The following is a 110,798-nucleotide window of genomic DNA, read 5'->3' as shown; positions in this document are numbered from 1 at the left end:
CATCGTGCTCGAATCTCGGTCTGGTTGGCGCGGTACAGGCAGGCCTATACCGCGCCGCGCAGTCCGGTGCTCCGCTCGATCGCGGGTTTGAACAGGCTTGCTTCCGATTCCCAGTCCATCCGCACGCGACGGTGCGCGATCAGCCAGTGGCCGTTCACGCGGCGCAACTCGTCCAGATAATAGCCGGCGTGGTCGGGGCCGATGCGGGTCCAGGCCTGCCAGTAGGTGCGGGCGGTGGCGTCGTCGCGCGTTACCAGATCGATCTGCTGGGTGGTGAGGTGGTGGCGGACGAAGTCGGCTTCGTGGACCGGCGTGCCGGACGCGGCGCGGTCCAGCCATTGGGTCTGCCATTCGCGGATCGCTTCCCGGCCGACGAAGCGGAAGGCCCGATTGGCGGGAACGCGGTCGCTTTCCAATATGGCGTCATGGGTGAAACAGGCCGTGAAATCGTCGATCCGCAGCCGGTCTCCGGCGATGTTATAGCGGGCGATCACATCGCGAATCCCTTCGCGCGCCAGCACGTCTTCGTGGGTCATTCCCGGCCTCTCCCGCCGATTGTCGTTAGGTTGAAAGTTCCTCGGCGGAAGGGGCGCGTCAAGCGATTTTACCAATCGAACCAACGGCGCCGACGGGTTACCGGGATGGCGCCGCGATCGTAGTCCGAAAGCGCGGCGGCGGGGACCGGGTCGGTGGTCACATGGCCTTCGGCCAGCACGTCGGCGCGGGCCTCGGCGCGGGCCGCGCGCAGTTCGGCGTCGCGCACGCGGGCATCGGCGTCGCGCGCGGCCAGTTCGCCGCGCCGCTCGCGCGCGATGGCGTAGTAGTGGCTCCACATCTGGCTATGCGCGAAGGCCAGGCAGAGCCCGCCGATGATGGCGATGTTCTTCAGCGCCATGATCTGTTGCAGCGGATCGGTGAACTGGTGGTGGAAGAACAGGATCGTCAGGGCCACGAACCCGATCAGCAGCACCGAGACCAGCCGCACCATGAAGCCCGCCGCAAGGCAGAGCCCGGTGATCAGCTCGAACAGTCCGGTGGGAATGGCCAGCCCGCCGGGCAGGCCGACCGCGACGATCGCGGTCTCGGTGGCGGAAACGTCCATCAGCTTGGACGCGCCGGACACGATGAAGATGAGGGCGATCAGGAAGCGCCCGATGATGGCGGCGATCTTGGACATGTCTGCTCTCCCGACAGGTCTCTATACCTGCCGGGAGTAGCGGGCGGGAACGCGGTTTGTTCCCGCCCTGAGATTTGTGCGCTTAGTCTTCGAACTGGACGCCCTCGAGCTTCTCGCTCTTGCGCCAGTCGCCCAGCATATCGCGGAAGGCGTCCCAGCCGGGCAGATAGCCGCGGAACAGGGCCCACTTCAGCTCCTTGTCGCCCTCGTTGTTGAAGTAGCTGGGCGTGCAATCGTTCTGGAAGCCGGACATATCGACTTCGTTTTCCTTGCAGTGCGCGCAGTAGCCTTCGACGCCTTCCTTCGTGGCGGCGACGGTGCCGGCGCCCCGGCGCTTGGTCTCACCGATCATGAAGGCGATGTGCTCCGCCTGGCGCCCGAACTGCTCGGTGGTGGAGGAGTTCGTCGCGCCCTGGATGTAGCCCATGTAGAACATCGCCGGGAACTCGTCGGTGATGACGCCGTGGAACGTGCTCGCGCCGTTGGTCCAGTGGTCGTAGATCGACTTGCCGCCGCGTCCTTCCACCGTGTCGATGCCCCAGCGGCGCTTCAGGTCGCTGGTCACTTCGAAGCCGGAGGCGAAGATCATCAGGTCAACCTCGTGCTCCACGCCATCGGCGATGAAGCCCTTCTCGGTCATCCGCTCCACGCCCTGCGTGCCGGACACGTCGATCAGGGTGACGTTGGGCTGGTTGAACGCGGGGTAGTAGTCGTTGTTGGACAGCGGCCGCTTGCACATGAAGCGGAAGTAGGGCTTCAGCTTCTCCGCCGTGTCCTTGTCCTCGACGATCGAGTCCACGCGGCGGCGCAGGCGTTCCATCACCTGGAAGTCCACCACTTCGCGGCGGTCCATGAATTCCAGCGGATCGAGCGCGGGCCAGCCTTCCTCGCCCAGTTCGATGGCCAGGTTGCGGCTGATCTCAGTCCAGATGTCGCAGATCAGGTCGGGCTCGCCGGGGATGAAGAACTGCTGCGCGGCGCGGTGGAAGTTCGCCATGCGCTCCTGCTGCCAGCCAGGCTGGAGCGAGGCCGCCCACTCGGGATTCGTCGGCGGATTGGGCCGCTCGTCGATGTTCGAAGGCGTGCGCTGCAGCACGTAGAGGTGCTTCGCATACTTGGCGAGATGAGGCACCGCCTGCACCGAGGTCGCCCCGGTGCCGACGATGGCCACGCGCTTGTCGCGCAGCTTTTCCAGCTCCGGCGCGGTCCACGAACCGCCGGTATAGTCATGCTCCCACCGGCTGGTGTGGAACATCTTGCCCTTGAAGTCGTGAATGCCGGGGATGCCGGGCAGCTTGGGCATGTTCATCACGCCGCCCGCCATCACCACGAAGCGCGCGCGGATGTCGTCGCCGCGATTGGTGGTTACATGCCAACGCTTGATGCTTTCGTCCCAGCGAATGCCGGTGACCAGCGTGTGGAACAGCGCCTTGTCGGCAAGGTCGAAGCGCTCGGCCATGTCCTGGCAGTACTGCTGGATTTCCCAGCCGTCCGAGAACTTCTTGCTGGGCATGAAGCCCGTTTCTTCCAGCAGCGGCAGATAGCAGTAGGCATCGTTGTCGCACTGCACGCCCGGATAGCGGTTCCAGTACCACACGCCGCCGAAGCCGCCGGCATGATCGATGTTGCGCACATTGGAAACGCCCTGCTTGTGCAGGTGATAGCCGGCCAGAATTCCCGAGAACCCGGCGCCGAGAATGGCGACGTCGATATCCTCAACCAGCGGCTCGCGCTCGGCCACCGGGGTGAACGGATCGTGGGCGTAGTTGTCGGAAAAGTCGTCGGTCGGCCGCACGTACTGCTCGCCGCCCTCGCGCCGCATGCGCTTGTCACGTTCCTGACGATACTTGGCCTTCAGCGCCGGGATATCGAGTTCCTCAGGGCTTGGCACGTCTGACTTGAGGCAGGTCATTTCCATCGAATGGGCATCCTCTTGGCGGCGACTCTGCTCCGGTCGCCCGTTACCGCTGAATCTGACGCAGCAGGCAGTTAGTTGTCAACAGTGTTGTTCATTAAGCGACGATCAAGCATCGGCTCCGGCAGTCGCCATCTTGAAGCTGTAACCGATATGATCGACGTGGCCGTGCAACCCGAAATCGAGCACATCGGTCTTGTCGCGGAACGCGTCGGAAGCGGCAGCCACGTCCTCGATGCTCCACTCCGGTCGGTAGACGCCCTGCGTTTCCGCAACGAACATGCGCGCCACGCGGCCCGCCATGGAGGCAAACATCTCGCCGGTCACCGGGCATTGCTCGTGCGAGAGCCAGCCGACCACCGGGGCCACCAGTTCGGGGTCCATCGGCGGGTACTGCGAAATGTCGAGCCCTTCGGCCATGCGCGTCACCGCGCCGGGCACGATCACGTTGCACTTCACGTTGTGCGCCTCGCCCTCGAGCGCGGTGATGTTGTTGAGGCCGAGCATGGCCGACTTCGACATGCCGTAATTCACGCAGTTGAGATTGCCGTAGAGCCCGCCCACCGAACTGGTCAGCACGATGCGCCCGTATCCGGCATCGCACATCGGCCCGAAAGCGGCCTGCACCACGTGGAATGCGCCGAGCAGGTGCACGTCGAGCACGGCGTGCAGGTCGCCGGCCGAAAGCTCGCGGATCGATCCGTAGCGCACGTTCCCGGCATTATGGACCAGCACGTCGATCCGGCCCCAGGTGTCGAGCGCGGCCTGCACGATGGCCTTGCCGCCTTCGGGGGTGCCGACGGAATCGGTGTTGGCGATGGCCTCTCCGCCCGCCGCCACGATCTCGTCCACCACGCTCTGCGCCACGCTCACGTCGGCGCCCGGAGCGTCGAGATCACCCCGGATCGCGCCGCCGAGGTCGTTGACCACCACTTTCGCCCCGCGCGCGGCCAGCAGCAGCGCATAGGCCCGGCCAAGCCCGCGTCCGGCTCCGGTGATTACGGCAACTCGGCCGTCAAAGCGCATCTCTTCCATGAAATCTCTCCGGTTGCCCGCGCTCGGTCGAGCAGTCTCTTTTCGGTCTGACGATCGAATATGCGCACGAGGGGAGGCGGGGCAATCGAACAAAGCCGCCGCAACGTCGCCGTGGCGATAGTGCGCCCGTGCAAACGCTGCGTGCCGGTCATCGCGTTGCCTGCATCGGATGCGCTGGATAGGCTCGAAGGGAAAAGAGCGGCGCCAAACGTGCCGGACGAGAGGATATTTCCACGATGCTCGAACCCGCAGGACGCAACCACGGCGTCGTCTCCGCCCGCCCCGCCGAAGGCTGGATGCTCCACCGCATGACGCCGCCGACGCGCCTCTACAGCGCCAATGGCCTGCGCACCGGGGCGGACGGCCGCATCTACGTGGCCCAAGTGGGCGGCAGCCAGATCAGCGCGGTCGATCCCGACAGCGGCGCGGTGGAAGTGATCAGCCCGATGGGCGGCGGCATCACCGCGCCTGACGATCTTGCCTTCGACGAAGAGGGCAACCTCTACGCCACCGAAATCACCGAAGGCCGCGTTTCGGTGCTGCGCCCGAACGGCACCAGTGCGGTCGTCTACGGCGATCTGCCGGTCGCCAACCCGATCACTTATTCGCAGGGCCGCCTGATCGCGGGGGGCTGCGAAATGGGCGCCCGCGTGCTCGAACTCGATCGCAACGGCGGCGCGCCGCGCGTGATCGCGGACAATGTGCCGATGCCCAACGCCTTCGAAGTGGGCCCGGACGGCAAGCTCTACATGCCGGTCATGGGCGCCAACGCGATCTGGCGCGTGAATCTCGACGGCAGCGGCGAGCCCGAAGTGGTCTGCGGCGATCTCGGCGTGCCCGATTCGGTGAAGTTCGATGCCGAGGGCATGATCGTTTCCACGCAGGTCGCCAGCGGACAAGTGCTGCGTATCGATCCGCGCACGGGCGCCAAGACGGTGCTGGCCGATATCGGCGCGGGTCTGGACAACTGCACTTTCGTCGGCGACCGGCTGTTCATCTCGCACATTCTCGGCTCGATCCATGAGATCACCACGCCCAAGGCGGCGGGCGGGCTGGTGAAGCCGCTGATCGAGAAAGGCCTGCAATGGCCGCTCGACGTGTCGATGGGCCCGGACGGCGTACTCTGGATCGCCGACGGCGGCTTCGTCTTCTCGCTGCGCGCCGGGGAGGCGGTGAAGCTGGAAGGCATGCTGTTCAGCCCGAACTTCCCCGGATATTCGCGCGGTGTTGCCGCAGCGGGCGCGGGCGAGATGATCGTGACCACCGCCAACGGCGAAGTCGCGAAGTTCCACCCCGCCGGCCCCTCGATGGAACTGCTCGCCAGCGGGTTTGACCAGTTGATGGGCGTGGCGATTGCCCCATCGGGTGCGGTGGTCTTCGCCGAATATGGCACCGGCAAGGTCCATTCGGTCCAAGGCGGCAAAGTGGAGGAACTGGCTTCCGGGCTCGACCGTCCCAAGGGCGTCGCAGTGGCCGGGGACGGCACGGTCTACATTGCGGAAAGCGGTGCGGGCCGGGTGGTCAAGCTGGTCGGCGGACGCGCGGAAGCGGTGATCGAGGATCTCGTCCGGCCCGAGGGTCTGGCGATCCGCGAGGGCCGGATCACCGTGCTCGACGTGAAGCGCCGCGAAGTCGTGCAGTCGGACCTGTCCGGCGGCGCGCGCGAAGTGATCGCGCAGGGCCTGCCGGTCGGCGCGCCCGAGGGCACCGATCCCAAGCCGCTGGGCGGCGTGGGCCATATGTGCGGGCCGATGGGCAACATGACCGGGCTCGACGTCGGGCCGGACGGCACCGTGTGGATCTGCGGCGATCTCGAAGGCACCGTGCTGGCGCTCAGGAGGGCGTAATCATGCTCAAGCAGCTCTGCTTTTTCCGCAAGCGGCCGGACATGACCATGGACGCGTTCATGGACTACTACGAGAACCAGCACTCGCAGCTTTCGAAGAAGATGGGCGCGCAGCCGGCCATTCCCGGCGCGGTGCGCTACGTGCGGCGCTATCTGGTGCCGGAAAAGAACCCGATCACCGGCCAGATCCACGATCCCGGCTTCGACTGCGTGATGGAAATCTGGTGGAACAGTCGCGAGGATTTCGAACGCTCGCAGGCGATCATCAGCGATCCCGCGCGCCAGCCGATGATCAAGGCGGACGAGGAGAAGCTCTTCGCCAGCCACGCCAACCCGGTCTGCACCTGCATCGAATACGATTCGCCGATGGGGCCCAACGGCGAGGCGACCTCTGTCGAATTGCGCTACGGTGACTGAGGCCCTCTCTTCGCGGCAGGAATGGTTGCGCTACGGCCTCGTGCCGGTGGCGGCTGGGCTCGGCTATGCGACCAGCGTGATCCACATCTACGGCATCGGGCCCTATATCGGCCCGGTGGCCGAAGCGATGGGCTGGAGCCGTACGGAAGTGACCTTCGGGCTCACCATCGCGACTCTGGTGCAGGCGGTGGGCGGCATTTTCGTCGGCCTTGCGGTAGACCGCTTCGGCCCGCGCCGCTTCGGTGTGATCGGCCTCGTGCTGCTGACGGCGGCCTTTGCGCTGCTCGGGACCACGGGGGCGAGCATCGGGCACTGGTATGCGCTCTGGGGTCTGATCGCGATGGTCTCGCTGCCGGTGCAGGCCTCGGTCTGGACCAGCGCGGTCGCCTCGCGATTCGAGATGTCGCGCGGGCTGGCGCTGGCGGTGACGCTCTGCGGCGCATCCATTGCGGCGGGGCTGTTCCCGCTGCTGGGCACGTGGGCGATCAAGACCTTCGGCTGGCGCATGGCCTTCGCGGTGCACGGCGGGCTGTGGTTCCTGCTGGCCTTCCCGATGATCTTCCTGTTCTTCCGCGGCGCGCACGACCGCGGGCGCCGCAACGAACCGGCGCCTGCCAAGCGCGACTTGCCCGGTGTCTCGCTGGGTGAGGGGCTGCGCTCCAGCGTCTATCACCGCCTGTTCGCGGCCAGCCTGCTGTTCACCTTCACGATCATCGCCATCGTCGTGCACTTCGTGTCGATTCTCGGAGACCGGGGCGCGGACCCGATGACGGCGGCGGCCATCGCCTCGTTCGTCGGCTGGTTCTCGCTGGCGGGACGGCTGGGCACGGGCGTCATGCTCGATCGCTACCCGGCCTCGCTGGTGGGCGCGGCGGTGTTCCTGCTGCCGGTGGCGGGGTGCCTGCTGCTGCTCGGTTCGGGGACGTCGCTGCTGGCGCTGGCGCTTGCCTCGGGGCTGATCGGGTTGACCTTGGGGGCGGAGATCGACGTGGTGGTCTATCTGATCACCCGGCACTTCGGGCTCAGGAACTTCGGCGGGCTCTACGGCGGCGTGCTGGCGGCGCTCTCCATCGGCACGGCGATCGGCCCGCTGGTGGCGGCGCTGATTCACGACCGGACGGGCAGCTACGAGAGCTTCCTCTGGCTGGCCATCGGCATGATGGCCGCCAGCAGCCTTGCCATCGGCAGCCTGCCGCGCCGCACCCTCGTTTTCGCGCCTGCCTGACGGCGGTAGCGCCATGGCGATTGGCCTGGCGTGCGAATAATGGGATAATGAACGCCAATACGAATGATGAAGATGGGAAGAGAACGGCATGGGTGAAATTGGCAGGATCGTGCAGGCTCCCGAGGACCTGACCGTCCCCGTTCGCGTTCCGGCCGAGGCCTATATCTCGCCGGAATACGCCAAGGCAGAGCGCGACAAGCTGTGGCGCAAGGTCTGGCTTCAGGCCGGGCGCCTGGAAGACATCCCCGAAGTGGGCGATTTCATCACCTTCGACATCCTCGACGATTCGGTGATCGTGGTCCGCGCTTCCGAAACCGAGATTCGCGCTTTCCACAACGTCTGCCCGCATCGCGGCCGCAAGCTGGTGGATACTCCGGCCGGCATGCGCAACGCGCGCGGCACCCGTCGCAACTTCATCTGCGGCTATCACGGCTGGACCTTCGGGCTCGACGGCGCGAACACCTATATGGAGCATCAGGAAGACTGGCAGGGCCACCTCTGTGGCGGCCAGGCCGACTTAGGTGTCGTTAAGGTCGATACTTGGGGCGGCTGGGTCTGGATCAATCTCGACCCCGAATCCATGTCGCTGGCCGAGTATCTGCACCCGGCGGCGGGCATGCTCGATCCCTACGGCCTCCAGAACATGCGCCCGCGCTGGCGCAAGTGGGTGGTGTTCGAATGCAACTGGAAGGTCGCGATGGAGGCCTTCTGCGAGACCTACCACGTCTCCACCACGCACCCGGAATTCATGGAATTCGGCCAGTTCCGGGGCTGGGCGCGCAATCAGGGCCTGCACTCCAACATCGGCTACGATGCGCCCAAGGGGCAGGAGGAAGACTCCGGCAAGCTGCGCCTCGGCGCCGGTGAGGATCCGCGCCTGACCACGGCGGAAATGCAGAACTTCACTTGGGCCAATGCCAATACCAACACGACGATGACGCTGGTCGGCGTGGCCAATCGCCTGAAGGACGAACTGCCCGAGGGTACCCCGGCCGCCGAAGTTTCGGCCTACTGGATCGGCACCGCCCGCAAGGAAGATGCGGAGCGCGGCGTGGTCTGGGCGCAAGTCGATCCGCAGCACACCGCGCAGGCGGGCACGGCCTGGCAGATCTTCCCGAACTTCCAGATCGGCCACGCGGTCAACAACATGCTCTGCTACCAGGCGCGGCCCTATGGCACCGACCCGGACAAGTGCATCTTCGAGGCCGCCGTCTACGAACTCTGGCCCGAGGGTCAGGCGCCTGAAACCGAATGGGAATATACCCAGCCGAACGACTGGCCGCCGGTGCTCCAGCAGGACTTCGCCAACATGGCGGCGGTCCAGCAGGGCATGAAGAACGTCGGTTTCCGGGGCGCACAGCCCAATCCCTACATGGAGCGGTCGGTCGCTTCGCTGCACATGAACCTCGCCCGGTTCATGGGCACCGGCTCTCCCGAAACCTACTGAGCGGTTTCCGCGCGGTGGAGGGAATGCCGCTCGTCCACGTAAGCTGGGCGCTGGCCGACAATGGCCTGCGCCCGGCCTGCGACGCCTTCTTCCGCGAGGTGTTCGGCGCCGAAACCGCGCACGAAATCCTGATTACGCCTGAAACCGAGAAGATGGGTCTCGACCGGGAGGAGAGTCTCCTCATGATCGGCGATACCATGCTGATCCCCATCGCCCCGGCCGGTCGCGGCGCGCAGGATGGCCATCCGCTGGGTGACATGTTGCGCCGCTCGGCCGCGGCCAATCGCTGGATCGGCGTGGCGCTCAAGGTGACGGACCTTGCGCAGGCGGACGCATGGTTCGCGGAGCGCGGGTTCAAGCGGCACTACGATCCGGGGATGGAGGCTTACTACTTCCTCGTCCCGCGCGGGCAGGCGCTGGGCATGCGGCTGGAGATCGTGACGCAGGATATGCCCGGCGATCCCCGCCGCGATCCGGCGTGGCGCCCTGCGACCGATCATCCGCTCGGGATCGAGGGCTTGCAGGCCATCGGCCTTTCGGCGCCCTCGCTGGCCGAGGCACGCGCGGTCTTCGCTGAAAAGCTTCGCTGGCCGGAACTCGGCACGCGCGACTTGCCTGATGCGCGCTGCGCGGCTTTCGCCATGGGCGACACCGTGCTGGAGGCGCTCGAAGGGCCGGAAGGTTCGGCCATCGCCGATCATGCGCGGGACGTGAAGGGCATCTGCCATCTCGTCTTCAAGGTCCGCGATGCGGCCGCCACGGCGCAGTATCTGGAAGGTAAAGGCCTGCCGCTGATCGGTGATCGGGCAGACCGCTTCGCCATCGCGCCCGAGGCCGCGCATGGACGGACGATCTGGTTTACCGAAGTGACGCCTCCGAATTACCCGAAAGCCGGGTCCCGGCTCGGCGCCTTGATCGCGGCGGCCTGATCCGGCGGCTTACCGCTGCCTGGAACTTGCGTGAGTACGACGCAGACCGCGCGCCAAACCGAATCCGGCACCAACGATGGCGAGGGCGCCGGTCAACATCATGGCGGCCTCGACAAACCAGAGGGCCGCCATTCCGTGAGTCGCGAAGAGGACGGCCGCCGCTCCGTTGAGGAGTACAAGGAACAGGGCGATGCCGACGAGAACCGCAGCGATCGGATCGCGATTGATCTTGTTCATGACATGACTCCTGCGCCGCGGCGCCATCGTCTCACGTGGGTTGATGGGCGGCAAGGGGGACGTGATCGCGCGGTCTAAAGCCGATCCAACCCTCTCGCGATTCCGGAGCGCCACTGCGGCCAAACGTCAACGTATCAACCGCAACCGCACCAAAACCACCGTCGCCCCCGCGAAGGCGGGGGCCCCGCTTCTTCTCCGCGTTCCAACCCGCGCCGAGGTCTCAGCCCTCATCCTCGTCCGAAGCGATCCATTCCGACAGGTCCGGAGATTGCCCGATCAGGGCGAGGCCGTGGGCGATCGAGGTCAGTTCGTTGCCGCTGGCGATCCGGCTGTCGCCGAAACGCTCTTCGAACAGGCGGCGGACGGCCGGGATCAGCGAGGAGCCGCCGGTCAGGAACACGTGGTCGATCTGCCGAGCCTCCAGCCCCGACTTGGCGAGCGCGCTGTCCACGGTTTCGCCGATGCGCTGGAGATCGGGGGCGATCCAGCTTTCGAAATCGGCGCGGCTGACTTCGGATTCGATATTGACGTTGTCGCTATGAAAGCGCAGCGCGCCGTGTTCGTCGCTGGAAAGCGCGCGCTTGAGCTGGCCAACCGCCTCGTAGAGGCCGAAGCCCAGTTCGTGTTCCACCACTGCGATCATGCGGGCAATGGCGGCGGGATCGGTGGCACCGTGCTTCAGCTTTGCCAGTTGCTCCAGTGTGCGGCGATTGCGCATCAGCGCCAGCCGCGACCAGTCTCCGAAGTCGGCGAAATGACCCGGCGGGATCTCCAGCACCTTGTCGAACGAGCGATAGGTGCCGCCCTTGCCCAGCAGCGGCAGGACGAGGTGGTCCATGATGCGATAGTCGAACCGGTCGCCGGCGATGCCGATACCGGCCGAGCCCAGCGGCACGCAGCGCTTCGCGGCGCCGGGCGCCTCGACGCGGACGATGGAAAAGTCGCTGGTGCCGCCGCCGAAGTCCGCCACCAGCAGAGTCGCCGGTTCGGTCAGCCGCGAGGCGAAGCTGAATGCCGCGCCGATCGGCTCGTAAACGTAGTGGACCTGCCGCCCCAGCATGGCGAACATCGCATCGTAGCGGGTGCGCGCCAGTGCGGCATCGGGCCGCGCGCCGACGTAGCGGACCGGACGTCCGATCACCACGCTGTCGGGCAGATCGCGCAGGGCATTGCCAGCATGGTCGCGCAAGTGGGTCAGGAAGACTTGCCCCAGTTCCTCGAAGCGCAGCCGCTTCTCGAACAGGCTGGCATGCTCGAAGGCGGGATTGGCGGCGACCGACTTGAAGGACTGGAGGAAGCGCGAGCCTTGCGGGAATTCCAGGAATTCGGAAATGGCCCATGGCCCCGCCTCGTGCGCCAGCCCGCCGCGCACGCCTTCTTCCTGCCAGAAGCACAGCGCCGAGCGGAACACCGAGCTGGCGCCACCGGGCGCGGCGAATTCGATGAGATCGGCCTCTCCATCGCGGTCCGACAGTGCGATGACCGAATTGGTGGTGCCGAAGTCGATGCCGACAGAGCGGGCGGCGGCCGTGCCGGTCGACATAGGGGAATCCTCGATGTTCAAGCTGAAGGGGCCGGGGCCTATCGCAGGGCCTGCGCGTTCCTGCAACGGATATGCTGCAATGCCGCGAACGGAAGGCATTTTTTGCGGCGCCTGCGAAGAAGGCGCACGGATTTTCCGGCTGTGCCGACGGCAATCATGCCGTGAAAGACGCTGCCGGTGCACACGGCGACAGGGCTTTCACACCCCGTTCCGTGCACCCCGCGCAGCGCCTTCTCGGCGTCGGCGGCGCCTTACTTCGCTTCGGCGAGCAGCTTCTGCGCTTCGGGGCTGGTCCAGTCGTTGCCGCCCGTAAAGCGCCAGACTTCCTTGCCCTGGCTGTCGAACAGGATCGAGACGGGCAGGTTGCCGCCATACTGGAAGCCGAGATCGCCGTGCTCGTCATGCCAGGGCTCGATGTGGTCGAGCTTGCGGCGATGCAGGATCTCCACGACTTTGCCGATATCCGCCGTGTCCTCGGAGATCGGCAGGATCTGCAAGGGCGAATCGGACTTGCCGGCGAGTTCGTTGAGCGTCGGCATCTCGGCGATGCACGGCGCGCACCAGGTTGCCCAAAGGTTGATGAGTACGGGCTTGCCCTTGAGCGAGGTCAGATCCAGACTCTCGCCGGTATTGTCGACCGCGGTCACGGCCGGAATCGGCGTGCCCTTGTGCGAACGGTCGAGCTTGTCGGCGGACTTGTCGGGGGAGGCGGGCGCTTGGGCGGCGGTTTCGCTAGCCTGCGGTTGCGCCTCCTTCCCGCTTTGCCTATCGCAGCCCGCGGCGAGGAGCGCGCCGGCCCCCGCGATCGAATACAGGACAAGCGACTTGAGCGATTTGGAAGACAGCAAGGCAGGGAGCTCCAACCAGATGTGGGGCGGACGGTTCGCGGAAGGACCGTCGGCAATCATGCGCGAGATAAATGCCTCGATCCCCTTCGACAAGGCGCTGTGGCGGCAGGACATCGCGGCCAGCAAGGCACACGTCGCGATGCTGGCGGCCTGCGGCGTGGTGACCGACGCGGATGCACTGGCGATCCGCGACGGACTGGATGCGGTTGCGGCCGAGTACGAAGTCTCGGGAGTCCCGGAAAACTGGGACCTTGAGGACATTCACATGACCACCGAGGGCCGCCTTGCCGAACTGATCGGTCCGGTCGCCGGCCGCCTGCACACGGCCCGTTCGCGCAACGATCAGGTGGCCACCGATTTTCGCCTCTGGGTGCGCGATGCGATGGATCAGGCCGATGCCGGGCTGGAAGCGCTGCAAAAGGCGCTCGTCACCCGCGCCGGTGAGCATGCCGATTCGATCATGCCGGGCTTCACCCATCTTCAGACCGCGCAGCCGGTGACGCTGGGCCATCACCTGATGGCCTATTACGAGATGATCGGCCGCGACCGTTCGCGCTTTGCCGACGCTCGCAAGCGCATGAACCGCAGCCCGCTGGGCGCGGCGGCGCTGGCCGGTACCGGCTTCCCGATCGACCGTTTCATGACCGCGCAGGCGCTCGGCTTCGACGCGCCGACCGACAACAGCCTCGATTCGGTGTCGGACCGCGATTTCGCGCTCGATTACCTGATGGCGGCCAGCCAGTGCTCGCTGCACCTCTCGCGCCTGGCCGAAGAGTTCATCATCTGGGCCAGCCAGCCCTTCGGCTTCGTGGCGCTGCCCGATTCGCTGTCCACCGGCAGCTCTATCATGCCGCAGAAGAAGAACCCGGACGCGGCGGAACTGGTGCGTGGCCATTCGGGCCGGATCGTCGGCTGCCTGACCAGCCTGATGATTACGATGAAGGGCCTGCCGCTGGCCTATTCGAAGGACATGCAGGACGACAAGCCGCCGGTGTTCGAGGCTGCCAGCCTGCTGGCGCTCTCCATCGCGGCGATGACCGGCATGGTCGCCGAAACCCGCTTCCGCACCGATCGCATGCGCGGCGCGGCCGAACTGGGCTTCGCCACCGCCACTGATCTCGCCGACTGGCTGGTGCGTGAAGGCAATATTCCGTTCCGCGAGGCGCACCACATCACCGGTTCGGCCGTGAAGCTGGCCGAGCAGCGCGGCGTCGCGCTCGATCAATTGCCTCTGGAGGACCTCAAGGCCATCGACAGCCGCATCGACGAGCGCGTATTCAAGGCGCTCTCGGTCGAGGCTTCGGTCGCTGCGCGCAAGTCGCATGGCGGCACCGCGCCCGATCAGGTACGTCTGCGTGTGGCCGAAGCCCGGTCGGCGCTCGGTCTGGAGTGAACGTGATGCGCAAGACTGCCGCCCTCATCCTGCTTCTCGCGCCGCTTGCCGCCCTTGCGGGCTGCGGGCAGCGCGCGGCGCTGGCGGTGAAACAGGGCGAGCAGTTGCCGCCCGCGCCGTTCGGCCGCGCGGTCCAGCCCAAACCGGCGGAACTACTGACCCCGCCCACGCTCGCCATTCCCGAACGCAGCGTCGAGCTGCGCACACGCTCCGAAACGCGCGGCGACGATCCTTACGATCTTCCTCCGCCCGAATGAGCCACTGACACCGAGATCCCATGGACCATTTTGCTCTGAACGCCGGCGAACTCTTCGCCGAAAACGTGCCGCTGGCCGCTATCGCCCGCGAAGTCGGCACGCCTGTCTACGTCTATTCGCGCGCGACGCTCAGCCGGCACGCCCGCGTGTTCCGCGAGGCGCTTTCGGCGCTGCCGAGCGTGCACATCGCTTTCGCGGTCAAGTCCAACCCCAACCTTGCGGTGCTGCGCCTGTTGGCGAACGAGGGCTACGGCGCCGATGTCGTCTCCGAAGGCGAGATGAACCGCGCGCTGGCCGCCGGTATTCCGGCCGCTGACGTGGTGTTCTCGGGCGTCGGCAAGACGCGGCGCGAACTGATCGCCGCAGTCAAGGCGGGCATCGGCCAGTTCAACCTTGAAAGCGAGGAAGAGGGCGTCGAGCTTGCCGCCGTCGCCGCCGAACTGGGCCTTACCGCCGCCTGCGCGCTCCGCGTGAACCCGGATGTCGACGCGCGTACCCACGCCAAGATCTCGACCGGCAAGGCCGAGAACAAGTTCGGCGTTTCCTATGACAGCGCGGCGGGCATTTATGCCCGGCTCGCAGTGCTGCCGGGCCTCGATATGCGCGGCCTTGCAGTGCACATCGGCAGCCAGATCTCCGACCTCGAACCGTCGCGGCAGGCCTTCATCAAGATGGGCGCGCTGATGGAAGAGATCCGCGCTTCGGGCCATGCGGTTACGCACATGGATCTCGGCGGCGGGCTGGGCGTGCCCTACAAGGCGAGCGATGTGCTCCCCACGCCCGAGGACTACGGCGCGATGGTGGCGTCGGTCGCGAAGGACTGGGGCGTCACCCTGATGTTCGAGCCGGGCCGCGTGATTACCGGCAATTCCGGCGTGCTCGTGACCGAAGTGGTGCGCGTCAAGCAGGGCACCGTGAACCCGTTCGTGGTGGTTGATGCGGCGATGAACGACCTTGCCCGTCCCGCCATGTACGATGCCTGGCATGACTTTGCGGCGGTGAAGCCCAGCGGCAAGACGGTGACCGCCAATATCGTCGGCCCCATCTGCGAGAGTTCGGACACGTTCGCGATGGGCCGCGAGATCGACGAAGTGGTCGCCGGTGATCTGGCGATATTCCGTACTGCCGGTGCCTATGGCGCGACGATGGCGAACACCTACAACAGCCGCGCGCTGGTGCCCGAGGTCATGGTCGACGGCGACAAGTGGGCCGTGGTGGCCAGCCGCATCGAGCCTGCCACGATCCTGGCGGCCGAAACCGTGCCGGAGTGGCTCAAGTAAGCGCGCATTTCGACAAACCGGCCGCCGGGCGGTAGGATCACGGGCATGATCGCGAGCCTGCCCCTGTTTCACCGCGTTGGCGGCCGCCCGGTCGTCGTGCTCGGCGTGGGCGAGGCGGCCGAGGCCAAGCGGCGGCTGGTCGAGCGCGCGGGCGGCGTGGTTTTCGACGACCTCGCCCATGGCCGTGACGCGGGCGCCCGGCTCGCTTTCATAGCCCATGAGGACGACGCCGCGGCCGAGGCGGATGCGCTGCGGGCGCGGCAGGCGGGGATGCTCGTCAATGTCGTCGACCGACCTGCGCTTTGCGACTTCACGGCGCCTGCGGTGCTCGATCGTTCGCCCGTGCTGGTGGCGATCGGCACCGGCGGTGCTTCGGCCGGCCTTGCCAAGCAGCTCCGGCTGCGGTTCGAGGCACTGCTGCCCGGTTCGCTGGGCCAGCTTGCCGACGCTCTGCATGCTGCGCGCGGCACTTTACGCTCCCGTTTTCCCGATGCCGGTGACCGCCGCCGCGCGCTCGATGCCGCGCTTGGGCAGGGCGGTGCGCTCGATCCGCTGGCGGACGGCGCCGCCGCTCGCGTGGAAGGATGGCTGGCGAGCGCGGCGGCCGGCGCGGGCGGCCGGGTGGAAGTGCGCTTGCGCAGCCACGATCCTGAAGACCTGACGCTGCGCGAGGCGCGGTTGCTGGGCTCGGCCGATCTCCTGCTTTACGAAGAGGGCGTCGGCGATGCCGTCCTCGCCCGCGCCCGTGCCGACGCGGCACGCCGCCCGCTCGAATCGGGTGAGGAAGGCGGCGATCACGCGGGCCTTGTCGTCATCTTGCGGGCCCCGCACTGATACATATTCAGCCTTAACCATGCTTCGCGCGGATTTGCGCCGATCAGCGGTTACGCGGCGGCGCTTTGGCAATTATCCTTTTACAATTGCAGGGAATTAATTCACGTTGCGCGTCTGAGTGCGGCACCTTTGTCCAGTTAATGCCCAAGCCATCACGCCAAGGGGGACAACTTGCAGCAGACCACATCACGGGGCATCACGACGGCGGGAACGACCTTGCCGCACATCGACATTTCCCGGATTCCCGAGCTTGATCGATTGACGGGCCTGTTCGGCTCGCTCGCCGATGCGTCGCGGCTGCATTCGCTGGACGACAATCAGGCGGAACTGCTGGCCTGCCTCTACGAGTTCCACCCCGGCGCCTGAGCGCGACGACGCGGGGCGATTCTGTACGGTCATGTCAGGTTTCACAACGGAAGATACGGACTGGGAAAGCGGTCAGCGACAGCTGTCGGCTGTGCTGGTGCAATGGCGATCGAGCGAGGCGGCAGCGCCGGTGCTCGCCGCGCTGGGCGAATTTGCGCGGGGCGCGGCAATGGGCGACTGCCGGCCGCTGGCCGGATTGTTCGGCGGTGACGCGGCGATTGCCGGCGATGTGATCGGCGGGCTGGTGGACGGCATGGTGGACGGGCTTGCCCGGAGCCCGCTGGGGCAGCTTCCCCTTCGCCACGCGCGCCGGAAAACATCGCATACGCTGTTGCTGGCTCGGGATGGCGCCGCAAGTCTCGCGATCACGGTCTATGACGGCGCTGCGCTGGCCGCGCAGCCCACCCCGCACAGCGCCGAATTTGCGCCCATCGAGACTTGGGTGCGGGTTCTTGCCGGCACGGGCACGGCAGAGCGCGTGACGCGGGACACCGAATATCTCGCTCCCCTGCAACGCGCCGAAGTCGATCTGCGCCCGGGCGTGATGCTCAAGCGAGACGGCTGGTGTGAGGGTTTGCAGATGCGGGCGGCGGATGGCGCGCTGGTAGTCCTGCGCCTCCAGCGGCAGCTTCGCGTGCCCGATACGGTGCACGAATTCCGGCTCGAAGATGGTGCCCTGCTTCACCGGGCGGCGGCGCGGGCAGAGGACAGCCGGCTGGAGCTGGCGATTGCCGTGCTGGTGGCGCAGGGGCGGCGCGATGCGGTGCCGGCGCTGGCGCGGATCGTTATCGGTTCGGCGCCTGTATCCTTGCGCTGGTCGGCGCTGCGTGCGGTGCTGGGGCTCGATACCCGCGCCGGACTGGTGCTGCTGGGCGAGCTTGCCGGCGGCGAGGACGAGGTGCTGGGCGCGGCTGCCCGGGGGCTTCAGCGCGATCTGATCGACGAATGGCCGGAACTGGAGAAGGTGGCGCAATGGCGCGGGTAATGACGCGGCGGGACCCGACGGCGGCCTCGCTTGCGGAATGCGCGGAAGCGCTGGCGGTCTGGGGCTTCGATCCGGAAGACGACATCAACCTCTCGCATGCCGCGAACTGGTTGCAGCGGCTCGGCAACGACCGGCAATTTCTGGGCGATGTGCTGGTGGACCTGCTCGCGGGGCTGGCGCCGGTTCCCGCCGATGCCGAAGGGCTCGTCGGCACCGGGCCGCAGGCGGTGATGCTGGTGCCGCCGGGCCGGGGCGATTTCTCGATCCGGGCGCGCATCTGGCCGTCTCCGCGCGAGGCTGCGTATCGCGCCAGCGGGCCTGCCGCCTGCGGATATGGCGAAGCGCAGGATTTTGCGAGCGACGTGCTGTCGCTCGGCTATTTCGGGCCGGGTTACCTTGGCGAGGATTACGAATACGATCCCGAGGCGGTGATCGGCCATGTCGGCGAGCAGGTCGCGCTGAGGCTGGTGGGGCGGGGCCCGCTCGATGAAGGGCGCCTGATCCATTACCGTGCGCGCCGCGACGTTCTTCTGCGCGATGCGCCCGAGACGCTGTCGGTCTCCATCGATCTCGTCCACACCGATCCCGCGCAAGGCTGGGGCAGCCATCACACATTCGACGTGGCGCGCGGCGAGATTACCGATCTGCTTGGCTACGGTCCCTCGGAGAGCTTCCTGCGAATTGCCGTCGCGCTGGGCAGCGAGGCGGCAAGCGATCTGGCCACGCGCTTCGGCACCAGCCATCCGAGCGATCGCATGCGGCTTGTCGCGTGGCAGGCATTGGCCGCGCAGGAACGCGACCCCACCGCGCGGGACAGGGTGTGGCAGGCGGCGGAGCGTTCGGGCAGCCGTCTGGTGGCGGAAGTCGCCAGCAGGCAGCGTCAACAGGACGAGTGAGGGATGGGGGCGTGAAGGCTGGCTGGCAGGAGCGGGCGAAATGCGCTGCCCGCAAGATGGGGGCGGTTGCCCTGCGGATGGGAATGGGAGCCTGGTTCGTGCTCCGCTTCATCGGCTGGCTTAAGCCTGACCTTCGTTCGACCCTGAATCCCTATAACGATGGCGCGTCGTTGCTCGTATTCATCGGAGCGATCGCCAGCTACGGGGGGAGGGATCACAAGCCCTCGACCCCGACGGAATCCACCGACTGGAGCGGTGCGCTCACGATACTGCTGTGCGGAACAGCATCCACGTTGGCGGTATGGCAGAGCGGCTGGCCCGAACGGGCCCTCGCAGCGTTGGGCACGGGCGTGGCGACTCTGCTGCTGAGCGGGTGGGCCGGATGGTTCGCCTGTCGCAACAAGGGCCGGATCGGCGAAGTGCGCTTCGATACGGCGTCGAAGCGTCCCTGAGACTTCAGAACATCCCGCCCGAAAGCGCGTCGATCGCGCCTTGCAGGATCACGGCGGCGGCTGCCGAATCGATGCGCGTGGCGCGCTTGGCGCGGCTCATGTCCTGATCGATCAGCCCGCGTTCGGCGCTGGTGGTCGACCAGCGCTCGTCCCACAGCAGGATCGGCAGGCCGAGCACGGCAAGGTTACGGGCATAAGCGCGGCTGGACTGGGCGCGGGGCCCTTCCGATCCGTCCATGTTGAGCGGCAGGCCGATGACGATACCCTTGATCGAGCGCTCGACGATGAGCGCTTCCATCAGGGCCTTGTCGGCGCCGAACTTGCCGCGCTTCAGCGTCTTTCCCGGCGAGGCGATGCGCCATCCGGCGTCGCAGAAGGCGGTGCCGATGGTCTGGGTGCCAAGGTCGAGCCCGAGCAGCCCGCCGCCCGTCGCCGGCAGCGCGTCCCGGAATTCGAGCGCGCCGGTGGTGATGACTGTCCCTATTGCCATTATGGCCGTCCCTTTCGCGAAATCGGCCCCCTCATAGTGAGGGCGGCTGTTCCGGGGAAGCGGGGGTAAGGTCGTCGTTGCGGGCGGCCTGTCTTTCGAGCCAGATCTTGATCATCGCCACCAGCGGGTCGGCCAGCACAAGGCCCAGCAGGCCGAACAGCACGCCCATGATGAGCTGCGCCGCCAGGACCAGCGCGGGCGGCAGGTCCACGGTCTTGCGCGCGATCAGCGGCACGATCAGGTAGCCGTCGATCAGGTGGATCATCAGGTACACGAAGATCGTGTAGAGCCCCATCTCGTAGCTGCCCGAGAAGCCCACCAGGATCATCAGCAGGCCCGAGATCAGCGCACCGATGTTGGGCATGAAGGCCAGCAGGCCAGTGATGAGGCCGAGCAGTGTGGCCATCGGCACGCCGTAGATTTCCAGCATGCAAAAGGTGAACAGCCCCTCGACGGTCATACCGATCATGCGGCCGAACAGCAGGCGGCGCAGGGCCTGACCCATGACTTCGGCGGTCGCCTCGAAATGGCCGCGCCGCTCCTGCGGGAGCATCCAGCCCACCCCGCGGCGGTAGAGCCGGGGCTCCAGCGCGAAGTAGATGCCGAGCACGAGGATCAGGAACAGCGTGGTCAACCCGCCGATGAGGCCGCCAACCATGCGGGTAACCTGTCCGATGCCGCCGCCGACGCCGCTGATCGCTTCCTGCGCGATCGAGCGCACGTCGGTCACGCGCAGCATCAGGCCATGCCGTTGCAGCCAGAGCAGGCCGCGATGGAACTGGCTCTCGATCGTGGCAGGCAGTTCGGCGGCCTGCGCGGCGATCTGGCTGCCTGCAAAATGGACCATCCAGATCGCGAACGCCAGTGTCAGCACCAGGACCAGGCCCACCCGCCATCCGCGCGGGATCTTGAGCACTTTGCCGATGAGCCGCGCGCCGCCATCGATCAGGGCCGCGACGACAACGCCGCCGAAGATCACCAGCAGCGATTGCGAGAGGAACACGACCAGCGCGAACAGCGCGGTCATCCCGATCCAGACGAAGGCCTTGCGGGCTTCGGTGCGGATCAGGGGGTCGGCGATATCAGTGGGGCCGGCACGATTCTCGTGCCCTGTCGGATCGTCGCTGCCCCCGGAACCGCTCATTTCCAGGCCTTGCTTGGGTCGATCGGCGGACGCAGGCTGGAGAAGTTGCGGCCCTCGCGCAGGGCCTTCCACCAGGTCAGCGGGTTCCAGGTCTGCGTGCCATCGAGCGAGAAGGTGATGAATTCGGCGCGGCCGCCGATGTCGGTCAGCGGAACGGGCCCGCCCAGGCCGCCGCCGGGCTGGCCGAAGATATCGGTTTCGAACGGCGCGCGGCTGTCCGCCGAGCGGTCGCGGTCGTCACCCATGAGGAAGACATGGCCTGCGGGCACCTTGATCTCCGGATAGTTGTCCAGTTCCTGATCGATATAATCGATTACATCGTAACGGGCACCGTTCGGCAAGGTTTCACGGTAGGTTGGCATTTCGTAAACTTCCTTGCCGCTGGGCAGGCGGGTGCGGAAGTGCTCGAAGCCGTCGTAGCAGTGGCCGGGCTCGGCATCGCCTTCGCAGCGCAGCGCATCGTCGGCGGGAATGCGCACCGGCGGTTCCACTTCGCGCGGCACGAACTTGCCGTTGATGCGAATGCGCCCGTCGATCACCGCGATCCGGTCTCCCGGCAGGGCGACCACACGCTTGATGAGGTCGGCCTTGCGGTTGCCGGGCACGACGATGACGATGTCCCCATATTCGGGTGTGCGCTCGAACAAGTGCCAGGTGCCGCGCGGCAGCAGGTGGAAGCTGATCGAGGACCAGTTCCACCCATAGGGATACTTGGACACGACCAGCCGGTCACCCACCAGCAGGTTGGGCATCATCGAGATCGAGGGGATGTAGAACGGCTTGGCGATCAGCGAATGGAACGCCAGCACACCCAGCAGCATGAGCGCGAGCCCGCGCAGCTCGTGCAGCCAGTTCACCCTCTCCCTATCGGCCGGTCTCTGTGGAGCGGGTGCGTGTTCGGGTGCGGAAGTTTCGGGAAAGTCTTCGGCCATGTCCAGGGCGCAGAACTCGAATCAGGATTGGGGGAGGGGGCGGGCTTCGATGATGACGAAGGCCTGGGCCCATGGGTGGTCATCGGTGAGTGTGAGGTGAATGACGGCCTCGTAGCCTGCCGGCACCATCCCGTCGAGCCGCGCTTTCGCACCGCCCGTCAAGGCCAGCGTGGGCGCGCCCGAGGGGGCGTTGACGACGCCGATATCCTTCATGAAGACCCCGGCCTTGAACCCGGTGCCGACCGCCTTGGAAAACGCTTCCTTGGCCGCGAAGCGCTTGGCCAGCGTGCCCGCCACGGTGTGCGGCCGGCGGGCTGCTTTGGCGCGCTCGACATCGGTGAAGACACGATTCAGGAAGCGCTCGCCGTAGCGGTCGAGCGAATTCTGGATCCGCTCGATATTGCAGAGGTCGGAGCCGAGGCCGACGATCACCGCACTTCGTCCATCAGGGCGCGCATCTTCTTCACACTCGCCTCCAGCCCGCAGAAAATGGCTTCACCGATCAGATAGTGACCGATGTTGAGTTCTGCGAGTTGCGGAATCGCGGCGATGGGCTGGACGTTGTCGTAAGTGAGGCCGTGCCCAGCGTGTGGCTCGATGCCGTTCTTGGCGGCCAGCGCCGCCATGTCGACGATGCGGCGCAGTTCGACCGCGACTTGCTCGCCCTCGGCATGGGCATATTCGCCGGTGTGGAACTCCACCACCGGGGCGCCGAGCTTCATGGCGGCCTCGATCTGGCGGGGCTCGGGCGCGATGAACAGGCTCACGCGCACGCCCGCGTCGGCAAGGCGCGCAACGATCGGGGCGAGGCGGTTGTGCTGCCCGGCCGCATCCAGTCCGCCCTCGGTCGTGCGCTCCTCGCGCCGTTCGGGAACGATGCAGGCGGCATGCGGGCGGTGGCGCAGCGCGATTTCCAGCATCTCGTCGGTCGCGGCCATTTCGAGGTTGATCGGCAGCCCGGTGGCGGCGGCGACGCGGACAAGGTCCTCGTCACGGATGTGGCGACGATCCTCGCGCAAGTGGACGGTGATGCCGTCGCCGCCGGCCGCTGCGACGATCTCGGCCGCGCGGGCGGGATCGGGGTGGAAGCCGCCGCGTGCGTTACGGATGGTGGCCACATGGTCGATGTTGACGCCGAGACGCAGGCGGGAGGGATTGAGCACGGAAGTCATCGGCAGTTCACCATGGAAAACACGTCAATCGGCAAGCCCCGGGATATCCGGGATCGCGATATTTGCGGGACGGTGGCGCGAGAGCAGGATTGCCGCGCGCGGTGCATGGCAGCAGATAATTGGGATGGCCGGTGCGGGCAACACATCCTTGCGTTTCGCTGCGTCGATTCCGGTTCCGTGGCCTGTCGGACCGAAATCGCAGGGGCGATGACGGTCCGACAGGCAGCATGTCCGATGCCGAAAAATGCGCCGGGACGGTCCTTCGTCCGGGCGACGGAACAGACGGTCAGGGCTGGGCGCGGCTGCCGGGCTTGACGGCCTGCGTGGCGGCCAGTTCGGGCGGCAGTTCATCGGGCGCGTACGTCGGGAAATTGAGCGCGACGAGCGGGAAGTAAGGCACGCCCAGGTCCACCGAGCCGCCCGAACGGTCGACCAAGGACACTGCCGCGAGCACTTCGCCGCCGGCTTCCTCGATTGCCTTGATCGCTTCGCGGCTGGAAAGGCCGGTGGTCACCACGTCCTCGACCATCAGCACCTTGTCGCCCGATTCGAGCGAAAAGCCGCGGCGAAGCTCGAAAGTGCCGGTCGGGCGCTCGACGAACATCGCATCGACCTGAAGCGCGCGGCCCATCTCCTGGCCGATGATGACGCCGCCCATGGCCGGCGAAACCACTTTGTTGATCGCCCTGCGAATATCGTGGGGGAGTTTTGCGGCAAGGGCGACGGCGAGTCGCGCCGCCCGGTCCGGGTTCATCAGAACACGCGCGCACTGGAGGTAATGCGCACTGTGACGGCCCGAGGAAAGCAGGAAATGCCCCTCAAGCAAGGCCTTGCTGGCGCGGAACTCGGCGAGGACTTCTTCTTCCTGCATCGGGGCGTAATCCTTTGGTGCAATTTGCAATGTTCATGCGCGATATCGCGCCATACGGGAGCGAAAATCCCCTAGAGGCGCTTGAGACACGCGGCAAGCGCGCGTATAGCCCCCGCAGAAGGGGGGCAAAAAGCCTCCGCAACAGGGGTGCGCGCTTGGGAGGCGACTCACTGAGACGAGTCTCTGGCGCGAATAAGAAACGGGAAAGCGCTGAATCCATGACATTGGGCAAGACCGTTCGTAATTGGGGCACCGTTCGTAATCGGGGAGAGGCTGCAAAGGCACTGAAACTGGCATTTTCGGCATCTGCCGCGGTATTTTGTGTGGCAGCCAGCATTCCCGCGCTTGCGGCGGAAGCTGCGGCCCCCGCCGCGGGTTACACGCCGATGAAGCCGACTCCGGGTATCGGCATGCCGGTTCCCGGCGCCATCGGGCTTCAGCCGCAGTTCTCGAAGCTTGGCGAATATGGCGCGTGGATGCACGACATCGTGTTGATGCCGATCATCACCGTGATCACCATTTTCGTGCTGCTTCTGCTGCTGATCATCGCGGTGCGCTTCAACCGCCGCGCCAATCCCGTGCCTTCGAAAACCAGCCACAACACCATTCTCGAAGTGGTGTGGACGCTGTTCCCGGTGCTGATCCTGATCGGCATCGCGGTCCCCTCGATCGATCTCATCGCCAAGCAGTACAAGCCGGCCCCCAAGGGGGCGCTGACTGTGAAGATCACCGGCAACCAGTGGTTCTGGACTTACGGCTATCCCGATAACGGCGATTTCGAAGTCGTTTCGGACATGCTCAACATCCCCGGCCAGCCGACCATCAACAACGGCGTGCGCGAAGTCGGTTCCAAGCCTTGGGACGGTCCCTCGCACCTTGAGGTCGACAATCGTATGGTGGTGCCGGTGGGCGAACCGATTCGCCTCCAGATCACGGCGGCCGACGTCATCCACTCGTTCGCGGTTCCCTCGCTCTGGTTCAAGCTTGACGCCGTTCCGGGCCGCATCAACGAGAAGGTTCTCTTCGTCGAGAAGCCGGGCGTCTACTACGGCCAGTGCTCTGAACTGTGCGGTGCCAAGCACGGCTACATGCCGATCGCGGTAGAGGCGCTGCCCCGCCCGCAATACGATGCCTGGGTCCTCACGCACGCCGGCGGCGTGATCGATGGCCAGGCGAAGCCGGCCGCCGCACCTGCTGCCGCGGCCGCCGCAACGCCTGCTCCTGCCGCCACGGCAGAGGCCTCGGAGGCGCCTGCCGCCGCCGAAACCGCCACCGCAGCTGCCGAATAAGAGCGAATTGAAGGACAGGGTCCCGAACATGGCAACCACCGCAGAACATTTCCAGGCCCACGGCGACGAGCACGGCCACGCGGATCACGATCACAAACCGGCGTTCTTCGCGCGCTGGTTCATGTCCACCAACCACAAGGACATCGGCACGATGTACCTGATCTTCGCGATCTTCGCGGGGGTCATCGGTGGTGCCGTCTCGGGCATCATGCGTGCTGAGCTGGCCCAGCCGGGCATCCAGTACCTGGGCTTCTTCGCCAAGCTGGTGGGTGACAATCCTTCGGACTTCAACGCCACGCTGCACATGTGGAACGTGCTGATCACCGCGCACGGCCTGATCATGGTGTTCTTCATGGTCATGCCGGCGATGATCGGCGGATTCGGCAACTGGTTCGTGCCGCTGATGATCGGCGCGCCGGACATGGCGTTCCCGCGCATGAACAACATCTCGTTCTGGCTGACCGTGGCGGGCTTCTGCTCGCTGATGTTCTCGGCCTTCGTGCCGGGCGGCACGGGAATGGGCGCGGGCACTGGCTGGACGGTCTACGCGCCGCTCTCCACGTCCGGTTCCGTCGGGCCCGCCGTCGACTTCGGCATTTTCGCGCTGCACCTTGCCGGTGCCGGCTCGATCATGGGCGCGATCAACTTCATCACCACCATCTTCAACATGCGTGCCCCCGGCATGACCATGCACAAGATGCCGCTGTTCGTGTGGTCGGTGCTGGTCACCGCGTTCCTGCTGCTGCTGGCGCTGCCGGTGCTCGCCGCCGCCATCACCATGCTCCTGACCGACCGCAACTTCGGCACCACCTTCTTCGATCCGGCCGGTGGCGGTGATCCGGTGCTCTATCAGCACCTGTTCTGGTTCTTCGGTCACCCCGAAGTCTACATCATGATCCTGCCGGGCTTCGGCATCATCTCGCAGATCGTCTCGACCTTCTCGAAGAAGCCGGTGTTCGGCTACCTCGGCATGGCCTACGCCATGGTCGCGATCGGCGTGGTCGGCTTCATCGTCTGGGCCCACCACATGTACGCCACCGGCATGTCGGTGAACACGAAGATGTACTTCACGGCGGCGACCATGGTCATCGCGGTGCCCACCGGCATCAAGATCTTCTCGTGGATCGCGACGATGTGGGGCGGTTCGGTCGAGTTCAAGAGCCCGATGGTCTGGGCGATCGGCTTCATCTTCCTCTTCACCGTCGGCGGCGTGACCGGCGTGGTCCTGGCGAACGGCGGCGTCGATGACGTGCTGCATGACACGTACTACGTGGTCGCCCACTTCCACTACGTGCTGTCGCTGGGTGCCGTCACCGCGCTCTTCGCCGGGTTCTATTACTGGTTCCCGAAGATGAGCGGGCGGATGCATTCCGAGTTCCTCGCCCACGTCCATTTCTGGATCTTCTTCGTCGGCGTGAACATGATCTTCTTCCCGATGCACTTCCTGGGTCTCCAGGGCATGCCGCGCCGTTATCCTGACTATGCAGAGGCTTATGCGCACTGGAACCACGTCGCCACGATCGGCTACATGGTGATGGCGGTCAGCATCGGCGTCTGGTTCGTGAACATTATCTATGCCTTCGTCGCCGGCAAGAAGGCCGAAGACAATTACTGGGGCGAAGGTGCGACCACGCTTGAGTGGACGCTCACCAGCCCGCCGCCGTACCACCAGTTCGAGACGCTTCCCGTCATCGGCGATACGGTGCACCACTGATCTGATCCCTGTCGTCCCGGACCCGGTCCGGGACGACGCCTGCGGGCGGCGGCTTTTGCAGGGCCTCGCTTTTGCGGCGCTTGCGGGTGTATGGGCCAGAAATCATGACTACCACGAGTCCCAATTCGACCATCGAAAAGCCGCTCCCCGCCGATTGGCGCGATCTTATCGCGCTGACCAAGCCGCGGGTCATGAGCCTTGTGATCTTCACCGGCCTCTGCGGGCTGCTTGCCGCGCCTGAGCGCATTCACCCCGTCATCGCCTTCACCGCGATCCTCTGCATCGCCATGGGCGCCGGCGGTGCCGCCGCGCTCAACCAGTGGTGGGAAGCCGACCTTGACGCCGGGATGAAGCGCACCGCCAAGCGCCCGCTGCCGCAAGGCCGGCTCGACCGCACCACGGCGCGCGATTTCGCGGGCGTGCTTTGCGCCGCGTCCGTGTTCCTGATGGGCTTTGCGGTCGGCTGGCTGCCCGCCGCGATCCTGGCCATCTCGATTTTCTACTATGCCGTCGTCTACACGATCTGGCTGAAGCCGCGCACGCCGCAGAACATCGTCATCGGCGGCGGCGCCGGCGCCTTCCCGCCGCTGATCGGCTGGGTGGCGGTGACCGGCCACGTCACGCTGATGCCGGTGCTGCTGTTCGCCATCATCTTCTTCTGGACCCCGCCGCACTTCTGGGCGCTCGCGCTCTTCGTGAAGAGCGACTACGCCAAAGTCGGCATCCCGATGATGCCGGTGGTCGCCGGCGAGAAGGCCACGCGCCGCCAGATCCTGCTTTATGCAGCCCTGCTGCTGCCGCTTTCCGTGCTGCCCTGGTGGATCGGCGGCACGCACGCGATCTACGGCATCTCGGCCCTTGTGCTGTCCAGCCTGTTCCTTGCGCTCTCGATCCGGGTCGGCCTGCGCGAACGCAGCGGCGCCGAGGATACGATGAAGCCTGAGAAGCAGCTTTTCGCCTATTCGGTGCTCTACCTCTTCGCGCTCTTCGCGGCGCTGGTGGTCGATCGCTTCATCGCCCTGTGAAAGATCCCGCATGACAGAATCGACCCAGCCGGACTCGAAAACCAGCCTTTCCGATACCAAGGAGGCTGAAGCGCGCACGCCGGAGCAAATCCGCAAGAGCCGCAACCGGGTGCTGGGTCTCGGTCTTGCGGCCTTCGTGGTACTGGTGTTCTTCATTTCCATCGCGAAGATGGGCTGATGGGCACCGACACGGCATCCGGTCAGGCGGCCACCGCGACGCGCAGCAACCGTCGCATCGCGTTTATCGCCCTGTCGATGGCTGTGGGGATGCTGGGGCTGGGGTTCGCCTCGGTGCCGCTCTACCGGATCTTCTGTCAGGTGACCGGGTATGACGGCACCACCCGCCGCGTGGACGAGGCGCAGGCGGCGATGGTCCAGGTGACCGACAAGACCATGTCGATCCGCTTCGACGCCAATGTCGAGCGGGGCATGCCCTGGGATTTCAGGCCGCTCCAGCGCACCGACACGGTGACCATCGGAGAGCGCGATATGGCGCTTTTCTGGGCCAAAAACAATTCCAACAAGGTCATAACCGGCACTGCCAGCTTCAATGTGGAGCCCGAGCAGGCGGCGCGGTACTTCAACAAGATTCAGTGCTTCTGCTTCACCGAACAGACGCTCCAGCCCGGTGAGGGCGTGAAGATGCCGGTGATCTACTACGTTGATCCGGGAATCCTGAAAGACCCCGACAACAAGGACGTGCAGCAGATCACGCTCAGTTACACCTTCCACGTGACCGGCGTTGCCGACGCGGGGAGCGATGCAAAGGCACTGGACCGCAAGCAGACGGGCGGTTAAGGCCTTCAACGAACAATAAATGACGGGGACGACACAAGTCCCCGGACAGATTCGAACAGGCAGATTCGAGCAACGGGGACGAAGGCGCCATGGCCGGTACCAAGAACCACGATTACCACATTCTTCCGCCGGACATCGCGCCGCTGGCTACCACGATCGGTGCACTCACCTTCACTTCGGGCATGGTGCTGTTCATGCACAAGATGCCCGGCGGCGCTTTCGTGCCGTGGCTGGGTCTTGCGATCCTGCTGGCCTCGATGTTCTCGTGGTTCTCCAAGATCGTCAACGAAGCCCACGCCGGCGATCACACGCCGGTCGTGCAGCTTCACCAGCGCTACGGCATGATCCTGTTCATCGCTTCGGAAGTGATGTTCTTCGTCGGCTGGTTCTGGGCCTTCTTCAACTTCTCGCTGTTCCCCTCGACTATTGCCGAGGTGGTCGGTGGCCAGTGGCCGCCAAAGGCGATCGAAGCGGTGATGGATCCGTTCGACCTGCCGCTGCTCAATACGTTGATCCTGCTCTGCTCGGGCACCACGGTCACCTGGGCGCATCACGCGCTGATCCATGGCGATCGCGACGGACTCAAGAAGGGCCTCTGGGCCACCGTGCTGCTGGGCCTGCTGTTCACCTCGATCCAGGCTTACGAATATATCCACGCGCCGTTCGCCTTCGGTCAGAACACCTATGGCTCGGTGTTCTACATGGCGACCGGGTTCCACGGCTTCCACGTCATCGTCGGCACCATCATGCTGATCGTGTGCCTCGTGCGTTCGTACAAGGGTGACTTCACCCCGCGTCAGCACTTCGGCTTCGAGGCGGCCGCCTGGTACTGGCACTTCGTCGACGTCGTGTGGCTGTTCCTCTTCGTGGCGATCTACGTCTGGGGCAATTGGGGCCACCCGACGCACTGATGGCCGCAGGCGATCATTCGATTTCGCACGGGGTCGCGGCCCCGTGACCGAATCCTCAAGGGCAGCCGGACACCGCTTCGGCTGCCCTTTTCGGTCTCTGCTCCCCATGCGGGACGGAGACAGGGGTGGGCGATGCTCGTAATCGCCGGTTTGTGCATTGCCATAGCCGGACTGTCCGGCGCCGGATTCCGCTGCCGGGCCGGCGAGGGTCGCATCAAGGAAGACTGACTTGCCTCGCATTCCGATCCTGCCGACGCTGGTCGTCGCCGCTGCCGTCGCGCTGATGATCTGGCTTGGGTTCTGGCAGCTCCGCCGTCTCGACGAGAAGGAATCGCTGCTCGCGCACTATGCCGCGGCGCAGACGATGACTGCCGAAGTGTCGTGGCCGCGCGATGCGGCAGGTCAGAAAGACCTGCTCTACCGCCGCGCCCGCATAGACTGCGTGAGCGCCGGCAATCGCTCCAGCATGGCCGGTCGCAATGCCAAGGGCGAATCGGGCATGGCGCAGACCGCCGAATGCACGCTGGCCGATGGTTCGAAGGCGCTTGTCGTGCTGGGCTGGTCGCGCCTGCCGATGGCCGGGGGGGACTGGTCGGGCGGCACTCTCCACGGCGTGATCGCCCCGGGCCCGCGTCTGGTGGCCGCGCCGCCGGTTGCGGGGCTGGAGGCCAATGCCATTCCGGACCCTTCCGAAATTCCCAACAACCACTTCGCCTATGCCGTGCAGTGGTTCTTCTTCGCGGCGACGGCGCTGGTGATCTACGCGCTGGCCTTGGTGAATCGGGGGCGGAAGTAAGCGCGTCAAAGTTCGCGGCCTCTAACGTCTCTCTTCGTCATCCCCGCGAAGGCGGGGATCCCGCTTTTCTTTGCTGGCGTTGCGAGAAGGAAGCGGGGCCCCCGCCTTCGCGGTAGCGACGAAGTGCTTGAGGCACAGTTCCGCGCGTCCCGTTGAGTCTTTGCTCCATTCAACTAACCGCCGAACTACGCCCCCCTTTAGGAATTGTTCGCGCGTCAGCCCAACGACAGGCTTTTCATTTCGCCCCCCTCCGGCTAACCGCGCCCCATGGATTATATCAGCACCCGCGGCAGCGCACCGGCGCTCGACTTCGAAGGCGCCACGCTCGCCGGTCTCGCTTCGGACGGCGGCCTCTACGTGCCGCGCGAGTGGCCGCGCTTTTCGGAAGGCGAGATCGCCGCGATGGCGGGGCTGCCCTATGCCGAGCTGGCCGCGAAGATCATGTTCCCCTTCGTCGAGGGCAGCCTGACCTATGACCGCCTGCTGGAACTGACTCGCCAAGCCTACGGCCGCTTCGCGCACAAGGCGGTGGCGCCGCTTAAGCAGCTGGACGAGCAGCAGTGGGTGCTGGAACTGTTCCATGGCCCGACGCTGGCGTTCAAGGACGTGGCGCTGCAATTGCTGGGTCTGCTGTTCGAGGAATTCCTCGGCCGTTCGGAGCGCAACCTGACCATCGTCGGCGCGACGTCGGGCGACACCGGCTCGGCCGCGATCGATGCGGTGGCCGGCCGCGCCAAAGTCGATATCTTCATGCTGCACCCCAAGGGCCGCGTGTCCGACGTGCAGCGCCGCCAGATGACGACGGTGCTGGCGCCCAACGTCCACAACATCGCCATCGAAGGCTCGTTCGACGACGCGCAGGCCACCGTGAAGCGCATGTTCAACGACAAGGCGATGACCGACCGCTTCGCCATCGGCGCGGTGAACTCGATAAACTGGGCGCGCCTGATGGCGCAGGTGGTCTACTACTTCGCCGCCGGGCTCCAGCTGGGCGCGCCGCATCGCAAGGTCGCCTTCTCGGTGCCGACCGGCAACTTCGGCGATGTCTTCGCCGGCTATGTCGCCGCGCAGATGGGGCTTCCGATCGAGAAGCTGATCGTCGCCACCAACGTCAACGACATCCTCCACCGCGCATTGGCCGAGGGCGACTACTCGCAGGGCACCGTCACGCCGACCGCGGCCCCTTCGATGGACATTCAGGTCTCGTCGAACTTCGAACGCCTGCTGTTCGACCTTAATGGCCGCGACGGCAAGGCGCTGGCCGAGCAGATGGCCGGGTTCGAAGCGACCAAGGCCATGCAACTGACCAATGCGCAGCGTGAAGGCGCTGCCGCGCTGTTCTCCTCCGCCCGCACCGATGCCGACGAAATGGCATCGACCATCCGCTGGGCCTGGGAGAACTGCGGCGAGCTGATCGATCCGCACACCGCCTGCGGCCTTTTTGCCGCCCGCACTGCGGGTATCGACGCCAGCATCCCGGTCGTCACGCTGGCAACCGCGCATCCGGCCAAGTTCCCCGACGCCGTCGAACGCGCCACCGGCCAGCGCTCGGGCCTGCCCGCGCGCGTCGGCGACCTGTTCGAGCGTGAAGAGAAGTGCGTCGACCTGACCGGTGATTACGAATCGATCGCCGATTTCGTGGCCCAGCACGCGAGCCCGAAGATCTGATGGCACGCCTGGAAACCCAACCCGTCATCCTCGCCGGAGAGGGCTGGGACGATTACGGCCTTGTCGATTCGGGCCACGGCCGCAAGCTGGAACGCTATGGCGACTACCGCTTCGTGCGGCCCGAACCGCAGGCGATGTGGACGCCGCGCCTTGAAAACTGGGACGCGCACGGGGAATTCGTGCCCGGCTCGGACGAAGACGGCGGTGGCCGCTGGCAGTTCGACAAGCCGGTGCCGCGCGATGGCTGGCCGCTGGCGTGGAACGAAGTCCGCTTCACTGCGCAGTGCACGCCGTTCCGCCATCTCGGCTTCTTCCCGGACATGGCGCCGGTGTGGGACTGGATGCGCGAGATGCTCGCCGGTCGCGACGATGCCAATACGCTGAACCTGTTCGGCTATACCGGCGTCGGCACGCTGGCGCTTTCGGGGCATGGCCCGGTGACGCATGTCGATGCCTCGAAGAAGTCGGTCGGTCAGGCGCGCGAGAACGCGGCGCTGGCCGGGCTGGAGGATCGCCCGGTTCGCTGGCTGATCGACGATGCCGCCAAGTTCACCGCGCGCGAAGTGCGCCGGGGCAAGCGGTATGACGGCATCATCCTCGATCCGCCGAAGTTCGGTCGCGGGCCGACTGGCGAAACGTGGCGTCTGGAAGAGAACCTGCCCGGCCTGCTCGCCGATTGCCGCCAGCTTCTGGACGGCGACAGCAAGTTCCTGTTCCTCACCGTCTATGCCGTGCGCATGTCCTCGCTCGCGCTGGCCGGGCTGATGGAAGAACTGTTCCGCGATCTGCCCGGCACCATCGAACATGGCGACCTTTCGGTCCGCGAGGACGCCCTTCGACAGGCTCAGGATGAACGGGAAGGTCGCCTGCTGCCAACGGCAATCTTCGCACGTTGGCGGAATAACGGCTAAAGCCCGCCGCCATGACCCCCATCACCGATTCGCTCATCCTCGAAGTCGCCGATTTCGAACACGACGTTCTTACCGGGATCTACTCGGAAGAGACCGGGAAGCCGCAGCCGCTGCGCTTCACCATCCAGGTCTCGATGAAGCCGATCGACCGCTACACGCCCGATACACCGCTCACCGAGAGCAAGAACTACATGGACCTCAAGTTCGCGGCCAGCGATGCGCTGCCGCAGGGCGTCCATTTCAAGCTGATCGAGGCCGTGGCCGATCACGTCTGCGAGACGCTGTTCCTGCAGGACGCGCGGATCGAGGCGGTGACGGTGAAGATCGTCAAACTTGCCATCGCCGAAGCGGGCGAGAAGATCGGTATCACGCTCACCCGGCAGCGCCGCTGAGCCATGATCCTGCGCGTTGCTCCACTGGCGGAAAACCCGCTCGATGCCGCCGCGCAGTTCCATGCCGATGCTCTGCCCCGCGCGCGCGCCGTGCTTGCGGCGGGCTCGGCACTCACTCTGGTCTTCGCACCTGCCGATCACACCCATCGCGGTTGGCGGCTGGCGGCGGTGCAGGGACTGGCCCGCGATCATGCGCCGCTGCGGGTCAATGCACTGGAAAGCGACGAGGACGCGGCAATTGCCGCCGCTGCGGCCTATTTGTCTGCGGCGGAAGGCATAACCGGCCAATTGTTGCAGCTGGATGGAACCGGCGCCGGGGCAATGCTATAGCAAGGGCATGAGCGCGCGAACGCCCCTAGTCGATCAGTTCCGCCGCCGCATTACCTACGTGCGGCTTTCGGTGACCGACAGGTGCGACCTCCGTTGTGCCTACTGCATGCCGGAGCGCATGACCTTCCTGCCCCGGAAGGATGTGCTGACGCTCGACGAGCTTCACAAATTGGCGCTCGGCTTCATTGCCCGGGGCGTGACCAAGCTGCGCCTGACCGGCGGCGAACCGCTGGTTCGGCGCGATATGATCGAACTGGTCCGCGCTGTCGGTCGCAAGCTCGGGGATGGGCTGGAGGAACTGACGCTCACCACCAACGGCACGCACCTCGCGCGGTTTGCGGACGATCTCGCCGATGCCGGGGTGCGCCGGATCAACGTCTCGCTCGATACCCTCGACCGCGCGACTTTCACGCGTATCACCCACCGCGATTCGCTGCCCGATGTGCTGGAAGGGCTGGCGGCGGCGAAAGCGGCCGGGCTGGCGGTCAAGCTCAACACCGTCGCCCTGCGGGGGGTGAATGAGCATGAGATTCCCGAAATCGTGGCTTGGGCCCACGCGCAAGGCTTCGATTCCACGCTGATCGAGGTCATGCCGCTCGGCGAGGTGGAGGAAGACCGCTTCGACCACTACCTGCCGCTCCCCCAAGTGCGTGCGGATCTGGAACGGCGCTGGACGCTGACGCCCAGCGCGCACCGCACTGGCGGCCCGGCCCGCTATTTCGATGTGGCGGAGACGGGCGGACGGCTGGGGCTGATAACCCCGCTTACCGAGAATTTCTGCGAAGACTGCAACCGCATCCGCGTGACCGCCACAGGCCAGCTCTACGCCTGCCTCGGCGGCAACGAGCGCGTCGATCTGCGCGCGGCGCTGCGGGGTGAGAACCCGGAAGCCGCGCTCGACGCCGGGCTCGACATGGCGATGCGCATCAAGCCCGAGCGGCACCATTTCGCTATCGAGGGGCATGGCGCCGCGCCCGCCCTGACACGCCACATGTCGATGACCGGGGGCTGAGGATGCGGGCCAAGCTGGTGTTTCTTGGCCGTCTGGAGGACGTGGCGGGGTGCGCGGGTGAGGATATCGCCGCCAGTGCGCCGCTCGACTGGTACGATGTGATCGGCTGGCTGGGCGGGCATTTTCCGCCCGAACTGGCCGACGCGGTCGTCAGCGAAAAGGTGAGGGTGGCGATCAACGGCGCGCTTGTGGCGGACAAGTACGAACTTGTTCTGGCCGATGGCGATGAACTCGCATTTCTGCCTCCCGTTTCCGGAGGCTGAGGTGGGCAACGACGTTCGCCTGCTCGCCGCCGCTTTCGATCCCGCAGCCCTGCTGGGCGCCTTCACAGCGGAGCTGCCGCACGCCGGCGGGGTGGTCAGCTTCCTGGGGCAAGTGCGCGCCGGCGAAGGGGTGGAGGCGCTGGAACTGCGGCACTACGAACCGCTGACGCTGCCGGCGATGTGCGATCTTGCCAAACGCGTACGCGGGCGCTGGGATCTCGACGGGCTGCTGATCGTCCACCGCAGCGGCACGATGCTGCCGGGCGAGCCGATCGTGCTGGTCGCCGCCGCAGCGCGCCACCGCCGCGACGCTTTCGCCGCGGCGGATTATGCGATGGACCACCTCAAGAGCGAATCGTGGTTCTGGAAGCGCGAGCGGCGCGACGGCCAATGGCACTGGATCGAGCCGCGCGAGCAGGATTTCGAGGATATTGCCCGCTGGGGGTGACCGGCGGACAAGAGCTTGATCTCAGGTGCCAAGTCGCGCGTTGAGCCGCGAGACCACTTCGTCCTGTGCGGTTACCGACGCCTGCACTTCGTCGCGGGCCGCGGCGATGCTCTTGGTGGTGGGCGATTCTTCGTTGGGCGAGGCGTCGCGGGCGGTTGCGAACATCGTGTCGAGTTCGGCCAGTGCCGCGATTGAGGGATCGCGGCTTGCCTGCAAGGCGGAGACCGCGACTTGCGCGGAAAGCCAGGAATCGCTGCCTGTCGAAGACCCGGCGGCAGAGACCGCGCGTTCGGCGGCGGTGCGCCGCGCGGCAAACTGGCTGTCCGCCTCACGGGCGGAGGCGAGGAGGCCGTTGATTCGCGTCACGGTATCCGCACTGGGCGGCGGCAGGGGGACGGGCGTGGCCGACGGATTCTGCACGACAGGCGTCGCGCGCTCCACCGGACGGATGGCAAGCGAGGGATAAGTGCCGGCGGACGAGCAGGCGGCGAGACCTGTAGCGAGGAAAAGCGGCAGCAGGCGGGCTTTTGCGCGGATCATGAATGTGCCATAGCACGCGCGACGGCAATCGCGAGCGGCAAACGAGTCGCTATGCGCGTTGTCGACATGTGGGAGTCGCATTTCAGCGGCCCGCGTCAAGGTTTCGGCCAAAGTCTGCCAAGTCATTGGTTGACACGAATCGGGCGTTGCACTAACGGCACCCACTCTTTCCGGTACCTCGTCCGTAGGCGGGGTAACGGCGCGTCGCCCGCAAGGCTCCAAGGTTCTTCATTGGACCCGAGCGGCCGGGGCAGGTTTGTTTCGGCTCGTTACGGGCACACATTAGAGATTAGGTAAGGGCACCATGTTCGCAGTTGTGCGCACGGGCGGCAAGCAGTACCGGGTTGCCGCCGGAGACAAGATCGCGGTTGAAAAGCTGGCTGGTGAAGCCGGTGAGACCATCACTCTCGGCGACATCCTGCTCGCCGGCAAGGACGGCGAAGTCCTCGACGCCTCGAAGGTTTCGGTTTCGGCCGAAATCATCGCTCAGGCCAAGAGCGAAAAGGTCGTGGTGTTCAAGAAGCGCCGCCGCCACAACTATCGTCGTAAGAACGGCCACCGCCAGCAGATGACCCTGCTGCGCATCGTGTCGGTCGCCTGAGCCAAACGCGGAAGGAACTGAGCAATGGCACATAAGAAAGCAGGCGGTTCGTCGCGCAACGGTCGCGACTCTGCGGGCCGCCGTCTTGGCGTTAAGAAGTTCGGCGGTCAGGAAGTGATCGGCGGCAACATCATCATCCGTCAGCGCGGCACCCGCGTGTACCCCGGCGTGAACGTTGGCATGGGCAAGGATCACACCCTGTTCGCCACCGCCGAAGGTCGCGTGCGTTTCCACGATGGCAAGCAGGGCCGTAAATACGTCTCCGTAGACGTAATGGCGCAAGCCGCCGAATAATTCGGATGGTCGATAAAAGGGCCATCCTGACGGGATGGCCCTGCCGATCTTCGTGATCGGCTGAACGAGGGAGAGGGGCCAGCCCGTCTCCCTCTTTTCGTGTCTCCCTCACTCGTCGCCCGCGTTTCGAGCTGGCCCGAATCTCGCGCATTTTTCCGTAAAATGTGCCTGATTTCCGCCAATTGGCCGCGCGCGTAATCGCAATGTCACGACTCCTTCTTATGAAGGAAGCGGGGCTGAAGAGTGGAGACATAGTATGTTCATTCGCAGCGAACGCCTGTTCCTGCGGCCCGGCTGGCCTGAGGACAGGGAAGAGTTTCTGGCCCTGATCGCCGACGAGTCCGTCGTGCGCAATCTCTCCCGGGCGGCCTGGCCCTATACTGCCGACGATGCCCGGCGCTTTCTGGATCTGCCGCAGGACCTGCTGCTGCCGCGTCTGCTGGTCACCCAGCCCGGCGCCGCCGGCGCGCGCCTGCTCGGCTGCATCGGTCTTTCCGAAATGCACGGCGAAGTGAACCTTGGCTACTGGATCGCCCGCGACCACTGGGGGCAGGGCTTTGCCAGCGAGGCTGCTCGGGCCATGCTGTCGATGGCGCGCGCGATTGGCCACCGGCGGATCGTCGCCAACCACTTCATCGACAATCCGGCTTCGGGCCGCGTGCTCGAAAAGGCGGGATTTGCCCGCACCGGCCGCATTGTCGAGCGCTTCAGCACCGGCCGCGAGATGACCTATCCGGCGCGCGAATATGCGCTGGAATTCGATGCGCCGAGCGATTGCGACAGCGATTCGGACAATCGCGGCGTATCGCCCGCCCGAATGTCCCCGGCGCGCCAGGCCCCGCGTCGCCGCGCGGCCTGAGGGCCGCGCTTCCCGCTGATTCGGTGCGACATTGCGCCGGGGCGGTTCTCCACCGAGACCGCCCCGCAGCCCGGCCCGGAGCAGGGATCGATCCGCATCGGGTGCGAATTTGGCAGCGCCGGAGCGACGGCGCGCCGCAAAATCCGTGCATCGGCAACGCGCATCGTGCATGATGCGGATGCGGGACAAAACAACGGAGAGCCGTGACATGTTCGTCCGCACGGAGAGGTTGTTCCTCAGGCCCGGTTGGCCCGAGGATGTCGACGAACTGGTTGATGCCATTTCGGACGAGGCCATTCAGCGCAATGTCGGCGTGAGCGCCTTGCCGCGCACGGCGCAGGCGATGCACGATTATCTGTCGCTGGACCGCGATCCGCGCCTGCCGCATTTCTTCATGTACTTGCGTTCACCCGGTGGTCCCCGGTTGGTCGGCGGCATCGGGCTTGGCCGGTTCGAGGACGACGTGGAGATGGGCTATTGGATCGCGCCCGGATATCGCGGCATGGGCTATGCGCGTGAGGCGGTTCGCGCGCTGCTCGATCAGGCGCGGGCACTGGGGCACCGCCGGGTGGTCGCCAGCTATTTCGAGAATAGCGTGGCCATGCGCCGCGTGCTCGATGCCACCGGCTTCACCGACAGCGGCGAATATCGCGAACGCTTCAGTCATGCGCGCGGTGCGCCGCTCAGGGCCCGGATCTTCGCGGTCGAACTCGACCGGTGCGATGCCGGGCATCCGATCCAGGAGGCGACGGGAGCGGCCTGCCCGGGCTGATCGCTGTCAGGCTTCTTCCTCGGGCGGCAGCCATGCGGGGCGGACTGCCGGATCGATGGCCTCTACCCGCAGGTGGTCTACGGCAAAGCCAAGGTCTTCATAGGCGGCGCGGCGGCGTTTCTCGTCCGAACGGGCAAACGGCACCACGATCAGGCGGCGGTTGACCTTCTGCCGCCAGTTCATCCGCGCCGTGTTCTCCTGCCCGACGTAGCAGCCCTTGGTGAAGCTGACGCCGTTCAGTTCCACGGCATTGCATTCAAGCCAGAGCGTCTCGCCATCGCCCAGTTCGGCACGGCCCTCGGTCACGCCCATGCGCAAACGGTGCGCGCGCCACTCGGCATCGGCGCCGGTCTCCTGTTCTGCCGGATCGGTCTCGTCGATGGCGGCGATCCAGCGCTCGCCCAGCGCCGGAAGGCGCGGGTCCGGCGCGGCGCCGTCGCCCAGATGAGGACGCCAGTGGACCGCGAGCGAATCATCGCGCGCAATATCGATCGCCCGGCGCAGGCGGTACATGGAGAGCCGCTTGATCAAGGCGGGGGCGACATCGGCCTCGCAGTCGATCAGCAGGTCGTGCCCGGAAGGCCAGACGATGAAGTCGAACAGCGCCTTGCCCTGCGGCGTGAGCAGCCCCGCCCAGGTCGGCAGCTTCCGCACATCGGCCGTCACCAGCCCTTGCAGGAAATCGGCGACGTCTTCTTGGGAACCTTCACGGGGGGAGAGCCGGATCACGGCGCGGTCGAACAAGCGGCTGGCAGTCATGGGCGATAAGTGGGGGACGCCGCCCCGGCGCGCAAGACACTGGATTCGGCAAAAAAGCGCCGCTCCTGTGGAAGAGCGCGAAGGCGCGCGGAAAAGGCGCGGAGGATCAAGACCGGATCATAGGGTCGGTTCATCACGGCGCAGACGTCTTTTCTGATTACTGGAACAGTTCCGTCGAAATTATCCGGATTCCCCGATGGCGCGGGACGGGCTATCTGCACTTTCAACACTCCCATCCACCTCTTCCCAAGGATACCCGAGATGACCGGACGCATTGCCCACCCCAAGGTCGAAAAGCTCATCGTCGATCGCTGGTCGCCGCGCGCTTTCGACGGCAGCGAGATCCCGCAGGAAGACCTCGACGTGATCTTCGAAGCCGGTGGCTGGGCCCCTTCGGCCTACAACGTGCAGCCTTGGACTTTCCTCTATGCGAAGAAGGGCGATGCGAACTGGGACCTGTTCCTGTCGCAGCTGATCGAGTTCAACCAGGGTTGGGCCAAGGACGCTTCGGCGCTGGTCTTCGTGGTTTCGGACAGCCAGATGCGCTCGGACAAGGGCAATTCGAACAATCACAGCCACAGCTTCGACGCCGGTGCGGCGTGGGCGCTGGCCGCCCTGCAGGCACAGGCGCTGGGCTATCACACCCACGGTATGACCGGCCTGAAGTTCGGTGAGGCCGAAGCCGCGCTGGGCATCCCCGCCGACCACCGTCTGGAAGCCGCCTTCGCGCTGGGCAAGATGGGCGACAAGGGCTCGCTTCCCGAATTCCTGCAGGAGCGCGAAGTGGCCAGCAACCGCAAGCCGGTGGCCGAAATCGCCAAGGCTGGAAAGTTCGCCTGATTCCCCTCCGATCAGGCTGACGGCGCCCCTGCTCCTCCCTCCCGAGGGGCGCCTGACGAGCCCGGTTCGCCTCCTCTGGCGGACCGGGCTCTTTTTTAGGGCTTAGAAGGCGATCTTCACGCCGGCCATGACGCGGTTGCTGACGACGCCGCCAGGCATGGTCACCGAGTCCATGTGCACGTCTGCAACGACGCCGGGCGCGATTTGCCGTTCCGCGCGCCCGAGGCCTTCGGTCACTTGGTACGTATCGGGCAGGGCACGCAGGCGGTTCGCCTCCGGGTCCGGTGCGCAGACCACGATTTCGCCGGGCTTCCCTTCAGGGCAGCGTTTCCGGACGAGAGTGATGGCGTTGCCGTCGTCACCGCGCAGACGGGCAAGGTCGAACGCGCCGAGCGACTGTTCGACGGCAGGAGGGGAGGCCGTTGGGGAATCGGTGGGGGGCATGCGGGGCGCACTCCTGCAAGTCGCTGGTATCAGGCGCACAGGCAATCACGCGATCGTGGCCAATTTACGGCAAGGGTGTCGCAAGTCGGCGGCGCGCAGTCTGGCTTGGCCGCCGACAAGCATCTCTCGCATGGCGCGCGGGCGGCGATTGCTTCATAGGCGCCGCTCCGGTTTCTACGAGGAGGCTCGCGCGGCCGTGGCGCTGAACAGCATCATCCCAACCCAGGTGGGCGGCAAGCGCCGCCTTGGCCCCTTTCGCGCGGTGCTGGGCGCGCTTTTCGGTATCGCCGTCGCGGGCGCGCTGACGCGCCTGCTGGAGAGCGGTTACGATCCCGCACTGCCTTTCCTTGTCGCGCCGCTGGGCGCTTCGGCCGTGCTGGTCTTCGCGGTACCGGCGAGTCCGCTGGCGCAGCCGTGGTCGGTGTTTGGCGGCAACGTGCTGTCGGCTGCCGTCGGCCTGTCCGTGGGCAGGCTGATCGGCGACCCCTGGTTGGCGGGCAGCGTGGCCGTGGCGCTCGCCATCGCGGTGATGACGATGACGCGTAGCCTCCACCCGCCCGGCGGCGCCTGTGCGCTGCTTTGTGCGCTGGGAGCGACCGGCACGCCGGCGTGGGGCTGGGAGCATCTTGTCCCGTTCGTGTTCAACGTCGGCGCGCTCTGCTTCGTGGGCTGGATTTACAACAACGCCACCGACCATCCCTGGCCGCACCACGCAGCGCCGGTCAAGCACCAGCCCGGCGAACCCTACAAGCGCGAGGATATCGACGCGCTGCTGGCCGAATGGGATGAGACGCTGGACGTCGATGCCGACGATCTCGACGCGTTCGTGCAGGCCTTGTTGAAGCGTGGTGCTGCGCGAGGCTGAGAGGAAGGTTTCGCGCGGAGGCGCGGAGACGCGGAGTGAACTCGCGCTTGCGGCGAAGCCGCTTTATCCGTCCATCGTGGCGGCAGGCACAAAGGCACGGTAATTGCCGCCCACGCAACCTCCCTCCGCGTCTCCGCGCCTCCGCGCCTCCGCGCGAAATCCTTCTCTTATGAGGCCAAGGCAGCCGCGCGGCGGCGCTTCAGCAGGTCCCAGCAGAAGACCGCGATCGCGGTCCAGATGAACAGGAAGCACACCAGCTGCGAGGACTTCAGCGGCTCGTGGAAAGCGATCAGGCCGACGAAGAACACACCGGTCGGCGTCACGAACTGGATGAAGCCCAGTAGCGAGAAGTCCAGTTTGCGCGCCGCGCTGGCGAACATCAGCAGCGGAACGCCGGTCACCGGACCGGCGAACGCCAGCAGCAGGTCGATCCGCGGCGAAGAGCCCATCGACAGGCCGGCGGGGCTCATCGCCTGCCATGCCAGCAGGCCCAGAGCCGGCACCATCAGCACCATCGTCTCCACTGTCAGGCCGGGCAGCGCGGTCACCGGGGCCAGCTTGCGCGTCAGGCCATAGCCCGCGAAGCTGAGCGCAAGGCCGATGCTGATCCACAGCGTGTCCACAGCTCCGCGCGCCAGCATGGCAACGCCGATGGCGGCCAGCGCCACGGCCACCCATTGCAGGCGTGAAAGCTTTTCGCGCAGGAAGATCGTGGCGGCCAGCACGTTGACCAGCGGGTTGATGTAATAGCCCAGGCTCGCCGCGATGACATGGCCGGTCATCACCGCGATCACGTAGATCGACCAGTTGGTGCCGATCAGCACGCCGCTCAGCGCCAGAGCGCCCAGAATGCGCGGATTGGTCAGCGCGGCGCGCAGTTCGGCCCCCTGCTTCAGAATCGCGATCATCAGCAGGCAGAACGGCAGCGTGAACAGGATCCGCCAGGCCACCACCTCGAAAGCCGAAACCGTGTGGAGCGCCGCGAAGTAGATCGGGAACAGGCACCAGACGAAATAGGCGCCCAGCGCTTGCGCCAGACCGCCGGAGCGGCGCGGGAGAGTATGCGGCATGACAGGATATCCAGGGCAGATTGAGCGCGTGCGATAGGGAGCATGACGGAGCCCGGCAAGCGGTTCGTCGCATCCCTGCATTCGCCTCGTCGATATCCGCGTTTCTGACAGCCGCGTTGCACAGTGTTCAGGTTTCTCTGCTTAAACATGAATGTGTGAAGCGGAGATCGGGTTTTGCGACTGCCCGCCGCCAGACTGAGGAGATTGACAATGCGCGCACTGACCAAGGCCACAGCCCTTGCTGTCGCCACCGTCTCGCTGGCGGGTGCACTGCCGGCTTCGGCGGCTCCGGCTTTCGTTCCGGCGACCAGTTTCGTGGCGCCGGGGCAGGAGAGCTATGCCCACAGCCGCGAGCGTTATTCGAGGGACGATTACCGGCGCGGCTATGGCTACCGCAGCAGCTATCGCGGCGAGCCGGTCTATCGCGACACGCGCGTCTGGCGCGGTGACGGCGGGCGCTATTATTGCCGCCGTCAGAACGGCACCACCGGCCTGCTGATCGGCGGTGCGGCGGGCGCCTTGCTCGGTCGCCAGATCGACCAGCGCGGTGATCGCACGCTGGGCACCGTGCTCGGCGCGGTGGGCGGTGCGCTGGTTGGCCGCGAGATCGACCGCGGCGACTCCTACTGCCGTTAAAACCCGAAAAATAAGGATTTCCCCGCGCGGACGGCGACTCGCGGGGGGAGTCCGCCTCGCGGCCGATCGGGCGCAGGCGGAGAGGGCGTTCACGGCGTGTCCGTGGACGCCCTCGACCATGTCCGGCGCCGGCGTACTTATGCGCGCAAGCATTCGCGGTCGGGCCATCTCGTTTTGGGACACCGCCATGATCGGCGCCTCCGCGCCCTTGTCTTTCGCGCCGCGCGCAGGAAGGATTTTCGCGGATCGGCAAGGCAGAACGGGCGCGGGTCGCGATTTTCCCGCCGCTGCGGCCGGAAAGGTGATGGGATGACAAGAGCTGCCGCAAGTGCCGTGGGCCTGATGCTCGCCGCCGCAATCGCCGGGTGCCATGCGAAATCGGACGAGCCCGCCGCGGACAAGACCGAAGCCACGCTCGGCGACCGCATCGTGGTCGATCCGGCGATGACGGGCGAGAGCACCTCAGCGGCGCCGGAGAGCGGCATCGCGCTTTCGCCTGCCAGCCGTTCGCCCGAGGCTGTCGAGGCCGCGCGCCAGAGCGCCGCCCAGCTTGCCGGCGGACTTCAGCCGCTGCCCACGCCGACGCGGGGAAGCGCCTCGTCCCTTGCCCAGCGGGTGGCGGCGACCGCGCAAGTCTCCCCCGCAGCCAAGGCCGCCAAGACCGACTGCGCGGGCAAGGTGCAGTATGCCGCTGCCTGGGGCACTCGGCTGCCCGCCGAACTCCCGCTCTATCCGCGCGCCGCTGTGCAGGAAGCAGCCGGCACCGACGCCGATGGCTGCGCGCTGCGCGTGGTGAGCTTCGGCACCCCGGTCGGGGCCGAGGACGTGATCGGATTCTACCGCGCGATGGCGCTCAAGGCGGGCTACACCGCCGAGTACCGCCTTGACGGCAGCGACAGCGTGCTGGGCGGTGACAGGGCCGGGCGCGCCTATGTGGTCTATGCGCGCAAGCAGGCGAACGGCGTGACGGAAGTGGATCTCGTCACTTCTGGGCGCTGAGCAGGGGCGCTACCTGAGCCCCACCCCGATCATCGCGCGCGGCTGTTCCATTTCGCCCGAGGCGACCGGATAGGCGCAGTAATCGGCGGCATAGTAGCCGCTCGGCCGGTGGTTCCCGGAAAGGCCGATGCCGCCCATCGGCGCCGAATGGCTGGGGCCGGTGGTCGTGCGGTTCCAGTTGATGATGCCCGCGCGGACATGCGCCCAGAAGCGGTTGTAGTCCTGTGGGCTGCCGCCGATCAGCGAGGCGGCAAGGCCGAAGCGGGTGTTGTTGGCCTCGGCAATCGCCTCGTCGAAGTCGTCGACGCGGATCACTTGCAGGATCGGGCCGAACAGTTCGACATCGGGCCGGTCCTTCAACGCGGTGGTGTCGATGATCGCGGGGCTGAGGAAGGGCAGGTTTTCGTCCTGGCGAATCAGGTGCTTGATCGCCTTGCCGCCGTTGCTGAGCAGGTAGAGGAAGCTTTCGGCGAGACCGTCTGCGGCGGCATTGTCGATCACCGGACCCATGAACGGGGCCGGATCGTCGAATGGCGCGCCGACGATGATGCGGTCGGCCAAGGCTTTGATCTCGGCCATCATCGCATCGTGGAGGGAGGCCTTGACGATCAGCCGGCGTGCCGCCGTGCAGCGCTGCCCGGCGCTGGCGAAGGCGGACTGGACCACCAGCGCGGCGGCGTCGGTCACCTTGGGCGTATCCCAGAGCACGATCGGGTTGTTGCCACCCATTTCCAGCGCCACGACTTTGTCGGGCCGGGTCGCGAGGCGGCGGTTGATCGAGATGCCGGTATTGGCGGAGCCGGTGAACAGCACGCCGTCCACGCCATTGTGGGCGACGAGATCCTGCCCTTCCAGCGGTCCGCCGATGGCAAGCTGGACGACGCCGGTCGAAATGCCCGCGCGGTGGAAACAGCGCGCCAGCAGTTCGCCGGTGGCGGGCGCTTTCTCGCTCGGCTTGAAGATCACCACGTTGCCCGCGATCAACGCCGGCACGATATGGGCATTGGGCAAGTGCGCGGGGAAATTGTAGGGCCCCAGCACCAGCATCACGCCGTGCGGCTTGTGGCGCAGCGCCATCGTGCCCTGTAGCGCGCTGTCTAGCTTTCGCTGGCTGGTCCGCTCCGCATAGGCGCGGATCGAGACTTCGACTTTGGCGACCACGGCCTCGACCTCGGCGCGGGCTTCCCACAAGGGTTTGCCCACTTCGCGCGCGATCAGTTCGGCCAGCGGCTCGGCTTCCTTGCGCACTTCGTTGGCGAAGCGGCGGACGAGTTCCATGCGGGTGGACAGCGGCTGCGCGGCCCAACCGGGCCAGGCGCGGCGGGCGCGTTCGACCACATCGTCAACCGAGCAGACCGCGCCCCGCCAGATCTCCGCGCCGGTTGCCGGTTCGCACGAGACGATCTGTGCGTCGCTGGCGGCTTCGGGGCTGGCGGTCTCGGCGCTCACGATCTTGGCGAGTCCTCGATTGTCTTTGGCCGAAACGGCGGGGAGTGGGGCCTTTGTGCTGGCTGCACCGTGCATGACGGGGTCTGTCCGTTGGAAGGTCGGAATGAGACGACCGCTATGACACGGTTATCCCTAATGAGAGCCTAACGGCTGTGCCCGGCGGGAACGGGCGCGGGGCCCAACTGGCGCCCGAGTTCGCGGATCGCGGCGACCTTTTCGTGAAGCGGATCCCAATCGTCGCGCTCGTCGATGGCGGACCAGATGCGCTCGACTTCGTCGATCAGCACGCCGGGCGGGGCGTCCTGCTGCCAGAAAGCATCGTCCGCCGCGGCGCTCGGGCGGCGCTGGCGCAGGAGTTCGCCGAAGCCGTCATCGCCCGCCGCGCGGCCCGCGCGGTGGCGGAAATAGAAGGTTTCCGGCGCTTCTCCGCTGGCGACCATGGCCTTTTCGGCGGCCTGGATCAGCGCGAGATCGGCTGCGTCGTCCTGCTGTTCGACGCCAAGCCGCCAGCAAAAGCGGCGGTACATCGCCTGCTGGTACAACGGCGCGAAGCGGTCGAGCGCGGCCACCAAGGGCTCGGTTTCGGCCAGCAGTCGCAGCGCCACGGCAAGCTGGCCGCAGTCCCACAGCACCGCCTCCGGCTGGCGGCCGAAGGCGTAGAGGCCGGAGTGGTCGAAATAGGCCGCCGTAAAGGCCGGATCCCAGCGCGGCAGCCAGCGCCACGGGCCGTAATCGAAACTCTCGCCCGAGATATTGATATTGTCGCTGTTGAGCACGCCGTGGACGAATCCGGCGACCATCCAGCCGGCGGCGGTATCGGCCATGCGCTCCACCACCTGATGCAGCAGGATCACCGCAGGCTCGTCGCGGCCGGGCATATCCTCGGGCGGCAGCGGGCCGGGGAAGGTCTTGAGGCAGTAATCGACCAGCGCTTCCATGTGCGCGCGATCGTCCATCGCCAGCAGGCGCTGAAAGCTACCTATCCGCACATGGCCGTGACTGAGCCGCACCAGAACCGCCGAACGCGTGGGGGAGGGCTCGTCCCCCCGCCAAAGCGCCTCTCCGGTCTCGACCACCGAGAAGGTCTTGCTGGTGTTCACGCCCAGCGCCTCCAGCATCTCGGTGGCGAGGATCTCGCGGACCGCGCCCTTCAGCGTCAGCCTGCCGTCGCCGTCTCGGCTGTGCGGCGTCTGGCCCGATCCCTTGGTGCCGAGATCGAGCACGCGCCCTTCGCTATCGAGCATCTGCGCGAACAGGAAGCCGCGCCCGTCGCCGATGTCCGGATTGTACACGCGGAACTGGTGGCCGTGATAGCGCAGCGCCAGCGGCTGGGGCAGGTTGCCGTCCAACGGTTCGAACCGTCCGAAATGGGCGATCCAGTTCTGGTCGTCCAATCCGTCGAGCCCCACCGCGCGGGCCCACCTCTGATTGCGGAAGCGCAGGACATGGCGCGGAAATTCCGCCGCCTGCACGGGACTTGCAATCCAGTCGGAAATCGCCTCGATACGCGGGGCCGGACGGTAGGCACTTGCTTGCGGTTCGCTTCGCATCGGGCGATAGTGGCGCTTGAGGGCCCGCCGATCAAGCCGGGTATCAGGAGGTCGCAAGCTTCTCAGATGACGGGTTATGAAGATCGGTTCTGGTCGAGCCGCGACGGGTTGAAGCTGCACTTCCGCGATTATGCCGCCAGCGAGGGGGAATCGGGCGAATCCGGCCGTCTGCCGGTGATTTGCCTGCCGGGGCTCACACGCAATGCCCGCGATTTCGAGCGGCTGGCGCCGCGCCTTGCCGCGCGCCGCCGGGTGATCTGCCCCGACATGCGCGGGCGCGGAGACAGCGAATATGCCCGCGATTCGGCAACTTATACCCCGATTCAATATGGCGAGGACCTGCTGGCCCTGCTGGAGCAGGAGGGGATCGACCGGTTCGTCGCCATCGGCACTTCGCTGGGCGGGCTGATGATCATGGGTCTGGCAACGCTGATGCCGGAGCGCATCGCCGGAGCGGTGATCAACGATGTCGGTCCCGTTCTCGAACCCGAGGGCATGGAGCGGATCCAGGACTATGTCGGGCAGGGGCGCAGTTTCCCCACCTGGGTCCATGCCGCGCGCGGGATCGAGAGCACGCTGGGCGACGCCCATCCCGGCCACACGCTGGATTTCTGGATTGGCATGGCCAAGCGGCTGATGACGCTTTCGGGCAATGGCCGCATGGTTTTCGACTACGACATGAAGATCGCCGAGCCTTTCGCGGCTTACGATGTCGATGCCCAGCCGGACCTCTGGCCTGCATGGGAAGCGCTGGGGTCGGAAGCGCTGGCCGGGAGGCCCCTGCTGGTGCTGCGCGGCGAGCATTCGGACCTGCTTTCGGAGGCCACGCTGGCGAAGATGCTGCGCCGTGTGCCCGGCGCCGAGGCGCTGACATTGCCCGATCTCGGCCACGCACCCACGCTGGACGAGCCGGAAGCGGTGGCCGCGATCGAGGCGCTGCTGGACCGCGCGGACTGAGCGCGGAAGAGCGGGCGATCTTGCGCATCCTCCACCTCCATTCGAGCTTTGCGGCGGGCGGCAAGGAACTGCGCGCCGTGCGGTTGATGAACGCGTTCGGACCCGGCGTGGCGCATGACGTGGTGTCCGCGCAGGCGGGCGAACTGGGCGCGGCGGTCGTGCTCGAGCCGGTGCTGGAGGTCGGCTTTCCGACGGATTTCCCCAGCCTTCAGGGGCGGCCCACGCCGCCCCGGCTGTGGCGCATCGCCAAGGCCATGCGGGATTATGATCTCGTGCTCACCTACAATTGGGGGGCGATGGACGCGGTTCTCGCGCATCGGTTCTACGCCGGGCTGCTCCAGCTTCCCGCGCTGGTCCACCACGAGGACGGCTTCAACGAGGATGAGGCGAACGGCCTCAAGACCTCGCGCAACCTGTTCCGCCGCCTGGCGCTGGCGGGGGCGGCCGCGCTGGTGGTGCCCTCGCGCCGGTTGGAGGGCATTGCCCGCGAAGCATGGCGGCAGCCGTCCCGGCGCCTGCATTTCATTCCCAACGGCATCGATTGCGCTGCCTTCATCGACAAGCCCCGCCCGGACGTGCTGCCCGGCGTGATCAAGCAAGAGGGCGACCGCTGGGTCGGTACTCTGGCGGGGCTTCGCCCGGTCAAGGACCTGCCCCGGTTGGTGCGCGCTTTCGCCGGATTGCCGCAGGCGTGGAAGCTGGTGATCCTGGGCGAAGGCCCGGAACGCGGCGTGATTCTGGCCGAGGCAGAGCGCCTTGGCGTGTCGGGGCGCGTCCATCTTCCGGGCTTCGTGGCCGATCCCTCGCGCGCGGTGGGGCTGTTCGACATTTTCGCGCTGTCCTCCCGGAGCGAGCAGTTCCCGATCTCGGTGGTGGAGGCCATGGCCGCCGGCCTGCCGGTGGCGGCGCCTGCGGTGGGCGACGTGGCCGACATGGTCGCGGCGGAGAACCAGCCCTTCATCGTCCCGGCGGATGAGAGGGAAGCGGGGACGACGCTGGCCTCGGCTCTCGCCCAACTTGCCGGTGCGCCTTCGCTGCGCGCCCGGGTGGGCGCTGCCAACCGCGCGAAAGCGCAAGCCGAATATGACGAAGCGGCCATGATCGCGGCTTATCGCGCGGTCTACAGCGGCGCATCCGGCCGTCCGGAGCTGGCTTTTGGCGCCTCCGTTGACCGTTCAGCCGCGCTTCACGCCCACACCGTCAATCCAGATCATCGTTGAAAAGCCGCCACCATTCGCTAAACAGCCCGGCAACCATCCCGATTTCCGCAGAAAGCGCCCGAAAATTGGCTCTGCCTCCTTCCGATAGTTCGACTTCCAATCCCGTGTCCGCCAAGCGACTCGCCGCGCAGCAGGATGTCTTCCTGCGCGAAGTCGATGACGCGCTGCGCCACGATCAGGTGGAAGGCTTCTTCAAGCGCTTCGGTCTGCCGCTGCTAGCCGCGATTCTGGTCGGGCTGGCCGCCTTCGGTGGCTACCTGTTCTGGCAGCACCAGAGGGAAAAGGCGCGCGAGGCCAATTCCGAGGCGTTCATCCAGGCGATCGATTCGCTCAAGACCCAGAACCTTGACGGGGCGAAGGACAAGCTGAAGCCGATTGCCGACAGCGGTTCGGACGGCAGCGCCACGTCGGCCAAGATCCTGCTTGCGGGCATTGCCCTCGAACAGAACCGCAAGGCCGATGCGCTCAAGCTGTTCGACACCGTGGCGAACGACCCCAAGGCGCCGCAGCCGCTGCGCGACCTTGCCGTGATCCGCGGCGTCGGCGCCAACTTCGACGCGATGAAGCCCGAAGACGTGGTGGCCAAGCTCAAGCCTTATGCCGCCCCCGGCAATCCGTGGTTCGGCGCGGCCGGTGAGCTTGTCGGCATGGCCTATATCAAGATGAACAAGACCGATCAGGCCGGTCCGCTCTTCGCCGCCATTGCGAAGGACGATCAGGTCGAGGACGGTCTGCGCAGCCGCGCACGCCAGCTTGCCGCAGTGCTCGGCGTCGATGCCGTCGACGACGTCGTCGATGAGCGCGGCGAGCCGCTGGGCAAGACAAAGAACGGGCAGCCGGCGGCCGATGCCGCCGCCGCGCCTGCCGGAGAATGATAATGCTTGGTGAGAATATGCCCATGAACGGTGCCGCTTCGAAGTCGCGCACCTCCGCTCGCCCCTCGGCCCGCAGGCAGATGCGCGTGGCATCGCTGATCGCGCTGGCGCTGGTGGCGGGGCTTTCGGGCTGCAAGTCCACCGGCAAGCATCCCAAGACGCCGACCGTGGGCGATCGCGTGCCGATCCTCTCGCGCATCGAAAGCGGCGCCAAGGTCGATCCCTCGCTCGAATCGGTGGCAGTGATCCTGCCGCCCGCCACGGCCAACACCGAATGGGCACAGGGCGGCGGCAATGCCGGCAAGTCCTACGGCCATCTGGCACTTGCCGAGAATCCGCAGCGCGTGTGGACGGCCCAGATCGCCGGTTCCACGACCCGCCAGCGCCTCGCCGCCGCACCGGTGATCGGGGACGGCAAGATGTTCGTGATGGACACCGACGGCGTGGTCCACGCCTTCGATGCCGAGAAGGGGACGCATCTGTGGACCAAGAACTTCGCGGTTTCGGGCGGTAACAACCAGGCGATCTTCGGCGGCGGCGTCAGCTTCGATTCGGGCAAGCTCTACGTCACCACCGGCCTTGGCGAAGTGGCCGTGCTGAACGCCAACGACGGCAGCCAGGTCTGGAGCAAGAAGCCCGGCGGCCCGCTGCGCGGCGCCCCCACGGTCAGCTTCAACGCCGTCTACGTGATGACGCAGGACAACCAGATCATCGCGCTCAACGCGGCCGATGGCGCGGTGTTGTGGAACGAATCGGCCTCGCTCACCCAGTCGGGCGTGTTCGGCGTGGCGACCCCGGCTGCCGGACAGGGCACGGTGATCGCCGGTTACGCCTCGGGCGAACTGGTTGCCTACCGCTACGAGAACGGCCGCCAGCTGTGGTCCGACGCGCTCGCGCGCACCTCGATCGCGACCGAAGTGGGCAGCCTGACCGACCTTGACGCCGATCCGATCATCGACCGTGGCCGCGTCTACGCGCTGGGTCAGGGTGGCCGTATGGCGGCTTACGAACTGGTCACCGGCCAGCGCATCTGGGAACTCAGCCTCGCGGGCATTTCGACGCCCGCCGTGGTGGGTGACTGGGTCTTCACGCTGGACGACCATGCCGAGATCCTGGCCATCGCCCGCACCAGCGGCAAGGTCCGCTGGCTGACACAGCTTCAGCGCTACCAGAACGCGAAGAAGCGCAAGGGCCCGATCTTCTGGGTCGGCCCGATTCTGGCCGGCAACAAGCTGTGGGTCGGCAATTCGCGCGGCGAACTGGGTACCGTCGATCCGACGAACGGCACTTTCACGCTGGCCCACGAACTCAAGTCCCCGATCTCGCTGGCGCCCATTGTCGCCAACCAGACGCTCTACGTGCTCGACGATTCGGGCACGATCAGCGCCTTCCGCTGATCCGCAGGAATTCCGCCGCCGGCAGCGCCTCGCGCACCGGCGGCCGTTTTCCTTAACCAATTGCCGCTAGGCCGCTCGGCATGAACAGCGGCATTTCCAGACCGACCAGCGACGTTTCGGCAGGCGTGGGCCTGACCGGGCTCGCCGCGCTACTTGGCTGGCTGCTGCTCTGCCGCAAGTGGGGCGCCGTGGCCGATGCTCTGGCGCTGCCGGGGCCGCACGCGCCGATGAGCGGGCCCTATGCCGCCGTCGCCACGCTGTTCGTCACCGGCCTTGCCATGAGCCTCTGGTCGCTGCTGGTGGACAAAGTGCACCGCCGTCCCTCGACCGGGATCGACTGGCGCCGTGCGCGCCGGCTGGCGGAAACGACAGAGATCTCGATCACCAAGCTCGCCGGCCTCTGGGCCACGTGGGCGCTGATCGCGGGCTATTACTGCATCGGCCGCTGGTACTGGGACGGGCAGTACCTTTTCGCCATGGAGGTGATCGGCGCGGCGGCACTGCCGTTGCTGGTGCTTTCGGTGCCTTACGTGTTCTGGCTCGACCGCCATCTCGTGGAGCCGCGCGATGCCGCCTGGCACTTCGGCGCGCTGCTGATCGGGCGCGAGGCGTGGGACGGGGAGCAGGTGAAGCGGCATGGCCGGGCCTGGGCGATCAAGGCCTTCTTCGGCGCTTTCATGATCTCGATCCTGCCGGGCGGCTTCGCGCAAGTGGTGAATGCCGATTTCGGCAGCATGGCGGACGATCCGGTGGCGCTGGGCTCGACGCTGATCGCACTGCTGTTCCTGATCGACGTGCAGATCGGCACGGTGGGCTACATCTTCACCTTCCGCCCGCTGGACGCGCATATCCGCAGCGGCAATCCGCTGCTGGCGGGCTGGGTGGCGGCGCTGATGTGCTATCCGCCCTTCGTCTGGGGCACGATGGGCCGGGCCGACGTGCTGGGCTACGAAGTGAACACGCCGGGCTGGGCGTTCTGGTTGCAGGGCCATACCCTGCTGTTGTGGCTCTGGGCGGCACCGCTGGTTACGCTGACGGCGATCTATGCCTGGGCGACTTTTGCGTTCGGCCTGCGCTTTTCCAACCTCACCTATCGGGGCGTGCTGACGAACGGGCCATACCGCTTCACGCGGCACCCGGCCTATCTGTCGAAGAACCTGTTCTGGTGGTGCTCGACGCTGCCGTTCCTCGTGACCAGCCATGCCCTGACCGACATGGTGCGCAACACCGTGTTGCTGGGCGTGGTGAGTGCGATCTACTACTGGCGCGCGCGGACCGAGGAAGCGCACCTGCTCGCCGAGGACGCCAAGTACCGCGCCTATCACGCGTGGATGGCGGAGAACGCGCTGATTACGCGGACATTGGCGAAGCTGGCTGAAAGGCTGCGGCCGAGCGTGCGGGAGCCGCAGGCAGCCGAGTAAGGGTTGTACCCTTCCCCCACCGCTCATCCTGAGCTTGTCGAAGGATGCGAGCCACAGCGCCCGCCTCAGGGGGCTTCGACAGGCTCAGCCTGAGCGGGAGGAGAGGGGAGGGACGGCCTCATGAAGTGAGACCGCCCTTTGCATCTGTTAGAAGCTCTTCAGCGCGTAGATCTTCGAGAGATCCCCGCCCCACTCGCCATTGTAGAGGTCGAGCAGGCGCTGCGCCGGCACCTTGCCGCTGGCGACGATCTCGGCCAGCGGTTCCAGATAGCCGGTCTCATTGTCGCCGCCCGCATTCAGGCGGTTACGCGCAGCCAGACCCGAGCGCGAGATGTTCAGCACTTCGCCGGCGATGTCGCGCAGCGTGCCGCCGCCCGGAAGCGGGGCGTCGAGGCCCAGCTTCGGCACGGAATTGCGCAGTTCCTCGCGCCCTTCCATGTCCCAGTCCTTGACCAGATCCCACGCCGCGTCGAGCGCGGTCTGGTCATAGAGCAGGCCCACCCAGAACGCGGGCAGGGCGCAGATGCGGCCCCACGGACCGCCATCGGCGCCGCGCATTTCGAGGAAGGACTTGAGCCGCACTTCGGGGAAGGCGGTGGAAAGGTGGTCCGTCCAGTCCGACAGGCGCGGAAGTTCGCCGGGGAGCACCGAAAGCTCCCCCTTCAGGAAGTCGCGGAACGACAGCCCGGCGGCGTCGATATAACGGCCCTCGCGGAACACGAAGTACATCGGCACGTCGAGCATGTAGTCGACATAGCGCTCGTACCCGAAGCCGTCCTCGAACACGAAAGGCAGCATGCCGGTGCGCGCGGGATCGGTGTCCGACCAGATATGGCTGCGGTACGAGAGGTAGCCGTTGGGCTTGCCCTCGGTGAAAGGCGAGTTCGCGAAGAGCGCGGTGGCCAGCGGTTGCAGCGCCAGCGAGGTGCGGAACTTCTTCACCATGTCCGCCTCGCTCGAATAGTCGAGGTTGACCTGGATGGTGCAGGTGCGCAGCATCATGTCGAGGCCCATCGTCCCCACCCGCGGCATGTGCCGCAGCATGATGTCGTAGCGGCCCTTGGGCATGATCGGGAGTTCGGCGCGGGTCTTGTCGGGCCACATGCCAAGGCCGAGGAAGGCCTTGCCGATGTGATCGCCGATGGTCTTCACCTGGGCAAGGTGACGCCCGGTTTCCGCGCAAGTCTGGTGCAGGTTTTCCAGCGGCGCGCCCGAAAGTTCAAGCTGGCCTGCCGGTTCGAGGCTGACGGTGCCGTCGCTGCCCTTCATGGCGATGACGTTCGCGCCGTTGGGGCCTTCCTCGATGATCGGCTCCCAGCCGAACTGGGTCAAGGCATTGAGAAGGTCGCGAATTCCGCCCTTTTCGTCGTAAGACGGGGCATGGTGATCGGCGGTGTCGTAGACGAATTTCTCGTGCTCGGTGCCTATGCGCCACGCCTCGCACGGCTTTTCGCCCGCAGCCATCGGCGCGGCGAGTTGATCCAGGCTTTCGACCACCGGATCGTCGCGATCCGAAACCTCACGGGTGCTCATGGCGGGGGAGGTAGAATGCCTTCGAGCCGGATGCCACAACTTTTTGTACCGACCGGTTTCTTTTGTTCGAGAGGCGCGGTTTTCGGGCGTTTTTGGGGCGATTGAGGAGGTTAACGCGGTCGGGCGCAGGCTGTGGTTGACGAGGAGTGGGGGCGAGATTCGCCCCCTATCACGCCGTCGCCCCCGCGTAGGCGGGGGCCCCGCTGCCTTGCGTCATAAGCCAAGGGAAGCGGGATCCCCGCCTTCGCGGGGATGACGAGGTTTGTTTGGTCTTGAATTCGGCGTTCACCAATCGCCGGAGATGGCCATCCATAGCGCCGTCGCGCCGATGCTCGCCGTCTCCCCGCGCAGGATGCGCGGGCCGAGCGTAATCGCCCGCGCCATCGGATGTGCGCGGATAAGCGCGCGTTCCTCGTCGTCGAAACCGCCTTCGGGGCCCACCAGCAGCGCCGCCGGGCCCGGATGCGCGGCGAATTGCGCGGCGGCGGGCGCGCCGCCGGTCTCGTCGGCGAAGAACAGCGTGCGGCCCTCGGGCCAGTCGCGCAGCAGGGCGTCGAGCTTCACCGGCTCGGCGATCCGGGGCAGCGCGGTCCGGGCACACTGCTCGGCGGCTTCGGTGACGATGGTCAGCGCGCGCTCGGGATTGAGCTTGTCCGCCACGCAGCGGCGCGTGATCAGCGGCTGCACATGCGCAACGCCCAGTTCGGTCGCCTTTTCAAGCACGAGGTCGAAGTTCGGCTTCTTGAGCAGCGCGGCGCAGAGCCAGAAGTCCGGCACCGCCTCGCGCTCGCGCAGCCGCTCACGCACCGCAAGCACGACATCGCGCTTGCCGGCGGAGACGACTTCGGCCGCCCATTCGCCGGTCTCGTCGTCGCACAGGATCACCGCGTCGCCGGGGGCGATACGCATGACTTTGCCGAGATAATGCGCCTGCCCGCCCTCGATAGTGACCGGGGCACTCTCGGCGAGCGGTCCGGTCACGAAGAGGCGCGGGGCCGAGCGCGGCGGCCAGGCCGGAGTGGCACCCATCGTTATGCTTGCTCCCTTGTTGCGACAGCGATGTGCGCAGCGCTTCCCATTGTTTTACGCCCGGGTCCAGCGCGGCGAGCGGCCGGCGTTCGTTGACCGGTGCAAAACGCCGCTCCGGGCTTTGCAACCTGAGGCGCCGAAGAGAATCGGGCGCGCCGCGGAAAAGGGGGACCTCATTTTACCCACCGTCGATTGGTTCCCCCGGAAGCGACGAGCCGCCCTCATGGCGCGGCCGAAGGATTCGTCTGGCAGCCGAGTGCGTCGATTCGGCACGTTCGGGCATGACAATCATGGCCTTTTGCATTACCCCATCCGCCGTGAACGACTCTCTACTCGTCCCGGATACCGAACACCGCGGGCTCGTTTCCGCCCTGCCGCCGATGCCGCGCGCCTTCGCCATGCTGGCCCGCTTCGACCGGCCGATCGGCTGGTGGCTGCTGTTCTGGCCTTGCGCCTGGGGCGTGCTGCTGGCGGGCGGAGAAGAGCGCTGGGGCCTCATCCTCTGGTTCCTGGCCGGTGCCATCGCGATGCGCGGCGCGGGCTGCGTCTACAACGACATCGTCGACGCCGATCTTGACCGCAAGGTGGCGCGCACCGCTGCACGTCCGGTGGCGAGCGGGCTGGTCAGCCCCAAGGCGGCATGGATCTGGCTGCTGGCGCTCTGCGCGGTAGGGCTGGTGGTGCTGTTCCAGCTCCGCCCCCGGGCGCAGCTCGTGGCCGTGGGCAGCGTGGTGCTGGTGGCCGCCTATCCCTTCATGAAGCGCATCACCTGGTGGCCGCAGGCGTGGCTGGGCATGGTCTTCACCTGGGGCGCGCTGGTCGGCTGGGTGGAGATCCGCCCCGATCACCTTGAGGTCCTTGCCGCGCTCTACTTCGGGTCGATCGCCTGGTGCATCGGGTACGACACGATCTACGCGATACAGGACCGCGAGGATGACGCGCTGGTCGGCATCCGTTCCTCGGCCCGTCGGCTCGGCGGTCATGTGCGCGCGGGTGTTGCCGGGTTCTACACTTTGGCAGTGGCGTTCTGGGCGCTCGCCTTCTGGATGCTGCGGCATGATTGGGTGGCGCTGATCGGCCTTGGCCCGGTGGCGCTGCACTTGGCGTTTCAGGTCGCCACGCTCGATCCCGAGGACGGCGACAATGCGCTGGCCCGCTTCCGCTCGAACCGCGATCTCGGCCTTGTCATGGCGCTGGCCTGCTGGGTGGTGGGCAACGCCGGGATCCTCTGAGAGACCCGGCGCTGCGAAGGTTCAGGCGTAGCTGACCAGCTCGAACTCGATGCCGTCCCAATCGAAGAAATAGAACCGGCGGCCGGGCTCATAATCGGCGTGGTTGAACGGGACGAGGCCCGCCGCGATCACCCGGCGCTCGGCCTCGTCGAGATCGTCCACCACCAGTCCGACATGATTGAGGGGGGCGCCCTTGGCGAAACGCTCGTGTTCCTTGCGGTCGGTATAGACCGCGATGTAGCTGAAATCTCCGCCGACATGGATCGTCTCGCCGCCATTGATCGCGGGGCCGCGCCAGCGTTCGTGCCAGCCGAGCAGATCCTGCAACAGCGCGGACGAGCGATCGATATCGCTCACGGTAATATTCGCATGTTCGAGGCGGCCCTGGGCCATCGGAATGTCTCCTGCTGTTCGCCGGTCGAATCGCCGGCTTGGCCTTGATGCAACCTCAAGTTAACTTGAGGTCAAATGGAAAAGGCGGCAGAAAAGGCGGATGGTTGAAGACCGGTTCATTTCCATCGGCTATCTGGCCCGGCGGACCGGGGTCGCGGTTTCCGCCATCCGTTTCTACGAGGAGAAGGGCCTGCTCACCGCGCTGCGGTCCAGCGGCAACCAGCGGCGCTTCCTGCGTTCGGACATTCGCCGCGTGAGCTTCGTGCTGATCGCGCAGAAACTGGGGCTGGGCCTTGCCGAGATCGAGCGCGAACTCTCGTCGTTGCCGCAGGGCCGCACGCCGACGATGGAGGACTGGGAACGCATCAGCCTGTCGATGCGAGAGGCGATCGACACTAAGATCGCGCTGCTGGAACTGACCCGCCGCAAGCTGGACGAATGCATCGGCTGCGGTTGCCTCAGCTTGGCGAAGTGCCGCCTCTACAACCGCGACGACGAGGCAGGCGCGTTGGGACCGGGACCGCGCTTCGTGCTGAAGTGATTCAGCCGCGCTCTGCGGACTTGCGTACGGCGCCGAGGATGCGCCTGCGGATCAGGCCGCTGACGGGGCGGATCAGCAGCCAATAGGGCCGGAACCGCCGGAAGGATTCGCGATCCGGGCAATGCACGCGGGTCTGCGTCGTCAGGCGGCAACCCTTGGGCGTCTGGTGGACATCGAAGCCGAGCGCCAACTTGGGGACGCCAGCCTCGTCGAAAGTCCTGAACGCGGGCCCGTCTGCCACAGGGTGAAGACCGTAATCGGCCTGCCAGAACTGGCCGACCAAGCCGTAGACCAAGCCGCTTGGCGTGCGTTCCAGCAGTGTGAAGTTCGCCATGCCGAAGGGTTCGGGCCGCCGCTTGCCGGTGAGCCGCGCAGGCAATTCGCGCAGGGCGATCATGGCGCGGAAGAAAGGATCACTTTCCGGGCGATAGGCCGCAACGGCATCGAGGATGGCGTCGGCCCCTGCCTTCACAGTGGCGGCATGCATCTCTGAAAACTGGAACTGCGGCAGGTAGTCGTCGATGAGGGCCATCAGGTTGCTATTCCGCCGCCAGCAATTCCTCGGCGCCGACGAGGTCCACGCTGACCAGCCGGGAGATGCCCTTTTCGACCATGGTCACGCCGAACAGGCGGTGCATGCGGCTCATCGTCACGGCATTGTGGGTGACGACGAGGTAGCGCGTGTCGGTTTCCTTGGTCATCGCTTCCAGCAAGTCGCAGAAGCGTTCGATATTGGCGTCGTCGAGCGGGGCATCGACTTCGTCGAGCACGCAGATCGGCGCGGGATTGGTGAGGAACAGGCCGAAGATCAGTGCCACGGCGGTCAGCGCCTGTTCGCCGCCCGACAGCAGCGTCAGCGATTGCAGCCGCTTGCCGGGAGGCTGGGCATAGATTTCCAGACCGGCCTCCAGCGGATCGTCCGAATCGATCAGCGCGAGGTGGGCCTGACCGCCCTGGAACAGCCGCGTGAACAGGCGGCGGAAATGGCCGTCGACCGCCTCGAACGCGGTGCGCAGGCGTTCGCGGCCTTCGCGGTTGAGCTTGGCGATCGAGCCGCGCAGGCGGTTCACCGCTTCGGCCAGTTCCGCCTTTTCAGAGAGGCTGATGTCGAGCTGCGATTCGGCTTCGGCCAGTTCGTCGGCGGCGACCAGGTTGACCGGGCCGATCCGCTCACGGTCCGCGACAAGGCGGTCCATCGCGGCGGCTTCGTCCTCGGCGCGGCCCACTTCGGCAGGCGCGAAGGCGAACCGCTCGGCCAGAACCGGGGGCGGGCACTGGAAGCGCTCGCCCGAGAGGCGCGTGGTCTCGACCCGGCGGGCGTCCTCGTTCTCGGCCCGGGCGGCGGCGCCGGCGCGGTATTCGCGGGCGCTGGCGAGCGTCTCCTGCGAGGCGGCGAGCGCGGTGTCGGCCTTGCGCCCGGCTTCGGTGAGCGCGGACACGGCGGCATCGGCCTTGCCCAGTTCCTCGGCGAGGCGAACGCGGATCGCTTCGGCCTGCTCGATCTGCTCCATCAGCGCGCCGGGCTTGGCGGCGATCACCGCGCGCTCGGTCTCGATCTCCTCCAGCCGCCCGGCCATCTGTGCGAGGCGGTTGGTGGCGTCCCCGGCGCGGGCTTGCCAGCTGCGCATGTCGCCCGCCTGCGAGCCTGTGCGCTCGCGCGCAACGGCCAGCGCCTGATCGTGCACCGCCAGTGCCGCCGTGGCTGACTGGAGCGCGGTGCGGGCGGTGTCGTTCCGGAGCCTTGCCGCGTCGAGCGCCGCGCGTCCGGCCTCGGGATCGGGCAAGCCGGCGCGCTTGCCCTCGGCAGCGGCGACTTCCTGTTCGGCGCCTTGTCGCTGGTCGGAAAGTTCGGTTTCGGCACGCGCGATCTCGGCACGGCGCGCAGCGTGACGCTGGCGCGCATCTTCGGCCTGATCGACCGCGCGCAGGGCGGTGCGTTCGGCATTGGCAGCATCGGCGATGGCCCGTTCGGCGGCGACAACTGCCGAGGACAGCGCCACAAGGTGCTGCTGGATTTCCGCCTGCCGGGCTTCGGCCCCCACGACCGCCTCGCGCAGCGGCGGCAATTGCGCATCGAGTTCGAGGAAGCGGTTCTCGGCCTCCAGCCGCGCAGCTTCGGCGGCGCCTTCGCCGCGCGCGACGAAGCCGTCCCAGCGGCGCAGCACGCCCGCGCGGGTGACCAGCCATTCGCCCGGCGCGAGCGCGCGTCCATCGTCCGCTTCGGTGACGTGGACCAGCGCGAGGCGGGCCGCGAGTTCCGGCGGACACTGGGTAACGTGGGCGGAAAGGCTGTCCTTGACCGGGGCAGGGGCGTCGGCGCCGGTCCAGAAGCGGCCATCGGCCCCCCCCGCTTCGCCCAGCGGCGCGCGGGCATCGCGGCCCAGCACGGCGGCGAGCGCGCGTTCATAACCGGGGGCCACGCGCACCGCGTCGATGGCGACGGGTAGGCCGTGCGCGGCCTTGGCGCCCTTGGCGCGGGCCTCGCGGTCCTTGGTGAGCGCGGCATGTTCGCGTTCGATGCCGGTAAGGTCGGCGCGCGCGGCGGCAAGCGCCGAGGCGGCGCTGTCGCGTTCCGCCTGCAGCTCGGCCTTGCGAGCTTGCTGCGCATCGAGCCCCTCGCGCGCGGCGGCCAGCGCGGTGTGAGCGGCTTCGGCCCGGGCTCGCGCCTCGGTAACGGCGGCGTCGAGATCGCCTGCCTGTGCCAGCGCCTCGACTTGCGAGGCGAGCCTGCTGGCTTCGGCGGCAAGGCGGTCGAGCCGGTTGCGGGCCTGTGTCAGTTCGGAATCGGCAATGCGCCATTCGGCCTCGACCCCGGCCTGCGCGGCGGTTGCTTGCGCAAGGTCGAGTTCGGCCGCCCGTGCGGCGCGTTCTGCCCCTTCGAGCGCATTGGCGACGCGCGGACGTGCGGCCTCGTCGGCTTCAAGCTGCTTGCGGCCCTCCGCCAGTTCGCGTTCGAGACGCGCCAGCGCTTCGGCGGCATCGCGCGTCAGCCGGTCGGCATCGCCGCGATCCTCTTCCAGCCGGGTCTTCTGGCGGTCGAGGTCCTTGAGGCGCTGCTCGGCGGCTTCCAGCTGGCTGGTGAGCGTGGCCATGCGGTGGCCCTGCGCATTGGCATCGTCGCGCCGGTCCGCCAGTTCATCGCGGGCGGCGATCAGCGCTTCGGCGGCCTTGGCTTGCTGCTTTTGCGCTTCGCCCGCCAGTTCCTGCGCGGCGGCGACGCGGGTCTCGGCGGCCTGCGCTTCCCGCTTGGCGGCATCGGCGGCGGCGGCGGCATCGCGCCAGCGGGCATAGACGACGCGGGCTTCGGCAAGGCGGATCTGGTCGCTCAGCGCCTTGTAGCGCTCGGCCGCCTTGGCCTGGCGGCGCAGCGAGCCGACCTGCTTGTCCAGCCCGGCCATGATGTCTTCAAGCCGGGCGAGGTTCGCCTCGGTCGCACGGAGCTTGGTTTCGGCGTCCTTGCGGCGAACGTGGAGGCCGGCGATGCCAGCCGCCTCTTCCAGCATGGCGCGGCGTTCGGCGGGCTTGGCGGCGATGACCGCGGCGATGCGGCCTTGCGAGACGAGCGCCGGGCTATGCGCGCCGGTGGCGGCATCGGCGAAGATCAGCGAGACGTCCTTGGCGCGCACGTCGCGGCCGTTGACGCGATAGGCGCTGCCCGCGCCGCGCTCGATCCGGCGGACGACTTCCAGTTCGTCGCGCACGCCGTCGGCATCGGCAGAGGTTTCGGCGTGGAGGACGACTTCGGCAAAAGCGCGGGGCGGCCGATTGGCGGTGCCCGCGAAGATCACGTCCTCCATCCCGCCGCCGCGCATCGACTTGGCCGAGCTTTCGCCCATGACCCAGCGGATCGCTTCGAGGAGGTTGGACTTGCCGCAACCGTTGGGGCCGACGACGCCCGTCAGCCCCGGTTCGATGCGCAGTTCGGCAGGCTCTATGAAGCTCTTGAAACCGCTGAGCTTGAGCCGCTTTATGCGCATCGGATCGTGATCAGAGACCGGGAGCGCGCATCAGCGCGCGCCGGCCTGCTGGAGCTTGGCTTCGAGCTCTTCGAATTCCATCGAACCGACCGAATTGCCGTTGATCAGGAAAGTCGGCGTGCCGGTGACGTTGAAGTCCTTGGTCGCCGTCTCGGTCTGATCGGCCAGCGCCTTGGCGCGGGCGGTATCGGCAAGGCAGCTTGCGCCCTGATCATGCGAGATCCCGCGCGAGGCGAAGAATTCGGTCATGCCGCTGACTTCGGCGATGGCGGGAAGCTGCTGTTCCTTCGGCATGCTCTGGATCGCTTCGAGCTTGGCCTTGTCCGCCGCCTGAAGCTTTTCGAACATGTTGGGCTGCCAGGCCCAGAACTGCTCGGCCAGCGGCAGCACGGCCTCGGTCGAACCGCAGGTGGCGAGCAGGGTGGCCGGGAAGTCATAGGCATTGAGCATGAAGAAGCGCAGTTCGTAGCTCACGCGGCCGCTGTTGACGTAAGTGCCGCGCAGCTTCTCGAACCCGGTGGTGGCGAACTTGGCGCAGTGCGAGCAGGACAGCGCGCCATATTCGACCAGCTTGATCGGGGCTTCGGGATTGCCGATGCGGAAGCCGCCCTCGGGAGTCTTCTCGACCACGTCGCTCCAGCTCTTGCCGGCGGGCGGGGCGACATTGGCCAGTGCCGTGCTGGAGGTGGGCGCGTCGGTCGACGTCGCATCGGTGGCCTTCTTTCCGCATGCCGCGAGGCCCAGCGCGAGCGGGACGACGGCAAGGCCGAGAACGATCTTACGGAAGGCGGGACGGGTCATCGATGCGAATCCTCGAATGGAAGTGCGAAAGCTAGCTCAAGCCTCGCGGTGTTCAAAGCGTGGGAAGCCGCCCATACGGCGGCTTTCCCACAGGAATCCGGCCTATAGGAGCCGGGGTTTTTCCGCTCAGACAGTGCCTTGGCGCAGGCCTGCCTGCTTGGCGGCAAGCGCCTTCGAGAGGCCCGGCCAGTCGTGCACGTCCAGCAGCTTGCCGTCGAGCACGAAGCTGGGGGTGCTGTTGGCGCCCACTGCCTCCACCGTCTTCTGCTGCTGTTCCAGCTTGGCGAAGGCGGCCTTGTCGTTGATGCACTGGTCTGCCTGCGCGTGGCTGACGCCCCACGGTGCGACCATCGAATAGAAGTCGAAGTCCGCCGCGATGGCGCGCATGCGGGTCTGGATGTCGCCCTGATACCACACCTGCTGACGGTCCTGCCCGATGGTGTTGAGCTTCGCCATCCAGATGTCCTGGGTGGCAAGGAACGCATTGTGGCGCACGAAGAAGCGCTTGGGATCACCGCACGTGGTGAGCATGGCGATGGTGAGGTCGATCGGGTTGCGCAGCAGGTTCGTCACCGTCACCGCGACTTGCCCCTTGGGCACCATGGTCTGGCGCAGCGGCACGTCGGAATCGCGCGTGAAGTGCGCGCAGTGCGGGCAGGTATAGCTGACGAATTCGACAACTTGCGTCGCCGCCCGGGGATTGCCCAGCATGTGGCTGCCGTCGGCCGTGACCGTGACCAGCGTGCCCCAGTTGGCCGGACCTGCGGGCCGGGGTGCCGGTTTCGTGGCCGGTTTGGCCGGTGCGGCGGCCTTGTGCACCGGCGCGGCGCCGGTGGCGAGCAGGGTGGCGGCGGCGAGCATGCCGATGCGCGCAGCGATCCCCGACTTTGAAAATTTCATCAATTCCCCCCGTTTTTCCTGGGTGTTTCGTCTCTGGATGATTCGTCCTTGGCGGCAAGACTGCGCGCCAGCGATTCGAGTACCGCGCGAAGCTCCGGATCGCCGACATCGCGCAGCGATTCCCCCAGTTCGAGCGGTACCGGTTTCAGCGTCGGCGCGGCAGTCTGCGGCTTTGGAGCAGGCGGCGGCTTAACCTCGCCTTGCCGGATTTTCGCTTTCGCCACGGCCTTGTAGCCGAAGAAGCGGTTCACCCGCTCGATGATCTCGGGCACCACGTGCTGGATCATCGGCGCATGGGCGGGGGCGACCACGAGCTGGAGAACGCCTTCGCTCTTTTCGCCGGGCGGGAAGCGGATCGATTCGGGCGAACAGACGCGGGCATGGCGGGCGCCGACGATCTCCGGCCAGCGGGTCACCACGCTCGATTGCACGAAGCCGAAGCGGCGGAAGGCGGTGCGGCCCACTTCGGGCATGAGATCGGCAATGGCGCGGGCCTGCCCGCCGCGCGCACGCTCAAAGCGGCGCGGCGTCTTGGCGGTTTCGGTGCCGGCTGCTTTGGCAGAGTTCTTCGCGGAACTCTTGCCGGAGCCCGTGGCCAAGCCCGTGCCCTTACCCTTGCCAGTGTTCTTGTGGGGATCCCGTTCCATTGTCGGCGCTCCAATGCCATAGGGCTGGCATGGACGCCAGCCGCGATACGATCTCCGAACTGCTTCTGGGCTGGTACGACCGTCATGCCCGCGCGCTGCCGTGGCGGGCGCCGCCGGGGACTGCCGCCCCAGAGCCCTACCGGGTGTGGCTGTCCGAAGTGATGCTCCAGCAGACCACGGTCGCAGCGGTGAAGGACTACTTCGCCGCGTTTACCGCAAGATGGCCGAAAGTGACCGACCTTGCGGCCGCCGCCGATGAAGAGGTCATGGCGGCATGGGCGGGGCTTGGTTACTACGCCCGCGCCCGCAACCTGCTCGCCTGTGCCCGCGCGGTGGCGGCGCGGGGCGGCATTTTTCCGGACAGCGAGGACGAACTGCGCGCGCTTCCCGGGCTGGGCGCCTATACCGCCGCCGCCGTTGCCGCGATTGCGTTCGGGCGCCGCGCGGTGGTGGTGGACGCCAATGTCGAGCGCGTGGTCTCGCGCCTCTTCGCGCTGGAGGAGCCACTGCCGGGCTCCCGCCCGACGATCCGCGCGCTGGCCGATACGATCACGCCGGACGCGCGGGCGGGCGACTTCGCGCAGGCCATGATGGACCTTGGCGCCACCGTCTGCACGTCCCGCGCGCCGCGCTGCCTGCTCTGCCCGCTCGCGGCGCCGTGCGAGGCACGGGCGCAGGGCGAACCGGAGCGCCTGCCGGTCAAGGCTGCGAAAAAGGCCAAGCCCACACGCAAGGGCCGGGCTTTCTGGATCGAGCGCGACGATCACGTCTGGCTGGTGCGCCGACCGGGCAAGGGCATGTTGGGCGGCATGCGGGCGCTGCCGGACGACGGCTGGTCGGCCCGCAGCGACGGCAGCGGCGAAGGTCCGGTGGCAGGGCCCTGGGACAATGCCGGCCGGGTCGCGCATGTCTTCACGCATTTCGCGCTGGAACTATCGCTGGCGGTTCATCTCGGCGCATCCGCCCAGCCGGAGGGCGAGGGCGAATGGTGGCCGCTCGACCGGATCGACGAGGCGGGGCTGCCCACGCTCTTTGCCAAGGCCGCAAGGCTCGCATTGGCCGAGGCGGCGTGAGCGAAGGCCTCTCCGTCCTGCTGAACCGGCGCATGGCCTTGCGCCTTGGCGTTGCAGCGGGACTTGGGGCGGGACTGGGAGCGGCGCTCCTACCGCGACTGGCATGGGCGGTGGAGCAGCCCGCCGCGCTGCCCAAGGTGACCGCGCTGGTCGACCGCTGGGTGGGCACCGGCAAGTTCCCCGGCATGGTCGCCACGCTCGGCCTGCCCGGACGCGAAGCGCAGTTCGTGGCGCGCGGCGCGCAAGGGTTCGACGATGGCACCCCGATGGGGCCAGACAGCCTCTTCCGCATCTATTCGATGACCAAGCCGGTCACCGGCATGATGGCGATGCAATTGATCGAGGAAGGCCGTCTCGCGCTCGATCAGTCGCTGGCCGATGTGCTGCCCGCCTGGCGCGACATGCGCGTGCAGGATCGCTACGACGGCCCGCTCGACAGGCTCCACGCCGCACCCGGGCCGATTACCATGCGCCACTTGCTGACGCATACCTCGGGCATCGGCTATTCGATCGTGCAGACCGGCCCGATCCGCGACGCCTATGTGAAGCAGGGGCTGGTGCCGGGGCAGGTGAGCCGGATCGAGGTGCCGGGGCTGACCTACGGCGCGCCGATCCACGGGCTGGACCATTTCGCCGACCGGCTGGCGACGCTGCCGCTGGTCGCCGATCCGGGCACGCGCTGGTCCTATTCGATGGGGCTCGATGTCATGGGCCGGGTGATCGAGGTGGTCACCGGCAAGCGCTTCGACGCCTATCTGGCCGAGGCGCTGTTCGGCCCGGCCGGGATGACCAGCACCGAGTTTCGCGTGGGGCCCGGCGATGTGCGCAGGCTCACCACCAATTACGGCGCGCTGGGCGGGGTGCTGGTGCCGATCGACCCGCCGGAAAGCTCGGTCTACCTCGATCCTCCCGCCTTTCCTTTCGGCGGTTCGGGCCTTGTCAGCAGCCCGCGCGACTATGACCGCTTCCTGCGCTTGCTCGCGCAAGGCGGCATGATCGACGGGCGGCGCGTGCTGTCCGAGCGGGCCGTGGCCGCGGGCACGTCCGACTTGTTGCCGCCGGGCGTGGACCGCTCGCACATGATCGCGGGCCCTTCCGGCTTCGGCGCGGGCGGACGCGTGGGGCAGGGAACGGAGGCCGGGATCTTCGGCTGGTCCGGCGCGGCGGGGACGGTGGGCATGGTCGACATGATCCACGGCCTGCGCTCGCAACTGTTCGTCCAGTTCATGCCGTCCGACGCATTGCCGCTCCTGCCCGAATTCCAGACCGCACTGAAGGCCGATGTCATGGCCCTGATGGAGACCCGCCCTTGATCCTGCCGATTGCCTTTTCCGGCGCCCACCTCGACCGCGCCGACCACTTGCGCAACGATCCCGAGGCGCTCGCCGCCGCCCGCAATGGCTCCGCGCGGCTCTTGCGGCTGGACGGCCTCGATGCGGTGCTGGCCGGTAGCGGGGCGCTGCTGTGGGACGGGATCGACCGCGCCGCGCCGGACAGCGAGCTGATCTTCCTCGGGCTGGATGGAGAGGCCGCCTGCTTCGCCGAAGTCCCGGCGGCCCAACCGCTGAGCGGCCCGCATGCCACGCCGGTCAACTGGCATGTGATGGCGGTGCTGCCGCCATACGAACTTGCGGCCTACGGCACCGCGCGCAGTCTGGTGAGCTGGCATGGCCGCCACCGCTTCTGCGCCGTCTGCGGCTCACCCACCGTGCTTGCAAAGGGCGGCTGGCAGCGCAACTGCACCAATGCGGAATGCCGCTCCGAGCATTTCCCGCGCGTCGATCCGGTCACCATCATGCTGGTCGAGCACGAGGGCCGCGCTTTGCTCGGCCGTCAGCCACGCTTTCCGGCAGGGCGCTACTCGACTCTCGCGGGCTTCGTGGAGCCGGGCGAGACGGTGGAGGAAGCCGTGGCCCGCGAAGTCTTCGAGGAAGCGGGCGTGCGGGTGCGCGATGTGCGCTATGTCGCCAGCCAGCCCTGGCCGTTCCCGTCTTCGCTGATGATCGGCTGCCATGCGGTGGCGGAAAGCGACGGGCTCACCATCGACACCACCGAACTGGAAGATGCCCGCTGGTTCACTCGCGCGGAAGTGGCCGAGGCGATGGAAGCCATCGGCCGGGGCGAGGGCGGCAAGGCCTTCGGGGCTCCGCCGCCGCATGCCATTGCGCATGTGTTGATGCGTTGGTGGCTGGATCTGGGGCAGGCCTGATCGGGGTTTCGCGCGGAGGCAGACGCGAAGGCGAAGGGTGAAAAGCGGCTTTGCCGCTCAAACAACGTCCCTCCGCGTCTCCGCGCCTCCGCGTGAAACCGTTGTCAGCGCGCCTCGACCGGCGCCAGCAGCAAGTCGCGCAGCGCCGAAAGGCTGGGCAGCACGCGCGCAGCCGCGAGCGTCATTTCCTCGGTTGCGGGCAGCAGGTCTGGCACGACGATCGTGGCGATCCCAGCCGCTGTCGCGGAGCGCAGACCGGCTGGGCTGTCCTCGACGGCGATGCAGTCCATCGGATCGATGCCGAGGCGGCTCGCCGCCAGCAGGTAGGGTTCCGGGTGCGGCTTCGCGTTCCGGACATCGCTGCGGGTAATCACCACGTCGAAATAGGACAGCAGCCCGGCCTTCTCCAGCCGCTGCGCGGCATAGGGCGCCTCGGTCGAGGTGGCGATGGCCATGGGCACGCCGGCATCGGCGAAGTGATCGAGGATCAGCTCCGCGCCGGGGCGCAGCGGGATACCGGCATCGACCATGGCCTCGAACAGCACGTCGCTTTCATCGAAGAACCGGTCGAGCGGGAAATCCGGGCCCATGGCGTCGGCCACGAGGCGGCGGCTGCCCTCGCGATATACCCCTACCATCGATGCCAGCAGTTCGTCGGGAACCGACACGCCCATGGCGCGGCCGACTTCCGCAAAGGCGCGGCGATGGCCGGCCTCCGTATCGAGCAGCGTTCCGTCCATGTCGAAGATCGCGGCGCGGATCGGATCGGGAAGCACGCGCGGGGCGGTGATGAGCATCGATGTAGCCATGTCTGCAATATGAAGGCTCAGCGTGGCGGAACCATTGCAAATCGTGAAACCATGCTTGCGAAAAGCGCTGAATGGTCCGGATTTCCATCCCGCACGCTCCGCACATCTTGAGCTTATCGAAGGAGATCAGGCCTCGCGCCTCGCCGCCGGGGGCTTCGACAAGCTCAGCCTGAGCGGGATCGGGAGGGAGGGAGAAAATAGAACCGCGCGCTCCCACCCACGTCATCGTGCGGAATATGACGATTGGAATGGGGGAATGAGACACGCCTCCCGCCTTCGTCATCCTGAACTTGTTTCAGGATCCATTTTACCGCCTGCCCCGTGCTCCAATCGGCAACCCGCAAGCGTGGCGTCGTTCGCGCCTCCGTTCGTGATGGGCCGCGAAATGGATCCTGAAACAAGTTCAGGATGACGAAGGTTTTGACCCCGGTATTGACGAAATCATCGAAGCGTCTCGTCTTGGTTTCTGGCCAGATACGACAGCACCCGCCGACGAAGCAGCGCGCACCTTTCCACAGTGCCCGCGCTGTCACCCAACGCATTGCGGTCGAGAAGAACAAACCCTCGCACCACAGACTCGGGCGGAAACTGTTTCCAGCTTAGATCCAGCCATTCAGCGCCTTCACCGCCGCCCCGTACGTTCCAGAAATGCTGTTCGATACTATCCCCGGTCCAGACTTCGCCCTTCGCGATTTCATACTCAGGGAAGAACCATTGGACGATGCGGGAGGTGGGATAGCATTGGCCGAAAGCCGGATTACCCGGACGGATCACGCCCCGATATGCCGTTCGGCGGTCCCAGGAGGCTTCCAGTGCCCGTGCAAGAAGCGGCAGATCTACGGTTCCCACCGCTCGCATCCGCGTGAAGTCCGCTAGAAAAGCTCGCGGTCCAGCTCTTCCAGCCCCAGTTCCTTGCAGAGCGCCGAGCGAGCGGCGATGCACTGCTGCCAGAGCGCTGGTTCGGACAAGTCCTCCACCGCGATCCGTTCGGGCCAGAGGCGGTCCACCAGCGCCTCGATGCGGTCGAGCTTGTCGGCCGTGGCGAGGAAGCGCGGGTCCACGGTCGCCGGATCGGCAACCACGCGCAGGCGCAGGCAGGCCGGGCCGCCGCCGTTGGCCATCGATTCGCGCAAGTCGTGGACGAACAGGTGGCGGATCGGGCCGTTTCCGGAAACGTGGCGTTCCAGCCAGTTCCACACGGGCGCCGCTGCCTGCGCCTCGCTTGGCAGAACCAGCGCCGCCTCGCCCGAGGGCAAGGTCAGCAATTGGGCATTGAAGAGGTAGGACTGGATCGCGTCGAACAGGCTGACTTCGCTGGCCGGTACTTCGACGATCTCGATATCCGGCAGTTTGGCGCGCAGTTCGGCGTAAAGCTTGTCGCGTTCGGCGAAGGCGTGTTCGTGGGTGAACAGCACGCGCTCGTTGGCGACGGCGACGACATCGTTGTGGAAGGCCCCGGCGGCAATTGCTTCCTCGGACTGCTGTGCCAGGATCGTGCGTTCGGGATCGAGCCCGTGCAGCCGCGCGACGGCGGCGCTGGCCTCGCGGTGCTGGCGGGCGGGATAGGGGCCGCCTGCCTCGCCGTAGACGAAGACCTCGATCCCCGGCGCATCATGGCTTGCGCAGAGGCGCATGTGGTTGGCCGCGCCTTCGTCTCCGAACGGCGGTGGGATCGGGCTGTGCACCGCGAAGTGGGCGCTATCGGCGAAAGCGATTTGCAGCTGCACCAGCGACTCTCGCCATTCGTAGCTGCGGTGCGGCATCGTCACCAGATTGGCGACGGTGAGGTGGCAGCGCCCGTCGGCCGTGTCCGGTGCGGGCGAGACGGTGGCGGCATTGGCCGCCCACATCGAGGAGGCCGACATGGCCGTGGCGCGCAGGCGCGGGTCGGCGGTTTCGACTTCGGTGCCGAGCCGCGCCAGCCAGCCCGCCGCGGGGCGGCGCTGGGGCAGGAAGAAGCCTTGCGACAGGCCCAGTTCCAGATTGGCGCGCATCTTGGCGAGCCCCTGCAACGCCGCGGAGCGCGGGGCCGAGACCTTGCCGAAGTTCCTCGTCGAGGCGAGGTTGCCAAGGCTGAGCCCCGCATAGTTGTGGCTGGGGCCGACGATACCGTCGAAATTGATCTCGGTGAGCATGGGGGTCTGTCTCAGGCGTTAGAGCATTTTCAAGTCAGGTGGAATCACCTGACGACTCGGAAAATGCGAAAAACAAACGATAAACAGAGCGCAATCCGGTTCGGAACGAATGGATTACGCTCCAGCGTAAGTGATACTGTCGCCCCGCTGCACGCCTAGCAGAGCGGCCGCGGCGGCATCAAGCGTTACGCCGCCATCTGCGGTGTCCACTTTGCCGAGGCATGCCCGAAATGCGGCGAGCCGCCCCGTAGCCACGAGGTGGCTGGCCTCTTCCTCGTCCGCCGGGGTGATGGCGGTGACTTCGGCGGTGCGCGCTTCCTGCACGGTGCGGATCTGGTCGGTCCGGGCGATCATGGTCGGGCCGCCATCGAAGATGTCGATATAGTTCTGGAACGCGAAGTTCTCGTTTTCCAGCATGCGCATCGCCGGGCGGCCGGAATAGTGCGGCTGGCCCATCACCTGCCGCGCGGCTTCGGACAGCAGCGCGCAGTAGATTGGGTGCTTGGGCATGAGGTCGGCAATGAACTGGTTGCCGTGCTTGGCGTTGAACTCGTCGGCATCGCGGAAGCTCATGTCGAAGAAGCGGCCCGCAAGGCCGTCCCAGAACGGCGAGTTGCCGGCATCGTCGATGGCGCCGCGCAGTTCGGCCAGCGTGGTATCGCCGAACCGCTCGCGGTGGGTCTTGATGAACAGGTAGCGGCTGCGCGCGAGCAGCTTGCCGACGCCCGCCGATCGCTCGGTGGCGTCAAGGTAGAGCCCACCCACTTCGCTGGCGCCGTCGAGATCGGTGCAGAGCGTCAGCATCTCGGCACGGAAGGTGCGGTCCAGCTCGCGCGAGTGCTGGGTGATGCGGCCGATGCGGTAGGAATAGAACGGAAACTCGGTGCCGACTTGCGAGAACGCCTGGCAGGTGCCGCGCACTTTGCCGGTGGCGGTGTCCTCAAGGATGAACACGAAAAGGTCGTTGGCGATCTCGTCGCCGGCGCGTGCGAAGCTCCGCGCCGTGCGGGACAGCTTGGCCTTCAGGGTCGGCTTGTCCGGCGGCAGGTTGGTGAAGCCGCCCCCGGTGCCCTTGGCCATGCGGTAGAGCGCTTCGAGGTCCTTTTCCTGTGCGGTGCGCAGGAGGAAAGTCATGCGGCAGGTACTCCGTGGCTCTATTATTGTTTTTAGATCATTTTCTTGAGGTTCGGGCGGGTTACCCGATTTGAAAATGCTCCAGGCGGTGCATCACGAGGGCAGTCAGGCGGGCGCGGGCGTCGAGCGAGCCGGCCAGCAGGAATTCGTCCGGCGAATGGATCGACCCGCCCAGCGCGCCCATCGTATCGAGCACGGGCACCCCGCAGGCGGCGATGTTGTTGCCGTCGCAGACGCCGCCGGTGTCCTTCCAGCTCATCGGCTGGCCAAGGTCGGTCGCGGCCTTGCTGACGAGGCCGTAGAGCGCCTCGGTCTTGTCCGAGATCGCCTTGGGCGGGCGCGAGACATGGCCGTGGATGTGGATGTGCACGTCATGCGCGGCCGAGACTTCGGCCACGGCAGCCTTGATGTACGCCTGCGCCTCGGCTGCGAGTTCGGGCGTGGCTGGGCGCATGTTGAAATGCAGGATCGCGAGATCGGGCACCGTGTTGTTGGGCGCGCCGCCCTCGATCTTGGCGGGGTTCACCGAAAGGTCCGGACGGCGCATCGCGGCGAGGCGCAGGGCGAGGTCGCTGGCGGCGACCACCGCATTGCGCCCGTCCTCGGGATTGCGCCCGGCATGGGCGGAGCGGCCGTGAACGACGACGGCATAATTGCCCGAACCGGGCCTTGCGCGCGCCATCTGGCCGCCGGGCAGCGCGGGTTCATACGTCAGCGCTGCCACTTTGCCGCGCGCCAGTTCGGCGATCAGCGCGGCGGAGGAGAGAGAGCCGGTTTCCTCATCGCTGTTGATGAGGACATCGTAACCGAGCTTCGGGCTGGATCGCTCATAGGCGCCAAGGCCCGCCAGCATCAGCGCCAGGCCGCCTTTCATGTCGGCGGTGCCGGGGCCGTGGAGTGTGTCCTCGTCCAGCCAGTCGCAAGTCTGGAAGGGGTGCTCGCGCGGGTAGACGGTGTCCATGTGGCCGGTCAGGATCACCCGGCGCTCGGCCTCGGGCCGCACCGAGAGCACGAGATGGCGGCCGTGGACGATCTCGCGGGTCTGGCCCTGACTGTCCACTTTCTCGACCGGGGCGGGATCGACCAGCCGCAGATCGCCGGGCAGCGCCGCGAAGGCATCGGCAAGGCGCGTGGCCATTGCCGCGAGCCCTTCGACATTGGCGGTGCCGCTGTTGATCGCGGCCCAGTCCAGCGTGTGCGCAAGGATCGGGGCCCGTTCGACCGGGGCGAGAAGATCCCGTTCCGCTCCGGTCAGGCCCGTCATCCGTTTAGCTTGCCGGTTAGCGCGCCGCTGTTGCCCGCGACCGTCCCCGCCTCGAAACTGGCGACCGGATAGGCGCAGTAATCGGCGGCGTAATAGGCGCTGGGGCGGTGGTTGCCGCTGTCGCCAAGGCCGCCGAAGGGCATCGATCCGGCAGCGCCGGTGGTCGGCCGGTTGCGGTTGACCACGCCCGCGCGGCTTTCCAGCACGAAACGATCCCACAGTGCGTCGTCACCGCTGACAAGACCCGCCGAAAGGCCGAAGCGCGTGGCATTGGCGGCGGCCATGGCGGCATCGAAGTCCGGCACGCGCGTCACTTGCACGATGGGGGCGAAGATCTCCTCATCGGGCACGTCCACGCCGGTCACGTCGAGAATGCCGGGGGTGACGAAAGCGCCGCTGCGGTCCTCCACGCCCCCGAAGGCGCGGATCACCGTGGCGCCGCGTTCGACCAGTTCGGCGAAGCGGGCCTTGGCGGCCTCGGCGGCTTGAACCGAGATCATCGGGCCGAACCACGGTTCGGGCGTCTCGTGCCATTCGCCAATGGTCACGCGGTCGGCCAGTGCGGCGACGGCGTCGACCAGCGCGGTGCCGAATTCGGTGTCCGGCACGATCAGGCGCCGCGCGCAGGAGCAGCGTTGGCCGGTGGTGATGAAGCTGGACTGCACGACCACCGAGGCGGCCTCGTCGAGATCGCCGTCCCACACGACCAGCGGGTTGTTGCCGCCAAGTTCGAGTGCAAGGATCACGTCGGGCCGATCCGCAAAGATCCGCCGGAAATGCGCGCCCGCACCTGCCGAGCCGGTGAACAGCAGCCCGTCGATATGGCCGGCCACCAGTGCCTCGCCAGTGGCGCGGGCGCCGTGGACGATCTGGAACACGCCGTCCGGAAGGCCGGCTTCGGCCCAGGCGTCGGCCATCGCCTGCCCGGTCGCCGGGGTCATTTCGGAAGGCTTGAACACCACGGTGTTGCCCGCCAGCAGGGCGGGAACGATGTGACCGTTTGGCAAGTGGCCGGGGAAATTGAATGGCCCCAGTACGGCCATCACGCCATGGGGACGGTGGCGCAGCACGGCAGCACCGAACGGCATGTCCTGCCGCTTTTCGCCCGCGCGTTCGGCTTGCGAAGCGATTGAGATGCCGACTTTGCCGACCATCGACGCCAGTTCGGTGCGCGTCTCCCAGAGCGGTTTGCCGGTCTCGCGCGAGATCACTTCGGCAATCGCGTCCTTGCGGCTTTCGAGCACGGCCTTGAACCGCTGCGCTGCCTCGACGCGCGCGGCGACGGGCAGGGCAGCCCATGCCGGGAATGCCGCGTGGGCGCGGGCGAGCGCGGCGTTCACCGCCTCGGCATCGGCAATTTCGCCTTCCCAGACGAGCGCGCCGCTGGCCGGATCGAAGGACTGAAGCTGGCTCATGCGTTCCTCGTCACGGCGAAGATGCCGGTGGCGTTGCCCGAATCGAACGTGAGATCGAGCTTGCCGGTCTCCGGATCGATGTCGCGGGTGATGAATTCGTAGAACGATCCCGGCACCGGCAGCGGCACGTCGCTGCCGTCGGCCTCCCGGAACGGGCGCACGATCTTGTCGGCCAGGATCGCGGTCTGGCGAACGCGGCCGTTCTGGGAGATCTCGACCGCTGCCTTCATCGGATAGCCCGCGTCCTTCAGCGTGTCGGACAGGGTCAACACATCGGCGGTTCGGGTGGTCGCGTGGTTGAAGGCATTGCCTTCGGTCGCGATCCAGGCGCCTTCCTTGGTTTCCGGCAGCAGCAGTTCGTAATCGGCCAGCGCGGGCGTTTCATGCTGGCGCTCGAAGCAGGCGAGCGCGCCCTTAAGCGCGGTAACTGCCGTGTCGAAAGCGCAGGCCCCGTCGCTGGCGAGCGAGTCGAGCGCGGCCCATTCGGCCTTGCCCAGCGGGTCCTTCGATGTGCCGAAGACATTGGCGCACGCGCCTTGGGCGGCTTCGGGAAGCTGGTCGACATGAAGTTCGGAGACGAAGAACTGCGGGATCGTTTCCGGCAGGTCGCGCTGGACATAGGCGCGGCCCGTCATCTTCAGCTTGGGCAGCGGATAGAGGCCGCCGACCTCGTAACCCAGCGGGGCAAGGAAGCGGCCGAACGCCATGTGGCCGCTCGGCAAGTCGCCGGTCTCGCCGTCGATGGTGCGCAGGGCGCCGTGGTCGAAGACGATGGTCTCGCCCGCCGCACGCACGGTGTCGATATAGCGCTGCGCGGTCGGCACACGGTCGAGCAGGTCCGCGAAGAGCGCGGCGTTGAGCGCCATGGCCACTTGGGCGCGGCTGACGGTGTCACCCGTGCCCGCAAGCGCCGGGTCGATGGTCAGCGTGGTGAGCGCCAGCGCGGCCTTGTCGGCGCCGACAGTGGCGGCGAGCAGGCGGAAGAGCGTCTGGTCCGGATTCGCGTGAGATTGGGGGGCGGAGGGCATCGTTTCCCGTCGGTCCTGTTGTTTCGCGTGAGCCAGACATAGGAAAGGCCCCGGGCCAAGTCCATGGCGCGCGGGGCCTTGATGCGCTTTTTTGTCTATACGTAATTGGGCGCGGGATCAGAGGTTGGTCGGCGCCCTCCGATTGACCAGCGGACGCTGGTAGCTGGGATCCTCGTTCGACCGCGCAGTGACGCCGTTGAGTGCGATGTCGGATACGTCCGCGAATGGCACGGGCAGCGGCACCGGCTGGTGGCACCATTCGATTACATTGGTGCGCAAGGCGATGCGCCACTCGCCGCCGCGGCGCTCCAGCCGGTCGACATAGCGGCCGCCGGCGATCCAGATGCTTTCGTCGCGGTTGCGGCCGACGAACTGGTAGTAAGTCTCCGAATGCGCGGTATCGCCATCCACGTCGATGTTCGACTGAAGCAGGGCGTGATGGGTCAGGATCTGCCCGGCCTCATGCATCGGCACCGCCCAGTCCCAGCAGGCGGACGCGGAGCCGACGAACGGTCCGGCCGCCATTTCGGCATCGTCCCAGAAGGCGGAGAGGTAGGTGTCCCGGTCGAACCGGTCCATCCCGCGCGAGAAGCGTTCGAGGCATTCGCGGATGTCCTGCTTGTCCAGCAGCAGGTCGATCCGCGCGTTACGGTCAGTGGTCGTGCCTTCAGTGGCCATGATAGTCATTCTCCCGGATTGGGCCCCAGAGCGGGCTGCCGCGCTTTGCGCGCATGGATTCGATTTCGCGTCCGTCCACGTCGGTCACGCCATATTCGCGGGCGAGTTCGGCGGTGATGTAGGTGGCACCGCTGCGCTCCATGATGGCCGGATCGGCGGCCATGGCGGCGATCACGCGGCCCGGATGCTCGACCGAGCTGCCCGCCTGCCCGGTGATCGAACCGGTCATCTTGCCCGCCATTTTGGCAAGGTTGTCCTTCGCCTTTTCGGTGAGCGTAAGCCCCTGCCACAGGCAGATCGAGGCGACGCCGTGCGGCTCCAGCTCGATCGCCATGTCGCGCGACATGCGGTCCACCGCCGACTTGGACGTGCCGAACACGGTGCCGTAGGTATAGGTCACGCCGGTATAGCCGGAGATCGCGACGATCAGCCCCGAACCCTGCGGGGCCATGATCCCGGCCGCGTGCCAGGCGGCGACGAAGTTGGACCTGACGCCCACGTCCCACATTTCGAGGTTCGAGAGCGGTTTTTCCCAGAAACCCTTGGGCTCCAGCAGGTCGTCGGAAAGCTGGAAGGCATTGTTGACAAGGATGTCGAGCCGGCCCTGTTCCACGGCAACCCGCTCGAACAGCATGGCCACGGCCTTGTCGTCGGCATGATCGCAGGCGACGGCGATGCCCTTTCCTCCGCTCGCCTGTCCGCGTTCGGTGCATTGTGCGGCGGTCTCGCCTACGGTGCCGGGCAGGTAATAATCGCCCTCCTGCACGCTGCGGCCGGTGACGTAGACGGTGGCGCCTTGCTCGGCGAGCACGAGCGCGATGCCCTTGCCGATGCCGCGGCTGGCGCCGGTGATGACGGCGACTTTTCCGGCGAGAGGTGCGCTCATGCGAAGAAAGCCTCGCTGAAATCGCCTTTCGCGGTGCCGCCGAAGTGCGCGGCGTGGAAGGGATAGCCCATCACCCCGGTCGACCAGTCGGCCGCGCTGCCCCAGTCCTGCTCCCAGTCATAGAGCATGGTGCGCGCGGCGATGCGCCATTCGCCGTCGCGTTTCTCAAAACGGTCGAGATAACGCCCGCCGATGCAGGTATCGCGTTCGCCGGATTTTTCGGCTCCGGAACCCATGTCGATACGGTGATAGGAGATCACGTGCGTCTCCACCCGCGCCACTTCGCTGCCGAGTTCGATATGGCTCTGGCCCAGCACGTGCTGGGTGTTGCGGATGGCATCGGCGCCGGGGACGACCCAGGCCAGATAGGCGGGAAAGTCCCCCTTGTAGACGCCGTAATCGAATGTGGCGTCGCTCCACCAGCAGCCCTCGATCAGCGCGGCATCGCGTCGGTCCTCGCCGCGCGCCAGGCGGGCGAGGCAGGCGCGGATCGCCTCACGGTCGATGAGGGCGGCCACGGCAGCACTTGGCGCGGCACTTGGGCTCTCGTTCATCTCTTGTCTCTCCCGGTCATTGCCCTGTTCCTGCCGGGCATAGCTCCGAATCGCGCGCTCGGAGCGGCCAATCGATAGCGGCGCCGTGTTTCGCGCCCCGGCGATGGCGCGGTCGAAACATGTCATTCCCGCTCGGCAGATCGCCGTCCGGCACCGCTTCGGCTCGTCATTGCACTTTTTTTGCAGTGCAGCGGGAAACTCGTGCCATGCTCGCGCTTTGAGGACTCGATCACCCTCCTGCCCCCCCAAGGAGCGCGCATGAACTGGTTGTCCCGTGATGGCGAACCCGGTTGGAAATCGGGTTCGGATAAAGTGCGTTCGATTTTTGACGCCGCCAACGAAACCGAAGCCGACAAGCGGGTGGAACCTGCGCATATTGCCCTCGTCGGCAATTTTTCCCCTCGCAAGTGCGGTATCGCTACCTTCACCACCGATATTTTCGAGCAATTGCGCGATCATCATCCGGAAATCACGGTGGATGTTCATGCGCTGGACGATCCGGCGCATCCGCTCGCCTATCAGGGCATCGCCGGCACCATCGCCTGCAACGATCCCGAGGATTATGCCCGCGCCGCGCGGCAGATCAACGAGAGCGGCGTGGATGCGGTCTGGCTCCAGCACGAATATGGCATCTTCGGCGGCGAGGATGGCGAGATGGTGTGCCATTTCGTCGACCGGCTGGCCGCGCCGCTGATCGTGACACTGCACACCGTGTTGCTGGCACCCACTGCTCACCAGCGCGTGATCCTTGAGCATCTGGCTGCGCGCGCCTCGCGGATCATGGTTATGTCGCGCTATTCGCGGGACCTGCTCCAGCGCGAATACAACGTGCCGGCCGGGGTGATCGAGGTTATCGAGCATGGCGCGCCGGACCGGCCGTTCGGCCGTCAGGAGCATTTCAAGGCGCAACTTGGCCTCACCGGTCGCAAGGTGCTGATGAGTTTCGGCCTGCTTTGCCCCGACAAGGGGCTGGAACATGCCATCGCCGCGCTTCCGGCCATCGTCGCCGAGCATCCCGAAGTGCTTTACCGGATCGTCGGGGCCACGCACCCCAATCTGGTGGCGATTGAGGGCGAGGCCTATCGCGAGCAGCTGGAGGCGCTGGCCGCCGAACTCGGTGTTTCCGAGCACATCGCCTGGGACAACCGCTTTCTGGAAACGAGTGAACTGCTCGACCAGTTGGAGGCCTGCGATATCTACATGACGCCCTATCCGGGGCTCCAGCAATCCACTTCGGGCACGCTGAGCTATGCGGTGGCGCTGGGCAAGGCGCTGGTTTCCACCCCCTATGTCCACGCCCGCGAACTGCTCGGAAACAGCGTGGGCATGCTGATCGAGCCGGGATCCAGCACCGCCATTGCTGATGCGGTTACCGCGCTGCTCGGCGATGAGGAGGAGCTTGCCGCCATGCAGCGCCGCGCCTGGGCGCGCGGACGCGAGATGATCTGGCCGCGTTTCGCGGAAAGCTCGGCGCGGCTGATTGCCCATGCCCGCGCGCCGCGCCCCGTCATGTCGCCGGTTACGGCCACGCCGGGGCTCTCTGCGGTGTTCGCGATGAGCGACGCCACCGGCATGCTCCAGCACAGCATCGGCGTGGTGCCGGACCGCCGCCATGGCTATTGCCTGGACGACAACGCCCGCGCGCTGATGCTGATGAACGTGGCAGAGGGCCTTCCCGCCGCGGAGCGGATGAAGTGGAGCCTCGCCTATGCGGGCTTCGTGCAATATGCCTGGAACGCGGATCTCGGCCGTTTCCGCAACTTCATGCGCTATGACCGGTCATGGTGCGAGGACGAGGGATCGGAGGATTCCAACGGCCGCGCGCTCTGGGCGCTGGGCCAGACGCGCGAATGCGTGCCGGACCACTCGCTGGGCGAATGGGCGCTCGACTTGTTCGAACAGGCGCTGGGCGCGGTGGACGAGGCCGGATCGCCGCGCGCGGTGGCCTTTGCCATGCTCGGCGCCTGCGCGGTGCTGCGGCGCGATCCCTCTCATGCCGCCGCGCGCGCGCGGGTGGAGTCGGGCGGCGATTTCCTGATGAAGCTGCTCGGCCATGGCCGCCGTCCCGACTGGGCCTGGTTCGAAGCCGTGCTCGGCTATGACAACCCGCGCCTGCCGCAGGCTCTGATCGAGGCCGGCATGGCTCTGGGCCGCGAGGACTGGATCGGCGACGGGCTCGCCACGCTCGAATGGATCTGCCACCAGCAGGTCTCGGCGCGGGGGCAGTTCCGGCCCATCGGTTCCGAGAGTTTCCACAAGCCCTACAGCTACTTGCCGTTCGACCAGCAGCCGCTGGAAGCACAAGCCGCCATCGAGGCATCGCGCACTGCATGGCGCGCCACGCACGGCGCGTTCTGGCGCGAACATGCCCTGGCGGCGTGGCGCTGGTTCTTCGGCGGCAACGATCGCGGGGTGGTTCTGGCCGATCTCGTGTCCGGGCGCTGCCGCGACGGCGTGACCCCGCGTGGGGTAAACGGCAATTGCGGTGCGGAATCCGTTCTCGCTTTCCAACTTTCACACTATGCTATGGCGGAACTCGCCGAGTTGGGCCCATTGGCATCAACGGGTCCGCTGGCATCCGGAGGAGGTTGGCTTGAACCGGCCCGAGACAGCCTGGTCTGAACCGCTGCATATTTTCGAAACGCGTCTCCACGCCGATCCGTCGCGCGTGGTGCTCCGACCGTTCCACCTCGGGTGGCAGGCGAAAAACGCGCCCAGTACGCGGGCGATGAACCTCGTGGAGGATATCGCCGCGCTCACCGAAGAGCGCGCCGATGCCGAATACGAGCGCGTGCTGCGCGACTTCAAGGAGCGCCACTGGCAGACCGAGAACATCTTCGCCGAACGCTTCGCCGAAGTGGCGGCGAATCTCGATCTCGATCCCTCGCGCTTTTCCGAGGCGCGCCAGCGGCTGATCGGGGCCTATTTCTGCCACGAATACACATTCGCGGCGGCGGCGCTGATGAACCCCTCGATCGTGCCCGCGCCCGACCAGTCGGGCATGCAGGACGGCTCGGTGCGTTTCATCATGAGCCTGCGCGCGGTGGGGGAAGGGCACATCAGCTCGATCGCCTTCCGCGAAGGCATTGCCGAGGAAGACGGCACGTTCAGCCTCTGGCCGCAGGCCTCCTTCGCGACATCGGTGGAACTCGACGACGAGGAGCAGATCGATGCCGAGGACACCAACGTCTTCGTCCATCGCCATCCCGAATCGAGCCTGTCCAACACGGTGATCTTCCCGATCACCGAACAGCAGCGCGGCGGGCTGGAAGACTTGCGCCTTGTCCGTTTCGACCATGGCGACGGCGATTACGAGTGGATCGGCACCTATACGGCCTATTCGGGCAGCTCGATTCGCTCCGAACTGCTGCGCACGCGCGATTTCCGTGCGTTCGAGCTGGAGCCGATCCACGGCCGCGCCGGGCGCAACAAGGGCATGGCGCTGTTTCCGGAGAAGATCGACGGAAAGTACGTGATGGTCGGCCGCCAGGACGGCATGAACCTCTATCTCCTCAAGTCCGACGTGCTGGAGAACTGGGACGACGAGGGCGAGCTGCTGATGGAGCCCGAATATCCTTGGGAGTTCATCCAGATCGGCAATTGCGGCAGCCCGGTCCGGACCGAGCATGGCTGGCTGCTGTTCACCCACGGGGTTGGCGCCATGCGCAAGTATGCGCTCGGCTGCGCGCTACTCGATCTCAAGGACCCTTCGAAAGTCCTCGCCCGCACCGTGGAACCGGTACTGACCGCCGAGAATGCGGACCGTTCGGGCTATGTGCCCAACGTGGTCTACACCTGCGGCGTGCTGAAAGTGGGCGAGCGACTGCTGATTCCTTACGGCATTTCCGATAGTACGGTAGGCTTCGCCACGTGCGAGATTTCCGCACTGATGGGGCTGATGGCGTAACGGCCGGCAGGCGCGTTGCAAGGAGGGGTGGATGACGGGGCGTGTCAGAGCGGCAGGGTTTTCCCTGTCCCTTGATGGATTCGGTGCGGGGCCTGAGCAGAGTCTTCAGGATCCGCTGGGCAAGCGGGGGCAGGAACTCCACGGCTGGTTGGTCGGAACCAAATTCTTCAAGACCATGATCGGCGGAGAGGGCGGCTCTGAGGGCGTGGACGAGGCGTTTGCCCAGCGTTCGATGGACGGCTTCGGCGCCTTCATCCTTGGCCGGAACATGTTCGGCCCCGAGCGCGGGGCATGGCGGGACTTCGATTGGAAGGGCTGGTGGGGGGATAATCCGCCCTACCACGCGCCGACGTTCATCCTGACGCACCATGCCCGCGATCCGATCGTCATGGAGGGCGGCACCACGTTCCACTTCGTTACGGAAGGGATCCACGAGGCACTTGAGCGTGCCCGGGCTGCTGCGGGCGGGCTTGATGTGAAGATCGGCGGGGGCATTTCGACGGTTCGCCAATATCTGGCGGCGGGGCTGATCGACGAACTGCATTTCGCGATTTCGCCCGTCCTGCTCGGACAGGGCGAGGCGATGTTCGAGGGGCTGGATCTTCCTGCCCTTGGATATCGTGTGGTGGAATCGACTGCCACGGAACTTGCAATGCACGTCACGCTTGGGCGGCAATAGAGCGGTTGACCCTCCGTTTTTGCCGGGCGGCCATCGGGTCTATCCCGGCCTTTTCTCCAATCCCGCTCAGGCTGAGCTTGTCGAAGCCCCCTGCGGGCGTGGCGCGAGGCTGCCATCCTTCGACAAGCTCAGGATGAGCGGGGGAGGGAGAAGAGTGGGGTTGGAGGGGCGGATGAGTGGAGTGAGCTTCACGGTGCACCCGTAACCCGTCCTCCCGCTTCCTTCGCGCGACGTCGCAAAGAAAAGCGGGGCCCCCGCCTTCGCGGAGGAGACGCATGAGAATCGCGGTTCCGCCGAGGCGAAGCGCACCACCGTTTCCCGCATGACTATCGCCATGCGGGAAACGGTGCGGATCACCCGTGCGCGCCGAACTCGTTTGCCAGCGCCGTGGTGATCCGCAGTGACAGCGCATAACACCGCGCGATTGGATCGATGAACTCGCGGTGGATCCGGGTGTAGCCGGTCGCGCTCGAATCCGGGTAGTCGCTCGGCGTGTCGACCGTGAAGTCGTCGATCGAGGGAAAGCTCGTCGGGAACGCGCGGCGCAGCTGGGCGAGGCCGTCCTCGACGCGCAGGGTGAAGAACATCTCCAACACGTCATCGCGGCTGATGTCGTTGGCGCGGCTGAACGGCGGCACCATGACCACGCGCAGGAACATGTGCTTGAACAAGGCGATGCGCAGCGATTGCAGCACGCCGAGGCTGCGGCGGGTATGCTCGCGGTCCGGCAGCGGTTCCTCGTTCGGCAGCAGGTCGAGCAGGAAGTGCAGCTTCATCGCATCGACCCGCAGGCGCGAGGCGAGGCGGCGGAACACGCCCGTCCGGTCATCCTTGGTGAGGTATTCGGCCAGCTTCAGGCAGGCATCGGCGATATGCTGCTCGTCGCCGCGATAGGGGCGGCTGGCCCAGTAGGCCGAGTTGAATAACTCGCCATAAGCCGCCACCGTCTTGATCGAGCCCAGCGCATCGGCGGCGCGGGCCATCCGCATCAACTGCTGCCCGCGCTCGCTTTCGCGCAGGAGCGCGGCGATTTCCTCGCGGTTGCCATCGGACGCGGTGCCGATGCCGGCGATCACGTTCACCGGGTAACCAAGCTGCTGGAGGATGGCATTGTGCGGGATCGCGCGGATCTGGCGCAGGCTCATCGAACGGTCGGCGCTGAGGTCCGACTGACGGCGCGACTTGCGGCTGCCGGTATCGTTCAGCAGGCCCAGCCCGAAAGCGGTGATCGCACGGCTGTAGGTCGAGCTTTCGAGGTGCTCGTGCTGGACGGCACGGATGGCGCGGTAGAAGTCCAGGCTGAGGTCGGTGCGGCGATAGAACAGGTCGGTCGGCGCATCGGCGTCCGCGCCCCACAGCGGCATTTCGGCCATGCGGGTGAGCGTGGCGAGCGCCAGTTCGTCCGATCCGAACCAGAGGTAGCCGTCGCCGCCCTGGAACGAGACTTCAGGCTCCAGCCGGATCCCGGCGCGCAGGAAGCGGCGGCGGGACCAGGGCGACATCGGCCAGTCGAACCGGTCCTTCAGGCTGGACGGATGCGCGCCGCGGCCCATCGATTCGCCGTGAGTGTTGAAGATCAGCGCCGAAACGTCGGTCAGCCCATTGGCGACCATCGCTTCGGACAGGCGGCCCTGCAAACGCTCGATGGCGAGCGCGGCGGGGATCTGCCCGACGAAGCGGCCTGCATCCGAGAAGCCGGTCTGGATCGAGACGCGGCCGCGCTTGTGGGCATATTCGCGGTAGGCAGGCTCGGCCAGCACAGCGTCGAGGAAGCGGCCGCCGTGTTCGAGCGCACTCTCGGTCTCGAACAGCGGCGAGACGTCCACCTTCTCGTCGATCCCGAACATCCGCGCGAAATAGAGCGCGGCAAGGATCGTGGTCGGCTCCTCGCACTCGGCCACCAGCATGCGGATCGGGGCGTCGGCGTCCACATGCGCGAGGATCTGCGCCATGGCCAGGAACTGGCGTACGGCGGTGGAATTCTCGATGGCGAGGGCGGCGAAGTTGGAGCGGAGCGGCGTGACTTCGGCCAGCAGCTCGCGCATGCGGACCAGCGCGGCCTGGCTGGCGAGGTTCAGCTTGCCCTGCGGGTCGATGCGCAGGCGGATCGCGTTCTGGAGCTGCGAGGAGTTCACGCGGAAGTGAATCCAGCCCATGCCAAGGCCGTCCGCGCGCATGGCGGCAGCGGCGACGAGAAGCGCGCGGGCCTGCTCCTGATCGGCGTGGCGCGCCTCGTTCTCGAGATCGTCGATCACGCTTTCGAGGCTGGTCAGCTTGTCCGGATGCTCGGCGGTAAGGGCATTGGCCGCATGCGACAGCGCTTCGGGCGAGGACAGGTCCTCGGCAAAATGCGCCGCCATCTCGGCAGCCAGCGCACCGGCGCGGGCGAGCCGTGCGGAGATCTGCGGCGCGGCCTGGGCGAGCATGTTCGCATAGCTGGCAAGGCGCTGGGCCTTTTCCTGCAAGCGGTAGCGGATCGAAGTGGACCAGCCGATATCGGTGCGGCCGTCCATGTCGTAACCCACCCACGAGGCGAAGCGCACCGGCATCGGGTGCAGGCTTTTCCAGCGCTTGGGCCAGCGGGCGGCGGCAATGTCGAACAGGCGGGCATTGATGCGGTCGCGGGCCTTCTGGCCGCGCGCGATCGCTTCGAGGGCCTTATCGTGCTCGTAATCGAGCGTGACGTGGTCGCGTTCCGGCGAGGCCACGCAGACCGAGGCGACACTGAAATCGCCATTGGAGGCGGAATGGGTCACCGCCTCGGTCTGGGCCGAGGACAGCAGGAACGTGGGATGCGCGGTGAACACGACATGCGCGGCGGGGCGCTGCCAGCGCACTGCGAAAGCCGTGAAGTCATCGCCCTTGCTGGCCGCATCCGCCGCCGCATCGATACGGGCGTCGTTGTCGGCAAGGCCCACCGGGGCGAGCAGCCGGTCGAGACGGGCGGCGCGGGCGCGCAGGCCCTCGCAGTCCATCTCGGCGACGAGAGCCTCGATCTGGTCGAGGCTCATCTCGCCGGTTTCCAGCTTCCTCGACAGTTCGAGGCCCAGCTGGAAGACCGGGTTATAGAGCGGCGTCTGAGCCGTGAGGACGTGAAGCTCCTGGAGCCGGGCGTCGAGGTCCTCGACGGTGGTCAGCGCCAGCGCAGTCATCGTGCAAGCCCCGCTGCGGCGCGGGCCGCTGCCTCGATCTTGGCGACGTCCGGCTTGCCCTTGGGGACCATCCAGCTTCCGCCCACGCAGAGCACCGAATCCAGCGCCAGCCATTCCGGCGCATTCTCCGGCGTGACGCCGCCGGTCGGGCAGAACTTCGCCTTGAACAGCGGGGCCGAGATCGCCTTGAGCGCCGGGGGGCCGCCTGCCGCCATGGCGGGGAAGAACTTCAGCCGTTCGAACCCGCATTCCAGCGCGAACATCACGTCGCTGGCATTGGCGGTGCCGGGCAGGAAGGGAACCTGCGCCTTGTAGGCGGCTTCGGCCAGCAGCGGGGTGAGGCCGGGCGAGACGATGAACTCGGCGCCCGCGTCGATCGAACGCTTGAGGTCGTCGGGCGAGAGCACCGTGCCCGCGCCGACCACGGCGCCCGGAACCTGCTTCATCACCTTGATCGCTTCGATCGCGCATTCGGTGCGCAGCGTCACTTCGAGGGCGGGCAGGCCGCCCGCGACCAGCGCTTCGGCGATCGGCAGGGCGTGTTCGATATCCTCGATCACCAGCACCGGGATCACCGGGGCAAGGCGCATGACCTTCTCGACCGCGGCGGACATGGAATTGATCTGGGTGGTCATTCGGCGTGTTCCCTGACGTAGGCGGCAGCCGCGCCGAACAGGCCGGGCTGCGGATGGGTGATGAGCTTGACGGGGATCTGCGCCATCATCGAGGCGAACCGCCCCTTGGCGCGGAAGCGCTCCGAAAAGCCCGAGGAAAGAATGGTTTCGCGAATGCGGTAGCCAAGGCCGCCGGCAATGACGACGCCGACGGCACCATGCGCCAGCGCATAGTCGCCCGCCGCGCTGCCCAGAGAGAGACAGAAGCGGTCCACGGCGGCCACGGCCAGGCTGTCCTGATGGCTGGTGCCCGCCTGCCAGATCGCCACGTCGGTCAGATCGTGCACCGCACGGCCCTCCATGGCGGCCAGCGCCTGGTAGATATCGACGATGGCCGGGCCGGAGACGACGCGCTCCACCGAGACGCGGTTGTGCCGCTTGCGCAGGCGCGCGAGAATGCCGTCCTCGATCAGGTCGAGCGGGGCATAGTCGACATGGCCGCCCTCGGTGGCCTGCACATGGTAGTAACCGCCCTGGCTGCGCGGCTGGCCGCTGCGCCACAGATGCGCGACGCCAAGCCCGGTGCCGGGCCCGAGCACGCTGATCGTGCCGGCGGCCGGCAGCGGCACGTCCGGGCCCGCAAGGTGCAGGAACTGGTCTTCCGGCGCGAGCGCCACGGCGTAGGCGACCGCCGCAAAATCGTTGACGACGGTGTAGCGCTCTACGCCCAACATCTCATTGATCAGCGCGGGGCGAATGATCCACGGGTTGTTGGTGAAGCGGATCACCTCGCCGCCGACCGGCCCGGCAATCGCGATCGAGACTGCCGGGGGCAGGGTTCCGCCATTGCGCTCCCGGAAGGCCTGCCAGGCAAGCTGGAAGCTGCCGTGGTCGCTGGTGTGAAGCGTTACCTGCTCGTCCAGCGTGATCTGGCCATGCTCGTCCACCGAGGCCAGCGCGAAGCGGGCGTGGGTGCCGCCGATATCGACGGCAACGAGTTCGGTGCTCTTTCCCTTGGTCATAGCCCGGCAACCTCCAGCATCGATGAACCACCCTGTTCGGCGCCGCCCGCATTCATGCGGAACATCGCGAAGAGTTCGCGGCCCATGCCTTCCGCCGGAGCGGGAAGCGGGGCGGGACTGCGGCCGGAAAGGTCGGCCGTGGTCGAAAGCGTGCCGTCGACCGCGCAGAGACGCACCACGTCGCCGTCCTGAAGATAGGCGATGGGGCCGTCCGCCAGCGCTTCCGGGGTGACGTGGATCGCCGCCGGGACTTTGCCCGAAGCGCCCGACATGCGGCCGTCGGTGACGAGTGCCACCTTGAAGCCGCGATCCTGCAGCACGCCCAGCGGCGGGGTCAGCTTGTGCAGCTCCGGCATGCCGTTGGCGCGTGGGCCCTGATGGCGCACGACCACCACGACATCGCGGTCAAGCTCGCCCGCCTTGAAGGCGTTGATGACGGCTTCCTGCGTCTCGAACACGCGGCAGGGCGCCTCGATGGTCCAGCGCCCCTGATCGACCGCACTCGTCTTGAAGGTGGCGCGGCCGACGTTGCCGGAGACAAGGCGCATGCCGCCGTCGGGCAGGAAAGGCTTTGCCACCGTGCTCAGCATGGCGTCGTCCCCGCTGACGGCGGGGGCGGGCTTCCACGTGAGTTCGCCGTCATTGAGCGTCGGCTCGGTGGCATAGGCGCGCATGCCGTCCTTGGAGACAGTGAGGATGTCCTCATGCGCCAGACCTGCGTCGAGCAGTTCGCGGACCACCCAGCCCATGCCGCCGGCGGCATGGAAGTGGTTCACGTCGCCCGAACCGTTGGGATAGACGCGCGTGATCAGCGGCACGGCGCCCGAAAGCTCGTCGAAGTCTTCCCAGTCGATCACGATCCCGGCGCTGCGGGCCATGGCGGGCAGGTGGATTGCGTGGTTGGTCGATCCACCGGTGGCCAGCAGGCCGACGATGGCGTTCACGATCGCCTTCTCGTCCACGACATGCGCCATCGGGCGGAAGTCGTCGCCCTTGCGGGTCATTTCGGTCACGCGGTGGACAGCGGCGCGGGTCACGGCCTGACGCAGCGGCGTGTTCGGCGGCACGAAAGCGGCGCCCGGGATATGCAGGCCCATCATCTCCATCATCATCTGGTTGGAGTTGGCGGTGCCGTAGAAGGTGCAGGTGCCGGCCGAGTGATAGCTGGCGCTTTCGCTGGCCAGCAGTTCCTCACGCCCCACCTTGCCCTCTGCATAGAGCTGGCGGACCTTCTGCTTCTCCTTGTTGGAGATGCCGCTGGGCATCGGGCCCGAGGGGATGAACACGGCGGGCAGGTGGCCGAAGCGCAGCGCGCCCATGACGAGGCCGGGCACGATCTTGTCGCAAATGCCCAGCAAGGTCATGCCGTCATACATCGCGTGGCTCAGCGAGACGGCGGTGGACAGCGCAATGGTGTCGCGGCTGAACAGTGACAGTTCCATGCCGTCGAAGCCTTGCGTCACGCCGTCGCACATGGCGGGCACGCCGCCCGCGACCTGTGCCGTCGCGCCCACTTCGCGGGCATAGAGCTTCATCTGTTCCGGATAGCGGCCATAGGGCTGATGCGCCGAAAGCATGTCGTTATAGGCAGTGACGATGCCGACGTTGATCGCCTTGCCGGTGGCAATGGCGGGCTTGTCCTCACCGCTGGCGGCAAAGCCATGCGCAAGGTTGGAGCACGAAAGGAACGAGCGGTCCGAATGGCGGCCGGCTTCGCGGTCGACCATGGCGAGATAGCGTGCGCGGCTGGGCTTCGATCGCTCGATAATGCGATCTGTCACGCGGGCGACCACCGGGCTGAGGTTGCTCATGGGGTTACTCCTGCACTTTCCGTCTGTCTTTTTGTCTCAGCCTTCCGAAGCCGTCGCAACAGGTCTTCCCGTGCGAGGCTTGAAGGCATTTTGGTAACCGGTGTCAATGTCTATCTTCCACCGGTTTGCGGGGAATTCGGGCCGACCTTTTACGGAACCGCCCACAAGGGCGGCCCTGATGCCGGACACGGAGCCGGACAAGGCGCCGCACACGGGAGACCGCCCACGCACTCCCGAATATAGGGTGCGTGGTGCGCTCATGCCCGTCAGGCCTGCCTTACTCGTGCCACGTCACGCCGTCGCGCTCGGCGAGGGCGATGGCGGCGGAGGGGCCCCAGCTTCCGGCGGTGTAGGTCTTCGGCTCCTGCGCCTGTTCCTCCCACTCCGCGCGGATCGCGTCGATCCACTCCCACTGCGCTTCCACTTCGTCACGGCGAACGAACAGCGTCTGCTCGCCCTCGATCAGGTCCAGCAGCAGGCGCTCGTAAGCGATGCGACGCTGCGGGCCGGCGAAAGCGTCGGGCATCGAGATGTCGAGCGGGATCGAGCGCAGGCCGAAGCCGTTGCGATCGAGACCCGGCACCTTGGCCATCAGCGAAAGGGTGATGTTCTCGCTCGGCTGGATGCCGATGACGAGGCGGTTGGGCACCGTGCGCGCGCCGCGACCGTGGAAGATCGAGTGCGGCACATCGCGGAACTGCACGACGATCTCGGTCGTGCGCTTGGGCAGGCGCTTGCCGGTGCGCAAGTAGAAGGGCACGCCCTGCCAGCGCCAGTTATCGATATGCGCCTTGATCGCGACGAAGGTCTCGGTGTTCGAATCCTTGCCGAGTTCGTCGTCGTAGCCGGGCACGGCCTGGCCGCCGATGGCGCCCGCGCGGTACTGGCCGGTGACGGTCTCGTTCACCGCGACCTTGCGCAGGGAGCGCAGGATCTTGACCTTCTCGTCGCGCACGCTGGTGGCGTCGTAGCTGACCGGCGGCTCCATCGCGACGAGCGCGAGCAGCTGGAGCATGTGGTTCTGCACCATGTCGCGCAGCGCGCCGGAGTCGTCATAGTAGGCCACGCGCGATTCAAGGCCGACGGTCTCGGCCACGGTGATCTGCACGTGATCGATATGCGCGGCATTCCACAGCGGCTCGAACATCAGGTTGGCGAAGCGCAGCGCCAGCAGGTTCTGGACGGTTTCCTTGCCCAGATAGTGATCGATGCGGAAGATCCGGTCTTCGGGGAAGGCCCGGGCGACGGCGTCGTTGATGATCTTGCTGGAGGCAAGGTCCACGCCGAGCGGCTTTTCCAGCCCGATGCGCACATTGTCACCCGCCAGACCGCTGGCCTGAAGGCCGCGAATGGTCGGCTCGAACAGGCTGGGCGCGGTGGAGAGGAAGATCGAGAGGCCGTCCTGCGGCTGGCCGACTTTGGCCGCCAGCGCGTTGAAGCCGTCCATCTGGTTGGCGTCCAGCGTCTGGTAGGACAGCCGGTTGAGGAACCGCGCCATGCCGCCGCGCCGGTCGGCAGGCAGGAACTGCTCCACCGATTGCCGCGCGAAGTTGCGGAATTCCTGATCGTCGTGATCCGAACGGGCCGTGCCGATGATCTCGATCTTCGGGTCCAGCAGACCCTCCGCATCAAGGGCACAGAGCGAGGGAAGCAGCATGCGGCGCGAAAGATCGCCCGTGGCGCCGAACAGGAGCAGACGGTCTGACGTGAATTGGGCCGAAATGGAATTGGTCACTGAGCGCGGTCCACCTTCTGAAGGTTGTTCACCTTTACGGTCATTTCCGCCGGAGACCGGCGGGCTCCTCCTCCCGCATTCCAGCTATGCGCACCGTGTCGAAAAGGGGTCGGCCATGTGATTGCGTCGATCCTGGGATTGAGGTCAGGATGTCACGATCGGGGTGTCAGGCAGGACGTCTGTTCTTCGCGGTTGCAGCATAGCATGGACTGCGTGCGAAGTGCTAGGCGAGAGCGGGCGAAACCTCAACCTCGTTTGCACGGATTGAACACGACAACAGTGTGCATACCTTATCGGGGGCCGTTTCGGACGCAATTTTCCGCAAGTTCGTTGCCGGTGCGTCTTTGTCCTGTCTTTGGACGCGGGCATGGAAGTGGGTCAGCGATAATGAAGGCGAAATTCATGGCCGGTGACGGCGTCCAGCTCCTCGAACATCTCCAGACCCCGGCAATGATGGTCTCGCGCGGGCAAGTCCGCTTCGCCAACAGCGCGGCCAAGGCCCTGCTGGGCGCGCATATCGTCGGGCAGGACGTGCGCATCGCCATTCGCGAACCGCGCGCGGTGGCCGCGATCCTCAGCGAGGGCGGCGGCATTGCCCGCGTTACCGGGCTTTCGACCGGCGGCAGCGTCTGGGAAGTCGATTGCCGCGCGGTTTCTCCCACCGACCGGCTGGTGAGCCTCTACGATCTGTCGGAGCGGGTCAGCGTCGCCAAGTCGCATGCCGATTTCGTCGCCAATGCCAGCCATGAACTGCGCACGCCGCTGGCCAACGTGCTCGGCTATGTCGAGACGCTGATGAACCCCAAGGCGGGCGGCGACGAGGCCCTGCGCAACCGCTTCCTCGACACCATCCGGCATGAGGCGCACCGCATGCAGGCGCTGATCCTGGACCTCATGAGCCTCTCGCGGATCGAGGCGGTGAAGCATGAAGTGCCCTCCGACCGCATCGAGATGGTGGCGCTGGCGCAGGAAATGGCGGGCGAATCGAAGCCGGGATCGAATGTCATGGTCCACGCCAATTGCGAAACCGCCGTGGTCACGGGCGACCGGGGGCAACTGGCGCAAGTTCTGCGCAACCTGATCGACAACTCGCTCAAGTACGGCACGCAGGGCGGCAAGGTCGATGTCGCGCTGGAGGCCACCAGCACCGGCTGGGTGCTCGTGACCGTAACCGACGAGGGCGAGGGCATCTCGCCGGAGCACCTGCCGCGCGTGACCGAGCGCTTCTACCGCGCCGACGCCAGCCGCAGCCGCGCCGTGGGCGGCACCGGGCTGGGCCTCTCGATCGTCAAGCATATCGTCGAGCGCCATCGCGGCCGCTTCGACATCGACAGCCGCCCTGGTCAGGGCACTGTCGCCTCGCTCATGCTGCCGCTTCGGCGCGAGGAAAACGCGGGCTGATTTCCGCGCGGCGGCCACGGGGCCGCCGCGTTTGCCTGTCCGGGCGCCGGGTCAGGCGCTGCCATGCACATTCCGTCCTTCATTCTGGCCTTTGCGGCACTCGTTTCACCGAAACGGGGCTTGTGGGGGTATGGGCGAACTCATGCCTGTCATGTGACAGTGATCTATCCATTCGGGCGTTTCAGAAATTTCCAAAGGCACCGGTTTTGCCGGCTGTCCTCCCCTGTCATCAAGCCAGTGTCATTGAACTGTAATCTCTTCGTCATACGAGCGTCGGGAAAGTGCAATTCAAGGTTCACGAAAGGATGCCGCAGGTGCAGAAAAGCGGGACAATTTCTACGCTTGCGATAGCTGTCGCGATGGGCTGGGCGATTCCTTCGCCCGCTCACGCGCAGGATTCAGCCGAAATCCAGCGTGAGCTTGCCGCCATGCGGGCGCAGATGAAGGCGATGGAAGGCCGGATCGAAACGCTCGAAGGCCAGCTCGGCGCCGCCAATGCGCGCGCCGATGCCGCCACGCAGGCGGCCCGCAATGCAGAGCAGAGCGCGGCCGAATCGGCCAGCGTGGCCGCCGCCGCAAAGGAAACCGCCGCCAAGGCCGCCAGCGCCACGCCGCCCGCGCCGGCAGGAAATCCGTCATCGAGCCAGTCGCCGATCCAGGTCGTCTGGAAGGGCGCGCCGGAATTCCGCAGCGACAACGGCTGGAGCTTCAAGCCGCGCGGCCGTCTTCAGGTCGATGTCGGGGCGGTCAACGCGCCTTCGGGGCTGGACCCGGCCGCGAGCAACCATCTGGGCGTCAGCACCGAACTGCGCCGCGCCTATCTCGGCTTCGACGGCACGATGCCGGGCGGCTTCGGCTACCGCTTCGAGGTCGATCTCGCCAATTCCAGCGTCGTCATCAATGACATGTACCTGACCTACAAGGCGGGCAAGAACGTCACCTTGGCGCTCGGCAACCAGAAGCCCAACACCGGGCTGGAGGACATGACCTCGGACCTGTTCACCAGTTTCATGGAACGGGCCAGCTTCGTCGGCGCCTTCGGCTTCGAGCGCCGGGTGGGCCTCAATGCCCAGTACCTCGGCAAGACCGTGCTGGTGCAGGGCGGCGTGTTCAGCGACGATCCCAATTCGCTCAACAACGATTACGACAAGTCCTGGAGCATGGACGGCCGCGTCGTGGCGATGCCGCAAGTTGCGGGCGGCACGCTCCACCTGGGCGGTTCGGTCCACTGGCGCACGCTCAACGATTCGATTCCTTCGGTGACGTACCAGAGCCGTCCGTTCATCCACACCACCGACTTGCGGCTGCTCAGCGCCCCGGTCAGCGATGCGCGCAACGAACTCGGCCTCGGGCTCGAAGCCGCGTGGATCAAGGGCCGGTTCCATGCGACGAGCGAAACCTACTGGCAGAAAGTGCGCCGCGTCGGCTTTGCCGATCCCACCTTCAACGGCGGTTACGCGGAAGTCGGCTATATGCTCACGCATGACGACACCCCCTACAAGGCCGGTGTCTTCGAGCGGATCCGTCCGCATGACGGCTTCGACAAGGGCGGACTGGGCGCCGTGCAGCTCAATGTCCGGTACGACTGGCTGAACCTGAACGACGCCGGGATCGTTGGCGGCCGCGAACAGACCGCCGGGATCTCGGCGCTGTGGATCCCGACCGACTATGTGCGCTTCATCCTCAATTACGGTCATATCTGGGTGAAGGATTCGCCCGTGCTCGTGAACGGGACGGACAGCGACTACGGGGTCGATTCGTTCGGCATGCGCGCCCAGTTCGATTTCTGAGCTTCCTTCGGGGCGGGCGCGTTCGGCGTGCCGCCCCCTCGGGGGCCATCGCAATCGCCGGACAGCCGTTCCACCGGCCGTATTTATTCTGACAGACCCCGGGAAAAACGCCCGGTTTTCCAGCAATTTCGTCGAGCCGAGAACAATGTCACTTTTTTGTCATGGAAGTGTCATTGTAGCCCAATAGTGGGCAAGCCACACTTGAAGCCCAAGGGGTGACATCATGCGTTCCACTAAGACCTTCCTCATCGTTGCGGCCTCCGCCATGGCTCTTGCCGGTTGCGGCGGTTCGGGCGGCTCCTCGTCCGGCTCGCGCGACTTCGTGCGCGCGGTCGGTTCCTCGACCGTCTATCCCTTCGCCACGGCGGTTGCTGAGCAGTTCGCCAAGGCCGGCGGCAAGTCGCCGGTCATCGAATCGACCGGCACGGGCGCGGGCATGAAGCTGTTCTGCGCCGGCGTCGGCGCCCAGCACCCCGATATCGAAAACGCCTCGCGCCGGATGAAGAAGTCCGAATATGACGAGTGCCAGAAGAACGGCGTGACCGACATCGTCGAAGTCCAGGTCGGCATCGACGGCATCGCCTTCGCCGAATCGCAGAACGGCCCGGGCATGAAGCTCACGCCCACGGACATCTACAAGGCGCTGGCCGCCAATCCGTTCGGCAAGCCCAACACCGCCAAGACCTGGAAGGACGTGAACCCGTCGCTCCCGAACGAGCCGATCCTCGTCTACGGTCCGCCCTCGACTTCGGGCACGCGTGACGCGCTGAAGGAACTGATCCTTGAAGCCGGCTGCAAGACCGATCCCGCGATGGTCGCGCTCAAGGACACCGACAAGGACAAGTTCGAGGCGGCCTGCCACGACATCCGCGAGGATGGTCCCTATGTCGACGCCGGTGAGAACGACAACCTGATCGTCCAGAAGATCTCGCAGAATCCCAAGGCGATCGGCATCTTCGGCTACTCGTTCCTGGAAGAGAACGCCAAGACCATCCGCGGCATCCCGATGTCGGGCATCGAGCCGACCTACGACACGATCGCGAACTTCACCTATCCGGGTGCGCGTCCGCTGTTCATCTACATCAAGAAGCAGCACCTCGCCCCGATCAAGGGCCTTCAGGGCTACATCACCGAGTGGACCAAGGCCTGGGGTCCGGACGGCTACCTGAAGCCGAAGGGCATGGTGATCTCGCCCGAGGACGTGCGCACCAAGAGCGCGGCCATCGTCGCCAACATGACCCCGCTCAACCCCGCGGACCTCAAGTAATCCCGCACGACAGGAAAGGCGCCGGAACGGCCTCATGATACTCACTGGAGTGCTTCTGGCCGTTCTCGGCCTCGGTCTCGTCGGCTGGTTTGCCGCACGGGGCCGGGCCCGGCTGCTTCACACAGGGCGCGGCTCGCTGCAATCGATGCCGGTTTACCACGGCTGGCACGTGCTGCTGTGGATTCTCGTTCCGGCGCTGATCGCCTGGGGCGCGTGGATGGCGATCATGCCGGGCCTCGTCGATGGCGCGGTCATGGCCGATCCTGCCGCCGCGCAGCTCCCGGCCGATTCGATGAGCCGCGCCTCCATTCTCGCGGAAGCCAAGGCACTGGCCGACAATCCGGGGCAGGCGGCGTTCAACCCGCTGTCGCAGTCCCTGTCCGAACCGGTCCGCGCCGCACACCAGCGCTTCGGCCTGATCGGCGCGGTGCTGGTGCTGATCGTCGCCTTCGCGGGCGGCGGCTGGGCTTTCACCAAGGTCCGCGCCAATTTCCCGGCGCGCAGCCGGGTCGAGCGCGCGGTCATGGTGGTGCTGCTGCTGGCCTCGCTGATGGCGATCCTGACGACGTTCGGCATCGTCGGCTCGCTGGTGTTCGAGGCCGGGCTGTTCTTCAAGGACGTCTCGCCGATCACGTTCCTCACCGGCACCCACTGGGCGCCCGGCAATGCGCGCGGCGCCAACCTTCAGGACAGCTTCGGCGCGGTGCCGCTGTTCTGGGGCACGATCTATATCGGTGCGATCATCGCGATGATCGTTGCCATCCCGCTCGGCCTGATGAGCGCGATCTATCTCACGCAATATGCCACGTCCAACGTGCGCAAGTGGCTGAAGCCGATGCTGGAGATCCTCGCGGGCATCCCGACGGTGGTCTATGGCTACTTCGCCGCGCTCACCGTGGCGCCGATCTTCCGCGATTTCGCCGCCGCGATCGGCATGGCCAACCCCTCGACCGAGAGTGCGCTGGCCGCCGGTGTGGTGATGGGCGTGATGATCATTCCCTTCGTCTCCTCGATGGCGGACGACGCGCTTGCCGCCGTGCCCCGCGCGATGAGCGACGGTTCGCTGGCGCTGGGCGCCACCAAGTCGGAAACGATCAAGAAAGTGCTGCTGCCCGCCGCACTGCCCGGCATCGTCGCTGGCGTGATGCTGGCAATCAGCCGCGCCATCGGCGAGACCATGATCGTGGTCATGGCCGCGGGTGCCGCCGCCAATCTTTCGCTGAACCCCTTCGCCTCGATGACCACGGTCACCTATCAGATCGTCCAGATGCTGACCGGCGATCAGGAGTTCAACAGCCCCAAGACGCTCTCCGCCTTCGCGCTGGGTCTGGTGCTGTTCATCGTTACCCTCGTCCTCAACATCATTGCCCTCAGGGTCGTGAAGCGCTTCCGGGAAGCTTATGAGTAACGCACGCTGGCAAACGCCGGAGGCCGCGCGGCGCATTGCCCGCCGCAACGCCGCCGAACGCCGCTTCAAGCTGATCGGCCTTGGCGCGATCGCCCTCAGCCTTGCCTTCCTGGCGCTGCTGCTGGTCATCATGCTCAAGAACGGCCTCAGCGGGCTGAGCTGGACCTTCCTTACCGGCTCGGATTCCACCGACCCCAGCGTCGCCGGTGTCTGGGGCGCGACCAAGGGCTCGCTGCTGACGATGCTCGTCACGCTGCTGCTCTCGTTCCCGATGGGCGTGCTGGCCGCCGTTTATCTGGAGGAGTTCGCCCCGCGCGCCCGCTGGATCGAGTGGATCGAGGTGTCGATCAACAACCTTGCCGCCGTGCCGTCGATCATCTTCGGTCTGCTTGGTCTTGCGGTGTTCATCAACACGATCGGCATGCCGCGCAGTTCGCCGCTGGTCGGCGGGTTGACGCTGGCGCTGATGACGATGCCGGTCATCGTCATTTCCGGCCGCAATGCCATCAAGGCGGTGCCGCCCTCGATCCGCGACGCCGCGCTGGCGGTGGGCGCCAGCAAGGTGCAGACGGTGTTCCACCATGTCCTGCCGCTGGCGCTGCCGGGTATCCTTACCGGCACCATCATCGGCATGGCCCGCGCGCTGGGCGAGACCGCGCCGCTGCTGATGATCGGCATGCGCGCCTTCGTCGTCACCCCGCCGGGCGGGATCACCGATCCGGCCAGCGTGCTGCCGATGCAGATCTTCCTGTGGTCCGACGAGATCAATTCCGGTTTCATCCGGAACACTTCCGCGGCCATCATCGTCCTGCTGGTCTTCCTGCTGGCGATGAACGGCCTGGCTATTTACCTTCGAAACAAGTTCGAAGTTCGCTGGTAGGGACATGACCGAAACCAAACTCACCGCCCGCAACGTCGACGTCTATTACGGGGCCAAGAAGGCCATCAATGACGTTTCGATCGCTATCGACAACGGCATCGTCACCGCTTTCATCGGCCCGTCGGGCTGCGGCAAGTCGACCTTCCTGCGCTCGCTCAACCGCATGAACGACACCATCGCCGACGCCCGCGTCACCGGCGAGATCCTGCTCGACGGCGAGGATATCTACGCGCCGACGATGGACCCGGTGGCCCTGCGCGCCCGCGTCGGCATGGTGTTCCAGAAGCCGAACCCGTTCCCGAAGTCGATCTACGAGAACGTCGCTTACGGCCCGCGCATCCACGGACTTGCCCCGTCGAAGGCGGACATGGACGGGATCGTCGAAAGCTCGCTCGCCAAGGCGGGCCTGTGGGATGAAGTGAAGGACCGCCTGCAAGAACCCGGCACCGCGCTGTCGGGCGGCCAGCAGCAGCGCCTGTGCATCGCCCGCGCCATTGCCGTCAGCCCCGAAGTGATCCTGATGGACGAGCCGTGCTCCGCGCTCGACCCGATCGCCACCGCGCGTATCGAGGAACTGATCGATGAGCTGAAGGACACTTACGCCATCGTCATCGTCACCCACTCGATGCAGCAGGCGGCCCGCGTTTCGCAGCGCACGGCGTTCTTCCACCTCGGCAACCTGGTGGAATACGGGGACACGAGTCAGATCTTCACCACCCCGCGTGAAGAGAAGACCAAGGACTACATCACCGGTCGCTACGGCTGACGGCGAAGACAGGGAACAGGACAAGATCCATGGTTGACCACACCGTAAAGGCCTTCGACAGCGAGATCGGGCAGCTTCGCGGCCTCGTTGCCGAAATGGGCGGCCTCGCCGAAGTCGCGATCCGCGATGCGATCATCGCGCTGACCCAGCATGACGAGGATCTGGCCGCGCAAGTCGTCGCCGCCGACGCCCGCCTCGATGCGCTGGAAGCCGAAGTGGACCGTCTTGCCGTGCGCACGATCGCCTTGCGCGCGCCGATGGCAGACGATCTGCGCGACGTGATCGCCGCGCTCAAGATCTCCGGCGTGATCGAGCGCATCGGCGACTATGCCAAGAACATCGCCAAGCGCGTCAACGCCGTCGAAGGACGCGGCAAGATCGAGCCGATCTCGCTGGTGCCGATGATGGCGGAGATTGCCGAAAGCATGGTCCGCGACGTGCTCAACGCCTACGGTTCGCGCGATGCCGCGCTGGCGCAGGAAGTGATCCGCCGCGATGCCAAGCTGGACCAGTTCTACAACACGCTGTTCCGCTCGCTGCTGACCCACATGATGGAAAACCCGGCAACGATCACCAGCGCCGCGCAATTGCTGTTCATCGCCCGCAACCTTGAGCGCATCGGCGACCATGCCACTAACGTGGCCGAGATGGTCTATTACGCCGCCACCGGCGAATACTATGCCGAGCGCGAGAGCCAGACCGACGATACGAGGGACCTGCCGTGAACCCATCCGTACTGGTGGTCGAGGACGACCGCGCGCTTTGCGAACTGCTCACCTGGAACCTCAGCGCCGAAGGCTATCAGGTGCGCAGCACCGGCGATGGCGAGGAAGCGCTGCTGATGGTGCAGGAACAGCACCCTGACGCGATCATCCTCGACTGGATGATCGAGCACGTGCCCGGCATCGAAGTCTGCCGCCAGCTCCGCAAGGACAAGGAAACTGCGCAGATCCCGATCCTTATGCTCACCGCGCGCGGTGAGGAAGAGGACATGATCCGCGGCTTCAAGACCGGCGCGGACGATTATGTGACCAAGCCGTTTTCCCCGCGCGAACTGCTTGCCCGTATCGAGGCGCTGCTGCGCCGCGCACGACCGTCACTGGCGGGCAGCGTGCTCCAGTGGGGCGATATCGAACTTGATGTCACCAGCCACCGCGTTCGCCGCGGCGGCGAGGCGCTGCACCTTGGTCCTACCGAGTTCCGCCTGCTGCGCTATTTCATGGAACGCCCGAACCGCGTCGTCTCTCGCCAGCAGATCCTCGACGGCGTCTGGGGCATGGACTCGGACATCGACGAGCGCACGGTGGACGTTCACATCCGCCGCCTGCGCAAGGCGATCAACCGCGCCAACGACACCGACCCGATCCGCACCGTCCGTGCGGCGGGCTATGCGATGGACGTGACCTGAAACGACATGGCCGGCCGCCTCACCCAGAGAGGCGGCCTCAGCGGCCTTCCAGCCGGATATGCGCCCGGGCCGTGACATTCGCGGTGGACGCCGTCACTTCCACATAAGACAGGTTCCGCCGCGCCGCGAAGGCCAGCGCTCCCGTGCAAGCATTGCCGGCAAGCTGGGGAGGCACCTTGAGCGCCTCGTACCGGCCATTCGTGAAGAAGGCCCGCGCGCCGCTGAACCGGACCGGGCTCTGGCCGGCGCAGAGACGGACCGCCCAGAGCCTTGGATAGCCGCGCGCGCGGATGACCGTGCGGGACGAGCCGGTGCGGGTGATATCGGCGCCGCCAAGCTCGCGCCATGCGTTCGCGCGGGTTCCCACTACGCTCTGCACCCGGCGTTGCCCGAGGTTGCCGTTGTCGGCGGACAGCGTGAGGCAGGCGCCTTGATGGTTCGGCCGTTCGCACAGTTCCCAGGTGCCGCCGCGTACCCGCGCCGAACCGACCGTCCACTTGAGGCCGAGATTCGGCTTGTCCTGCCGGATGCTGACGGCCGGGCCGCTGAAATTGCGATCCCGGTAGATGATGATCTCACCCACTGGCGGAGGGGCGGGGGGATGCTGAACTTGCGCCGGATGCGGCGGGGCCGGTTGCCCTTGGGCGGCAGCGGAGATGAGCAGCAAGGACGGCACGAGAAAGAAAAGTCTGTCAGCGCGCATGCGAACCTCCAAGGTACCCCAGCCTCTTCCTTTTCAATGCAATCGAGGTTTTCTTCAAGTGCTTAGGCGGGGTACCCAATTGGCAGGTAGGTAGGGCCGATTTCGTTTCCGGACCGAGAGGTTTAAAGGGAGCGGGGCCCCGCCTTCGCGGCGGCGAGGCTGATGGCGGGCCGGGATATCGGGCGCGGCAGCTATGCCCCTGAAGCGGCGCGGTCATTCGACTGCGAATTCATTCGGGCATGAGCCGTCAGTCTTGCACACCCGTCGTCCCCGCGAAGGCGGGGGCCCCGCTTCTTGGCAACCTCTCGGCCCCGCACCTACCTGGTGGGCCCTGGATCAGTCGTCCCGCTTCAGCGCCTTGAGCGCGGCGAAAGGTCCGCTGTCCTCGGGCGTGCCGATCCCGGCCGCCTTGCGCGCGGCGTCGGCATCGGGGCCGGTGAGGAACGGATCGATGGCGAGCGCGAGGCTCTGCGCCACGGCTTCGCCAAGGTCGATATGCGAGCCGGCATATTCGATCTCGTCGCAATCGCTGGCGTCGAGTTCGATTTCCTCGTCAGGGGTGTGGCCGTTCGCCTCAGGGACGAAGCGGAAGAACAACGGCTCGTTTACCGAGACGTTCAGATCCTCGGCCGAGACCGCGCAGGACTGGATGAATTCGGCGCGGATAGTGCCGCGCGCCTCAACCTTGCGATCCTTGCGGGTGAGTTCGAGATCGGCCGAAAGACTGTCGATCCGGACAAGGCCGAAACGCTGCGACAGCGCGTCGCGCTCGGCTTCGCTCGCTTCGAGGTGGGCGTCCTTGCCTTCGGCCTGTCGGATATCGAGACGGCGGGAGAATTCGGGGGTGAATTCGGCGGGAGTGGGGTGGTGTTCGCTCATCTTGGGATCCTTGCGGCAAGCAGGTCTTCGGCCGAAAGCGCGTCGATCCCGGCGGCAAGCGCCTTGATCGGAGCCACCAGCACGGCAGCATCGGCGCCCTCGCGCAGGGTTACATTGCGTTCCAGCACTTGGGCCAGTGCGGCATCGCCTTCGGGAAACGCTTCGCGCAGCGCACCGATTCGGCCGCCGAGCGCGCTCATCAGCTTGCCCATGTGCTTGCCGACCACCAGATCGCCCACGCCGGACTGGCGAAGCTGTCCGTCCATGTCGCTGACGAACAGCTCGGTCAGGCGCGCGGCGGGATCGATCAGGTCGTCGTCCCGCTCCATGCGCAGGATGACGATCGCCAGCACCAGCGTCACCGCGTCAAAACGGCCGCCGACGGAATCGGCCACGCCATATTCCGCATACCACGGTTTTTCGCGGGCAATCTCGACCACGCGGTGCCACAGCGGGCGAACGGCATCGCGGCGCACTTGCGTTGCATCGGGGCGTTTGCCGATCAGGCGGGAGAGCAGCGTCACTATATTCGGGCCTTTCCTCGCGCCCCTCGTCGCCCGCTTGTGCTTGCAGGCATCGTTCATGGGCAATTCAATCAAGCTGCCCCAACGCCCATTGCGCGACAAGCCGCTGGGCCCTAAGGCTCGGTACCGTTATTTCGGGTCGATATATGGCTCTCGCACCGGCAGGCAATGGCCGGAGCGGACCGGCCCCGTGAATTGGAGTGGGAAAATGCGCGGTTCTGGTCACGGCTCTCGCCGTAAAGCCAAGGCGGCAGGTGTCGTTCTGGCGCTTGCGGCGCTGACGGGGGGCTGCACGTCCATCAGGGACCATCGCGGTTACCTGATCGACCAGACGCTGCTCGATTCGGTCTCTCCGGGGATCGACAACCGGCAGTCTGTGGAAAAAACCCTTGGCCGCCCGACTTTCGTGAGCCAGTTCGGCGAGAAGGACTACTATTACGTCTCGCAACTGGTGAAGACGCCGCCGTTCGGCCGTCCGCGCACCGCGCAGGAAACGATCCTGCGCGTCCGCTTCGATGCGGCGGGCAATGTCCTCGGCGTCGACAAGGCCGGTATGGAAGACGTGGCGCGGATCAGCCCCGATGGCGACAAGACGCCCACGCTCGGCCGTCATCGCGGCCTGCTCGAAGATCTGTTCGGCAATATCGGCACGGTCGGTGCCGCCGGCATGGGCGGCCCGCAGCAGCCCCAGGGCCCGGGCCCGAACGGCAGCTGATTCCGTAGCGGTCCTTTATGGGGATCGACTTGAAATGCCCGCGGGGTCGCACGGCGATTCCGCGGGCATTTTCGTTTGCGGACAGCGCCCGACCGCTTGAACGCGGGGCGCGCCACCATATATCCGCCCCCATGGACAATAGCGGGGCGAGCCACGGCCTGATCCAGTGGCACGGAACAACCATCATCGGCGTGAAAAAGGGCGGCAAGACCGTCATTGCCGGTGACGGACAGGTCTCCATGGGCAACACGGTCATGAAGCCCAATGCGCGCAAGGTGCGCCGCATCGGCGAGGGTGGCAGCGTCATCGCCGGTTTCGCAGGCGCCACGGCCGACGCCTTCACGCTTTTCGAGCGGCTGGAGCGCAAGCTTGAACAGCATCGCGGCCAACTGATGCGCGCCGCCGTCGAACTAGCGAAGGACTGGCGGACCGACAAGTTCCTGCGCAATCTCGAAGCCCTGATGATCGTCGCCGACGAGGAGACCCTGCTGGTCCTCACCGGCAATGGCGATGTGCTGGAGCCTGAGGGCGGGATCACCGCGATCGGCTCGGGCGGCAACTATGCGCTGGCCGCCGCGCGCGCGCTGGACGAATACGAGGAGGACGCCGAGCGGATCGCCCGCCGCGCCATGGCCGTCGCCGCCGATATCTGCGTCTTCACCAACGACCGTGTCACGGTCGAGACCATCTGAGTTTTCGGGACATCATGAAAGACAACCTGACCCCCAAGGCCATCGTCCGCGCGCTCGACGAGCATATCGTCGGCCAGAGCGAGGCCAAGAAGGCCGTCGCCGTTGCATTGCGCAACCGTTGGCGCCGCCAGCGCCTGTCGCTTGAACTGCGCGACGAGGTGACGCCCAAGAACATCCTCATGATCGGCCCGACGGGCTGCGGCAAGACCGAGATCAGCCGCCGCCTTGCCAAGCTGGCCGATGCGCCTTTCGTGAAGGTGGAAGCCACCAAGTTCACCGAAGTCGGCTACGTCGGCCGCGACGTGGAGCAGATCGCGCGCGACCTCGTTGAGGAAGCGATCCGGCTGGAGAAGGAACGCCGCCGTGATTCGGTGCGCGAGGCGGCCAGTAAGGCAGCGATGGAGCGCCTGCTCAATGCGCTTGTTGGCGAAAATGCCTCGGAAGCGACGCGCGCCTCGTTCCACCAGCGCATCACCGAAAACGCGATGAACGAGACCGAAGTCGAGATCGAGGTAGAGGATACGCCCTCGGCGCCGATGGAGATCCCCGGCATGGGCGGATCGGTCGGCATGATCAATCTGTCGGATATCATGGGCAAGGCCTTCGGCGGCCAGAAGCTCACGCGTCGCAAGATGAAAGTGCCCGACGCCTGGGACAAGCTGGTCGACGAAGAGTCGGAAAAGCGCATGGATCAGGACGATGTCGCCCGCACCGCGCTGGCGAATGCAGAGACCAACGGCATCGTCTTCCTCGACGAGATCGACAAGATCGCCGTCTCGGACGTGCGCGGCGGCTCGGTAAGCCGCGAAGGCGTGCAGCGCGACCTGCTGCCGCTGATCGAGGGCACGACCGTGGCCACCAAGTACGGGCCGATGAAGACCGACCACGTGCTCTTCATCGCCTCGGGCGCGTTCCACGTTGCCAAGCCGAGTGACATGCTGCCCGAACTTCAGGGCCGCCTGCCGATCCGGGTCGAGCTGAAGGCGCTGACCGAGAAGGACTTCGTGCGCATCCTTTCGGAAACGCGCGCGAATCTGGTCACGCAGTACAAGGCGCTGCTCGCCACCGAGGAAGTTGCGGTGGAGATCACGCCGGGCGCGGTCAGCGAGATCGCCCGCATCGCCGCGCTGGTGAACGAGAGCGTCGAGAACATCGGCGCCCGCCGTCTCCAGACGGTGATGGAAAAGCTGCTTGAGGAACTCAGCTTCGAGGCAGAGGACCGCAAGGGCGAGACCGTGACGATCGACGAGGCCTATGTGCGCGACAGGCTGGAAGGCCTGGCGGGCAACGCGGATCTTTCGAAGTATATCCTGTAAGCGGAAGCTTCGGCGGCAGACAAAGGGCGCGGGGGAAACTCCGCGCCCTTTTTTGTTCCTTGAATGTTCCCTACGATCGGTTAGCTTCGCTTTAGATAGGGAGAATCGTCATGAAGCTCGAAGGTGGATGCCAGTGCGGCGACGTGCGCTACCGCGTCGAGGGTGAACCGCTCCACGCCGCGTTCTGCCACTGCGGAGACTGCCGCAAGTCCGCCGGTGCGCCGGTGGTGGCATGGGCTGCGTTCAAGTCGTCGGACTTCGAAGCCCTGCGCGGCGAGGTGGCGGTGTACAACTCCAGCGGCTCGGCCATGCGGCATTTCTGCCCGCGCTGCGGCACGGGGCTGTGGTACACGAACGAGGCATATCTTCCGGGTCTGGTCGACATCCAGATCGCTACGCTCGACGATCCGGAGGCGCTGCCGCCTGGCGCGCATATTCAGGTGGCGGAGCGCATTTCGTGGATGACGGATACGACCGGCGTTCCGGAATTCGAGCGTTATCCGGGTGGGTGACAGTTGCTGTCGGTCTAGGTCGCTCTGGATTGCCGCGGGCCTTCGGCCCTCGCAATGACGAAAGGGAGGGTGGACGACGCTCTGTCGTTAGTCAGCGGGCGATATCGTCGAACAGATCCCGCCATTGGGGGTTCATGGCTTCGATCAGAGCGAGTTTCTTTCGGCGCGATCCCGCTTTGAGCTGCTTCTCGCGCGTGATGGCGTGTTCCATTGTCGAATGCACTTCGAACGCGACGAGCAGTTTGCAGGCGTAGCGCTTGGTGAAGCCGTCGATCAGGCCTTCGCGATGTTCCCATGCCCGCTTTGGCAAGTCTGATGTGACGCCGACATAAATCGTGCCGTTGCGGCTGTTCGCCATGATGTAGACGGCAGGCTGGAAGTCGCGCCTCATAAGCCATGGATTGCGTCGTCGTACCGTTTGCCGCAATGACGAGCGGGATTACAATTTCGTCAGAACTGCCTTTCCTTCCATCACTTCGTCATTGCGAGGGCCGAAGGCCCGCGGCAATCCAGAGTGATCCGCCGCAAGGCCTGCCGCGCATCAAGAGAGGACCCGAAACCGCATGTACCAGACGCCCGAAGACCGCCCGATCTACCGCCTGCTCACCGGAGCGGATGACCGCGCCTTTTGCGAGCGCGTGTCCGAGGCGTTGGAGCAGGGCTGGCGGCTCTACGGCTCGCCCTCGCTTTCGTGGGATACGGCCGAAAACTGCATGAAGGCAGCGCAGGCTGTGGTCTGGCACGAGGCTGATGTGGTGAAGTGAGAAAGCGCGCCGTGGATCAGCGGTCCACGGTGCCTTCGGGCAGCAGCGGGGCCAGTCGCTCGATGATCAGGCGTCCCTCGGCCTCATCGATGCTCTGCCCCATGCGGATGGTGGACGCGCCGTAGTCGAACGATATGCATCCCGCGCGTCGGGACAACAGCGGACCGCCCAGTCCTCGATTGAAATTGAAGGCGAATGGCATCCCGCGATTGATCCTCATGTGGCGCAACTGGCTGATTGGATAGGCGCGTTCCCGGCTGAAGCCGAACATCCGCCAGTCATGGACAAGACGCCCGGAATCCACGCGGATCACTTCCGAGCCGGTGAATTGCCAGAGGATCGAAGCGGCTTCGAAGATCCAGCCCAAGGCCCAGAAAATGAGCCAGACCACAAGGAAGGGCTCAGGGGAAACAAGCAGCGAGGTGATCGCCGCGATGCCGCCGGACGTCCACAGCGTCAGCCAGAAACACAGGAACACCGGCCCAAACCAGAACTTGCGTGCCGGTATCCGGATTTCCGGCTGGCGAACCCCGCCTTCGATGATGAAGCGGGCGGGGCGAAGAGGAGCTTCCTTTACGGCCATGCCGCTGGAGAAGAGCGGTTGATCCGACTGCATCGGATCAACCGCTCTAAACTTTTGGTTTGTCGCATTTTCCGAGTCATCAGGTGGTCCGACCTGATTAGAAAATGCTCCAGGTCAGCTCCCCGGCAGAAGCGAATTAAATCAATTCCCTCACGCCGATCACTCGGCCGCTTCGATCATCGCCTCCGCTTCGGCGGCCTGACGCGCCCACATTTCGGCGTAGAGCCCGTCGAGCCGCAGCAATTGCGCATGGGTACCGCTCTCGGCCAGTTGCCCGTCGTTCAGCACGAGAATCCGGTCCGCATCGGCAATCGTCGACAGGCGGTGGGCGATGGACAGGCTGGTGCGGTTTTCCGACACGCGGTGGAGCGTCGCAAGGATGTCCTGCTCCGTCCGCGTGTCGAGCGCCGAGGTGGCTTCGTCCAGCAGCAGGATCGGCGGGTTCTTCACGAGGGTACGCGCGATGGCCACGCGCTGCTTCTCGCCGCCCGAGAGCTTGAGGCCGCGCTCGCCGACTTCAGTGTCGTAGCCCTGCGGCAGGCGGTCGATCAGCCCCAACAGCGCAGCGCCGCGCGCGGCATTCTCGACATCTTCCTGCGTCGCATCGTCGCGGCCATAGGCGATGTTGTAGCCGATGGTGTCGTTGAACAGTACCGAATCCTGCGGAACGATGCCGATGGCGGCGCGCAGGCTGGCCTGCGAGACTTCGGCGATGTCCTGCCCGTCGATCAGGATGCGGCCCTGCTGCGGATCGTAGAAACGGAACAGCAGCCGCGCGATGGTCGACTTGCCCGCGCCGGAGGGGCCGACGATGGCGAAGTTCTGTCCGGCGGGCACGTCGAACGACAGGCCCTTGAGGATGCCGCGATCGGGCTCGTAGCCAAACACGACGTTTTCGAACGTGATCGAGGGGCGATGGATCACCAGTGCCGGGGCGCCGGGCTTGTCCGAAACTTCCTGCGGCTCGTCGAGCAGGCGGAACATCTCCGCCATGTCGATCAGGCCCTGCCGGATCGTGCGATAGACCATGCCGAGCATGTCGAGCGGGCGGAACAGCTGGGTCAGGTAGGTCTGCACGAAGACGAGTTCGCCAGCGGTTGCCTGTCCTCGGTACCATTGCCAGACCGTATAGGCGAGGGCGCCTGCCATCAGCAGGTTCACCACCACGCCCTGTGCGATGTTGAGCAGGCCAAGCGAGTTCTCGCTCTTCACCGCCGCCTCGGCATAAGCGCGGGTGGCCTGCGCATAGCGGGCTTCCTCGCGGTGCTCCGCCGAGAAATACTTCACCGTCTCGTAATTGAGCAGGGAATCCACCGCGCGGGCGAGCGCTTGCCCGTCCAGCCGGTTCATCTGTTCGCGCAGCTTGGTGCGCCATTCGGTAATCGTGCGCGTCACCCAGATATAGGCCGCGATGGCGACTGCGGTGGCGATGACGAGGCCGGGCCCGAAATTCACGTAGAAGATCACTGCGACGGCCACGAGTTGCAGAATGGTGGGCGCGATGTTGAACAGCATGAAGTAGAGCATCGTATCGATGCTCTTGGTTCCGCGTTCGATGGTCTTGGTCACTTCGCCGGTGCGGCGGGCGAGGTGGAAGCGCAGCGACAGGCGGTGGAGCTGGGCGAAGACGTTCTCCGCCAGTTCGCGTGTCGCGTCCTGCCCCACGCGCTCGAACACGATGTTGCGCACGTTGTCGAAGATCGCCTGCAACAGGCGCCCGGCCGAATAGCCGAGCACGGTCAGCATCGCCAGTTGCACCAGCTTCGGGCCGGTCGCGCCCATGAGGTCGACCGCCCATTTCATCAGATAGGGCAGGGCGAGCTGCGTCGCGGTGGACAGCAGGATGAACAGGCAGGCCCAGACGATCCGCCAGCGCAACGCCGGATTCCCGACAGGCCAGAGGTACGGCATGAAGCGCAAGAGGGTGCGCCAGCCATCATGGCGGGCGGCGGGGGAGTTAACGGAAGTGTCTGGCGGCATCCGCGCTATTTAGTGCGAAGGTCGCGGGAGGCAATCTTTCTCAGGAAATCGTCAGGTCGTTCGACGTTGGCCGGCAGGTCGAACAGGACCTTGCGGGTCGAGAAATCGATGGCAATGCGCTTGAACACGCGCAATTCGCGCATGCCGAGGAAGATCGCCGGCCGTCGCTCAAGCCCCAGTTCCTTGAATGCCGGCGAATCGGCGAAGGCGATCGACACGTTGGTCAGCGAAAGATCCTCGATCTTGAGCCGGTGGGCGATCACCAGTTCGGCGGCCAGCTCTTCTCCGGTCACGCTGGAAAGGCGGACGGTGCCCACCAATTGCTTGCTCATGGCCTTCTGCAAGGCAAGGTTGCCCACCGCGCTGGTCGCTCCGGTGTCGATGACGACATCGGCGCGGATGCCGTCGATCATGGCATTGGTCATGATGAGGCGGCCCAGGCGCTTGCGGGCGTGGACGACGATCTCATAGCCGTTGTTCTGCGTCTCCTGGGCCGGGGCGATCGCGATGGTGCCCTGATCGAAGTCCAGGGTGACGCGCTGGCCTTGCAGGCTGTCAGTACCGACGATGCCGTCCGCGCCGATGTTCTGCCCTTCCAGCAGCGGGACGGTCAGGTCATGGAAGGCACGGTTGCCGATGGCGAAGGTTTCCAACCGCGCGGTGGCTACGTCGCTGGAGCCTGCCATGCCCACCACCGTCACTGCCGGACCCAACGTGAGCCCAAGAGTAGTGGCCAGCGCGCTCGAAACCACGGTTTGCTGCGATCCGGTGTCGATCATGAAGTGGTAGGGCCCTTGCCCCTGCACCGCGACGGCCACGGTCATTCGCTCATCGCGATCGGTTCCGGTCCGGAGAGTCTGGCCAGTTGAATCGTCGTCGTCCGCCATTGTCCCGGGAACTTCGGGCACGGGCGTTACAGGTGAGGACGCGGCGCCTGAGATCGCCGGTGTGGCGACCAAAAGCGTCAGCGCAAGTGCGCCGCCAATCATGTCATCCTCCCCGCGAAGCTTGAGCTTCGTCGGATTGTTGTCGGGTAGCGATGATATCACGAGTCGGGCGAATTCACCACGTTTTGCCGTCGCTTGAAGGCGGGAATTCGGGACATGACCGGATGGATGAGATGGAGCGCCATTCCGGCCAGATCGGCGCGCGCGGGATGGCGCAGGAGAGCGATCGCCAGAACCCAGGCAATCCCGCCCAGCGCGCCGCTCGCGACCAGCCCGGTGAAGCCAAGCGTGGCCGGGCTTCGCCAGAACGTGACCGCCCAAAGCGCGGGCAGGGCGGTCACCAATGCAACACTCAGACTGGCCGCATACGTGCGCAGTATCGCTCGCCAACTGAAGCCGACCAGCCTTTGCATCCAACCGGCGTAGATGCACAGCCAGCCAAGGCCATAGACGATGCGCGAGGCCGCCGCCGCTTCCACCCCGATGGCCGCGCCGGCCATCAGCGTGCCCACCGAAAGCGCGGTATCGGCAAGGTTGAACCAGAACAGGCGGCGCAAGTGCCCAAGCAGGATCGGCAGATCCATGTGCAGGGGCAGGGCAACGAAACAGCACTCGGCAATGGCGACATAGGCCAGCAGCGGCGCGGCGCCCGCCCAGCCGGGGCCATAGAGCAGCAGGATCACCGGCTGAGACAGCACGGCCAGCAGGGCCATGGCCGGCCAGACGATGGCGCCATGCGCGGCCACCACCCGCTCGTAGTAAGGGCCCAGTTCGCGCCCTTCGTCACGCAGCCGCGCGAACGTGGGATAGTAGATCGAGCCGACCGCGCCGGCGACGAGGTAATGGAGCTGCGATGCCAGCGCCACGCCTCGGCTGAACAGCCCGGTCGCGGCCATGCCCTGTAAGCGGCCGACGATGAGGTCCGGCGTGCGCATCCCGATCCCGCCCGAAAGGTAGAGCAGCGCGCTGCCCGAGCCGAACGAGATGATTTCCTTCAGGCGCGCGGGATTGAGGCCCAGCCCGGGCCGGGTCGGCCGCAGGATCTGCGCCATGACCGCGCGGACGGCTGCCTGCGCGATCATCGCCCAAGCCAGCGATTCCGCCGAAAAGCCAAGTGCGGCAAGCGTCAGCGCGCAGCCGCTGCTGGCGAACGCACCGGACGCGTTGACGAGAAACGTCCCCCGAAAGTCGAGCCGGCGTGACAGCAAGGCCACCGGCACCACACTCCACGGATTGAGCAGGTACGACGCGGCAATCAGCGCGAGAATGGGGAACAGTCGCGGCTCGCCATAGAAGCGTGCAACCGGCCATGCGAGCGCAAGGATCAGCGCGGCCAGCAGGAACGAGAAGGCCACTGCAATCACGGTGCAATGTCGGACCGTCTCGTCGTCGGCGGTCGGATGGCGGCCGAGATAGCGCGTCAGGCCGAAATCCTGGATCACCGAAAGGATCATCGCCGTCGCCAGTGCGACGGAAAACATGCCGATTTCTTCGGGTTTCAGGAAAAACCGGGAGACCAGAACCGAAGTGATGAACTGAAGTGCGAACTGCGAATACTGGCTCGCGGCGGCCCATAACGCTGCCGATTTCACGCTTCCGCTGCCACGTCCGCTTTCGGGCCCGGATGAGGTAGGCGTCGCCGTTTTCATGTCGCCATTGTCCTGGTGAGCGTCGCAGCAAGGCGCAGCGCCCGCATCGGCTCACCGAAGCGCACCAGCCTTGCCACCGTGCGCCACATGCCCTCGCGCCGGCCGCCCTCGCGCAAGTGGGTCATCAGCAGTTCGAAACCCTCGTCGCGCAGCGCGGCGGCGGAATAGAGCAGGCCCAGGGCGACCTGCTCACGAACCGCCCGCGCGGTGCCGGGGCGATCGAACAGGGCATCGAGATCGTCGATCGAAGGCAACCGATCGAGCAGGGCGGTGGGATCGCCGTGCCCGGCCTGCCGCTCCTGCCAGGCCAAACGGGCTATGGCGGTGCCGATCTGCTGTTCGGTCGCATGGCGGGACGAAACCTGTCCCGGATAGCGCCGATATCTTACGAGCCGCTCGGGGATATTGCCCATCCGGGTGACGCTGGCGAGCCGCAGCCAGAGGTCGAGGTCCTCGCAGTGGCGGAAAGCGGAGTGATAGCCGCCGACCGCGAGCACGATGTCGCGCCGGAACATGGCTGCGGGATGGCAGATCAGCTGACCGCCGGTCTCGATTGCGGCAAGTATGTCGTCATGGGTGAGGGGGTGGTCCTCCCCGCCGCGCGTCAGTTGCTCGCCATGTTCGCCGATATCCTCGCTCCAGCTGCCTACTACACCGTAG

Annotated in this window: 112 protein-coding genes and 1 pseudogene (2 of these 113 running past the window's edge); 61 read left to right on the top strand and 52 right to left on the bottom strand. The window is 66.2% G+C overall.

All coding sequences use genetic code 11. The annotated features are described in order from the left end of the window. The 5 genes from AC1VVM_RS01915 to AC1VVM_RS01895 form a co-directional block, all read right to left on the bottom strand. Positions 1-3: the beginning of a DNA-3-methyladenine glycosylase I gene (locus AC1VVM_RS01915; protein ID WP_482955704.1), read on the bottom strand. Its footprint begins 576 nt before the window's first position; the window shows 3 of its 579 coding nt (coding positions 1-3); it begins with the start codon at positions 1-3; its stop codon lies beyond the left edge, outside the window. A gap of 41 nt (positions 4-44) precedes the next feature. Next, positions 45-536: a nuclear transport factor 2 family protein gene (locus tag AC1VVM_RS01910; RefSeq protein ID WP_482955703.1), complete on the bottom strand. Its 492-nt coding sequence runs from the start codon at positions 534-536 to the stop codon at positions 45-47. A gap of 68 nt (positions 537-604) precedes the next feature. Further along, positions 605-1,177 (bottom strand): DoxX family protein, encoded by a 573-nt coding sequence (locus AC1VVM_RS01905; protein ID WP_132390340.1) that lies wholly within the window; start codon positions 1,175-1,177, stop codon positions 605-607. An 82-nt stretch (positions 1,178-1,259) separates the two neighbouring features. After that, positions 1,260-3,095: a flavin-containing monooxygenase gene (locus AC1VVM_RS01900; protein WP_482955702.1), complete on the bottom strand. Its 1,836-nt coding sequence runs from the start codon at positions 3,093-3,095 to the stop codon at positions 1,260-1,262. Positions 3,096-3,200: 105 nt separating this feature from the next. Further along, positions 3,201-4,127, bottom strand: a complete 927-nt coding sequence (locus AC1VVM_RS01895) for an SDR family NAD(P)-dependent oxidoreductase (protein ID WP_482955701.1) — start codon at positions 4,125-4,127, stop codon at positions 3,201-3,203. 236 nt (positions 4,128-4,363) lie between these two features. Between AC1VVM_RS01895 and AC1VVM_RS01890 the strand changes: the two genes are divergently transcribed. The 5 genes from AC1VVM_RS01890 (at position 4,364) to AC1VVM_RS01870 (ending at position 9,991) form a co-directional block, all read left to right on the top strand. Next, on the top strand, positions 4,364-5,974 hold the full coding sequence (locus tag AC1VVM_RS01890) for an SMP-30/gluconolactonase/LRE family protein (protein WP_482955700.1): 1,611 nt from the start codon (positions 4,364-4,366) through the stop codon (positions 5,972-5,974). A gap of 2 nt (positions 5,975-5,976) precedes the next feature. Further along, positions 5,977-6,390 (top strand): EthD domain-containing protein, encoded by a 414-nt coding sequence (locus tag AC1VVM_RS01885; protein ID WP_482905015.1) that lies wholly within the window; start codon positions 5,977-5,979, stop codon positions 6,388-6,390. After that, positions 6,383-7,615, top strand: a complete 1,233-nt coding sequence (locus AC1VVM_RS01880; RefSeq protein ID WP_482955699.1) for an MFS transporter — start codon at positions 6,383-6,385, stop codon at positions 7,613-7,615. Before AC1VVM_RS01885 ends, AC1VVM_RS01880 begins: the two co-directional genes overlap by 8 nt. An 88-nt stretch (positions 7,616-7,703) precedes the next feature. Further along, positions 7,704-9,062, top strand: a complete 1,359-nt coding sequence (locus tag AC1VVM_RS01875; protein WP_482955698.1) for an aromatic ring-hydroxylating oxygenase subunit alpha — start codon at positions 7,704-7,706, stop codon at positions 9,060-9,062. A 23-nt stretch (positions 9,063-9,085) separates the two neighbouring features. Then, positions 9,086-9,991: a VOC family protein gene (locus tag AC1VVM_RS01870; protein WP_482955697.1), complete on the top strand. Its 906-nt coding sequence runs from the start codon at positions 9,086-9,088 to the stop codon at positions 9,989-9,991. Between the two features lie 9 nt (positions 9,992-10,000). Here AC1VVM_RS01870 and AC1VVM_RS01865 read toward each other — a convergent pair whose 3' ends face one another. The 3 genes from AC1VVM_RS01865 to AC1VVM_RS01855 form a co-directional block, all read right to left on the bottom strand. Continuing rightward, on the bottom strand, positions 10,001-10,228 hold the full coding sequence (locus AC1VVM_RS01865) for a hypothetical protein (protein WP_482955696.1): 228 nt from the start codon (positions 10,226-10,228) through the stop codon (positions 10,001-10,003). Positions 10,229-10,448: 220 nt separating this feature from the next. Continuing rightward, positions 10,449-11,771 carry an Hsp70 family protein gene (locus AC1VVM_RS01860; protein ID WP_482955695.1) on the bottom strand — a complete coding sequence of 441 codons (1,323 nt, stop codon included), beginning with the start codon at positions 11,769-11,771 and terminating at the stop codon, positions 10,449-10,451. Positions 11,772-12,022: 251 nt separating this feature from the next. After that, positions 12,023-12,619 (bottom strand): TlpA family protein disulfide reductase, encoded by a 597-nt coding sequence (locus AC1VVM_RS01855; protein WP_482955694.1) that lies wholly within the window; start codon positions 12,617-12,619, stop codon positions 12,023-12,025. A gap of 19 nt (positions 12,620-12,638) precedes the next feature. Between AC1VVM_RS01855 and argH the strand changes: the two genes are divergently transcribed. The 8 genes from argH (at position 12,639) to AC1VVM_RS01815 (ending at position 19,082) form a co-directional block, all read left to right on the top strand. Further along, positions 12,639-14,012 carry an argininosuccinate lyase gene (gene argH, locus AC1VVM_RS01850; RefSeq protein WP_132390622.1) on the top strand — a complete coding sequence of 458 codons (1,374 nt, stop codon included), beginning with the start codon at positions 12,639-12,641 and terminating at the stop codon, positions 14,010-14,012. Between the two features lie 5 nt (positions 14,013-14,017). Further along, entirely contained in the window at positions 14,018-14,269 is a 252-nt protein-coding gene (locus AC1VVM_RS01845) for a hypothetical protein (protein WP_132390358.1), read from the top strand. Positions 14,270-14,289: 20 nt separating this feature from the next. Beyond that, positions 14,290-15,549: a diaminopimelate decarboxylase gene (gene lysA, locus AC1VVM_RS01840; RefSeq protein WP_482955693.1), complete on the top strand. Its 1,260-nt coding sequence runs from the start codon at positions 14,290-14,292 to the stop codon at positions 15,547-15,549. A gap of 45 nt (positions 15,550-15,594) precedes the next feature. After that, positions 15,595-16,383, top strand: a complete 789-nt coding sequence (locus AC1VVM_RS01835) for a precorrin-2 dehydrogenase/sirohydrochlorin ferrochelatase family protein (RefSeq protein WP_482955692.1) — start codon at positions 15,595-15,597, stop codon at positions 16,381-16,383. 171 nt (positions 16,384-16,554) lie between these two features. Further along, positions 16,555-16,749 (top strand): hypothetical protein, encoded by a 195-nt coding sequence (locus AC1VVM_RS01830; RefSeq protein WP_132390364.1) that lies wholly within the window; start codon positions 16,555-16,557, stop codon positions 16,747-16,749. A 31-nt stretch (positions 16,750-16,780) separates the two neighbouring features. Then, positions 16,781-17,734, top strand: coding sequence for a hypothetical protein (locus AC1VVM_RS01825; protein WP_482955691.1), 954 nt, complete (start codon positions 16,781-16,783; stop codon positions 17,732-17,734). After that, a complete protein-coding gene (locus AC1VVM_RS01820; protein ID WP_482955690.1) occupies positions 17,722-18,630 on the top strand; it encodes a transposase in 909 nt (302 codons plus the stop codon). The genes AC1VVM_RS01825 and AC1VVM_RS01820 overlap by 13 nt, the downstream gene beginning before the upstream one ends. 11 nt (positions 18,631-18,641) lie before the next feature. After that, complete coding sequence (locus AC1VVM_RS01815) at positions 18,642-19,082, top strand: hypothetical protein (protein WP_482955689.1); 441 nt, start codon at positions 18,642-18,644, stop codon at positions 19,080-19,082. Between the two features lie 4 nt (positions 19,083-19,086). Here AC1VVM_RS01815 and ruvX read toward each other — a convergent pair whose 3' ends face one another. The 6 genes from ruvX to pyrE form a co-directional block, all read right to left on the bottom strand. Then, complete coding sequence (gene ruvX / locus AC1VVM_RS01810; RefSeq protein WP_482955688.1) at positions 19,087-19,572, bottom strand: Holliday junction resolvase RuvX; 486 nt, start codon at positions 19,570-19,572, stop codon at positions 19,087-19,089. Positions 19,573-19,603: 31 nt separating this feature from the next. Then, positions 19,604-20,716 carry an AI-2E family transporter gene (locus AC1VVM_RS01805; RefSeq protein ID WP_132390374.1) on the bottom strand — a complete coding sequence of 371 codons (1,113 nt, stop codon included), beginning with the start codon at positions 20,714-20,716 and terminating at the stop codon, positions 19,604-19,606. Next, positions 20,713-21,648 (bottom strand): signal peptidase I, encoded by a 936-nt coding sequence (gene lepB, locus AC1VVM_RS01800; protein WP_132390376.1) that lies wholly within the window; start codon positions 21,646-21,648, stop codon positions 20,713-20,715. Before lepB ends, AC1VVM_RS01805 begins: the two co-directional genes overlap by 4 nt. A 21-nt stretch (positions 21,649-21,669) precedes the next feature. Next, the gene (gene acpS / locus AC1VVM_RS01795; RefSeq protein ID WP_132390378.1) at positions 21,670-22,080 is read right to left on the bottom strand and encodes a holo-ACP synthase; all 411 of its coding nucleotides are present in this window, start codon (positions 22,078-22,080) and stop codon (positions 21,670-21,672) included. Then, the gene (locus AC1VVM_RS01790) at positions 22,077-22,820 is read right to left on the bottom strand and encodes a pyridoxine 5'-phosphate synthase (protein WP_132390380.1); all 744 of its coding nucleotides are present in this window, start codon (positions 22,818-22,820) and stop codon (positions 22,077-22,079) included. The genes acpS and AC1VVM_RS01790 overlap by 4 nt, the downstream gene beginning before the upstream one ends. A gap of 286 nt (positions 22,821-23,106) precedes the next feature. Next, entirely contained in the window at positions 23,107-23,691 is a 585-nt protein-coding gene (pyrE, locus tag AC1VVM_RS01785) for an orotate phosphoribosyltransferase (RefSeq protein ID WP_482955687.1), read from the bottom strand. Positions 23,692-23,909: 218 nt separating this feature from the next. Between pyrE and coxB the strand changes: the two genes are divergently transcribed. The 14 genes from coxB to AC1VVM_RS01715 all read left to right on the top strand — a co-directional run bounded on the left by coxB (position 23,910) and on the right by AC1VVM_RS01715 (position 35,248). Beyond that, positions 23,910-24,980: a cytochrome c oxidase subunit II gene (gene coxB, locus AC1VVM_RS01780; protein WP_482955686.1), complete on the top strand. Its 1,071-nt coding sequence runs from the start codon at positions 23,910-23,912 to the stop codon at positions 24,978-24,980. A 28-nt stretch (positions 24,981-25,008) separates the two neighbouring features. Beyond that, complete coding sequence (gene ctaD, locus AC1VVM_RS01775) at positions 25,009-26,694, top strand: cytochrome c oxidase subunit I (RefSeq protein ID WP_132390386.1); 1,686 nt, start codon at positions 25,009-25,011, stop codon at positions 26,692-26,694. Between the two features lie 104 nt (positions 26,695-26,798). Next, positions 26,799-27,719, top strand: a complete 921-nt coding sequence (locus AC1VVM_RS01770; protein ID WP_132390388.1) for a heme o synthase — start codon at positions 26,799-26,801, stop codon at positions 27,717-27,719. A gap of 10 nt (positions 27,720-27,729) precedes the next feature. Then, a complete protein-coding gene (locus tag AC1VVM_RS01765; protein WP_165912231.1) occupies positions 27,730-27,897 on the top strand; it encodes a hypothetical protein in 168 nt (55 codons plus the stop codon). Continuing rightward, complete coding sequence (locus tag AC1VVM_RS01760) at positions 27,897-28,517, top strand: cytochrome c oxidase assembly protein (RefSeq protein WP_482955685.1); 621 nt, start codon at positions 27,897-27,899, stop codon at positions 28,515-28,517. Before AC1VVM_RS01765 ends, AC1VVM_RS01760 begins: the two co-directional genes overlap by 1 nt. Positions 28,518-28,606: 89 nt before the next feature. After that, positions 28,607-29,428, top strand: coding sequence for a cytochrome c oxidase subunit 3 (locus tag AC1VVM_RS01755; protein WP_132390392.1), 822 nt, complete (start codon positions 28,607-28,609; stop codon positions 29,426-29,428). A 229-nt stretch (positions 29,429-29,657) separates the two neighbouring features. Then, on the top strand, positions 29,658-30,224 hold the full coding sequence (locus AC1VVM_RS01750) for an SURF1 family cytochrome oxidase biogenesis protein (protein WP_482955684.1): 567 nt from the start codon (positions 29,658-29,660) through the stop codon (positions 30,222-30,224). A gap of 267 nt (positions 30,225-30,491) precedes the next feature. Then, complete coding sequence (gene thrC / locus AC1VVM_RS01745) at positions 30,492-31,892, top strand: threonine synthase (protein ID WP_482955683.1); 1,401 nt, start codon at positions 30,492-30,494, stop codon at positions 31,890-31,892. After that, positions 31,892-32,803, top strand: a complete 912-nt coding sequence (locus tag AC1VVM_RS01740; RefSeq protein ID WP_482955682.1) for a class I SAM-dependent methyltransferase — start codon at positions 31,892-31,894, stop codon at positions 32,801-32,803. The genes thrC and AC1VVM_RS01740 overlap by 1 nt, the downstream gene beginning before the upstream one ends. 20 nt (positions 32,804-32,823) lie before the next feature. Continuing rightward, a complete protein-coding gene (locus AC1VVM_RS01735) occupies positions 32,824-33,195 on the top strand; it encodes a dihydroneopterin aldolase (protein WP_132390624.1) in 372 nt (123 codons plus the stop codon). Positions 33,196-33,198: 3 nt separating this feature from the next. Further along, on the top strand, positions 33,199-33,525 hold the full coding sequence (locus AC1VVM_RS01730; protein WP_482955681.1) for a Rossmann fold domain-containing protein: 327 nt from the start codon (positions 33,199-33,201) through the stop codon (positions 33,523-33,525). 7 nt (positions 33,526-33,532) lie between these two features. Then, positions 33,533-34,537, top strand: a complete 1,005-nt coding sequence (gene moaA / locus AC1VVM_RS01725; protein ID WP_482955680.1) for a GTP 3',8-cyclase MoaA — start codon at positions 33,533-33,535, stop codon at positions 34,535-34,537. Between the two features lie 2 nt (positions 34,538-34,539). Beyond that, the gene (locus AC1VVM_RS01720) at positions 34,540-34,800 is read left to right on the top strand and encodes a MoaD/ThiS family protein (protein ID WP_482955679.1); all 261 of its coding nucleotides are present in this window, start codon (positions 34,540-34,542) and stop codon (positions 34,798-34,800) included. After that, positions 34,757-35,248 (top strand): molybdenum cofactor biosynthesis protein MoaE, encoded by a 492-nt coding sequence (locus AC1VVM_RS01715; RefSeq protein ID WP_482955678.1) that lies wholly within the window; start codon positions 34,757-34,759, stop codon positions 35,246-35,248. Before AC1VVM_RS01720 ends, AC1VVM_RS01715 begins: the two co-directional genes overlap by 44 nt. A 21-nt stretch (positions 35,249-35,269) precedes the next feature. Here the strand turns inward: AC1VVM_RS01715 and AC1VVM_RS01710 are convergent, their stop codons facing one another. After that, on the bottom strand, positions 35,270-35,788 hold the full coding sequence (locus AC1VVM_RS01710; protein ID WP_132390408.1) for a hypothetical protein: 519 nt from the start codon (positions 35,786-35,788) through the stop codon (positions 35,270-35,272). A gap of 304 nt (positions 35,789-36,092) precedes the next feature. Between AC1VVM_RS01710 and rplU the strand changes: the two genes are divergently transcribed. From rplU to AC1VVM_RS01690, 4 genes are all read left to right on the top strand, one after another. Then, entirely contained in the window at positions 36,093-36,389 is a 297-nt protein-coding gene (gene rplU / locus AC1VVM_RS01705) for a 50S ribosomal protein L21 (protein ID WP_132390410.1), read from the top strand. A gap of 24 nt (positions 36,390-36,413) precedes the next feature. Beyond that, entirely contained in the window at positions 36,414-36,683 is a 270-nt protein-coding gene (gene rpmA / locus AC1VVM_RS01700; protein ID WP_132390412.1) for a 50S ribosomal protein L27, read from the top strand. A gap of 256 nt (positions 36,684-36,939) precedes the next feature. Then, positions 36,940-37,542, top strand: a complete 603-nt coding sequence (locus AC1VVM_RS01695; protein WP_482955677.1) for a GNAT family N-acetyltransferase — start codon at positions 36,940-36,942, stop codon at positions 37,540-37,542. A gap of 208 nt (positions 37,543-37,750) precedes the next feature. Continuing rightward, on the top strand, positions 37,751-38,314 hold the full coding sequence (locus tag AC1VVM_RS01690; RefSeq protein WP_482955676.1) for a GNAT family N-acetyltransferase: 564 nt from the start codon (positions 37,751-37,753) through the stop codon (positions 38,312-38,314). 6 nt (positions 38,315-38,320) lie between these two features. Here the strand turns inward: AC1VVM_RS01690 and ygfZ are convergent, their stop codons facing one another. Next, entirely contained in the window at positions 38,321-39,073 is a 753-nt protein-coding gene (ygfZ, locus tag AC1VVM_RS01685) for a CAF17-like 4Fe-4S cluster assembly/insertion protein YgfZ (RefSeq protein WP_482955675.1), read from the bottom strand. A gap of 261 nt (positions 39,074-39,334) precedes the next feature. On the opposite strand from ygfZ, the gene AC1VVM_RS01680 reads away from it, so the two are divergent. Then, a complete protein-coding gene (locus tag AC1VVM_RS01680) occupies positions 39,335-39,913 on the top strand; it encodes a nitroreductase family protein (protein ID WP_482955674.1) in 579 nt (192 codons plus the stop codon). 102 nt (positions 39,914-40,015) lie between these two features. Here the strand turns inward: AC1VVM_RS01680 and AC1VVM_RS01675 are convergent, their stop codons facing one another. Further along, a complete protein-coding gene (locus AC1VVM_RS01675; RefSeq protein ID WP_482955673.1) occupies positions 40,016-40,357 on the bottom strand; it encodes a hypothetical protein in 342 nt (113 codons plus the stop codon). Between the two features lie 196 nt (positions 40,358-40,553). Between AC1VVM_RS01675 and AC1VVM_RS01670 the strand changes: the two genes are divergently transcribed. Then, a complete protein-coding gene (locus AC1VVM_RS01670; protein ID WP_482904987.1) occupies positions 40,554-41,222 on the top strand; it encodes an HPP family protein in 669 nt (222 codons plus the stop codon). A 167-nt stretch (positions 41,223-41,389) separates the two neighbouring features. Here AC1VVM_RS01670 and rarD read toward each other — a convergent pair whose 3' ends face one another. Beyond that, entirely contained in the window at positions 41,390-42,292 is a 903-nt protein-coding gene (gene rarD / locus AC1VVM_RS01665) for an EamA family transporter RarD (protein WP_482955672.1), read from the bottom strand. Positions 42,293-42,502: 210 nt separating this feature from the next. On the opposite strand from rarD, the gene AC1VVM_RS01660 reads away from it, so the two are divergent. Together AC1VVM_RS01660 and AC1VVM_RS01655 are read left to right on the top strand one after the other, a co-directional pair. Then, entirely contained in the window at positions 42,503-42,928 is a 426-nt protein-coding gene (locus tag AC1VVM_RS01660; protein WP_132390428.1) for a glycine zipper 2TM domain-containing protein, read from the top strand. Positions 42,929-43,237: 309 nt separating this feature from the next. Then, positions 43,238-43,927 (top strand): hypothetical protein, encoded by a 690-nt coding sequence (locus tag AC1VVM_RS01655; protein ID WP_482955671.1) that lies wholly within the window; start codon positions 43,238-43,240, stop codon positions 43,925-43,927. Between the two features lie 9 nt (positions 43,928-43,936). Here AC1VVM_RS01655 and AC1VVM_RS01650 read toward each other — a convergent pair whose 3' ends face one another. Together AC1VVM_RS01650 and AC1VVM_RS01645 are read right to left on the bottom strand one after the other, a co-directional pair. Continuing rightward, a complete protein-coding gene (locus AC1VVM_RS01650; protein WP_482955670.1) occupies positions 43,937-45,376 on the bottom strand; it encodes a succinylglutamate-semialdehyde dehydrogenase in 1,440 nt (479 codons plus the stop codon). A gap of 143 nt (positions 45,377-45,519) precedes the next feature. Then, positions 45,520-46,926 (bottom strand): protein adenylyltransferase SelO family protein, encoded by a 1,407-nt coding sequence (locus AC1VVM_RS01645; RefSeq protein WP_482955669.1) that lies wholly within the window; start codon positions 46,924-46,926, stop codon positions 45,520-45,522. A 66-nt stretch (positions 46,927-46,992) separates the two neighbouring features. Between AC1VVM_RS01645 and AC1VVM_RS01640 the strand changes: the two genes are divergently transcribed. The 5 genes from AC1VVM_RS01640 (at position 46,993) to AC1VVM_RS01620 (ending at position 52,796) form a co-directional block, all read left to right on the top strand. After that, positions 46,993-47,883 carry an alpha/beta fold hydrolase gene (locus AC1VVM_RS01640; RefSeq protein WP_482955668.1) on the top strand — a complete coding sequence of 297 codons (891 nt, stop codon included), beginning with the start codon at positions 46,993-46,995 and terminating at the stop codon, positions 47,881-47,883. A gap of 20 nt (positions 47,884-47,903) precedes the next feature. Further along, positions 47,904-49,103 carry a glycosyltransferase family 4 protein gene (locus AC1VVM_RS01635; RefSeq protein WP_482955667.1) on the top strand — a complete coding sequence of 400 codons (1,200 nt, stop codon included), beginning with the start codon at positions 47,904-47,906 and terminating at the stop codon, positions 49,101-49,103. A 104-nt stretch (positions 49,104-49,207) separates the two neighbouring features. Beyond that, positions 49,208-49,978 (top strand): tetratricopeptide repeat protein, encoded by a 771-nt coding sequence (locus AC1VVM_RS01630; RefSeq protein WP_482955666.1) that lies wholly within the window; start codon positions 49,208-49,210, stop codon positions 49,976-49,978. 23 nt (positions 49,979-50,001) lie between these two features. Further along, positions 50,002-51,375, top strand: coding sequence for an outer membrane protein assembly factor BamB family protein (locus AC1VVM_RS01625; RefSeq protein WP_482955665.1), 1,374 nt, complete (start codon positions 50,002-50,004; stop codon positions 51,373-51,375). 80 nt (positions 51,376-51,455) lie between these two features. Then, positions 51,456-52,796 (top strand): methyltransferase family protein, encoded by a 1,341-nt coding sequence (locus AC1VVM_RS01620; RefSeq protein ID WP_482955664.1) that lies wholly within the window; start codon positions 51,456-51,458, stop codon positions 52,794-52,796. Positions 52,797-52,943: 147 nt separating this feature from the next. Here AC1VVM_RS01620 and AC1VVM_RS01615 read toward each other — a convergent pair whose 3' ends face one another. Then, positions 52,944-54,329 (bottom strand): glutamate--cysteine ligase, encoded by a 1,386-nt coding sequence (locus tag AC1VVM_RS01615; RefSeq protein ID WP_482955663.1) that lies wholly within the window; start codon positions 54,327-54,329, stop codon positions 52,944-52,946. 285 nt (positions 54,330-54,614) lie between these two features. Beyond that, a complete protein-coding gene (locus AC1VVM_RS01610) occupies positions 54,615-55,358 on the bottom strand; it encodes a 16S rRNA (uracil(1498)-N(3))-methyltransferase (protein ID WP_482955662.1) in 744 nt (247 codons plus the stop codon). Positions 55,359-55,648: 290 nt separating this feature from the next. On the opposite strand from AC1VVM_RS01610, the gene ubiA reads away from it, so the two are divergent. Further along, entirely contained in the window at positions 55,649-56,590 is a 942-nt protein-coding gene (gene ubiA / locus AC1VVM_RS01605) for a 4-hydroxybenzoate octaprenyltransferase (protein ID WP_132390448.1), read from the top strand. Between the two features lie 21 nt (positions 56,591-56,611). Here ubiA and AC1VVM_RS01600 read toward each other — a convergent pair whose 3' ends face one another. Further along, positions 56,612-56,983, bottom strand: a complete 372-nt coding sequence (locus AC1VVM_RS01600) for a VOC family protein (RefSeq protein WP_132390450.1) — start codon at positions 56,981-56,983, stop codon at positions 56,612-56,614. 100 nt (positions 56,984-57,083) lie between these two features. Here AC1VVM_RS01600 and soxR point away from each other — a divergent pair, with 100 nt between their 5' ends. Next, positions 57,084-57,524, top strand: coding sequence for a redox-sensitive transcriptional activator SoxR (soxR, locus tag AC1VVM_RS01595; RefSeq protein ID WP_132390452.1), 441 nt, complete (start codon positions 57,084-57,086; stop codon positions 57,522-57,524). A gap of 1 nt (position 57,525) precedes the next feature. Here soxR and AC1VVM_RS01590 read toward each other — a convergent pair whose 3' ends face one another. The 5 genes from AC1VVM_RS01590 to AC1VVM_RS01570 form a co-directional block, all read right to left on the bottom strand. Further along, positions 57,526-58,056, bottom strand: a complete 531-nt coding sequence (locus AC1VVM_RS01590; protein ID WP_482904975.1) for a hypothetical protein — start codon at positions 58,054-58,056, stop codon at positions 57,526-57,528. Between the two features lie 7 nt (positions 58,057-58,063). Further along, entirely contained in the window at positions 58,064-61,501 is a 3,438-nt protein-coding gene (locus AC1VVM_RS01585) for a chromosome segregation SMC family protein (protein ID WP_482955661.1), read from the bottom strand. A gap of 30 nt (positions 61,502-61,531) precedes the next feature. After that, the gene (locus AC1VVM_RS01580) at positions 61,532-62,302 is read right to left on the bottom strand and encodes a DsbA family protein (protein ID WP_482955660.1); all 771 of its coding nucleotides are present in this window, start codon (positions 62,300-62,302) and stop codon (positions 61,532-61,534) included. Between the two features lie 126 nt (positions 62,303-62,428). After that, positions 62,429-63,202 carry a DsbA family protein gene (locus AC1VVM_RS01575; RefSeq protein WP_482904973.1) on the bottom strand — a complete coding sequence of 258 codons (774 nt, stop codon included), beginning with the start codon at positions 63,200-63,202 and terminating at the stop codon, positions 62,429-62,431. Then, positions 63,202-63,849 (bottom strand): DUF721 domain-containing protein, encoded by a 648-nt coding sequence (locus AC1VVM_RS01570; protein WP_482955659.1) that lies wholly within the window; start codon positions 63,847-63,849, stop codon positions 63,202-63,204. The genes AC1VVM_RS01575 and AC1VVM_RS01570 overlap by 1 nt, the downstream gene beginning before the upstream one ends. A 29-nt stretch (positions 63,850-63,878) precedes the next feature. Between AC1VVM_RS01570 and AC1VVM_RS01565 the strand changes: the two genes are divergently transcribed. The 3 genes from AC1VVM_RS01565 to nudC are packed head-to-tail and all read left to right on the top strand — an operon-like array spanning position 63,879 to position 67,131. Further along, positions 63,879-64,922, top strand: a complete 1,044-nt coding sequence (locus AC1VVM_RS01565) for an A/G-specific adenine glycosylase (protein ID WP_482955658.1) — start codon at positions 63,879-63,881, stop codon at positions 64,920-64,922. A gap of 32 nt (positions 64,923-64,954) precedes the next feature. Further along, positions 64,955-66,235, top strand: a complete 1,281-nt coding sequence (locus AC1VVM_RS01560) for a serine hydrolase domain-containing protein (RefSeq protein ID WP_482905132.1) — start codon at positions 64,955-64,957, stop codon at positions 66,233-66,235. Continuing rightward, positions 66,232-67,131: an NAD(+) diphosphatase gene (gene nudC / locus AC1VVM_RS01555; RefSeq protein ID WP_482904970.1), complete on the top strand. Its 900-nt coding sequence runs from the start codon at positions 66,232-66,234 to the stop codon at positions 67,129-67,131. The genes AC1VVM_RS01560 and nudC overlap by 4 nt, the downstream gene beginning before the upstream one ends. Before the next feature lie 104 nt (positions 67,132-67,235). Here nudC and AC1VVM_RS01550 read toward each other — a convergent pair whose 3' ends face one another. The 10 genes from AC1VVM_RS01550 to AC1VVM_RS01505 all read right to left on the bottom strand — a co-directional run bounded on the left by AC1VVM_RS01550 (position 67,236) and on the right by AC1VVM_RS01505 (position 77,034). After that, on the bottom strand, positions 67,236-67,928 hold the full coding sequence (locus AC1VVM_RS01550; RefSeq protein ID WP_482904969.1) for an HAD family hydrolase: 693 nt from the start codon (positions 67,926-67,928) through the stop codon (positions 67,236-67,238). A gap of 453 nt (positions 67,929-68,381) precedes the next feature. Beyond that, positions 68,382-68,789, bottom strand: a complete 408-nt coding sequence (locus tag AC1VVM_RS01545) for a YunG family protein (protein WP_482955657.1) — start codon at positions 68,787-68,789, stop codon at positions 68,382-68,384. A gap of 23 nt (positions 68,790-68,812) precedes the next feature. After that, the gene (locus AC1VVM_RS01540; RefSeq protein ID WP_132390470.1) at positions 68,813-70,075 is read right to left on the bottom strand and encodes an N-succinylarginine dihydrolase; all 1,263 of its coding nucleotides are present in this window, start codon (positions 70,073-70,075) and stop codon (positions 68,813-68,815) included. Positions 70,076-70,189: 114 nt separating this feature from the next. After that, entirely contained in the window at positions 70,190-71,209 is a 1,020-nt protein-coding gene (locus AC1VVM_RS01535; RefSeq protein ID WP_132390472.1) for an arginine N-succinyltransferase, read from the bottom strand. Positions 71,210-71,270: 61 nt separating this feature from the next. Beyond that, the gene (locus tag AC1VVM_RS01530; RefSeq protein WP_482904967.1) at positions 71,271-72,473 is read right to left on the bottom strand and encodes a hydrolase; all 1,203 of its coding nucleotides are present in this window, start codon (positions 72,471-72,473) and stop codon (positions 71,271-71,273) included. Next, positions 72,470-73,888, bottom strand: coding sequence for a succinylglutamate-semialdehyde dehydrogenase (astD, locus tag AC1VVM_RS01525; RefSeq protein WP_482955656.1), 1,419 nt, complete (start codon positions 73,886-73,888; stop codon positions 72,470-72,472). Before astD ends, AC1VVM_RS01530 begins: the two co-directional genes overlap by 4 nt. Then, on the bottom strand, positions 73,885-74,916 hold the full coding sequence (locus AC1VVM_RS01520) for a 2-oxoadipate dioxygenase/decarboxylase family protein (protein ID WP_482955655.1): 1,032 nt from the start codon (positions 74,914-74,916) through the stop codon (positions 73,885-73,887). Before AC1VVM_RS01520 ends, astD begins: the two co-directional genes overlap by 4 nt. Positions 74,917-75,033: 117 nt before the next feature. Further along, positions 75,034-75,594 carry a nuclear transport factor 2 family protein gene (locus AC1VVM_RS01515; protein ID WP_482904964.1) on the bottom strand — a complete coding sequence of 187 codons (561 nt, stop codon included), beginning with the start codon at positions 75,592-75,594 and terminating at the stop codon, positions 75,034-75,036. Next, positions 75,584-76,480, bottom strand: a complete 897-nt coding sequence (locus AC1VVM_RS01510; RefSeq protein WP_482904963.1) for an SDR family NAD(P)-dependent oxidoreductase — start codon at positions 76,478-76,480, stop codon at positions 75,584-75,586. Before AC1VVM_RS01510 ends, AC1VVM_RS01515 begins: the two co-directional genes overlap by 11 nt. Then, positions 76,477-77,034: a nuclear transport factor 2 family protein gene (locus AC1VVM_RS01505; protein ID WP_482904962.1), complete on the bottom strand. Its 558-nt coding sequence runs from the start codon at positions 77,032-77,034 to the stop codon at positions 76,477-76,479. Before AC1VVM_RS01505 ends, AC1VVM_RS01510 begins: the two co-directional genes overlap by 4 nt. A gap of 258 nt (positions 77,035-77,292) precedes the next feature. On the opposite strand from AC1VVM_RS01505, the gene AC1VVM_RS01500 reads away from it, so the two are divergent. Genes AC1VVM_RS01500 through AC1VVM_RS01490 form a run of 3 tightly spaced genes read left to right on the top strand, consistent with a single transcriptional unit; the run spans position 77,293 to position 81,620 of the window. After that, positions 77,293-79,656: a glycosyltransferase gene (locus AC1VVM_RS01500; RefSeq protein ID WP_482904961.1), complete on the top strand. Its 2,364-nt coding sequence runs from the start codon at positions 77,293-77,295 to the stop codon at positions 79,654-79,656. Further along, complete coding sequence (locus AC1VVM_RS01495) at positions 79,628-80,941, top strand: glycoside hydrolase family 130 protein (protein ID WP_482904960.1); 1,314 nt, start codon at positions 79,628-79,630, stop codon at positions 80,939-80,941. Before AC1VVM_RS01500 ends, AC1VVM_RS01495 begins: the two co-directional genes overlap by 29 nt. Positions 80,942-80,972: 31 nt before the next feature. Then, positions 80,973-81,620 (top strand): dihydrofolate reductase family protein, encoded by a 648-nt coding sequence (locus AC1VVM_RS01490; protein WP_482904959.1) that lies wholly within the window; start codon positions 80,973-80,975, stop codon positions 81,618-81,620. 353 nt (positions 81,621-81,973) lie between these two features. On the opposite strand, the gene AC1VVM_RS01485 is transcribed toward AC1VVM_RS01490, so the two are convergent. The 5 genes from AC1VVM_RS01485 to zwf form a co-directional block, all read right to left on the bottom strand. Beyond that, the gene (locus AC1VVM_RS01485) at positions 81,974-84,772 is read right to left on the bottom strand and encodes a phosphoenolpyruvate carboxylase (RefSeq protein WP_482955654.1); all 2,799 of its coding nucleotides are present in this window, start codon (positions 84,770-84,772) and stop codon (positions 81,974-81,976) included. Next, on the bottom strand, positions 84,769-85,407 hold the full coding sequence (gene eda, locus AC1VVM_RS01480) for a bifunctional 4-hydroxy-2-oxoglutarate aldolase/2-dehydro-3-deoxy-phosphogluconate aldolase (protein WP_482904957.1): 639 nt from the start codon (positions 85,405-85,407) through the stop codon (positions 84,769-84,771). Before eda ends, AC1VVM_RS01485 begins: the two co-directional genes overlap by 4 nt. After that, the gene (locus AC1VVM_RS01475) at positions 85,404-86,408 is read right to left on the bottom strand and encodes a glucokinase (RefSeq protein ID WP_482955653.1); all 1,005 of its coding nucleotides are present in this window, start codon (positions 86,406-86,408) and stop codon (positions 85,404-85,406) included. The genes eda and AC1VVM_RS01475 overlap by 4 nt, the downstream gene beginning before the upstream one ends. Beyond that, positions 86,405-88,219 carry a phosphogluconate dehydratase gene (gene edd / locus AC1VVM_RS01470; RefSeq protein ID WP_482904955.1) on the bottom strand — a complete coding sequence of 605 codons (1,815 nt, stop codon included), beginning with the start codon at positions 88,217-88,219 and terminating at the stop codon, positions 86,405-86,407. The genes AC1VVM_RS01475 and edd overlap by 4 nt, the downstream gene beginning before the upstream one ends. Before the next feature lie 277 nt (positions 88,220-88,496). Beyond that, positions 88,497-89,876 (bottom strand): glucose-6-phosphate dehydrogenase, encoded by a 1,380-nt coding sequence (gene zwf / locus AC1VVM_RS01465; protein WP_243652710.1) that lies wholly within the window; start codon positions 89,874-89,876, stop codon positions 88,497-88,499. Positions 89,877-90,341: 465 nt separating this feature from the next. Here zwf and AC1VVM_RS01460 point away from each other — a divergent pair, with 465 nt between their 5' ends. The 8 genes and pseudogenes from AC1VVM_RS01460 to phoB all read left to right on the top strand — a co-directional run bounded on the left by AC1VVM_RS01460 (position 90,342) and on the right by phoB (position 98,874). Further along, positions 90,342-91,355, top strand: coding sequence for a sensor histidine kinase (locus AC1VVM_RS01460; RefSeq protein WP_482904954.1), 1,014 nt, complete (start codon positions 90,342-90,344; stop codon positions 91,353-91,355). Between the two features lie 314 nt (positions 91,356-91,669). After that, positions 91,670-93,145 (top strand): porin, encoded by a 1,476-nt coding sequence (locus AC1VVM_RS01455; protein ID WP_132390500.1) that lies wholly within the window; start codon positions 91,670-91,672, stop codon positions 93,143-93,145. Between the two features lie 223 nt (positions 93,146-93,368). Further along, on the top strand, positions 93,369-94,412 hold the full coding sequence (locus AC1VVM_RS01450) for a substrate-binding domain-containing protein (RefSeq protein WP_132390502.1): 1,044 nt from the start codon (positions 93,369-93,371) through the stop codon (positions 94,410-94,412). Between the two features lie 34 nt (positions 94,413-94,446). Beyond that, the gene (gene pstC, locus AC1VVM_RS01445) at positions 94,447-95,820 is read left to right on the top strand and encodes a phosphate ABC transporter permease subunit PstC (RefSeq protein WP_482904953.1); all 1,374 of its coding nucleotides are present in this window, start codon (positions 94,447-94,449) and stop codon (positions 95,818-95,820) included. 70 nt (positions 95,821-95,890) lie between these two features. Further along, positions 95,891-96,700: pseudogene (gene pstA, locus AC1VVM_RS01440) on the top strand (phosphate ABC transporter permease PstA); the annotation flags it as partial. Positions 96,701-96,704: 4 nt separating this feature from the next. Beyond that, the gene (gene pstB, locus AC1VVM_RS01435) at positions 96,705-97,466 is read left to right on the top strand and encodes a phosphate ABC transporter ATP-binding protein PstB (protein ID WP_132390508.1); all 762 of its coding nucleotides are present in this window, start codon (positions 96,705-96,707) and stop codon (positions 97,464-97,466) included. A gap of 29 nt (positions 97,467-97,495) precedes the next feature. Next, positions 97,496-98,191 (top strand): phosphate signaling complex protein PhoU, encoded by a 696-nt coding sequence (phoU, locus tag AC1VVM_RS01430; RefSeq protein WP_132390510.1) that lies wholly within the window; start codon positions 97,496-97,498, stop codon positions 98,189-98,191. Then, entirely contained in the window at positions 98,188-98,874 is a 687-nt protein-coding gene (phoB, locus tag AC1VVM_RS01425) for a phosphate regulon transcriptional regulator PhoB (RefSeq protein WP_482904952.1), read from the top strand. The genes phoU and phoB overlap by 4 nt, the downstream gene beginning before the upstream one ends. Before the next feature lie 37 nt (positions 98,875-98,911). Here phoB and AC1VVM_RS01420 read toward each other — a convergent pair whose 3' ends face one another. The 3 genes from AC1VVM_RS01420 to AC1VVM_RS01410 form a co-directional block, all read right to left on the bottom strand. Beyond that, positions 98,912-99,577 (bottom strand): beta/gamma crystallin-related protein, encoded by a 666-nt coding sequence (locus AC1VVM_RS01420; RefSeq protein WP_482955652.1) that lies wholly within the window; start codon positions 99,575-99,577, stop codon positions 98,912-98,914. A 336-nt stretch (positions 99,578-99,913) separates the two neighbouring features. Then, positions 99,914-100,456, bottom strand: a complete 543-nt coding sequence (locus AC1VVM_RS01415; RefSeq protein ID WP_132390516.1) for a YceD family protein — start codon at positions 100,454-100,456, stop codon at positions 99,914-99,916. Continuing rightward, positions 100,453-100,980: a ubiquinol-cytochrome C chaperone family protein gene (locus tag AC1VVM_RS01410; RefSeq protein WP_482904950.1), complete on the bottom strand. Its 528-nt coding sequence runs from the start codon at positions 100,978-100,980 to the stop codon at positions 100,453-100,455. The genes AC1VVM_RS01415 and AC1VVM_RS01410 overlap by 4 nt, the downstream gene beginning before the upstream one ends. A gap of 208 nt (positions 100,981-101,188) precedes the next feature. On the opposite strand from AC1VVM_RS01410, the gene AC1VVM_RS01405 reads away from it, so the two are divergent. From AC1VVM_RS01405 to AC1VVM_RS01390, 4 genes are all read left to right on the top strand, one after another. Continuing rightward, complete coding sequence (locus tag AC1VVM_RS01405) at positions 101,189-101,695, top strand: outer membrane protein assembly factor BamE (RefSeq protein ID WP_482904949.1); 507 nt, start codon at positions 101,189-101,191, stop codon at positions 101,693-101,695. 131 nt (positions 101,696-101,826) lie between these two features. Beyond that, positions 101,827-102,387 carry an ATP-dependent protease subunit HslV gene (gene hslV / locus AC1VVM_RS01400; protein ID WP_132390522.1) on the top strand — a complete coding sequence of 187 codons (561 nt, stop codon included), beginning with the start codon at positions 101,827-101,829 and terminating at the stop codon, positions 102,385-102,387. 14 nt (positions 102,388-102,401) lie between these two features. Continuing rightward, entirely contained in the window at positions 102,402-103,703 is a 1,302-nt protein-coding gene (gene hslU / locus AC1VVM_RS01395; RefSeq protein WP_482904948.1) for an ATP-dependent protease ATPase subunit HslU, read from the top strand. Positions 103,704-103,813: 110 nt separating this feature from the next. Then, positions 103,814-104,215 carry a GFA family protein gene (locus tag AC1VVM_RS01390; protein ID WP_482904947.1) on the top strand — a complete coding sequence of 134 codons (402 nt, stop codon included), beginning with the start codon at positions 103,814-103,816 and terminating at the stop codon, positions 104,213-104,215. A 91-nt stretch (positions 104,216-104,306) separates the two neighbouring features. On the opposite strand, the gene AC1VVM_RS01385 is transcribed toward AC1VVM_RS01390, so the two are convergent. Next, complete coding sequence (locus AC1VVM_RS01385) at positions 104,307-104,606, bottom strand: GIY-YIG nuclease family protein (RefSeq protein WP_482904946.1); 300 nt, start codon at positions 104,604-104,606, stop codon at positions 104,307-104,309. Between the two features lie 172 nt (positions 104,607-104,778). Here AC1VVM_RS01385 and AC1VVM_RS01380 point away from each other — a divergent pair, with 172 nt between their 5' ends. After that, positions 104,779-104,979 (top strand): DUF1737 domain-containing protein, encoded by a 201-nt coding sequence (locus AC1VVM_RS01380; RefSeq protein WP_482904945.1) that lies wholly within the window; start codon positions 104,779-104,781, stop codon positions 104,977-104,979. Between the two features lie 16 nt (positions 104,980-104,995). Here the strand turns inward: AC1VVM_RS01380 and AC1VVM_RS01375 are convergent, their stop codons facing one another. The 5 genes from AC1VVM_RS01375 to AC1VVM_RS01355 all read right to left on the bottom strand — a co-directional run. Further along, on the bottom strand, positions 104,996-105,595 hold the full coding sequence (locus AC1VVM_RS01375; protein WP_482955651.1) for a hypothetical protein: 600 nt from the start codon (positions 105,593-105,595) through the stop codon (positions 104,996-104,998). A gap of 126 nt (positions 105,596-105,721) precedes the next feature. Next, positions 105,722-107,542 carry an ABCB family ABC transporter ATP-binding protein/permease gene (locus tag AC1VVM_RS01370; RefSeq protein WP_482904943.1) on the bottom strand — a complete coding sequence of 607 codons (1,821 nt, stop codon included), beginning with the start codon at positions 107,540-107,542 and terminating at the stop codon, positions 105,722-105,724. Positions 107,543-107,547: 5 nt separating this feature from the next. Beyond that, entirely contained in the window at positions 107,548-108,531 is a 984-nt protein-coding gene (locus tag AC1VVM_RS01365) for an aspartyl protease family protein (RefSeq protein WP_482904942.1), read from the bottom strand. Between the two features lie 56 nt (positions 108,532-108,587). Then, entirely contained in the window at positions 108,588-110,138 is a 1,551-nt protein-coding gene (locus tag AC1VVM_RS01360) for an oligosaccharide flippase family protein (RefSeq protein ID WP_482955650.1), read from the bottom strand. After that, a protein-coding gene (locus AC1VVM_RS01355; RefSeq protein ID WP_482955649.1) for a glycosyltransferase crosses the window boundary here: on the bottom strand, positions 110,135-110,798 show its 3' portion. 338 nt of this gene lie beyond the right edge of the window; only the last 664 of its 1,002 coding nucleotides appear in the window; its start codon lies beyond the right edge, outside the window; the stop codon is at positions 110,135-110,137. Before AC1VVM_RS01355 ends, AC1VVM_RS01360 begins: the two co-directional genes overlap by 4 nt.

The sequence above is a fragment of the Novosphingobium sp. BL-S-33 genome (genome assembly GCF_056857025.1).
The sequence above is the reverse complement of the archived record's forward strand: the minus strand, read 5'-3'. Positions and strand labels throughout refer to the sequence as shown.

Bases quoted from the DNA above. Each gene is read 5' to 3' on its own strand.
- AC1VVM_RS01710 (WP_132390408.1), bottom strand. From the start codon at position 35,788: ATGATCCGCGCAAAAGCCCGCCTGCTGCCGCTTTTCCTCGCTACAGGT.
- AC1VVM_RS01535 (WP_132390472.1), bottom strand. From the start codon at position 71,209: ATGACTTTCCTCCTGCGCACCGCACAGGAAAAGGACCTCGAAGCGCTC.
- thrC (WP_482955683.1), top strand. From the start codon at position 30,492: ATGGATTATATCAGCACCCGCGGCAGCGCACCGGCGCTCGACTTCGAA.
- astD (WP_482955656.1), bottom strand. From the start codon at position 73,888: ATGAGCCAGCTTCAGTCCTTCGATCCGGCCAGCGGCGCGCTCGTCTGG.
- soxR (WP_132390452.1), top strand. From the start codon at position 57,084: ATGGTTGAAGACCGGTTCATTTCCATCGGCTATCTGGCCCGGCGGACC.
- AC1VVM_RS01825 (WP_482955691.1), top strand. From the start codon at position 16,781: ATGTCAGGTTTCACAACGGAAGATACGGACTGGGAAAGCGGTCAGCGA.
- AC1VVM_RS01900 (WP_482955702.1), bottom strand. From the start codon at position 3,095: ATGGAAATGACCTGCCTCAAGTCAGACGTGCCAAGCCCTGAGGAACTC.
- AC1VVM_RS01550 (WP_482904969.1), bottom strand. From the start codon at position 67,928: ATGCTCATCACCGCCCCGCGCGTGCTTCCCGATCCGATCCGCGCCGCG.
- AC1VVM_RS01600 (WP_132390450.1), bottom strand. From the start codon at position 56,983: ATGGCCCAGGGCCGCCTCGAACATGCGAATATTACCGTGAGCGATATC.
- AC1VVM_RS01660 (WP_132390428.1), top strand. From the start codon at position 42,503: ATGCGCGCACTGACCAAGGCCACAGCCCTTGCTGTCGCCACCGTCTCG.
- AC1VVM_RS01740 (WP_482955682.1), top strand. From the start codon at position 31,892: ATGGCACGCCTGGAAACCCAACCCGTCATCCTCGCCGGAGAGGGCTGG.
- AC1VVM_RS01645 (WP_482955669.1), bottom strand. From the start codon at position 46,926: ATGCGAAGCGAACCGCAAGCAAGTGCCTACCGTCCGGCCCCGCGTATC.
- AC1VVM_RS01490 (WP_482904959.1), top strand. From the start codon at position 80,973: ATGACGGGGCGTGTCAGAGCGGCAGGGTTTTCCCTGTCCCTTGATGGA.
- AC1VVM_RS01690 (WP_482955676.1), top strand. From the start codon at position 37,751: ATGTTCGTCCGCACGGAGAGGTTGTTCCTCAGGCCCGGTTGGCCCGAG.
- AC1VVM_RS01835 (WP_482955692.1), top strand. From the start codon at position 15,595: ATGATCGCGAGCCTGCCCCTGTTTCACCGCGTTGGCGGCCGCCCGGTC.
- AC1VVM_RS01360 (WP_482955650.1), bottom strand. From the start codon at position 110,138: ATGAAAACGGCGACGCCTACCTCATCCGGGCCCGAAAGCGGACGTGGC.
- AC1VVM_RS01580 (WP_482955660.1), bottom strand. From the start codon at position 62,302: ATGACCCGTCCCGCCTTCCGTAAGATCGTTCTCGGCCTTGCCGTCGTC.
- AC1VVM_RS01570 (WP_482955659.1), bottom strand. From the start codon at position 63,849: ATGGAACGGGATCCCCACAAGAACACTGGCAAGGGTAAGGGCACGGGC.
- AC1VVM_RS01895 (WP_482955701.1), bottom strand. From the start codon at position 4,127: ATGGAAGAGATGCGCTTTGACGGCCGAGTTGCCGTAATCACCGGAGCC.
- AC1VVM_RS01875 (WP_482955698.1), top strand. From the start codon at position 7,704: ATGGGTGAAATTGGCAGGATCGTGCAGGCTCCCGAGGACCTGACCGTC.
- AC1VVM_RS01585 (WP_482955661.1), bottom strand. From the start codon at position 61,501: ATGCGCATAAAGCGGCTCAAGCTCAGCGGTTTCAAGAGCTTCATAGAG.
- AC1VVM_RS01460 (WP_482904954.1), top strand. From the start codon at position 90,342: ATGAAGGCGAAATTCATGGCCGGTGACGGCGTCCAGCTCCTCGAACAT.
- AC1VVM_RS01695 (WP_482955677.1), top strand. From the start codon at position 36,940: ATGTTCATTCGCAGCGAACGCCTGTTCCTGCGGCCCGGCTGGCCTGAG.
- AC1VVM_RS01910 (WP_482955703.1), bottom strand. From the start codon at position 536: ATGACCCACGAAGACGTGCTGGCGCGCGAAGGGATTCGCGATGTGATC.
- AC1VVM_RS01675 (WP_482955673.1), bottom strand. From the start codon at position 40,357: ATGCCCCCCACCGATTCCCCAACGGCCTCCCCTCCTGCCGTCGAACAG.
- AC1VVM_RS01680 (WP_482955674.1), top strand. From the start codon at position 39,335: ATGACCGGACGCATTGCCCACCCCAAGGTCGAAAAGCTCATCGTCGAT.
- AC1VVM_RS01620 (WP_482955664.1), top strand. From the start codon at position 51,456: ATGAACAGCGGCATTTCCAGACCGACCAGCGACGTTTCGGCAGGCGTG.
- AC1VVM_RS01385 (WP_482904946.1), bottom strand. From the start codon at position 104,606: ATGAGGCGCGACTTCCAGCCTGCCGTCTACATCATGGCGAACAGCCGC.
- AC1VVM_RS01765 (WP_165912231.1), top strand. From the start codon at position 27,730: ATGACAGAATCGACCCAGCCGGACTCGAAAACCAGCCTTTCCGATACC.
- AC1VVM_RS01730 (WP_482955681.1), top strand. From the start codon at position 33,199: ATGATCCTGCGCGTTGCTCCACTGGCGGAAAACCCGCTCGATGCCGCC.
- AC1VVM_RS01890 (WP_482955700.1), top strand. From the start codon at position 4,364: ATGCTCGAACCCGCAGGACGCAACCACGGCGTCGTCTCCGCCCGCCCC.
- AC1VVM_RS01420 (WP_482955652.1), bottom strand. From the start codon at position 99,577: ATGCGCGCTGACAGACTTTTCTTTCTCGTGCCGTCCTTGCTGCTCATC.
- eda (WP_482904957.1), bottom strand. From the start codon at position 85,407: ATGACCACCCAGATCAATTCCATGTCCGCCGCGGTCGAGAAGGTCATG.
- AC1VVM_RS01515 (WP_482904964.1), bottom strand. From the start codon at position 75,594: ATGGCCACTGAAGGCACGACCACTGACCGTAACGCGCGGATCGACCTG.
- AC1VVM_RS01615 (WP_482955663.1), bottom strand. From the start codon at position 54,329: ATGAGCACCCGTGAGGTTTCGGATCGCGACGATCCGGTGGTCGAAAGC.
- AC1VVM_RS01450 (WP_132390502.1), top strand. From the start codon at position 93,369: ATGCGTTCCACTAAGACCTTCCTCATCGTTGCGGCCTCCGCCATGGCT.
- AC1VVM_RS01390 (WP_482904947.1), top strand. From the start codon at position 103,814: ATGAAGCTCGAAGGTGGATGCCAGTGCGGCGACGTGCGCTACCGCGTC.
- AC1VVM_RS01510 (WP_482904963.1), bottom strand. From the start codon at position 76,480: ATGAGCGCACCTCTCGCCGGAAAAGTCGCCGTCATCACCGGCGCCAGC.
- rplU (WP_132390410.1), top strand. From the start codon at position 36,093: ATGTTCGCAGTTGTGCGCACGGGCGGCAAGCAGTACCGGGTTGCCGCC.
- ubiA (WP_132390448.1), top strand. From the start codon at position 55,649: ATGGCCTTTTGCATTACCCCATCCGCCGTGAACGACTCTCTACTCGTC.
- AC1VVM_RS01505 (WP_482904962.1), bottom strand. From the start codon at position 77,034: ATGAACGAGAGCCCAAGTGCCGCGCCAAGTGCTGCCGTGGCCGCCCTC.
- AC1VVM_RS01590 (WP_482904975.1), bottom strand. From the start codon at position 58,056: ATGGCCCTCATCGACGACTACCTGCCGCAGTTCCAGTTTTCAGAGATG.
- pyrE (WP_482955687.1), bottom strand. From the start codon at position 23,691: ATGCAGGAAGAAGAAGTCCTCGCCGAGTTCCGCGCCAGCAAGGCCTTG.
- AC1VVM_RS01640 (WP_482955668.1), top strand. From the start codon at position 46,993: ATGACGGGTTATGAAGATCGGTTCTGGTCGAGCCGCGACGGGTTGAAG.
- AC1VVM_RS01365 (WP_482904942.1), bottom strand. From the start codon at position 108,531: ATGATTGGCGGCGCACTTGCGCTGACGCTTTTGGTCGCCACACCGGCG.
- ruvX (WP_482955688.1), bottom strand. From the start codon at position 19,572: ATGGCAATAGGGACAGTCATCACCACCGGCGCGCTCGAATTCCGGGAC.
- coxB (WP_482955686.1), top strand. From the start codon at position 23,910: ATGACATTGGGCAAGACCGTTCGTAATTGGGGCACCGTTCGTAATCGG.
- AC1VVM_RS01715 (WP_482955678.1), top strand. From the start codon at position 34,757: ATGGCGATGAACTCGCATTTCTGCCTCCCGTTTCCGGAGGCTGAGGTG.
- AC1VVM_RS01565 (WP_482955658.1), top strand. From the start codon at position 63,879: ATGGACGCCAGCCGCGATACGATCTCCGAACTGCTTCTGGGCTGGTAC.
- pstC (WP_482904953.1), top strand. From the start codon at position 94,447: ATGATACTCACTGGAGTGCTTCTGGCCGTTCTCGGCCTCGGTCTCGTC.
- AC1VVM_RS01885 (WP_482905015.1), top strand. From the start codon at position 5,977: ATGCTCAAGCAGCTCTGCTTTTTCCGCAAGCGGCCGGACATGACCATG.
- AC1VVM_RS01415 (WP_132390516.1), bottom strand. From the start codon at position 100,456: ATGAGCGAACACCACCCCACTCCCGCCGAATTCACCCCCGAATTCTCC.
- ctaD (WP_132390386.1), top strand. From the start codon at position 25,009: ATGGCAACCACCGCAGAACATTTCCAGGCCCACGGCGACGAGCACGGC.
- AC1VVM_RS01860 (WP_482955695.1), bottom strand. From the start codon at position 11,771: ATGTCGACCGGCACGGCCGCCGCCCGCTCTGTCGGCATCGACTTCGGC.
- AC1VVM_RS01560 (WP_482905132.1), top strand. From the start codon at position 64,955: ATGGCCTTGCGCCTTGGCGTTGCAGCGGGACTTGGGGCGGGACTGGGA.
- AC1VVM_RS01380 (WP_482904945.1), top strand. From the start codon at position 104,779: ATGTACCAGACGCCCGAAGACCGCCCGATCTACCGCCTGCTCACCGGA.
- argH (WP_132390622.1), top strand. From the start codon at position 12,639: ATGTGGGGCGGACGGTTCGCGGAAGGACCGTCGGCAATCATGCGCGAG.
- AC1VVM_RS01790 (WP_132390380.1), bottom strand. From the start codon at position 22,820: ATGACTTCCGTGCTCAATCCCTCCCGCCTGCGTCTCGGCGTCAACATC.
- AC1VVM_RS01870 (WP_482955697.1), top strand. From the start codon at position 9,086: ATGCCGCTCGTCCACGTAAGCTGGGCGCTGGCCGACAATGGCCTGCGC.
- AC1VVM_RS01530 (WP_482904967.1), bottom strand. From the start codon at position 72,473: ATGACGGGCCTGACCGGAGCGGAACGGGATCTTCTCGCCCCGGTCGAA.
- lysA (WP_482955693.1), top strand. From the start codon at position 14,290: ATGGACCATTTTGCTCTGAACGCCGGCGAACTCTTCGCCGAAAACGTG.
- AC1VVM_RS01905 (WP_132390340.1), bottom strand. From the start codon at position 1,177: ATGTCCAAGATCGCCGCCATCATCGGGCGCTTCCTGATCGCCCTCATC.
- rpmA (WP_132390412.1), top strand. From the start codon at position 36,414: ATGGCACATAAGAAAGCAGGCGGTTCGTCGCGCAACGGTCGCGACTCT.
- AC1VVM_RS01805 (WP_132390374.1), bottom strand. From the start codon at position 20,716: ATGAGCGGTTCCGGGGGCAGCGACGATCCGACAGGGCACGAGAATCGT.
- AC1VVM_RS01655 (WP_482955671.1), top strand. From the start codon at position 43,238: ATGACAAGAGCTGCCGCAAGTGCCGTGGGCCTGATGCTCGCCGCCGCA.
- AC1VVM_RS01625 (WP_482955665.1), top strand. From the start codon at position 50,002: ATGAACGGTGCCGCTTCGAAGTCGCGCACCTCCGCTCGCCCCTCGGCC.
- lepB (WP_132390376.1), bottom strand. From the start codon at position 21,648: ATGGCCGAAGACTTTCCCGAAACTTCCGCACCCGAACACGCACCCGCT.
- AC1VVM_RS01755 (WP_132390392.1), top strand. From the start codon at position 28,607: ATGGCCGGTACCAAGAACCACGATTACCACATTCTTCCGCCGGACATC.
- AC1VVM_RS01485 (WP_482955654.1), bottom strand. From the start codon at position 84,772: ATGACTGCGCTGGCGCTGACCACCGTCGAGGACCTCGACGCCCGGCTC.
- AC1VVM_RS01610 (WP_482955662.1), bottom strand. From the start codon at position 55,358: ATGGGTGCCACTCCGGCCTGGCCGCCGCGCTCGGCCCCGCGCCTCTTC.
- ygfZ (WP_482955675.1), bottom strand. From the start codon at position 39,073: ATGACTGCCAGCCGCTTGTTCGACCGCGCCGTGATCCGGCTCTCCCCC.
- rarD (WP_482955672.1), bottom strand. From the start codon at position 42,292: ATGCCGCATACTCTCCCGCGCCGCTCCGGCGGTCTGGCGCAAGCGCTG.
- AC1VVM_RS01540 (WP_132390470.1), bottom strand. From the start codon at position 70,075: ATGCTCACCGAGATCAATTTCGACGGTATCGTCGGCCCCAGCCACAAC.
- AC1VVM_RS01760 (WP_482955685.1), top strand. From the start codon at position 27,897: ATGGGCACCGACACGGCATCCGGTCAGGCGGCCACCGCGACGCGCAGC.
- AC1VVM_RS01575 (WP_482904973.1), bottom strand. From the start codon at position 63,202: ATGAAATTTTCAAAGTCGGGGATCGCTGCGCGCATCGGCATGCTCGCC.
- hslU (WP_482904948.1), top strand. From the start codon at position 102,402: ATGAAAGACAACCTGACCCCCAAGGCCATCGTCCGCGCGCTCGACGAG.
- hslV (WP_132390522.1), top strand. From the start codon at position 101,827: ATGGACAATAGCGGGGCGAGCCACGGCCTGATCCAGTGGCACGGAACA.
- AC1VVM_RS01865 (WP_482955696.1), bottom strand. From the start codon at position 10,228: ATGAACAAGATCAATCGCGATCCGATCGCTGCGGTTCTCGTCGGCATC.
- AC1VVM_RS01845 (WP_132390358.1), top strand. From the start codon at position 14,018: ATGCGCAAGACTGCCGCCCTCATCCTGCTTCTCGCGCCGCTTGCCGCC.
- AC1VVM_RS01520 (WP_482955655.1), bottom strand. From the start codon at position 74,916: ATGCCCTCCGCCCCCCAATCTCACGCGAATCCGGACCAGACGCTCTTC.
- pstB (WP_132390508.1), top strand. From the start codon at position 96,705: ATGACCGAAACCAAACTCACCGCCCGCAACGTCGACGTCTATTACGGG.
- phoU (WP_132390510.1), top strand. From the start codon at position 97,496: ATGGTTGACCACACCGTAAAGGCCTTCGACAGCGAGATCGGGCAGCTT.
- AC1VVM_RS01820 (WP_482955690.1), top strand. From the start codon at position 17,722: ATGGCGCGGGTAATGACGCGGCGGGACCCGACGGCGGCCTCGCTTGCG.
- AC1VVM_RS01500 (WP_482904961.1), top strand. From the start codon at position 77,293: ATGAACTGGTTGTCCCGTGATGGCGAACCCGGTTGGAAATCGGGTTCG.
- AC1VVM_RS01720 (WP_482955679.1), top strand. From the start codon at position 34,540: ATGCGGGCCAAGCTGGTGTTTCTTGGCCGTCTGGAGGACGTGGCGGGG.
- zwf (WP_243652710.1), bottom strand. From the start codon at position 89,876: ATGCTGCTTCCCTCGCTCTGTGCCCTTGATGCGGAGGGTCTGCTGGAC.
- AC1VVM_RS01405 (WP_482904949.1), top strand. From the start codon at position 101,189: ATGCGCGGTTCTGGTCACGGCTCTCGCCGTAAAGCCAAGGCGGCAGGT.
- AC1VVM_RS01370 (WP_482904943.1), bottom strand. From the start codon at position 107,542: ATGCCGCCAGACACTTCCGTTAACTCCCCCGCCGCCCGCCATGATGGC.
- AC1VVM_RS01770 (WP_132390388.1), top strand. From the start codon at position 26,799: ATGACTACCACGAGTCCCAATTCGACCATCGAAAAGCCGCTCCCCGCC.
- moaA (WP_482955680.1), top strand. From the start codon at position 33,533: ATGAGCGCGCGAACGCCCCTAGTCGATCAGTTCCGCCGCCGCATTACC.
- AC1VVM_RS01375 (WP_482955651.1), bottom strand. From the start codon at position 105,595: ATGCAGTCGGATCAACCGCTCTTCTCCAGCGGCATGGCCGTAAAGGAA.
- edd (WP_482904955.1), bottom strand. From the start codon at position 88,219: ATGAGCAACCTCAGCCCGGTGGTCGCCCGCGTGACAGATCGCATTATC.
- AC1VVM_RS01475 (WP_482955653.1), bottom strand. From the start codon at position 86,408: ATGACCAAGGGAAAGAGCACCGAACTCGTTGCCGTCGATATCGGCGGC.